The organism is Serratia sp. BFP-2025 (assembly GCF_050880365.1).
In the GTDB taxonomy this organism is placed as follows: Bacteria; Pseudomonadota; Gammaproteobacteria; order Enterobacterales; family Enterobacteriaceae; genus Serratia; species Serratia surfactantfaciens.
In genome coordinates this window covers 795,387-910,729 of sequence record NZ_JBPAFV010000001.1, presented here as the reverse complement: position 1 = coordinate 910,729, position 115,343 = coordinate 795,387, and the positions used below count along the sequence as shown (strand labels likewise).

The 115,343-nt window shown below is 59.0% G+C and carries 104 protein-coding genes, 2 tRNA genes and 1 riboswitch (2 of these 107 cut by a window edge); of the genes, 34 read left to right on the top strand and 72 right to left on the bottom strand.

Going from position 1 to position 115,343, the window contains the following annotated elements; genetic code table 11:
- Positions 1-863, top strand: partial view of a LysR family transcriptional regulator gene (locus ACRAWE_RS04160; protein WP_154746440.1) — the 3' portion only. 70 nt of this gene lie to the left of the window's left edge; only the last 863 of its 933 coding nucleotides appear in the window; its start codon lies beyond the left edge, outside the window; the stop codon is at positions 861-863.
- 3 nt (positions 864-866) lie between these two features.
- On the opposite strand, the gene ACRAWE_RS04155 is transcribed toward ACRAWE_RS04160, so the two are convergent.
- The 3 genes from ACRAWE_RS04155 to ACRAWE_RS04145 form a co-directional block, all read right to left on the bottom strand.
- A complete protein-coding gene (locus ACRAWE_RS04155; protein WP_019453502.1) occupies positions 867-1,256 on the bottom strand; it encodes a YidB family protein in 390 nt (129 codons plus the stop codon).
- 93 nt (positions 1,257-1,349) lie between these two features.
- Positions 1,350-1,598: a GlsB/YeaQ/YmgE family stress response membrane protein gene (locus tag ACRAWE_RS04150; RefSeq protein WP_019453501.1), complete on the bottom strand. Its 249-nt coding sequence runs from the start codon at positions 1,596-1,598 to the stop codon at positions 1,350-1,352.
- 14 nt (positions 1,599-1,612) lie between these two features.
- On the bottom strand, positions 1,613-1,810 hold the full coding sequence (locus tag ACRAWE_RS04145) for a DUF883 family protein (RefSeq protein WP_019453500.1): 198 nt from the start codon (positions 1,808-1,810) through the stop codon (positions 1,613-1,615).
- Between the two features lie 848 nt (positions 1,811-2,658).
- Here ACRAWE_RS04145 and yjdN point away from each other — a divergent pair.
- On the top strand, positions 2,659-3,078 hold the full coding sequence (gene yjdN, locus ACRAWE_RS04140) for a VOC family metalloprotein YjdN (RefSeq protein ID WP_019453497.1): 420 nt from the start codon (positions 2,659-2,661) through the stop codon (positions 3,076-3,078).
- A gap of 16 nt (positions 3,079-3,094) precedes the next feature.
- On the opposite strand, the gene ACRAWE_RS04135 is transcribed toward yjdN, so the two are convergent.
- A complete protein-coding gene (locus ACRAWE_RS04135) occupies positions 3,095-3,289 on the bottom strand; it encodes a hypothetical protein (RefSeq protein ID WP_019453496.1) in 195 nt (64 codons plus the stop codon).
- Between the two features lie 160 nt (positions 3,290-3,449).
- Here ACRAWE_RS04135 and ACRAWE_RS04130 point away from each other — a divergent pair, with 160 nt between their 5' ends.
- Both ACRAWE_RS04130 and ACRAWE_RS04125 read left to right on the top strand, forming a co-directional pair.
- Positions 3,450-5,003 (top strand): sensor domain-containing diguanylate cyclase, encoded by a 1,554-nt coding sequence (locus tag ACRAWE_RS04130; protein ID WP_019453495.1) that lies wholly within the window; start codon positions 3,450-3,452, stop codon positions 5,001-5,003.
- Between the two features lie 494 nt (positions 5,004-5,497).
- Positions 5,498-6,391 (top strand): Kdo hydroxylase family protein, encoded by an 894-nt coding sequence (locus tag ACRAWE_RS04125; RefSeq protein ID WP_019453494.1) that lies wholly within the window; start codon positions 5,498-5,500, stop codon positions 6,389-6,391.
- Between the two features lie 43 nt (positions 6,392-6,434).
- Here ACRAWE_RS04125 and paaZ read toward each other — a convergent pair whose 3' ends face one another.
- Positions 6,435-8,501, bottom strand: coding sequence for a phenylacetic acid degradation bifunctional protein PaaZ (gene paaZ, locus ACRAWE_RS04120; RefSeq protein ID WP_432524936.1), 2,067 nt, complete (start codon positions 8,499-8,501; stop codon positions 6,435-6,437).
- 317 nt (positions 8,502-8,818) lie between these two features.
- Here paaZ and paaA point away from each other — a divergent pair, with 317 nt between their 5' ends.
- The 13 genes from paaA (at position 8,819) to paaY (ending at position 20,109) form a co-directional block, all read left to right on the top strand.
- The gene (paaA, locus tag ACRAWE_RS04115) at positions 8,819-9,757 is read left to right on the top strand and encodes a 1,2-phenylacetyl-CoA epoxidase subunit PaaA (protein WP_154746443.1); all 939 of its coding nucleotides are present in this window, start codon (positions 8,819-8,821) and stop codon (positions 9,755-9,757) included.
- Positions 9,758-9,778: 21 nt separating this feature from the next.
- A complete protein-coding gene (gene paaB / locus ACRAWE_RS04110; protein WP_004935173.1) occupies positions 9,779-10,066 on the top strand; it encodes a 1,2-phenylacetyl-CoA epoxidase subunit PaaB in 288 nt (95 codons plus the stop codon).
- A gap of 8 nt (positions 10,067-10,074) precedes the next feature.
- On the top strand, positions 10,075-10,833 hold the full coding sequence (paaC, locus tag ACRAWE_RS04105) for a 1,2-phenylacetyl-CoA epoxidase subunit PaaC (protein WP_432524932.1): 759 nt from the start codon (positions 10,075-10,077) through the stop codon (positions 10,831-10,833).
- A gap of 9 nt (positions 10,834-10,842) precedes the next feature.
- Positions 10,843-11,340, top strand: coding sequence for a 1,2-phenylacetyl-CoA epoxidase subunit PaaD (gene paaD, locus ACRAWE_RS04100; protein ID WP_019453490.1), 498 nt, complete (start codon positions 10,843-10,845; stop codon positions 11,338-11,340).
- Positions 11,341-11,353: 13 nt separating this feature from the next.
- Complete coding sequence (paaE, locus tag ACRAWE_RS04095) at positions 11,354-12,412, top strand: 1,2-phenylacetyl-CoA epoxidase subunit PaaE (protein ID WP_432524930.1); 1,059 nt, start codon at positions 11,354-11,356, stop codon at positions 12,410-12,412.
- A gap of 8 nt (positions 12,413-12,420) precedes the next feature.
- Positions 12,421-13,194: a 2,3-dehydroadipyl-CoA hydratase PaaF gene (gene paaF, locus ACRAWE_RS04090; RefSeq protein ID WP_019453488.1), complete on the top strand. Its 774-nt coding sequence runs from the start codon at positions 12,421-12,423 to the stop codon at positions 13,192-13,194.
- Between the two features lie 3 nt (positions 13,195-13,197).
- The gene (paaG, locus tag ACRAWE_RS04085; protein ID WP_019453487.1) at positions 13,198-13,989 is read left to right on the top strand and encodes a 2-(1,2-epoxy-1,2-dihydrophenyl)acetyl-CoA isomerase PaaG; all 792 of its coding nucleotides are present in this window, start codon (positions 13,198-13,200) and stop codon (positions 13,987-13,989) included.
- Between the two features lie 2 nt (positions 13,990-13,991).
- Positions 13,992-15,521: a 3-hydroxyacyl-CoA dehydrogenase gene (locus tag ACRAWE_RS04080; RefSeq protein ID WP_019453486.1), complete on the top strand. Its 1,530-nt coding sequence runs from the start codon at positions 13,992-13,994 to the stop codon at positions 15,519-15,521.
- On the top strand, positions 15,518-15,958 hold the full coding sequence (gene paaI / locus ACRAWE_RS04075) for a hydroxyphenylacetyl-CoA thioesterase PaaI (RefSeq protein WP_154746444.1): 441 nt from the start codon (positions 15,518-15,520) through the stop codon (positions 15,956-15,958). Before ACRAWE_RS04080 ends, paaI begins: the two co-directional genes overlap by 4 nt.
- Complete coding sequence (gene pcaF / locus ACRAWE_RS04070) at positions 15,955-17,160, top strand: 3-oxoadipyl-CoA thiolase (protein WP_019453484.1); 1,206 nt, start codon at positions 15,955-15,957, stop codon at positions 17,158-17,160. The genes paaI and pcaF overlap by 4 nt, the downstream gene beginning before the upstream one ends.
- Before the next feature lie 15 nt (positions 17,161-17,175).
- Positions 17,176-18,483 (top strand): phenylacetate--CoA ligase PaaK, encoded by a 1,308-nt coding sequence (gene paaK / locus ACRAWE_RS04065; RefSeq protein WP_063918604.1) that lies wholly within the window; start codon positions 17,176-17,178, stop codon positions 18,481-18,483.
- A gap of 78 nt (positions 18,484-18,561) precedes the next feature.
- Complete coding sequence (paaX, locus tag ACRAWE_RS04060) at positions 18,562-19,500, top strand: phenylacetic acid degradation operon negative regulatory protein PaaX (protein ID WP_019453482.1); 939 nt, start codon at positions 18,562-18,564, stop codon at positions 19,498-19,500.
- A gap of 12 nt (positions 19,501-19,512) precedes the next feature.
- The gene (paaY, locus tag ACRAWE_RS04055) at positions 19,513-20,109 is read left to right on the top strand and encodes a phenylacetic acid degradation protein PaaY (protein WP_019453481.1); all 597 of its coding nucleotides are present in this window, start codon (positions 19,513-19,515) and stop codon (positions 20,107-20,109) included.
- Between the two features lie 38 nt (positions 20,110-20,147).
- Here the strand turns inward: paaY and ACRAWE_RS04050 are convergent, their stop codons facing one another.
- The 6 genes from ACRAWE_RS04050 to ACRAWE_RS04025 form a co-directional block, all read right to left on the bottom strand.
- A complete protein-coding gene (locus tag ACRAWE_RS04050) occupies positions 20,148-21,545 on the bottom strand; it encodes an amino acid permease (RefSeq protein ID WP_063918605.1) in 1,398 nt (465 codons plus the stop codon).
- 20 nt (positions 21,546-21,565) lie between these two features.
- Positions 21,566-22,753 (bottom strand): aromatic amino acid transaminase, encoded by a 1,188-nt coding sequence (locus ACRAWE_RS04045; protein WP_197667806.1) that lies wholly within the window; start codon positions 22,751-22,753, stop codon positions 21,566-21,568.
- 58 nt (positions 22,754-22,811) lie between these two features.
- Complete coding sequence (locus tag ACRAWE_RS04040) at positions 22,812-23,183, bottom strand: RidA family protein (protein WP_019453478.1); 372 nt, start codon at positions 23,181-23,183, stop codon at positions 22,812-22,814.
- 1 nt (position 23,184) lies between these two features.
- Positions 23,185-23,982 carry an alpha/beta hydrolase gene (locus tag ACRAWE_RS04035; RefSeq protein WP_432524924.1) on the bottom strand — a complete coding sequence of 266 codons (798 nt, stop codon included), beginning with the start codon at positions 23,980-23,982 and terminating at the stop codon, positions 23,185-23,187.
- A 239-nt stretch (positions 23,983-24,221) separates the two neighbouring features.
- Positions 24,222-24,989 (bottom strand): enoyl-CoA hydratase-related protein, encoded by a 768-nt coding sequence (locus ACRAWE_RS04030; RefSeq protein ID WP_074053805.1) that lies wholly within the window; start codon positions 24,987-24,989, stop codon positions 24,222-24,224.
- Positions 24,990-25,402: 413 nt separating this feature from the next.
- Entirely contained in the window at positions 25,403-25,618 is a 216-nt protein-coding gene (locus ACRAWE_RS04025) for a glycogen synthesis protein (protein WP_049201387.1), read from the bottom strand.
- Between the two features lie 211 nt (positions 25,619-25,829).
- Here ACRAWE_RS04025 and gabD point away from each other — a divergent pair, with 211 nt between their 5' ends.
- From gabD to ACRAWE_RS04010, 3 genes are all read left to right on the top strand, one after another.
- On the top strand, positions 25,830-27,305 hold the full coding sequence (gabD, locus tag ACRAWE_RS04020; RefSeq protein WP_432524922.1) for an NADP-dependent succinate-semialdehyde dehydrogenase: 1,476 nt from the start codon (positions 25,830-25,832) through the stop codon (positions 27,303-27,305).
- A gap of 101 nt (positions 27,306-27,406) precedes the next feature.
- Entirely contained in the window at positions 27,407-27,820 is a 414-nt protein-coding gene (locus ACRAWE_RS04015) for a GyrI-like domain-containing protein (protein ID WP_154746449.1), read from the top strand.
- A gap of 22 nt (positions 27,821-27,842) precedes the next feature.
- On the top strand, positions 27,843-28,211 hold the full coding sequence (locus ACRAWE_RS04010; protein WP_432525564.1) for a glyoxalase superfamily protein: 369 nt from the start codon (positions 27,843-27,845) through the stop codon (positions 28,209-28,211).
- A gap of 6 nt (positions 28,212-28,217) precedes the next feature.
- Here ACRAWE_RS04010 and ACRAWE_RS04005 read toward each other — a convergent pair whose 3' ends face one another.
- Positions 28,218-28,613, bottom strand: a complete 396-nt coding sequence (locus tag ACRAWE_RS04005; RefSeq protein WP_154746451.1) for a (R)-mandelonitrile lyase — start codon at positions 28,611-28,613, stop codon at positions 28,218-28,220.
- 173 nt (positions 28,614-28,786) lie between these two features.
- On the opposite strand from ACRAWE_RS04005, the gene ACRAWE_RS04000 reads away from it, so the two are divergent.
- Entirely contained in the window at positions 28,787-29,680 is an 894-nt protein-coding gene (locus ACRAWE_RS04000; protein WP_432524919.1) for a LysR family transcriptional regulator, read from the top strand.
- Here the strand turns inward: ACRAWE_RS04000 and ACRAWE_RS03995 are convergent.
- A complete protein-coding gene (locus ACRAWE_RS03995) occupies positions 29,677-30,666 on the bottom strand; it encodes an aldo/keto reductase (RefSeq protein ID WP_432524917.1) in 990 nt (329 codons plus the stop codon). The two genes, ACRAWE_RS04000 and ACRAWE_RS03995, sit on opposite strands and share 4 nt — an antisense overlap.
- 361 nt (positions 30,667-31,027) lie before the next feature.
- Between ACRAWE_RS03995 and pqqU the strand changes: the two genes are divergently transcribed.
- The 3 genes from pqqU to ACRAWE_RS03980 all read left to right on the top strand — a co-directional run bounded on the left by pqqU (position 31,028) and on the right by ACRAWE_RS03980 (position 36,235).
- Positions 31,028-33,124: a TonB-dependent receptor PqqU gene (gene pqqU / locus ACRAWE_RS03990; protein ID WP_232094183.1), complete on the top strand. Its 2,097-nt coding sequence runs from the start codon at positions 31,028-31,030 to the stop codon at positions 33,122-33,124.
- Positions 33,125-33,272: 148 nt separating this feature from the next.
- Positions 33,273-35,645, top strand: coding sequence for a glucose/quinate/shikimate family membrane-bound PQQ-dependent dehydrogenase (locus ACRAWE_RS03985; RefSeq protein ID WP_019453468.1), 2,373 nt, complete (start codon positions 33,273-33,275; stop codon positions 35,643-35,645).
- Between the two features lie 410 nt (positions 35,646-36,055).
- The gene (locus ACRAWE_RS03980; protein WP_019453466.1) at positions 36,056-36,235 is read left to right on the top strand and encodes a hypothetical protein; all 180 of its coding nucleotides are present in this window, start codon (positions 36,056-36,058) and stop codon (positions 36,233-36,235) included.
- 14 nt (positions 36,236-36,249) lie between these two features.
- Here ACRAWE_RS03980 and ACRAWE_RS03975 read toward each other — a convergent pair whose 3' ends face one another.
- The 10 genes from ACRAWE_RS03975 to ACRAWE_RS03930 all read right to left on the bottom strand — a co-directional run bounded on the left by ACRAWE_RS03975 (position 36,250) and on the right by ACRAWE_RS03930 (position 44,586).
- A complete protein-coding gene (locus tag ACRAWE_RS03975) occupies positions 36,250-36,855 on the bottom strand; it encodes a helix-turn-helix transcriptional regulator (RefSeq protein ID WP_025159863.1) in 606 nt (201 codons plus the stop codon).
- An 85-nt stretch (positions 36,856-36,940) separates the two neighbouring features.
- Positions 36,941-37,783, bottom strand: coding sequence for a hypothetical protein (locus tag ACRAWE_RS03970; protein ID WP_063918613.1), 843 nt, complete (start codon positions 37,781-37,783; stop codon positions 36,941-36,943).
- Between the two features lie 39 nt (positions 37,784-37,822).
- A complete protein-coding gene (locus ACRAWE_RS03965) occupies positions 37,823-38,380 on the bottom strand; it encodes a fimbrial protein (RefSeq protein ID WP_019453463.1) in 558 nt (185 codons plus the stop codon).
- The gene (locus tag ACRAWE_RS03960) at positions 38,377-38,868 is read right to left on the bottom strand and encodes a fimbrial protein (protein ID WP_019453462.1); all 492 of its coding nucleotides are present in this window, start codon (positions 38,866-38,868) and stop codon (positions 38,377-38,379) included. The genes ACRAWE_RS03965 and ACRAWE_RS03960 overlap by 4 nt, the downstream gene beginning before the upstream one ends.
- A gap of 15 nt (positions 38,869-38,883) precedes the next feature.
- Positions 38,884-39,375 carry a fimbrial protein gene (locus ACRAWE_RS03955; RefSeq protein ID WP_025159864.1) on the bottom strand — a complete coding sequence of 164 codons (492 nt, stop codon included), beginning with the start codon at positions 39,373-39,375 and terminating at the stop codon, positions 38,884-38,886.
- Between the two features lie 9 nt (positions 39,376-39,384).
- The gene (locus tag ACRAWE_RS03950; protein WP_050439758.1) at positions 39,385-39,993 is read right to left on the bottom strand and encodes a fimbrial protein; all 609 of its coding nucleotides are present in this window, start codon (positions 39,991-39,993) and stop codon (positions 39,385-39,387) included.
- A 49-nt stretch (positions 39,994-40,042) separates the two neighbouring features.
- On the bottom strand, positions 40,043-40,801 hold the full coding sequence (locus tag ACRAWE_RS03945) for a fimbria/pilus periplasmic chaperone (RefSeq protein WP_019453459.1): 759 nt from the start codon (positions 40,799-40,801) through the stop codon (positions 40,043-40,045).
- A gap of 33 nt (positions 40,802-40,834) precedes the next feature.
- Entirely contained in the window at positions 40,835-43,375 is a 2,541-nt protein-coding gene (locus tag ACRAWE_RS03940; protein ID WP_432524911.1) for an outer membrane usher protein, read from the bottom strand.
- A 56-nt stretch (positions 43,376-43,431) separates the two neighbouring features.
- Positions 43,432-43,977 carry a fimbrial protein gene (locus ACRAWE_RS03935; RefSeq protein ID WP_432524909.1) on the bottom strand — a complete coding sequence of 182 codons (546 nt, stop codon included), beginning with the start codon at positions 43,975-43,977 and terminating at the stop codon, positions 43,432-43,434.
- Between the two features lie 84 nt (positions 43,978-44,061).
- Positions 44,062-44,586 carry a fimbrial protein gene (locus ACRAWE_RS03930; protein ID WP_019453456.1) on the bottom strand — a complete coding sequence of 175 codons (525 nt, stop codon included), beginning with the start codon at positions 44,584-44,586 and terminating at the stop codon, positions 44,062-44,064.
- Between the two features lie 775 nt (positions 44,587-45,361).
- Between ACRAWE_RS03930 and ACRAWE_RS03925 the strand changes: the two genes are divergently transcribed.
- On the top strand, positions 45,362-45,625 hold the full coding sequence (locus tag ACRAWE_RS03925) for a FaeA/PapI family transcriptional regulator (protein WP_063918616.1): 264 nt from the start codon (positions 45,362-45,364) through the stop codon (positions 45,623-45,625).
- A gap of 56 nt (positions 45,626-45,681) precedes the next feature.
- Here the strand turns inward: ACRAWE_RS03925 and ACRAWE_RS03920 are convergent, their stop codons facing one another.
- The 19 genes from ACRAWE_RS03920 to ACRAWE_RS03830 all read right to left on the bottom strand — a co-directional run bounded on the left by ACRAWE_RS03920 (position 45,682) and on the right by ACRAWE_RS03830 (position 69,130).
- On the bottom strand, positions 45,682-47,115 hold the full coding sequence (locus ACRAWE_RS03920) for an EmmdR/YeeO family multidrug/toxin efflux MATE transporter (protein ID WP_432524906.1): 1,434 nt from the start codon (positions 47,113-47,115) through the stop codon (positions 45,682-45,684).
- 114 nt (positions 47,116-47,229) lie between these two features.
- A complete protein-coding gene (gene gspS / locus ACRAWE_RS03915; RefSeq protein ID WP_432524904.1) occupies positions 47,230-47,628 on the bottom strand; it encodes a type II secretion system pilot lipoprotein GspS in 399 nt (132 codons plus the stop codon).
- Between the two features lie 77 nt (positions 47,629-47,705).
- On the bottom strand, positions 47,706-47,906 hold the full coding sequence (locus tag ACRAWE_RS03910) for a hypothetical protein (protein WP_019453451.1): 201 nt from the start codon (positions 47,904-47,906) through the stop codon (positions 47,706-47,708).
- A 95-nt stretch (positions 47,907-48,001) separates the two neighbouring features.
- Entirely contained in the window at positions 48,002-50,134 is a 2,133-nt protein-coding gene (locus ACRAWE_RS03905) for a peptidase domain-containing ABC transporter (RefSeq protein WP_019453450.1), read from the bottom strand.
- Positions 50,121-51,416, bottom strand: coding sequence for an HlyD family secretion protein (locus ACRAWE_RS03900; RefSeq protein WP_019453449.1), 1,296 nt, complete (start codon positions 51,414-51,416; stop codon positions 50,121-50,123). The genes ACRAWE_RS03905 and ACRAWE_RS03900 overlap by 14 nt, the downstream gene beginning before the upstream one ends.
- 74 nt (positions 51,417-51,490) lie before the next feature.
- A complete protein-coding gene (locus tag ACRAWE_RS03895; protein WP_019453448.1) occupies positions 51,491-51,850 on the bottom strand; it encodes a hypothetical protein in 360 nt (119 codons plus the stop codon).
- Positions 51,851-51,985: 135 nt separating this feature from the next.
- Positions 51,986-52,927, bottom strand: coding sequence for a fimbrial protein (locus ACRAWE_RS03890; protein ID WP_025159868.1), 942 nt, complete (start codon positions 52,925-52,927; stop codon positions 51,986-51,988).
- A gap of 43 nt (positions 52,928-52,970) precedes the next feature.
- Positions 52,971-55,553, bottom strand: coding sequence for a fimbria/pilus outer membrane usher protein (locus tag ACRAWE_RS03885; RefSeq protein WP_063918617.1), 2,583 nt, complete (start codon positions 55,551-55,553; stop codon positions 52,971-52,973).
- A 55-nt stretch (positions 55,554-55,608) separates the two neighbouring features.
- Entirely contained in the window at positions 55,609-56,292 is a 684-nt protein-coding gene (locus tag ACRAWE_RS03880) for a fimbrial biogenesis chaperone (RefSeq protein ID WP_025159869.1), read from the bottom strand.
- A gap of 55 nt (positions 56,293-56,347) precedes the next feature.
- Entirely contained in the window at positions 56,348-56,887 is a 540-nt protein-coding gene (locus tag ACRAWE_RS03875) for a fimbrial protein (RefSeq protein WP_071532816.1), read from the bottom strand.
- A 268-nt stretch (positions 56,888-57,155) separates the two neighbouring features.
- Positions 57,156-57,365, bottom strand: coding sequence for a hypothetical protein (locus ACRAWE_RS03870; RefSeq protein ID WP_432524899.1), 210 nt, complete (start codon positions 57,363-57,365; stop codon positions 57,156-57,158).
- Between the two features lie 181 nt (positions 57,366-57,546).
- On the bottom strand, positions 57,547-59,046 hold the full coding sequence (locus ACRAWE_RS03865; RefSeq protein ID WP_063918618.1) for a PhoPQ-activated protein PqaA family protein: 1,500 nt from the start codon (positions 59,044-59,046) through the stop codon (positions 57,547-57,549).
- Positions 59,047-59,117: 71 nt separating this feature from the next.
- Complete coding sequence (locus ACRAWE_RS03860; RefSeq protein WP_019453442.1) at positions 59,118-59,516, bottom strand: hypothetical protein; 399 nt, start codon at positions 59,514-59,516, stop codon at positions 59,118-59,120.
- A 78-nt stretch (positions 59,517-59,594) separates the two neighbouring features.
- Positions 59,595-59,828: a hypothetical protein gene (locus ACRAWE_RS03855; RefSeq protein ID WP_019453441.1), complete on the bottom strand. Its 234-nt coding sequence runs from the start codon at positions 59,826-59,828 to the stop codon at positions 59,595-59,597.
- Positions 59,829-59,934: 106 nt separating this feature from the next.
- Positions 59,935-60,762: a Cof-type HAD-IIB family hydrolase gene (locus ACRAWE_RS03850; protein ID WP_019453440.1), complete on the bottom strand. Its 828-nt coding sequence runs from the start codon at positions 60,760-60,762 to the stop codon at positions 59,935-59,937.
- A 1-nt stretch (position 60,763) separates the two neighbouring features.
- The gene (locus tag ACRAWE_RS03845) at positions 60,764-66,550 is read right to left on the bottom strand and encodes an amino acid adenylation domain-containing protein (RefSeq protein WP_432524896.1); all 5,787 of its coding nucleotides are present in this window, start codon (positions 66,548-66,550) and stop codon (positions 60,764-60,766) included.
- A gap of 34 nt (positions 66,551-66,584) precedes the next feature.
- Complete coding sequence (locus ACRAWE_RS03840; RefSeq protein WP_154746460.1) at positions 66,585-67,454, bottom strand: hypothetical protein; 870 nt, start codon at positions 67,452-67,454, stop codon at positions 66,585-66,587.
- Positions 67,455-67,563: 109 nt separating this feature from the next.
- The gene (locus tag ACRAWE_RS03835; protein WP_432524893.1) at positions 67,564-68,139 is read right to left on the bottom strand and encodes a helix-turn-helix transcriptional regulator; all 576 of its coding nucleotides are present in this window, start codon (positions 68,137-68,139) and stop codon (positions 67,564-67,566) included.
- 700 nt (positions 68,140-68,839) lie between these two features.
- Positions 68,840-69,130 carry a hypothetical protein gene (locus ACRAWE_RS03830; RefSeq protein ID WP_019453436.1) on the bottom strand — a complete coding sequence of 97 codons (291 nt, stop codon included), beginning with the start codon at positions 69,128-69,130 and terminating at the stop codon, positions 68,840-68,842.
- A 246-nt stretch (positions 69,131-69,376) separates the two neighbouring features.
- Between ACRAWE_RS03830 and ACRAWE_RS03825 the strand changes: the two genes are divergently transcribed.
- On the top strand, positions 69,377-69,604 hold the full coding sequence (locus ACRAWE_RS03825; RefSeq protein ID WP_019453435.1) for a hypothetical protein: 228 nt from the start codon (positions 69,377-69,379) through the stop codon (positions 69,602-69,604).
- A 267-nt stretch (positions 69,605-69,871) separates the two neighbouring features.
- Here the strand turns inward: ACRAWE_RS03825 and ACRAWE_RS03820 are convergent, their stop codons facing one another.
- The 18 genes from ACRAWE_RS03820 to ACRAWE_RS03735 all read right to left on the bottom strand — a co-directional run bounded on the left by ACRAWE_RS03820 (position 69,872) and on the right by ACRAWE_RS03735 (position 93,667).
- Positions 69,872-70,225 (bottom strand): DUF6277 family protein, encoded by a 354-nt coding sequence (locus ACRAWE_RS03820; RefSeq protein WP_004935323.1) that lies wholly within the window; start codon positions 70,223-70,225, stop codon positions 69,872-69,874.
- 25 nt (positions 70,226-70,250) lie between these two features.
- Positions 70,251-73,730 carry a type VI secretion system membrane subunit TssM gene (gene tssM, locus ACRAWE_RS03815; RefSeq protein WP_025159872.1) on the bottom strand — a complete coding sequence of 1,160 codons (3,480 nt, stop codon included), beginning with the start codon at positions 73,728-73,730 and terminating at the stop codon, positions 70,251-70,253.
- Positions 73,731-73,765: 35 nt separating this feature from the next.
- On the bottom strand, positions 73,766-75,277 hold the full coding sequence (gene icmH / locus ACRAWE_RS03810; protein ID WP_432524890.1) for a type IVB secretion system protein IcmH/DotU: 1,512 nt from the start codon (positions 75,275-75,277) through the stop codon (positions 73,766-73,768).
- Entirely contained in the window at positions 75,274-76,632 is a 1,359-nt protein-coding gene (gene tssK / locus ACRAWE_RS03805) for a type VI secretion system baseplate subunit TssK (RefSeq protein ID WP_432524888.1), read from the bottom strand. The genes icmH and tssK overlap by 4 nt, the downstream gene beginning before the upstream one ends.
- A gap of 1 nt (position 76,633) precedes the next feature.
- Entirely contained in the window at positions 76,634-77,140 is a 507-nt protein-coding gene (locus ACRAWE_RS03800) for a type VI secretion lipoprotein TssJ (RefSeq protein WP_063918623.1), read from the bottom strand.
- Between the two features lie 9 nt (positions 77,141-77,149).
- The gene (locus tag ACRAWE_RS03795; RefSeq protein ID WP_025159873.1) at positions 77,150-77,515 is read right to left on the bottom strand and encodes a PAAR-like domain-containing protein; all 366 of its coding nucleotides are present in this window, start codon (positions 77,513-77,515) and stop codon (positions 77,150-77,152) included.
- A 5-nt stretch (positions 77,516-77,520) separates the two neighbouring features.
- Positions 77,521-78,135, bottom strand: coding sequence for a DUF3540 domain-containing protein (locus ACRAWE_RS03790; RefSeq protein WP_019456420.1), 615 nt, complete (start codon positions 78,133-78,135; stop codon positions 77,521-77,523).
- On the bottom strand, positions 78,128-79,282 hold the full coding sequence (locus tag ACRAWE_RS03785) for a pentapeptide repeat-containing protein (RefSeq protein WP_240185210.1): 1,155 nt from the start codon (positions 79,280-79,282) through the stop codon (positions 78,128-78,130). The genes ACRAWE_RS03790 and ACRAWE_RS03785 overlap by 8 nt, the downstream gene beginning before the upstream one ends.
- Positions 79,272-81,497, bottom strand: a complete 2,226-nt coding sequence (locus ACRAWE_RS03780) for a DUF2169 domain-containing protein (RefSeq protein ID WP_432524884.1) — start codon at positions 81,495-81,497, stop codon at positions 79,272-79,274. The genes ACRAWE_RS03785 and ACRAWE_RS03780 overlap by 11 nt, the downstream gene beginning before the upstream one ends.
- A gap of 12 nt (positions 81,498-81,509) precedes the next feature.
- Entirely contained in the window at positions 81,510-83,771 is a 2,262-nt protein-coding gene (gene vgrG / locus ACRAWE_RS03775; RefSeq protein WP_432524882.1) for a type VI secretion system tip protein VgrG, read from the bottom strand.
- Between the two features lie 64 nt (positions 83,772-83,835).
- Entirely contained in the window at positions 83,836-86,421 is a 2,586-nt protein-coding gene (gene tssH / locus ACRAWE_RS03770; protein ID WP_432524880.1) for a type VI secretion system ATPase TssH, read from the bottom strand.
- Between the two features lie 16 nt (positions 86,422-86,437).
- Positions 86,438-87,466 (bottom strand): type VI secretion system baseplate subunit TssG, encoded by a 1,029-nt coding sequence (gene tssG, locus ACRAWE_RS03765; protein WP_025160409.1) that lies wholly within the window; start codon positions 87,464-87,466, stop codon positions 86,438-86,440.
- Positions 87,459-89,300, bottom strand: a complete 1,842-nt coding sequence (tssF, locus tag ACRAWE_RS03760; protein WP_025160410.1) for a type VI secretion system baseplate subunit TssF — start codon at positions 89,298-89,300, stop codon at positions 87,459-87,461. The genes tssG and tssF overlap by 8 nt, the downstream gene beginning before the upstream one ends.
- Before the next feature lie 11 nt (positions 89,301-89,311).
- Positions 89,312-89,758: a type VI secretion system baseplate subunit TssE gene (locus tag ACRAWE_RS03755; protein WP_071532884.1), complete on the bottom strand. Its 447-nt coding sequence runs from the start codon at positions 89,756-89,758 to the stop codon at positions 89,312-89,314.
- Positions 89,759-89,840: 82 nt separating this feature from the next.
- Positions 89,841-90,365 carry an Hcp family type VI secretion system effector gene (locus ACRAWE_RS03750; RefSeq protein ID WP_004935369.1) on the bottom strand — a complete coding sequence of 175 codons (525 nt, stop codon included), beginning with the start codon at positions 90,363-90,365 and terminating at the stop codon, positions 89,841-89,843.
- 231 nt (positions 90,366-90,596) lie between these two features.
- Entirely contained in the window at positions 90,597-92,123 is a 1,527-nt protein-coding gene (gene tssC, locus ACRAWE_RS03745; RefSeq protein ID WP_019456177.1) for a type VI secretion system contractile sheath large subunit, read from the bottom strand.
- Positions 92,120-92,677, bottom strand: coding sequence for a type VI secretion system contractile sheath small subunit (gene tssB, locus ACRAWE_RS03740; protein WP_019456176.1), 558 nt, complete (start codon positions 92,675-92,677; stop codon positions 92,120-92,122). Before tssB ends, tssC begins: the two co-directional genes overlap by 4 nt.
- A 24-nt stretch (positions 92,678-92,701) precedes the next feature.
- On the bottom strand, positions 92,702-93,667 hold the full coding sequence (locus ACRAWE_RS03735) for an ImpA family type VI secretion system protein (protein ID WP_063918629.1): 966 nt from the start codon (positions 93,665-93,667) through the stop codon (positions 92,702-92,704).
- 1,678 nt (positions 93,668-95,345) lie between these two features.
- Between ACRAWE_RS03735 and ACRAWE_RS03730 the strand changes: the two genes are divergently transcribed.
- Positions 95,346-95,780, top strand: a complete 435-nt coding sequence (locus ACRAWE_RS03730; RefSeq protein ID WP_019452514.1) for a DoxX family protein — start codon at positions 95,346-95,348, stop codon at positions 95,778-95,780.
- A gap of 57 nt (positions 95,781-95,837) precedes the next feature.
- Here the strand turns inward: ACRAWE_RS03730 and ACRAWE_RS03725 are convergent, their stop codons facing one another.
- From ACRAWE_RS03725 to ACRAWE_RS03710, 4 genes are all read right to left on the bottom strand, one after another.
- Positions 95,838-96,470, bottom strand: coding sequence for a helix-turn-helix domain-containing protein (locus tag ACRAWE_RS03725; RefSeq protein WP_063918631.1), 633 nt, complete (start codon positions 96,468-96,470; stop codon positions 95,838-95,840).
- A 119-nt stretch (positions 96,471-96,589) separates the two neighbouring features.
- Positions 96,590-97,060: a MarR family winged helix-turn-helix transcriptional regulator gene (locus ACRAWE_RS03720; protein WP_432524875.1), complete on the bottom strand. Its 471-nt coding sequence runs from the start codon at positions 97,058-97,060 to the stop codon at positions 96,590-96,592.
- Complete coding sequence (locus tag ACRAWE_RS03715) at positions 97,050-98,537, bottom strand: UbiD family decarboxylase (RefSeq protein WP_154746464.1); 1,488 nt, start codon at positions 98,535-98,537, stop codon at positions 97,050-97,052. The genes ACRAWE_RS03720 and ACRAWE_RS03715 overlap by 11 nt, the downstream gene beginning before the upstream one ends.
- A gap of 441 nt (positions 98,538-98,978) precedes the next feature.
- Positions 98,979-99,068, bottom strand: a tRNA-Ser gene (locus tag ACRAWE_RS03710).
- A gap of 92 nt (positions 99,069-99,160) precedes the next feature.
- Here ACRAWE_RS03710 and mtfA point away from each other — a divergent pair.
- Both mtfA and ACRAWE_RS03700 read left to right on the top strand, forming a co-directional pair.
- Positions 99,161-99,949 carry a DgsA anti-repressor MtfA gene (gene mtfA, locus ACRAWE_RS03705; protein ID WP_063918634.1) on the top strand — a complete coding sequence of 263 codons (789 nt, stop codon included), beginning with the start codon at positions 99,161-99,163 and terminating at the stop codon, positions 99,947-99,949.
- A gap of 111 nt (positions 99,950-100,060) precedes the next feature.
- A tRNA-Asn gene (locus tag ACRAWE_RS03700) sits at positions 100,061-100,136 on the top strand.
- Between the two features lie 54 nt (positions 100,137-100,190).
- Here the strand turns inward: ACRAWE_RS03700 and gap are convergent.
- From gap to ACRAWE_RS03680, 4 genes are all read right to left on the bottom strand, one after another.
- A complete protein-coding gene (gene gap, locus ACRAWE_RS03695; RefSeq protein ID WP_063917913.1) occupies positions 100,191-101,201 on the bottom strand; it encodes a type I glyceraldehyde-3-phosphate dehydrogenase in 1,011 nt (336 codons plus the stop codon).
- Positions 101,202-101,278: 77 nt separating this feature from the next.
- A complete protein-coding gene (locus ACRAWE_RS03690; RefSeq protein WP_025160319.1) occupies positions 101,279-102,253 on the bottom strand; it encodes a GlxA family transcriptional regulator in 975 nt (324 codons plus the stop codon).
- Positions 102,254-102,379: 126 nt separating this feature from the next.
- Positions 102,380-103,114 (bottom strand): SDR family NAD(P)-dependent oxidoreductase, encoded by a 735-nt coding sequence (locus tag ACRAWE_RS03685; protein ID WP_154746468.1) that lies wholly within the window; start codon positions 103,112-103,114, stop codon positions 102,380-102,382.
- Between the two features lie 13 nt (positions 103,115-103,127).
- Positions 103,128-104,150, bottom strand: a complete 1,023-nt coding sequence (locus ACRAWE_RS03680) for an LLM class flavin-dependent oxidoreductase (protein ID WP_063917911.1) — start codon at positions 104,148-104,150, stop codon at positions 103,128-103,130.
- A 149-nt stretch (positions 104,151-104,299) separates the two neighbouring features.
- Positions 104,300-104,402, top strand: a riboswitch (TPP riboswitch).
- Positions 104,403-104,464: 62 nt separating this feature from the next.
- Between ACRAWE_RS03680 and tenA the strand changes: the two genes are divergently transcribed.
- The 4 genes from tenA to ACRAWE_RS03660 are packed head-to-tail and all read left to right on the top strand — an operon-like array spanning position 104,465 to position 107,620.
- Entirely contained in the window at positions 104,465-105,148 is a 684-nt protein-coding gene (gene tenA, locus ACRAWE_RS03675) for a thiaminase II (RefSeq protein ID WP_019452504.1), read from the top strand.
- Positions 105,145-105,885 carry an ABC transporter ATP-binding protein gene (locus tag ACRAWE_RS03670; RefSeq protein ID WP_432524871.1) on the top strand — a complete coding sequence of 247 codons (741 nt, stop codon included), beginning with the start codon at positions 105,145-105,147 and terminating at the stop codon, positions 105,883-105,885. The genes tenA and ACRAWE_RS03670 overlap by 4 nt, the downstream gene beginning before the upstream one ends.
- Positions 105,882-106,649 carry an ABC transporter permease gene (locus ACRAWE_RS03665; RefSeq protein ID WP_019452502.1) on the top strand — a complete coding sequence of 256 codons (768 nt, stop codon included), beginning with the start codon at positions 105,882-105,884 and terminating at the stop codon, positions 106,647-106,649. The genes ACRAWE_RS03670 and ACRAWE_RS03665 overlap by 4 nt, the downstream gene beginning before the upstream one ends.
- Positions 106,650-106,684: 35 nt before the next feature.
- A complete protein-coding gene (locus ACRAWE_RS03660; RefSeq protein WP_432524869.1) occupies positions 106,685-107,620 on the top strand; it encodes an ABC transporter substrate-binding protein in 936 nt (311 codons plus the stop codon).
- A 175-nt stretch (positions 107,621-107,795) separates the two neighbouring features.
- Here the strand turns inward: ACRAWE_RS03660 and ACRAWE_RS03655 are convergent, their stop codons facing one another.
- From ACRAWE_RS03655 to ACRAWE_RS03640, 4 genes are all read right to left on the bottom strand, one after another.
- Positions 107,796-109,457, bottom strand: coding sequence for an alpha-keto acid decarboxylase family protein (locus ACRAWE_RS03655; protein ID WP_432524867.1), 1,662 nt, complete (start codon positions 109,455-109,457; stop codon positions 107,796-107,798).
- 45 nt (positions 109,458-109,502) lie between these two features.
- Positions 109,503-110,243 (bottom strand): SDR family oxidoreductase, encoded by a 741-nt coding sequence (locus tag ACRAWE_RS03650; RefSeq protein ID WP_044030896.1) that lies wholly within the window; start codon positions 110,241-110,243, stop codon positions 109,503-109,505.
- A 181-nt stretch (positions 110,244-110,424) separates the two neighbouring features.
- Entirely contained in the window at positions 110,425-111,456 is a 1,032-nt protein-coding gene (locus ACRAWE_RS03645; protein ID WP_261125708.1) for a methyltransferase, read from the bottom strand.
- Positions 111,457-112,137: 681 nt separating this feature from the next.
- Positions 112,138-112,878, bottom strand: coding sequence for a transporter substrate-binding domain-containing protein (locus ACRAWE_RS03640; protein WP_432524864.1), 741 nt, complete (start codon positions 112,876-112,878; stop codon positions 112,138-112,140).
- A 284-nt stretch (positions 112,879-113,162) separates the two neighbouring features.
- Between ACRAWE_RS03640 and opgB the strand changes: the two genes are divergently transcribed.
- Positions 113,163-115,343: the 5' portion of a phosphatidylglycerol--membrane-oligosaccharide glycerophosphotransferase gene (gene opgB / locus ACRAWE_RS03635; protein WP_432524862.1), read on the top strand. The gene runs 123 nt beyond the window's last position; the window shows 2,181 of its 2,304 coding nt (coding positions 1-2,181); it begins with the start codon at positions 113,163-113,165; its stop codon lies beyond the right edge, outside the window.

Sequence of the window (115,343 nt, the reverse complement as noted above, 5' to 3'; positions counted from 1 at the left end):
GCGATCTGCGTTTGACGCAGCCGGCGGTCAGTCAGCAAATCGCCGGCCTGGAGCAACAGCTGGGAGCGCAGCTGTTGTTTCGCAGCACTCGGGCGGTCACCCTGACCGAGGCCGGCAATGATTACTATCAGCGTATCAAACCGATTATGGCGGCGGTCGACGAAGCGGAAGAGGCGCTGCACGGGCAGCACCACCGGCTGCAGGGCAATCTGCGCCTTCACGCACCGACCGGTTTCGGGCAACGACACGTCACGCCGCTGGCCATCGCGTTCCAGCAGCGTCACCCGGAACTCACCATCGAGCTGCTGCTGGACGATCGCCGCGCCGACGTGATCGGCGAAGGCATCGACGTAGCGCTGCGCTTCGGCGAATTGCACGCGCCCGGCATGGTGGCGAAACGGCTGGGTGAGTTGCAACGCCTGCTGGTGGCGTCGCCGGCCTATCTGGCCAAGCACGGTACCCCCCGTTCGCCGGCGGAGCTGGTGAAACATGCGCACATTCGTTACAGCGGATTAAACGACGGTGATACGCTCACCCTGCTCGGCCCACACGGCGCCGAGATAGTCGCTCTGCGGCCCACGTTCCGCGCCAACAATACGTTATCGCTGCTGGCTGCCATCGAGGCAGGCGCCGGAATCGGCGGCGCTCAGCGGCCGTTGATCGGCGAGCAGCTGGCGACAGGGGCGTTGGTTCCCGTGTTGCCGGAATACCGCTACCCGCCCATGGCGCTGCACGCGGTCTACCCCGCTTTACGTTTTATTCCGGAAAAAGTGCGCGCCTGGGTGGCGCATCTGCAACAGGCGTTGACGACGATCGAAGGAATCAGCGGAGTGAATGCCCCCGGCCAGACGCCGGGAGCATAATCATTATTTGAACAATTTGCCGACCATGTCGCCCAATTCATTGCTGTCTTGCTGTACTTCGCCATTTGGTGAAGCGGCATCGGCTACCGTCGGCAAGAACTGCGCAATGGTGCTGGACGCCTGGGCCGGATCGACGCCCAGCTTTTCAGCCAGTTGATTGATCGCATCGCTGCCCAACGCCTGCTGCACGTGATCGCCGGTAATCGGCTGATTTTCGCCATTGCCGAGCCAGGAACCGACGATATCGCCGAACTGCCCCTGACGGAACTTGTCCAAAATGGCCTGCAGGCCGCCTTGTTGCTCGACCCACTGCATAATGGCGATGTAATCGATGCCTTTGCCGTTGGCACCGCCGCCTAAAATGTTACCCAATACGCTATCGAACAGACCCATGATATTCCCCTTTCAGCGATTCGGCCGCGCCGCGCCGCCGGATTGATTTCACGAAAAAGGGCCGCCGCGGCGACCCTGTTGAGCAACGGCTGCTTAGCCTTTGATCTTCCTGTAGACAAAAAGCACCACCAGGGCACCGATGACTGCCACCACAAAGCTGCCCAGGTTAAAACCGTCAACGCGACCCATGCCGAAGAAGGTGCTGATATAGCCGCCGACGACGGCGCCCACGACCCCCAGTACCACGGTCATAATAAACCCGCCGCCGTCTTTGCCCGGCATAATCCATTTGGCCAGGATACCGGCGATTAAACCAAAAATGATCCAGGAAATGATGCCCATCTTTACTCTCCCTCTTACCTTTTGCCTAACAGAAATCCTATGACCAGGCCCACGACGGCGCCGGCGCCTATCCCCGCCCAAGGGTTATCCTTGATGCAGGCACATGATTGCTCGAGCGCTGCTTGTACGCCGCTGCGCACTTCGCAGGCGGTGGTTTTCACGTAGTCGCTCGGTTGCTCAACACCGTTTAGATCGTCATTTTCATATGACATGTCAAATCCTTACAGACCCACCCTCTGAGAATTGCGTCACCTGTTTCACGCCAGACGCCGTCCGCTCCGCGATGTTGCTCTGGGCGACTTGCCCGCAGCAGCTCAATGCAGGGTGTGCGGCGACAAACGCGCAACTTCACACTATGACTATAGTAAAAAATCAGCGGTTTACCCATTTCCGTCCGTCTGAATTTCACCGTATAAAAAACGCTCGCATTTCATCTCGTCGTCATATTGGCAGGCTAAACTTTGAACAAATCCTTTGGGAGGAAACGCCGATGTTCAATGGCCCGTTTGTTCTGATTCTCGCGCTACTGTACGCACTGGCCGCCATCTGGGACGGTTCCGCCGCGTTACTGTTTCTTTAAGGTTACATAGCGGTTGTCACTTATGCGATGCGCTTAATTGTGTCCTTATTTTTCAAGGGCGCCAGCCGGTTGAAATAGCGGTGAATCTCCTCCCTTTCCTCGGTAAAAATCTCATTTCGTTCCGCTTTCCATCTGCGCTTAAACGTAAAAAAGCATCCATGGAAGACCCTATTCCGTACAAAACGCTCTAACATTCTGCTCATTTACCGGCTTGGACACGGCCTTTCGTGCCGCGACGCCTGCCGAATGCACAGGGTGACGAGCCGATCGTGCAACCGCCGTTGGTGGACTTCCCGCGGGATGATGAAATGTGCGCGGCCGGCGAACCTCCGCTGTATTAATCGCCTTCGCCGCGCTCAAGCATTCTGCAGCAGGGGAACTACACTAATAAGTCACCGACGGCAATTATTGCCGCCAGCAACCATTTTTCCCGCCCGTGGGCCGGTCGTTGCCTGCCGGGTCTTAACCGAGGTCAATGTCATGCTGGTACAACCCTATTTGTTCTTCAGCGGTAACTGTGAGCAAGCGATTAACTTCTATGTGCAGCAGCTGAATGCCAAAATTGAAATGGTCATGCGTTTCAAAGATATGCCCGAAGAGGCCCGACAAGGCGGGCCACAGGACGTCAACCCGGATGCGATCATGCATGCGCGCCTGCTGATCGGCGACGGCGTGCTGATGGCTTCAGACGGCTGTCCGCAGGATGACAGCGGCGGGGCTTCCCACAAAGGCTTCTCGCTGTCGCTGAACCCCAGCGATGCGGAACAAGGACGCAAACTGTTCGATAATCTGGCGCAGGGCGGCCAGGTGACGATGCCTTATCAAGCCACCTTCTGGGCCAAAGGCTTCGGTATGCTGACCGACAAATTCGGCGTCAACTGGATGATCAACGTCGAATAACCCCTTCATGGCGCCGCTAGCTATAGCGGTGCCAGTCATAGGCCGCCTTGGCGAACAGAACGAACAGCAGCGCCAACAGCACCAATCCCAACCGCCAGTAGGGCGACCGACGCCGCCGCCAGCCGAAGTACATCATCACCGCCAGCGCCCCCAGCGTGAGGGGGTAATACACCGCCAACGTCAGTAACGCGATAATGATGTAATCCGACATGGATCCTTTCACTCCGTAGTGTTTACGCCGCCGCTGATGCAGTTTGCGGCCCGACTTTCCCCCATCGCCACGTTAAGGGCTAGAGGTCTGGCGCATTTATGCATAAAATATAGGATTGCTCTTAACTCAAATTGAATAGTAATCAAACCACAAGGGTGACATGACTCAGCAGCAACCCCTACAGGATGCCGTGCCGCCGCGCAGCGTTAAAAGCTCCCCATTATTATTTCAGGCCGGCGTGTTTGTCATCATCGTTGCCGCCACGCTGATCCTCTTTAACAGCTGGCAAATCTGGAGCGCGCACCAGCGCGATCTGCGCAGCGCCGAGCATGAATCCGCCAACCTCGCCCGTTCGCTGGCGCAGCATGCCGACGACACCTTCATGCAGGTGGATGGCAATCTGCTCGATCTGACCGAGCGTATTCAGACCGACGGACTGGGTTCGTCACAGCTGATGCGGCTGCAGCGGGTGATGCAGACACAGGTCGGCAACCTGCCGCAGCTGCATGGGCTGTTTGTTTACGATGCGCGCGGCCGCTGGCTGGCGACGGCCTCAGGCAAATTCATCAAGAACGCCAACAACGCCGATCGCGATTACTTCAAATATCATCAGAATCGCGATGGCGCCGGCCTGTACATCGGCAAAGTGATCCGCAGCCGCACCACCGGCGATCTGATCATCCCCGTTTCGCGGCGATTCAACAACCCGGACGGCAGCTTTGGCGGCGTAGTGCTGGCCACGCTGTACATCGATTATTTCCGCCAGTTTTACGATAGTTTCGCGCTCAACACCGACGCCTCGTTAAACCTGCTGCTGGCGGATGGCACCATCCTGTACCGCCGCCCGTACTCGGCAACGTCGATCGGTAAAAACATCGCCAAGGGCGTGCTGTTCAGCGAGATTTTGCCGCATTCGGAGTTCGGCAACGCCACCATTACCTCGCTGTTCGACAAAGTGGAGCGCATCTACGGCTACTCGCGAGTGAACCGCTTTCCCCTGGTGATCGCTGCGGGATTGTCGAAACGCGACGCGCTGGCGGATTGGCGCACCGACGCCGGCCTGTTCGCCGCCGGCGGCCTCTCTTTATTGATGATCCTGCTGGCGATGGGCATGGTGCTGCTGCGGCAAATCAAGCACAGCATGCAAACCGAAGCCGAACTGATGCGCACCCGCGATCAATTGACCAGCATCAACCAGATGCTCGAAGAGCTGGCGCTGCTGGACGGCCTGACCGGCCTGGCCAATCGCCGCCAGTTTGATATCGCGCTGAAGAACGAGCTGGCGCGCGCTTCGCGCAACTACCGCAGCGTGGCGCTACTGATGCTGGATATCGACTACTTCAAACAGTACAACGACAGCTATGGCCACGTCGCCGGCGACCAGTGCCTGCAGCAGATCGGCCAAACGCTGAAGGGGTTGGCATGCCGCAGCAACGACGTGCTGGCGCGCTACGGCGGTGAAGAGATGGGGATTATTCTGCCGGATACCGATGTGCAAGGCGCGCTGATTTTCGCCGAACGCGTTATCAATGCGGTGCGCGATCTGAAGATCCCGCATCAGGGCAATCCGCACGGCATCGTTACCATCAGCATCGGTATCTGCGCCAAAGTGCCGCATATGTACAACGATACGCCGATCGGCTTTATCAATGAGGCCGACAGCGCGCTGTATCAGGCCAAGAAAAAAGGCAAAAACTGCATTTACGGCGCTTGACCAATAATTAGGCCGTCGCAACCAGGCGGCCCAAATTATTTATCCGGAAAAATGAAATAATTCCCCCCCAAAACTTTTTCTCTCCGGCGTTATCTTCCCTCCTGAATAGAATAGCGGCGAAAAATAAGCAGGGTATTTATTTCCATTAAAATTCAACAAGATAAAAAACACGCCATTTGACGAACAATTCGTGCCTTTTTTGATTATTCGTGCCTACAGCGGGGCTCGTTTAGCCTACGTTTACTTTTTATTGGCGTTGCCGGTGATACCCTTGTCAGGACTATTCTAAATATCAGGAAGCCATCGCACGCTTCGGCGCAATGCGCCCTGCTGATACAACCATAATAGAACTCACCTATTTCACGTTGCCATTGGGCGACCGGCGCAAAGCGTTCTGACGCCGCTCCAGCCAGCCACTGTGCAAACCAGTGCAGCCATCCACGCGGCAACCTGAAAGGCGGGAATAAAGCGATACAGATTTGCGAGGAGATCTCATGCCTACTGGCGATATTATGCGTGAACAGGCCGTACTGACGCTGCCGTTGCGGCAATGGGCGGCGGCGGAAACATCCAGCGCGGTCAGCGAACTGGAACAGGGCAAAGTGCTGTTTCTGCCTGAACTGGCCTTCACCCTGTCTGAGCAGGAAAAGCCGCTGCTGGATCCGACGCTGGTCGATCCGAAGCGCAAGAACATCAGCTATCAGCCTCTGTCCGGCAAGCTGACCGGCGTCGCCGTTGCGGAGCGCCAGCAGCAGGTGCAGCAGCTGCTGGAACGCTATTACCAATCCTGTCGCCAGCTGATCGCCGGGCTGTTGCCCGAGTATCAGGAGGTGCTGCACCATCCGACCGGCAGCCTGCGCTTGCATCCGGTTTCCGCCTGGCGCGCCAAGAACTCCTGGCGCAAAGACGACAGCCGGCTGCACGTCGACGCTTTCCCGTCGCGTCCAAACTACGGCGAACGCATTCTGCGCATCTTCACCAACATCAATCCTCACGGTGAGAATCGCCAATGGCGCGTCGGAGAACCCTTCCCCGATCTGGCGGAACGCTTTATGCCGCGTTTGGCCCGTTACTCCGCCTTCAGCAGCTGGTTGCAACATCAGGTCCGCATCACCAAAACCCGCCGCAGCCATTATGACCATCTGATGCTGCAACTGCATGACGCGATGAAGGCCGACAGCGATTATCAGCAACGGGGTCCGCAGCTGGCGCTGGAGTTCCCGCCGGGCAGCAGTTGGATTTGCTTCTCGGATCAAACGCCGCACGCCGCGATGGGCGGCCAGTTTATGCTGGAGCAGACCTTCCTGTTGCCGGTGAATAAAATGCAGGATCCGCAGCGTTCGCCGCTGAAAGTGCTGGAACAGCTGCGCGGGCAGCCGCTGATCTGAATGACTCGCCGCCGCCGGGGCGCCGGCGGCGGCGAAGCGCGCATTATGCCTCGAAGTCCCCTTGCTGGCGCGCCACCAGCGTCAGGATGCTGTACAGCGCCACCGGCTGCTGTTCCTGATTCAGCACCTGCACATCCCACACCACCACGCCATGCGGCCGATCTTCGGCGGTTTTCTGCGGCTTGCGGATCTTCTTCTTGCAGGTTAACCGCACCTGAATGGTGTCGCCGATCTTCACCGGCTCAATAAAGCGCAGATTTTCCATGCCGTAGTTGGCGATTACCGGCCCGACGGCGGCGTCGACAAACAGCCCGGCAGCGGCCGACACCACAAAGTAACCGTGCGCTACCCGCTCGCCGAACAGCGAATCGGCAGCGCCGATCTTGTCCATGTGCGCGTAAAAATGGTCGCCGCTCAGGCAGGCGAAGTTGACGATATCCGCCTCGGTCACGGTGCGGCGCGCGGTCAACAGGCTATCGCCCAGCTGCAGCTGCTCGAAATATTTGCGGAACGGATGCACCGGATGCTCGGCGACCGGCGCGCCGCGCACCCATTCACCGCCGATGGCCGCCAGCATCGCCGGGCTGCCCTGGATCGCAGTACGCTGCATATAATGTTTCACCGCGCGCAGCCCGCCCAGCTCTTCGCCGCCGCCGGCGCGCCCCGGGCCGCCGTGCACCAGCATCGGCAACGGCGAGCCGTGGCCGGTGGATTCCGCCGCCGCCTGCTCATCCAAAATCAGCATACGTCCGTGAGCGCAGGCCGCCGCGCGGATAAAGCGCTTGGCCAGCGCCGGGTCGGCGGTCACCAGCGATCCCGCCAGGCTGCCCTGCCCCAGCAACGCCAGCGCGATCGCCTGCTCGGTATCCGCATACGGCATCAGCGTCGCCACCGGGCCGAAGGCCTCGGTACCGTGCACCGCCTGATGGGTGAACGGATCGGCGCAATACAGCAGGGTCGGCGGATAAAATGCGCCACCGCGCGCGCCGTCCCCCAGCACGTCCAGCTTATCCAGGGCTGCGCCGCACAGCGGCTCGCAACCGTTGCGCAGCAGGAACTCCACCTTGCTTTGCACATCATCACGCTGTTCGTGGCTGACCAACGCCCCCATGCGCACCTGCTCCAGCTGCGGGTCGCCCACCGTCACGCCTGACAGTCGCTGCAGCAAGGCCTGACGCACCGCCGCCACCTGCGACGCCGGCACGATGATGCGGCGGATCGCGGTGCATTTCTGCCCCGCCTTGGCGGTCATTTCACGACACACCTCTTTAATAAACAGGGCAAATTCCGGCATTTCCGGCGTCACGTCCTCCGCCAACACGCAGCAGTTGAGCGAATCCGCCTCCATGGTGAACGCGATCGATTTCTCCAACAGGCGCGGATGCGCGCGCAGCCGCTGGCCGGTCTGCGCCGAACCGGTGAACGTTACCGCATCCTGATAATCCAGGTGCGCAAACATGTCGCCAACGCCGCCGCACACCAGCTGCAGCGCCCCTTCCGGCACCAGGCCGCTGTCGACGATCAGCCTGACCATCGCCTGCGTCAACTGCGCGGTGGCGGTGGCCGGCTTGATGATGGCCGGCATGCCCGCCAGCCAGGTCGGCGCCAGTTTTTCCAACATCCCCCAGCACGGGAAGTTGAAGGCGTTGATATGCAGCGCTACGCCCGGGCGCGAGGTCAGAACATGGCGGGCGGCGAATTGCGCCTGCTTCGACAGCGGGATCAGCTCATCCTCCGGCCACAGCGTATCGTCCGGCAGATCGCGGCCGGCCATGCTGGCATAAGCGAACAGCGTCGCGATGCCGCCTTCGATATCGACCCAGCCGTCGCTGCGCGTCGCCCCGGTTTGATAGGAGATCTGATACAGTGCCTCTTTATGCGCCAGCAGGTGCTTCGCCACCGTTTTCAACATCTGGGCGCGCTGCTGGAACGTCATTTTCGCCAGCGCCGGGCCGCCGTGGCTACGGGCATAGCTCAGGCTGGCCGCTAACGGCAGGCCGTCGGAGCAGACCTGGAACAGCGCTTCACCGGTCACGGCGTGGCGGATCTGGCGGCCCTCTCCCTGCCCATACACCCAGGCGCCAGAAAGATAACTGTGTAACTGCTGCATGTGCCCTCCAAAATTCATAAATTTTCACCATACAGCTTAATTACGTATCACATAAATGCCAGTCAACGCCAAGCTCAATTTTAACAAAAAGAGAACAAAAGGCACCACCAAGCCGCTCACCTTGCCGTTAATGCGGAATTAACCACCTTATTTATCAAATTAAATCAATAAATTAACGCCACACCCTGTGATTGAGCTCGCAAAACCACATAAATCTCGTTTGATCTTTTTGTTATCAGTTTGTAGCCTTATGGTTAGTTAAAGTGATTCACATTTTTGTGTTTAATGTGAAAAATACGAATCACCAAGAGGCAAGCATGACAACTGAAGCACAGTACCAGCAGCATTTCGACGACAAGATCGCGGCGGATATCGCTATCGAGGCCAAAGACTGGATGCCGGACGCCTACCGTCAGAACCTGATTCGGCAGATCGGCCAACACGCCCACTCGGAAGTCATCGGCATGCTGCCGGAAGCCAACTGGCTGACGCGCGCCCCCACGCTGCGCCGCAAGGCGGTGCTGCTGGCCAAAGTGCAGGATGAGGCCGGCCACGGTCTGTACCTCTACAGCGCCGCCGAGACCCTCGGTTGTTCACGCCAGGACATCTACCAAAAGATGCTCGACGGCAAGATGAAGTACTCCTCTATCTTCAATTATCCCACGCTCAACTGGGCGGATATCGGCGTGATCGGCTGGCTGGTCGACGGCGCCGCCATCGTCAACCAGGTGGCGTTATGCCGTGCGTCCTACGGTCCCTATGCGCGGGCGATGGTGAAAATCTGCAAAGAGGAAAGCTTCCACCAGCGCCAGGGCTATGAGGCGGTGATGGCGATGGCCAACGGCAGCGACACGCAACGCGCCATGCTGCAGGACGCCATCGATCGCTTCTGGTGGCCGGTGCTGATGATGTTCGGCCCGAGCGACGCCGACTCCCCGCACAGCGCCCAAAGCATGGCGTGGAAAATCAAACGCCACAGCAACGATGAGCTGCGGCAGAAATTCGTCGACAACACCGTGCCGCAGCTTGAGGCGCTGGGCATGACGGCGCCGGACCCGGGCCTTATCTGGGACGATGCCGCTGGCCACTATCGCTTCGGCGAGATCGACTGGAGCGAACTGCATGAGGTGATCAAAGGACGCGGCCAGTGCAACCACGAACGCCTGCAGGCCAAGCGCCGCGCCTGGGAAGACGGCGCCTGGGTGCGCGACGGCGCCATGGCCCACGCCGCGAAAAACGCCGCCTCCGCCGCATAGCCACCATAAGGAATCGAGATCATGAGCCACGTTGAATGGCCGCTGTATGAAGTGTTTATCCGCAGCAAACAAGGGTTGGCGCATCGCCACGTCGGCAGCCTGCACGCCGCCGACGACCAAATGGCGCTGGAAAACGCCCGCGACGCCTACACCCGCCGCAATGAAGGCTGCTCGATTTGGGTGGTGCAGTCGCGCCATCTGATCGCCTCGCAGCCGGAAGATCGCGGCGCGTTCTTCGATCCGTCCGAAGACAAGATCTACCGTCATCCGACGTTTTACACCATTCCCGACGGCATCAAGAACATGTAGAGGCGACCATGACGGTTAACGATCCGCGCATCAGCTATTTGCTTCGCCAGGGCGACACGCCTCTGATCCTCGCCCAGCGCCTGTGCGCCTGGTGCGGCCACGCGCCCGAGCTGGAGATCGATCTGGCGTTGGCCAACATCGGGCTCGATCTGCTCGGCCAGGCGCGCAACTTCCTGGGCTACGCCGCCGAACTGGCCGGGCCGCCCTGCAGCGAAGACAGCCTGGCCTTCGGCCGTGACGAGCGCCAGTTTCACAACCTGCTGTTGGCGGAACAGCCGAACGGCGGTTTCAACGACACGCTGGTGCGCCAGTTCCTGCTCGACGCCTACCACGTGCAGCTGCACCAGGCACTGAGCCGCAGCCGCGATACGCAGATCGCCGCCATCGCCGCCAAGTCGTTGAAGGAAGCCGACTATCACCTGCGCTTCAGCCACGGCTGGATGATCCGCCTGGGCGACGGCAACGACGTCAGCCACGGCAAGATCCAACAGTCGCTGGATAACCTGTGGCGCTTCACCGCTGAGCTGTTCCACGCCGACGAGCTGGAACTGGCGTTGGCGGAGCAAGGCGTTGCCGTCGATCCGCGCGAACTGCAGGCCCCCTGGCAGGCGCAGGTGGAAGAGACGCTGCGCCAGGCGACATTGACGCTGCCTGCCGAGCAGGCGTTCCGTCACGGCGGCAAACAAGGGCGACACAGCGAACACCTCGGCCCGCTGCTGGCGGAGATGCAGTTCCTGCAGCGCGCCTATCCAAACGGTCAATGGTAGGAGGCCGCGATGAACGTCACTCGTTTGCAACCCGCCGAAATTCCGCAGATTTGGCACTGCCTGCAGCAGATCAGCGATCCCGAACTGCCGGTGCTGTCGATCACCGATTTGGGCATGGTGCGCGACGTGGCGCGCGACGGCACCGGCTGGCGCGTGACCTTCACCCCAACCTACTCCGGCTGCCCGGCCACCGAATTTCTGCTCAACGCCATCGAGCAGCGGCTGGCGGAAGCCGGTTTCAGCCCGGTGCAGGTTGAGATCCGCCTCAGCCCGGCCTGGACCACCGACTGGATGAACGCCGACGCCCGCGAACGGCTGCGGCAATACGGCGTGGCACCGCCGCAGGGCCACACCTGCGATCGTCCGCACGCCCACGGCCCGGTAGCCTGCCCGCGCTGCGGCAGCACCCACAGCGAGAAGATCAGCGAATTCGGCTCCACCGCCTGTAAAGCGCTGTATCGCTGCTGCGACTGCCGGGAACCGTTCGACTACTTCAAATGCATATAGGAGCGCTGACACCATGACGGTCTTTCATCGCCTGAACGTCGCCGCCATCGAGCGCGAAACGCCGGACGCCGTAGCCATCACGCTGCGTGTGCCCGAAGAACTGCAAAACCAATACCGCTATACCCCCGGCCAGCACCTGACGCTCAAGGCGTTGGTCAACGGCGAAGAGCTGCGGCGTTGCTACTCCATCTGCAGTTCACCGCAGGAAGGCCTACTGCAGATCGGCGTGAAAGCGATCGATCAGGGCCGTTTCTCCGGCTTCGTCAACCGCATGCTGAAGGTCGGCGATGCGCTGGAGGTGATGGTGCCGCAGGGGCGCTTCGGCTATCAACCGCAGGCGGAGCGCCGAGGCAACTACCTGGCGATCGCCGCCGGTTCCGGCATCACGCCGATGCTGTCGATCATCAAGGCGACGCTGCAGCTCGAACCGGGCAGCAGTTTCACCCTGATCTACGGCAACCGCAACAGCAGAACCATGATGTTCAAAGAAGCGCTGTCGGATTTGAAAAACCGCTACCCACAGCGTTTTCAGCAGCTGTACCTGTTCAGCCAGGAGAGCCTCGACAGCCCGCTGCTCAGCGGCCGCATCGACCGCGAACGCCTGGCGGCGATCGGCGGCGCGCTGCTGGATTTCCGCGACTATGACCACGCCTTCATTTGCGGGCCGGAATCGATGATGGACGACGCGCAAACCGTACTCGAACAGGCCGGGGTACCGGCCAATCACATCCACAGCGAACGCTTCAACACCAGCGGCCTGGTCGCCCGCCCGCGCAGCAGCGGCGATCGCAACGCCACCCGGGTGGCGATCCTGCTCGACGGCCGCCGGTTGGATATTGAGGTCGGCGAACAGGATGACAGCATTCTCGATGCGGCGCTGCGCCAGGGCGCCGACTTGCCCTACGCCTGCAAAGGCGGCGTGTGCGCCACCTGCAAATGCCGGCTGAAGGCTGGCCAGGTGGAGATGGGCGTCAACTACAGCCTGGAGCCGGACCAGTTGGCCGCGGGCTATGTATTGAGCTGCCAGTCGTGGCCGAAAGGCGACGGCGTGGTGTTGGACTTCGACGTCTAGGAGCCGCGATGGACACCCCCTTCATTTTACGCCAACAACAACACCGGGTGGTCACGCTGACGCTGCACCGCCCGGAGGCGCGCAACGCCCTGAGCACCCCCTGCCTGGAGCAGCTGGTGTCTCTGCTGGAGCAGGCCGATGCCGACCGCGGCGTGGGCGCCGTGGTGATCGCCGGCGCGGCGCGTTTCTTCGCCGCCGGCGCCGATCTGCGCGAACTGCAGCAGCAGGATGTGCCGGCCGCCCTGGCGGACAGCCGTCCGCAGCTGTGGCAGCGGCTGGCGCAGTTCGGCAAGCCGCTGCTGGCGGCGGTAAACGGTTATGCATTGGGTGCTGGCTGCGAGCTGGCGCTGGCCTGCGACATCGTCATCGGCGGTGAAAGCGCCCGCTTCGGCCTGCCGGAGATCACCCTTGGTCTGATGCCGGGCGCCGGAGGTACCCAACGCCTGATCCGCTGCGTCGGCAAATCGCGCGCCAGCCAGATGGTGCTGACCGGCGAAGCCATCGACGCCCGCACCGCGCTGCAGGCCGGCCTTATCAGCGAAGTGTGCGTCGATGCTCTGACGCTGGAACGCACGCAGCAGATTGCCGAGCGCATCAGCCGTCAGGCGCCGCTGGCGCTGCGCGCCGCCAAACAGGCGCTGAAACAGGCCGAGGAGACCGGCCTTAGCCAGGGGCTGGCGATGGAACGTCAGCAGTTCGTCACCCTGGCCGCCACCGACGATCGCCGCGAAGGCATCGCCGCCTTTTTCGAAAAACGTACGCCAAACTATCAGGGGCGCTGATTTATGGATAACGCATTGATTCTCAGCCATCTCGACGCCGGCGTGTTGACGCTGACCCTCAACCGTCCGGATCGGCTCAACAGCTTTAACGACGAGATGCATCGCCAGCTGAGCGAGGCGCTGACGCAAGCCGAGCGCGACGACAACGTTCGCTGCCTGCTGATCGCCGGCGCCGGGCGCGGTTTCTGCGCCGGGCAGGATCTCAACGATCGCAACGTCAGCGCCGATCAACAGGCGCCGGATCTCGGCCTGTCGGTCGAACGTTTCTACAACCCCCTGATCCGCCGTCTGACCGCCCTGCCCAAGCCGGTGGTGTGTGCGGTCAACGGCGTGGCGGCCGGCGCCGGTGCCGCGCTGGCTTTGGCGTGCGACATCGTCATCGCCGCCGACAACGCCAGCTTTATTCAGTCTTTCTGCCGCCTGGGGCTGGTGCCGGACTCCGGCGGCAGCTGGTTCCTGCCGCGGCTGGCCGGCCACGCCCGCGCGATGGGCATGGCGCTGCTGGGCGACAAAATCAGCGCCCAACAGGCGCTGGAGTGGGGCATGATCTGGCAAGTGGTGCCGGCGGAGGAATTGGCCGATCGCACGCAAACGCTGGCGCGCCATCTGGCCACTCAGCCAACCTACGGTCTGGGCCTTATCAAGAAAGCCATCTATAGCTCGGCCACCAACAGCCTCGATCAGCAGCTCGATCTGGAGCGCGATCTGCAGCGATTGGGCGGCCGCAGCGACGACTACCGCGAAGGCGTCAGCGCGTTCTTCGCCAAACGCACGCCGAACTTCAGCGGGAAATAGCCATGAACGCGTCCCTTGTTAACGGCCGGGTGGCGGTGATCGGCGCCGGCACCATGGGCATCGGCATTGCGCAGGTGGCCGCTGCCGCCGGCCACCCGGTGCGGCTGTTCGATATCGCGCCCGCCGCCGCCCAGCGAGCGATCGACGAACTCGCTCGCCGCCTGCGGCAGCGGGTGGACGGCGGCAAGGCCGATGCCGCGACCACCGAAGCGCTGCTGGCGCGCCTCGAACGCGCCGACTCGCTCGAGCAACTGGCCGACTGCGCGCTGGTGATTGAAGCGGTGGCGGAAAACCTGGCGATTAAGCAGAGCCTGTTCCGCGATCTGGAAGCGGTCTGCTCGCCCGCGACGCTGTTCGCCAGCAATACCTCCTCGCTGTCGATCACCGCCATCGCCGGGGCATTGCAACACCCGGCGCGTATGGCCGGGCTGCACTTTTTCAACCCCGCGCCGCTGATGAAGCTGGTGGAGATCGTCAGCGGTCTGGAGACCGGTGCCGAAACCCTCGCCGCGCTGCAGGCCGTGGCGCAGCGTTGGGGTAAGCAGAGCGTTCTGTGCCGCTCAACGCCGGGATTCATCGTCAACCGCGTGGCGCGGCCGTTCTATGCCGAAACCCTGCGCGCGCTGGAGGAACGGGTGGCCGACGCCGCCACGCTGGACGCGGTATTGCGCGACGCCGGCGGTTTCGCCATGGGCCCGCTGCAATTGACCGATCTGATCGGCCAGGACGTCAATTTCGCCGTGACCGAATCGGTGTATCAGGCCTTCTACCAGGATCCGCGCTTCACCCCTTCGCTGGTGCAGCAGGAGTTGGTGGCCGCGGGGCACCTCGGCCGCAAATCCGGCCGCGGCTTCTACCGCTACGACACATCGCGCCCCGCCGCCGAGATCGCCTTTGCGCCGCCGGCGCAGGCCGCGCAGCCACAGCGCGTCACCTTGCACGGCGACTGGTCGCCGCTGGCCGATCTGGCGCAGCTGTTAAGCGAAAATGCGGGAGCGATCATACAACCTGGCCAGACCAGCCCGCACGTCACGATCGACGACGTTACACTGATGTTAACCAATGGTAAAACCGCCGGCCAGCTGGCCGACGAACGTGGAACGCCCGTGGTGCTGTTCGATCTCTGTGCCGACTATGCGCACGCCTCCGCCATCGCCATCAGCTGCGCGGAGCAAAACGGTGCGCAACACAATGCCAAAGCGATTCGCCTGCTGCAGTCCCTCGGCAAGCAGGTCATTCCGTTGCCGGATTACCCCGGCCTGCTGACGATGCGCACCCTGGCCATGCTGGCCAACGAAGCGCTCGACGTGGTGAACAAAGGCGTTGCCAGCGCCGAAGATATCGATCTGGCGATGCTGCGCGGCGTCAACTACCCGCGCGGACCGTTGGCCTGGGGCGCCGCGCTTGGCTGGCGCCACATCCTGGCGACGCTGGAAAACCTGCAACGCTATTACGGCGAGGCGCGCTATCGCCCTATGCCGCTGCTGCGCCGTTATGCTTCTCCCGCCTCTTTCCCAGGAGCCGAACAATGAACGCCAATACGCCGCGCGCGCTGGCTCAGCGCTGCGCCGAGCAAATGTTTCAGCAAGATACCTGCGCTCAGGCGATGGGTATGCATATCGACGCCGTCGACGCCGGGTACGCGCAGGTCAGCATGACCGTCGGCCCGCAGATGCTCAATGGCCACCAGACCTGTCACGGCGGCCAGCTGTTCAGCCTGGCGGACACCGCTTTCGCCTACGCCTGCAATAGCCAGGGGTTGGCGGCGGTCGCCTCCGGCTGCAGCATCGACTTCGTCCGCCCGGCGCTGGCCGGCGATCGCCTCACCGCCAGTGCGGAGGTGCGCCATCAGGGCAAAGTCACCGGGCTGTATGACGTCGAGATCGTTAACCAACTGGGCAAAACCGTCGCCTGGTTCCGCGGCCGCGCGCACCGCCTCGGCCACAGCATTTTAGGAGAGCAGGCATGAATCAGGCATTTATCTGCGACGGCGTGCGCACCCCGATCGGCCGCTATGGCGGCGCGCTGGCACAGGTGCGCGCCGACGATCTCGCCGCCCTGCCGCTGCGCGTGCTGCTGGAACGCTATCCGCAGGTGGATTGGACGCAGCTGGACGATGTGATCCTCGGCTGCGCCAACCAGGCCGGGGAGGACAACCGCAACCTGGCGCGCATGGCGCTGCTGCTGGCCGGGCTGCCGGTCGGCGTGTCCGGCACCACGGTGAACCGCCTGTGCGGCTCGGGTCTGGATGCGCTGGCGATGGCGGCGCGCAGCATCAAAGCCGGCGACGCCGGGCTGATGCTGGCCGGCGGCGCAGAATCGATGACCCGCGCGCCGCTGGTGATGGGCAAGGCCGACAGCGCCTTCAGCCGCCAGGCGCAGCTGTACGACACCACTCTCGGCTGGCGCTTCGTCAACCCGCGCATGCAGGCCGAGTTCGGCACCGATTCGATGCCGGAGACCGCCGAAAACGTCGCGGCGCAGTTCAACATCAGCCGCGCCGATCAGGACGCCTTTGCGCTGCGCAGCCAGCAGCGCGCCGCCCGGGCGCAGGCGCTGGGCTACCTGGCGCAGGAGATTGCTCCGGTCAGCCTCACCGGCAAAAAAGGCGCGGTGACGCTGTTCAGCCAGGATGAGCATCCGCGCACCGACACCACGCTCGAGCAGCTGCAGGCGTTGAAAACCCCGTTCCGTCAGCCCGGCAGCGTCACCGCCGGCAACGCCTCGGGGCTGAACGACGGCGCAGCGGCACTGCTCGTCGCCTCCGAAGCGATGGCGGCACGCCAGGGCCTGACGCCGCGCGCGCGCATCGTTGCCACCGCCACCTGCGGCGTGGAACCGCGGCTGATGGGCATCGGCCCGCTACCCGCCACCCGCAAGGTGCTGGAGATCGCCGGGCTGAGCCTGGCGCAGATGGACGTTATCGAACTGAACGAAGCGTTCGCCGCCCAGGCGCTAGCGGTGATGCGCCAGCTTGGCCTACCGGACGATGCGCCGCAGGTCAACCCCAACGGCGGCGCGATCGCTCTGGGACACCCGCTGGGCATGAGCGGCGCGCGCCTGGCGCTGGCCGCCCTGTTTGAACTGGAACGGCGTGCCGGCCGCTACGCGCTTTGCACCATGTGCATCGGCGTCGGCCAGGGCATCGCCATGATCATTGAGCGTGTCTGACCCCTGAGGCTAACCATGACAATAAATCCACAGCCCCTCGATAGCATCGAATTCGCCTCGCGCGATGAGATTGAAGCGTTGCAGTTGGCGCGCTTGAAATGGACTCTGCACCACGCCTACGACAATGTGCCGATGTACAAACGCAAGTTCGACCAGGCAGGCGTGCACCCTGACGATCTTAAACAGCTGAGCGATCTGGCGCGTTTCCCTTACACCACCAAGCAGGATCTGCGCGACAACTACCCGTTCGACACCTTCGCAGTGCCGATGGAACAGGTGGTGCGCATCCACGCCTCCTCGGGCACCACTGGCCGCCCGACGGTGGTCGGTTACACCCAGCGCGACATCGATAACTGGGCCGATATCGTCGCCCGCTGTCTGCGTGCCGGCGGCGCCACCGCCAAAGACAAGGTGCACGTCGCCTACGGTTACGGCCTGTTCACCGGCGGCCTGGGCGCACACTACGGCGCGGAGCGGCTCGGCGCCACGGTGATCCCGATGTCCGGCGGCCAGACGGAACGCCAGGCGCAGCTGATCCTCGACTTCAAACCCGACATCATCATGGTGACGCCGTCCTATTGCCTGACGCTGATCGACGAGCTGGAGCGCAAGATGGGCGGCGATGCGCGCGGCTGTTCGCTGCGGCTCGGCGTGTTCGGCGCCGAACCCTGGACCGAAGCTCTGCGGCACGAAATCGAAACCCGCATGGGCATCAAGGCACTGGATATCTATGGCCTGTCGGAAGTGATGGGGCCGGGCGTAGCGATGGAATGCCTGGAGAGCGGCGGCGGCCCCACCATCTGGGAAGACCACTTCCTGCCGGAGATCATCTGCCCGGAGACCGGCGTCGCCCTGCCGGACGGCGAGCACGGCGAACTGGTGTTTACCACCCTGACCAAAGAGGCGCTGCCGGTGATCCGCTACCGCACCCGCGATCTCACCCGTCTGCTGCCGGGGGACGCGCGCCAGATGCGCCGCATGGGCAAGATCACCGGCCGTTCCGACGACATGCTGATCATCCGCGGCGTCAACGTCTTCCCGTCGCAGGTGGAAGAGCAGATCATGCAGTTCGAGCAGCTGTCGCCGCACTATCAGCTGCAGGTCAGCCGCAGCGGGCACCTGGACACGCTGGCGGTGCGCGTCGAGCTGAAAGAATCGGCGCTCAGCCTCAGCCACCAGCAACGTTGCGACATCTGCCACCAGCTGCGCCACCACATCAAATCGATCGTGGGCGTCAGCACCGACGTCAGCATCGCCAACTGCGGCGATATTCCGCGCTCGGAAGGCAAGGCGCAGCGCGTGGTCGATCTGCGGCCACGTTGAGGCGCACGGTGTCACGGATGACGCCGCCCTAAATTATGGTAATGTTATGGCTCATCGAAGGCTAACCCATGGAAAAATATGGAACATAAACTGGATGAGTTCATTCGCCATGCCGTCGACGCGCAGCCGATCAGCGGCACTTCGCTGATCATTTCGCTGTACGGCGACGCGCTAAGCCACCGCGGCGGCGAAGTGTGGCTCGGCAGCCTGAGCGCGCTGCTGGAGGCCTTCGGTTTCGGCGATCGCTTCGTGCGCACCTCGGTGTTCCGCCTGCAGAAAGAGGGTTGGCTGGCGGTGGAGAAAATAGGCCGCCGCAGCTTCTACCGCGTGACCGATCAGGGAATGCGTCAGTTCCGCCACGCCGAATCGAAAATTTATCTGCGCGAGCAGCCCGCCTGGGACGGCAAGTGGGAGCTGTTGCTGCTGGAAAGCGCCGATAAAAACGCGCGCGCGCGGCTGAAAAAAGAGCTCGGCTGGCTCGGGTTCGGGCAGATCGCCAGCAACCTGATGGCCGCCCCCACCCACGCGCAGACCGACGTGACGGCGCTGCTCGGCGAACTGAACGCCAGCGAGCAGGTGATCTACTTCCGCGCCGATTACCCCTACAACCGCTCCGAACAAACCCTGCAGAAACTGGTGGCCGACTGCTGGTCGCTGAGCGAGGTGGCCGCCGGCTATCACGAGTTTATCGTCTCCTTCCGGCCGCTGATGGCGCTGCTGCGCGAAGTCGACCCGGCGGCGCTGACGCCGCTGCGCTGTTTCCAGATTAAGCTATTATTGATTCACTTCTTCCGTCGCGTGGTGTTGAAAGATCCGCTGCTGCCGGACGCGCTGCTGCCCGCGCAGTGGGAAGGCCAGATCGCTCGCAATCTGTGCATCAATCTCTATCAGCAGGTCGATCGCGCTGCGACGGAGTACGTCAGCTCGCTGGCGGAGACCACCATCGGCGCCTTGCCCGCGCCGGCCGCCGGTTACTATCGGCGCTTCGGCGGCCTGCCGCGCGACCCTACATGTTAAGGAACTCACGCTATGCCTGTGTATCAGATTGACGGCCTGACGCCGGTCGTTGACCCCAGCAGTTACGTGCACCCGACGGCGGTGCTGATCGGCGACGTGATCGTCGGCAAACACGTGTATATCGGCCCGAACGCCAGCCTGCGCGGCGATTTTGGCCGCCTGGTGATCTGCGACGGCGCCAACATTCAGGACAACTGCGTGATGCACGGCTTCCCGCAGCAGGACACGGTGGTGGAAGAAGACGGCCATATCGGCCACGGCGCCATCCTGCACGGCTGCCGCATTCGCCGCAACGCGATGGTGGGCATGAACGCGGTAGTGATGGACGGCGCGGAGATCGGCGAGAACACCATCGTCGGCGCGATGGCGTTCGTCAAAGCCGCGGCGACGATCGAAGCCAACAAGCTGGTGGTCGGCAGCCCGGCGCGCGTGCTGCGCGATCTGACCGAACAGGAGCTGGCCTGGAAGATCGCCGGCACTCGCGAGTATCAGGATCTGGTGCAGCGCTGCAAATCCTCGCTGCACGAAGTGGCGCCGTTGACCGCAATCGAGCCGGGCCGCCAGCGCCTGAGCTTCGGCGATCATCTCATCCCGAAAAGCCAGCTTTAATCCCCAGGGCTGAGGTGCGCCTCAGCCCCTGCCCCGCATTACTCCACCTCCGGCGCCTTGAACGGCGACGGCGCAGCCGCGCGGCGGCTCTGGAAGCGGTAGGCCACCACCAGCAGCAAGGTGAACGGAATGCCGAACCACAGCGTCATGCGGAAGAATTCGGTAAACGCCGTCGAGATCATCAGCGCCGCCATCAGCCCGCCACCCAGTAAGGTGGTATAGGGGAATCCCCACATGCGGAACTTCAGATGGGTCTGCCGGTGCCGGCGGCGGAAGAACAGATGGGTGACGAAGATCATCAGCCAGGTAAAACAGGCGCCATACACCGAAATGGACATCATGGCGGCGAACGACGTTTCCGGCGCCACCAGGCTCAGGACGATGGACACCACGATGCCGATGCACGACATCGCCAGCGCATTGACCGGAATGCCGCGCCGGCTGACGCGCCCCAGCGCCGCCGGCGCCTGCCCGGCGCGCGACAGCGAGAACATCATGCGGGTGGTGATGTACAGCTGGCTGTTCATCGCCGACAGCGCCGCCACCAGCACGATAAAGTTGAAGATGCCGGCGGCGGCAGGCAGATGGATCACGTTCATCGCCATCAGGAACGGGCTTTCGCCGGTGCCGGACTGGCGCCAGGGCACGATGGCCAGCATCAGGGCGATCGACAGCATGTAGAAAATGAACAGCCGCACGATGGTGCCCTTGAACGCCGCCTTCACCGCAATCACCGGATTTTTCGCCTCACCGGCGGCCACCGCGATCATCTCAATGCTCAGGTAGCTGAAGATGGAAACGATCACCGCAAACCACATGCCCTTGATGCCAAACGGCATAAAACCGCCGGTGGTCAGGTTGCGCAGGCCGTAGGTCGGGTTGCCCGAGAACGCCAGGATGCCGATACCGATCAGAATGAAGGCCACGATCGCCGTCACTTTGACGGTGGACAGCGCGTATTCCACCTGGCCGAACGACTTCACGCCGATCACGTTGACCGCGATCACCGCCGCCGAGAACAGCAGCACCCACGGCCAGGTCGGCGTCGCCGGGAACCAGAACTGCATGTACATGCCGATGGCGGTGACTTCGGTGCCCACCGCCAGCACCACGCAGGACCAGTAGGAGTAGCGCACCAGAAAACCGAACAGCGGGCCGAGATAAAATTCGGCGTAGTCGCCGAACGAACCGGGCGTCGGGTGTTCGGAGGTCATTTCCGCCAGGCTCCCCATCAGCAGCAACGCAATGACGCCGCCGATCAGGTAGCTCAGCAAGACCGACGGCCCCGCCATCTGAATGGCATAGGCGCTGCCGAGAAACAGCCCGGTGCCGATGGCGCCGCCTATCGCCAGCATCGACATCTGCCCGGCGGTAAGATGCTTGTTCAACCCGCCCTGGCGACGGGCGATATGCTCAAAATCATTCATCTGTGGCATGGCAGTGTTCCCGAGCAGAGTTAGACGGTACGGGTGACGTCGAGAATGGCGGCAGTCACGTAATCGATATTGCCGGGGTTGAGCCCCGGCAGGCACATGCGGCCGGGCGCAACCAGATAGATGGCGTAGCGTTGCCGCAAGGTTTGCAGCTGCGTTTCGTTCAGGCCGGTATAGCTGAACATGCCGCGCTGATCGCGAATGCGCCGGTGATCCAGCGAAGAACCGCCCCGTGCCAGCCCGGCGGCCAGCTGCTCACGCATCTGCTTGATGCGCGAGCGCATTTCCGCCAGCTCGTTGCGCCAAAGCGCACCGAGTTCGGCATCACCGAGCAGGATTTCCACGATCTGGCTGCCGTGTGTCGGCGGGCAGGAGTAGCTGCGGCGGATCAACGTTTTTAACGCGCCTTTGACGTTGGCGGCGTTTTCCACATCGGCGCAGCGCACCGACAGCGCGCCCAGCCGCTGGCCGTACAGCGCCACGTTTTTGGAGAACGAGTTGCAGACCAAAAACGGCAAGTCGATTTTCAGCGCTTCGCGTACTGCCAGACAATCCTCGTCCAGCCCGTCGCCGAAGCCCTGATAGGCGATATCGAACAGCGGCAGCAGGTTGCGCCGCTGCAGTACGGCGAGCGTAGCGCGCCACTGCTCCGGCGTCAGATCGGTGCCGGTCGGGTTATGACAACAAGGATGCAGCAAGACCACGCTGCCAGGCGCCAGGTTGCTCAGCGCGTCGAGCATGGCGGCGAAACGCAGGCCGCCCACCGCCTCGTCAAAGTAGGGATAGGTTTTCACCTGCAACCCGGCGCCTTCAAAAATCGCCCAGTGGTTGGCCCAGGTGGGATCGGACACCCAGATCTCGCTGCGCGACAAAAAGTGGCGCAGAAAATCCGCCGCCAGCTTCAGCGCCCCGGAGCCGCCGACGGTCTGCACCGTGGCGATGTCGGCCACAGTTCGCTCACCGAACAGCAGCGTCTGCACCTGGCTAGCGAACTGCGGCGAGCCTTCGATCGGCGGGTAGCCATGCGGGCGACGCAGCGCCAGCAGGCGTTGCTCGGCGGCCGCAACCGCCTGCATCAGCGGAATATTCCCCTGCTGGTCGTAATACAGCCCAATGCCTAAATTCACTTTGTTCGGATTGGGGTCCTGCAAATAGGCTTCCATCAGCGACATAATAGGATCGGCTGCGGAAGGCGCAATCTGTTTAAACATGACGCATCCTTAACTCATTATTGAATTAATATAAGAACGGATTTAAGCGGAAATTAAATCAGGCGATAGCGCTGACGGTAATTTCTATTTTCATTCCCGGCACCACCAGTTTTTCGACAATCACCGTGGATCGGTTAGGGTAAGGATAATTAAAGTATTCTCGGTAAATATTATCGAGACATTTAACGTCGTTGACGTCGGTAAGATAAACGATCACCTGCAAGACCTTATCGCTGTGGCTGCCCGCCGCCTTCAGCGTTTGCGCCAGATTGTCGAAGGTCAACGCAATCTGTTGCTCCGGCGCGCCGGTCTCGATGCTGCCGTCCGCCCGCACCGGGCCATGAGCGGTAAACAGCATGCCGCCGCCCCGTGTAGCCCAGGAAAAAGGCTGGCCGATTTCCGGCAGCCCGGTCTCTACGATCTCGCGCATGTCAGTGTTTCCCATGATGATCAAGTTGGCGAAGCAGCGCGCCGTCGGCGGCGAACAACGCATCCAGAATGGTGAAATGGTTGGCGCCGGGCACCGCGACCAGTTCCGCCGGCAGCCCATGTTGATGCAGCGCCGCGTGATAGTGGCGCGACTGGCCGATCAGTTCCGGCAGCTCAGCCGCGCCGTAATACAGCGTGAGCGGTTTGGTTCGCGCCGGCAGGTGGCGCGCTGGGCTGAGCGTTTCAATCTGCCGCGCGGTCAGCTGCAGCGCCCGGTTGACATAGCTTTCTCGCAGCGGCGCCAGCTCGAACAGGCCGCTGATGGGAAAGACCGCATCCACCATCGCATGCTGCTGCCAAAACGCCGCCAGATGCCCGCCGGCGGAATGGCCGCACAGGTGCACCGGATGGGCGTCGTGCGGCGGCAGGCGACGCTGAATGGCATCCAATGCGGTGCCGATCTGCCGACAAATAGCGTCAAGATTAACCGCCGGCGCCAGCATATATTCCACCAGCACTACGTCGAATCCCAACGCCAACGGCCCGGCGGCGATAAAGGCGAAATCCGCCTTATCGCAAAATTGCCAATAGCCGCCGTGAATAAAAATTAACGTCCCCTGATGTTGCTTTGCAGAATAGAACCAATCCAATGTTTCGCGTTCGCTTTCACCGTAAGCAATATTCTTTTCATGCCGCGCCTGATTATAAACGGCCGCACTGCGGGTTTGAAACGAAGCCAAAATAGCCGCTTCATCATCCACCGTAGCGCCGTTATCATAGCTCCCCGTGAGTTGTCTCATATATTAAACTTCGTTTATTATTTAAAATATAAAGTAACTATTAGCAGCGGCAAAATTATTGTCAAGATGGGCGTAGCAGCAATGCGCGCCCGGTAAAATAAAACCTCGTCTGCGGCGAAAAAGTTTAACCCATGAAACTTTTTCGCCGCCGGCCGCGTTTATTTTTGCCATGAAAATAGCATGAATGCCGAGGGCGATCGCTGAGAGGTTGCTGGCCGCACCGAGCCAGGCATCGGGGTTCAGACCAGATTGGTGAAGTCTGGCCGGCGCTTTTGCACAAAGGCGGCAAATGCCTCTCTGGCCTCCGCGCTTTGCAGCCGCGCCATGAAAACGCTCAACTCCAGGTCGGTCTGGGCAATGAGACGCTCGGCATCACGCATGAGTTTTTTCGTTGCCTGCAGCGAAATCGCCGGTTTGGCCGCCAGCCTCCGCGCGACCTGACGCGCCTCCTCGTCGAGAGCGGCGAGCGGAACGCATTTGTTCGCCATTCCCCAGGCAACCGCGTCCTGCGCGGCAACGGGCTCACCGAGAGCGAACATCTCAAAGGCTCTGACATGGCCTATCCGCGAAGGTAACAAATAGCTCGAGGCGGCCTCCGGCACCAAGGCTAAATTCACGAACGGTGTGCTCAACTCCGCATTATCGGCAACCAGCACATAATCACAGTGCAGAAGCATGGTGGTGCCAACACCGACCGCCTTCCCCTGCACCGCGGCGACGAGAGGTTTGGTGATACTGGCCAGGCTCTTTAAAAAGCGCACGACCTCTTGCCCCCCGCTGCCTTGCATGACCTGCGAAGCAAATTCATTGATGTCATTGCCGGCAGTAAACATGTCGCCCGCCGCCTGGAGCAGAATGACCCGAATGTCCGACTCCGCTTCCGCAATAGCCAAAGCATCGGCCAAAGCCGCATACATCGCCGTCGTTAGCGCATTCTTTTTATCCGGCCGTGTTAACGCGATCGTGAGAATACCTTCGTTCTTGTTGATGGCGATGTCAGCTGTCATGTCCCCCCCTTTATTTTCAAACGCGGCTCATTCATCCGTTTGCTGCGGCTAAAACACATAAAGATATTACCCCAGCCAAATCACAGCATGTCGAATGCCTGTATGAGTATAGGTTGTAATATCGATGCAGAGAGCGTCAAAAGACAACGCCATAAGTAGGGCTGGCATTGAAGAACTCACATGCTGTTTATTTTGGCGTACGGAGAACGGCATTCAGAATGGTAAAGCATGACGCGCCGCCGGATACCCTCAGTAAACGACGTCCTCGGCGGGGAGATTGGCGATGACATTGATAAGCGCTCACATACCCAGGCAGAGCGCTGTCAAAAGGTAGAAAATACGTCAGGCAAAATTGCCGTTCGCCTCAGCTTAAGCGAACGGCGGCGCCTGCGATGTCGGGAAACATCGGCAAATTACAGGCTGTGTTCGGCCGCCGCTGCGGCCTGATAAAGCTGACGAAAATAACTCAACCGCGCAAAGAACAGGCGGCTTTGCTGCTCCGACATGTTGCCGGCCACCTGCCCGGCGTCAATCTGCCGCCCTTGCCACTCCATCAGGGCGATGCTCGACGCCAAAAAATCCATTTCGCTGCCGTAGGCCGCGAGATGCCTGTCCACTGATTTCATCATTCGCACACTCCTTTTAATCACATCGAAAAGGGTCATATGCCTGCCCTTTCAGTATCGACCCGGCGGCGGATGTTTTTTGTACAGAAGGTGCGCATAAAGAAAACGGTCATCTTGTCGCCGCGTCGGCAAACGGCGGCGGCAAAGTTTGCTAGGGTAAAGGGTAGCCGTATGGGATAGACCATTCTGTTGAACTCAGCATAGGAAGAGACCAATGAGCACCAGTATCTGCGCGACCCTCAAGGATCCCACGCTGTTCCGCGAGGCCAATTACATCGACGGCCAATGGTTGCCGGCCCATGAGGGCCGCGCAATCGCCATTCATAACCCCGCCAACGGCGAGCTGGTCGGCCACGTGCCGGCCTTCGGCGCCGAAGAAACCGCGCGCGCCGTCGCCGCCGCAAAAAAAGCGCTGCCCGCCTGGCGCGCCCTGACCGCCAAAGAGCGCGCCGGCAAGCTGCGGCGGCTGTTTGAACTGATGATGGAGAATCAGGAAGATCTGGCGCGCATCATGACGGCGGAACAGGGTAAACCCCTGGCCGAAAGCCGCGGTGAAATCGCCTATGCCGCCTCCTTTATCGAATGGTTCGCCGAGGAAGGGAAGCGGGTCTATGGCGACACCATTCCGCAGCCCCAGTCGGGCCGCCGCATTATCGTGCAGAAAGAGCCGATCGGCGTGTTCGCCGCCATCACTCCGTGGAACTTCCCGGCGGCGATGATCACCCGTAAAGCCGGCCCCGGCTGGGCGGCAGGCTGCACCGGGGTGATCCGTCCCGCCAGCCAGACCCCGTTCTCGGCGCTGGCGATCGCCGTACTGGCGGAGCGCGCCGGGCTGCCCGCCGGGGTATGCAACGTGATAACAGGCCCCAGCAAGGGCATCGGCGGCGAGCTCACCGCCAACCCGGACGTGCGCAAACTCTCCTTCACCGGCAGCACCGAAGTCGGCGCGCAGCTGCTGGCCCAGTGTGCGCCCACCATCAAGAAAACCAGCATGGAGTTGGGCGGCAACGCGCCGTTTATCGTATTCGACGACGCGGATCTGGACGCCGCTGTGGCCGGCGCAGTCGCCTCCAAATACCGCAACGCCGGCCAGACCTGCGTCTGCACCAACCGGTTTTTGGTGCAGGATGGCGTGTACGACGCCTTCGCCGCCAGGCTGAAAGCCGCCGTCGCCAAGCTGAAAGTCGGCAACGGCCTGGATGATGGCGTCACCATCGGCCCGTTGATCAACCAGGACGCGGTGGAGAAAGTGCGCGAGCATATCGCCGACGCCGTCGAGCACGGCGCCTCGGTGCTGCTGGGCGGCAAGCCTGACGCGTTGGGCGGCAATTTCTTCACCCCGACCATCCTGACCGACTTGCCGCGCACGGCAAAAATCTTCCGTGAGGAAACCTTCGGCCCGGTGGCGCCCCTGATCCGCTTCAGCCAGGAAGCCGAAGCCGTCGAAATGGCCAACGACACGCCGTTCGGCCTGGCCGCTTACTTCTACAGCCGCGACATCGGCCGGGTGATGCGCGTGGCCGAAGCGCTGGAGTACGGTATCGTCGGCATCAACGAAGGGTTGATCTCCACCGAGGTAGCGCCGTTCGGCGGCATGAAGCACTCCGGCTTGGGTCGCGAAGGGTCCAAATACGGCATCGAAGACTATCTCGAGATCAAATACCTGTGCCTCGGCGGCCTGGGCGCCTGATGCGATCGGCCCCCGCACCTGCGGGGGCCATACCTGGCGGATCCGGCAAGCCTTTGCTACCTTTAGGCATCTCTTTCAAGCGGTTAAAAGGAATTTCCCCTATGCAGCCTACCTCGGTGCACTTACCCGGCTTTTACGTCGCCGGCCAAACAGTCAGAACCACCAACCAGAACGAAACCCAAGCCGAAACGGCAAAGATTCCCGCGCTGTGGTCGGATTTTTTCGCTACCTCACCCGCCCTGCCGGTATACGGGGTCTATTCCAATTACGCTTCCGACGCCAGCGGGCCGTTTGACGTCACCGCCGGCAGTGAGGCACAGAGCGGTTTGCACATCCAACCCGGCCGCTATCTGGTCTTCTCCGCCCGTGGCGCGATGCCGGCGGCGGTCATCGAAGGCTGGCAGCACATCTGGGCCTACTTCGCACAACACCCTGAGATCGAACGCCGCTTCCTGACCGACTTCGAAGCCTATACCGGCCCCGACGCGGTCGATATCCACATCGGCTGCCGCTAACGCGGCAATGAGGTCAACGATGATCGCCTTCTCGCCCGCCATTCCGATCCTGCGCATCTTTTCGGTCGACAAGGCCAAAGAGTTTTACCTGGATTTTCTCGGTTTCACGCTGGAGTGGGAGCACCGTTTCAGCGAAGACCTGCCGCTGTACATGCAGATTGCCCGCGCCGGGCTGACGCTGCACCTGAGCGAACACTACGGCGACAGCACGCCCGGCGCCGCCATTTTCATTCCGATGCAGGACATCGAAGCGCTGCATCGCGAACTCACGGCCAAAAACTACCGCTATGCACGGCCGGGCCTGGAGATTGTCGATTGGGGCAAGGAACTGAACCTCACCGATCCGTTCGGCAACCGCCTGCGGTTCTGCGAACAGAACCGCCGGTCCTGAGCGCCGTTATTGCCGGTACTCCGCCTCGCTGACCGGCTCCAGCCAGGTCACCGGGCTGCCGTCCACCGCTTCGGCGATGGCGATATGGGTCATGGCGCAGTCCGGCGTCGCGCCGTGCCAGTGTTTGACATCCGCCGGGATCCAGACGATATCGCCGGGGTGCATTTCCTGCGTCTTCTCGCCCCACATCTGGATCCAACCGCGCCCCTGAGTGACGATCAGCGTCTGACCGAGCGGGTGAGTATGCCAGGCCGTGCGGGCGCCGGGCTCGAAGGTGACGGTTGCGCCGCCCACTCTGGCCGGCGCCTCGCCGGTGAACGGCGCGTCGATGCGCACCTGCCCGGTAAAGTAATCCGCCGGGCCGCGCTGCGAAGGGATCGAACCGCTGCGTTGTATTTTCATCTGTAGTGTCCTCCGCGCCGGCTCTCACAGCCGGCGCTGATAGTCATGGGTCAGTGATGCCAAGATAGCGCCATGCTTTTCCAGCGACTAGCGGCTAAAATGCGCAAGGAGCTATGAGCTCAATTCATAAATCTACGCGCGGCCGCGCCCTAACCTTGCTCTCCGGTGCCGATATGTTGAAAGAAAACTTTAACGACCTGATCGCTTTCCTGATGGTGGCCAGAGAACGCAGCTTCACCAAAGCGGCGGCGCAGCTCGGGGTGTCCCAATCGGCGCTCAGCCACGCCATCCGCGGGCTGGAAGAACGCCTGGCGCTGCGCTTGCTTACGCGCACCACCCGCAGCGTGGCCCCCACCGAGGCCGGTGAGCGGCTGCTCAACAGCATCGGCCCGCGCTTTGCGGAGATAGAAAGCGAGCTGAACGCGCTGGGTGAAATGCGCGATCGCCCCGCCGGCAACATCCGCCTCACCGCCGGCGAACACGCGGTGGATGCGGTGCTGTGGCCGGTGCTGCGCACTTTTCTCGTCGATTACCCGGACATCAACGTGGAAATCACCGTCGACAATAGCCTGACCGACATCGTCGCCGGGCGTTTCGACGCCGGCATCCGGCTGGGGGAACAGGTGGCGAAGGACATGATCGCGGTGCGCATCGGCCCGGACATGCGCATGGTGGCCGTCGCCTCACCCGCCTATTTCGCCCGTCACGGCCTCCCCACCACGCCGCAGGCATTGCAAAACCACCGTTGCATCAATATGCGCCTGCCCACCCTCGGCGGGTTGTACGCCTGGGAGTTCGCCCGCGATGGCCGGGAGATCAAAGTACGGGTGGAGGGGCAATTGACCTTCAACAGCCTGCGCCAGCGAATCGACGCCGCACAGCTCGGTCTCGGCATCGCCTTCGTGCCGGAAGACAGCGTCGCCGAGGCGCTGGCCGACGGGTGCTTGCAGATGGCGCTGGACGAGTGGTGCCCGCCGTTTCCCGGCTATTACCTCTATTACCCAAGCCGCAGGCAACACACCACCGCCTTTGCGCTGCTGATTGAGGCGCTGCGGCGCGGGGCTTAACGCCCGACGTTCTTCTGCAGATGCGCCGGGTAGCGATCGCCGATCACGTCGATAGCGGAGAGCGCACGCTCAATCTCGCCCAGTTCGTCCGCCGTCAACACCACCGACGCCGCCGCAAGGTTTTCTTCCAGTCGGTGACGCTTAGTGGTTCCCGGGATTGGCACGATCCACGGCTGCTGCGCCAGCAGCCAGGCCAGGGCGATCTGCGCCGGCGTCACGCCCTTGCGCTGCGCTATCTGCCCCAGCACGCCCACCAGTGCCTGATTGGCCCGACGCGCCTCGGCGCTGAAACGCGGCACCACGTTGCGAAAATCGCCGCTGTCAAAGGCGGTGTCTTCGGTGATGGCGCCGGTGAGAAAGCCCTTGCCAAGCGGGCTGAACGGCACCAGACCGATGCCCAGTTCCGCCAGCGTCGGCAGGATTTCACGCTCCGGCTCGCGCCACCACAGCGAATATTCGCTTTGCAGTGCCGTGACCGGCTGCACCGCATGGGCGCGCCGAATGGTTTGCACGCCGGCTTCCGACAGGCCGAAGTACTTCACTTTCCCTTCGCGAATCAGTTGCTGCACCGTGCCCGCCACCTCTTCGATAGGCACCTCGGGATCGACGCGGTGTTGATACAGCAGATCGATAGTCTCTACCCGCAGGCGCTGCAGCGAACCTTCCACCGCCCGGCGAATATGCTCCGGGCGGCTGTTCAACACCTGTTGCCCCGCCGGTTGCGGCAGATCGAAACCGAACTTGGTGGCGATGACGACCCGATCGCGCACCGGCGCCAGCGCTTCGCCCAACAATTCCTCGTTCGTGAACGGACCATAAATCTCGGCGGTATCGAAGAACGTCACGCCCTCGTCAACCGCGGTACGGATCAGATCGATCGCCTGCCGCTTGTCGGTAGCCGGGCCGTAGCCAAAACTGAGCCCCATGCAGCCCAGACCCAACGCCGATACTTCCAGCCCTTCGCGCCCCAACTTACGTGTTTGCATCTTCACTCTCCTGCGGATGGATACCGGCCCCCTGACACAGAGCCGCTCGGATGAGATGACTGTAAAAGACCCATGCCGCCATGACTATGGGGCAAAATACGCTTGAGCTTATGAGCCAGTTTCATTAATCCGCTAACCGTCTCAGGGGATTGAACATTTTCCGGGAACGTTCCTTCCGCAGATATTCTATACTGATGTCAGGATGCACTACCCTTTTCGTTTAGCGTCATGTAGATGGAGTGACAGATGGCTAACCCTGAATCGATCAGCGATTCCCTTTTAATACCAGTGGCAGATTTATCCCATGACCAATAAGAAAAGCGCCGTGCTGACCCCGGCGGCGATGCTATTGCTGCAACCCATGTTCATCGGCCAGGCATCAGCGGCGGAAAAAACTGAAGAAAAGAGCGACACCCTGGTGGTGATGGCGCAACCTACCGGCCTCACTGAGCTGGGATCGCCGGTTTCCGTCAGCGTGATCGACGGCCAGGATCTGCGCAACGCCGCCCCGCAGATTAACCTGTCGGAAAATCTCGGCAGCGTGCCGGGCCTGCAGCTCCAGAATCGGCAAAACTATGCGCAGGATCTGCAGCTGTCGATACGCGGCTTCGGCAGCCGTTCGATGTTCGGCGTGCGCGGGGTGCGCATGTACGTCGACGGCATTCCCGCCACCATGCCCGACGGCCAAGGGCAAACCTCCAACATTGACATCAATTCCGTCGAACGCATCGAGGTACTGCGCGGCCCCTATTCCGCGCTGTACGGCAACGCCTCGGGCGGGGTCATCAACGTTGATACGATAACCGGCACCCAGCCGCCGACGCTGGAAGCCGGCGGCTATTTCGGCAGCGACAACACCTGGCGTTACGGGGTGAAAGCAACCGGCGCCACCGGCGACGGCACCCAGGCCGGCGACGTTAACTACGCCCTCTCCGGCACCCGCTTTACCACCCAGGGCTACCGCGATCACAGCGCCGCGCGGAAAAACCTCGGCAACGGCAAGCTCGGCGTGCGGCTGGACGACGTCAGCACCCTGACGCTGATGTTCAACAGCGTCTCGATTGACGCCGGCGATCCGGGCGGCCTGACCGAGGCGGAATGGAAAGAAAACCCACGCCAGGCACCGCGCGCGGATCAATACAACACCCGCAAATCGCTCGACCAGACCCAGGCCGGCCTGCGCTATCAGCGCCAGATGAGCGAACGCGACGAACTGACGCTGACCGCCTACCACGGCGAGCGCCACACCACGCAGTACCAATCGATCCCGAGCGGACCGCAGCTCAACCCCACCCACGCCGGCGGGGTGATCGTGCTGGAAAGGAAATATCAGGGCATTGACACTCGCTGGAAGCATGAGGATACTCTCGCCTCGTTACCGGTAACACTGATCGGCGGTCTGGATTATGAAACCATGACCGAACGCCGGCAGGGGTTCGAAAACTTTATTCTGCGAGACGGCAAAGTGGACTACGGCGAGAAAGGCGACCAGCGGCGCAACGAGAAGAACCGCATCTGGAACCTGGATCCTTACCTGCAAACTTCCTGGCAACTGACGCCGCACTGGACGCTGGACGCCGGCCTGCGCTACAGCACGGTCAGCTTCGATTCGACCGACTACTACATCACCCCGCGCAACGGCGATGACAGCGGCAGCAAACGCTATCACCAGTGGCTGCCGATGGGCTCGCTCAACTACAAAATCAGCCCGGCGTGGAACGTCTATCTCTCCGCCGGCCGCGGCTTCGAAACCCCGACCATCAACGAACTCTCCTACCGTCCCGACGGCCAGGCGGGTCTCAACATCGGCCTGCAACCATCCACCAGCGACACCGTCGAACTGGGCAGCAAACTGCGCCTCGGCAACGGCCTGGTGAGCGCTGCCCTGTTCCAGACCGATACCGACAACGAGCTGGTGGTGGCGGAAAGCAGCGGCGGGCGTACCAGCTACGCCAACGCCGGCAAGACCCGGCGGCGCGGTCTGGAGCTGGCGCTGGATCAGGAGTTCGCGTTGGACTGGCGCCTGCATATGGCCTGGACGCTGCTGGACGCCACCTACCGCAGCGAGATGTGCGGCAAAGCCGTTTGTACCCCGGCCCAAACCATTCCCGCCGGCAACCGCCTGCCGGGCATCGCCCGCAACATGGGCTACGCCTCGCTGGCCTATGCGCCGCCGGAAGGCTGGCACGCCGGGGCGGAGCTGCGCTACATGAGCGACATTCAGGCCAATGACGCCAACAGCGCGCAGGCCCCCGCTTACACCGTGGCCGGCGTGAACGCCGGCTATCGCTTTACCTGGAACCGCTGGGCGCTGGACGTGTTCAGCCGGGTGGACAATGTTTTCGATCGCCGCTACGTCGGTTCGGTGATCGTCAACGAAGGCAACGGCCGCTATTTCGAGCCGGCGCCGGGGCGCAACTGGGGTGGCGGCGCCACCTTGTCTTATCGCTTTGAATAAGGCAAAGCACCTTAAGGTTAAAAAACGGGATGGGTTTTACGTCACCCTAGCGGCTTCTCGCTGAAATAGTAGGGAGAAACCGCGTGTTTTTTGCGATTTGGCTTAATCTCTAAATCGGGGACTTTCATTTTTTGGTAAGGGTATTGCTATGCAAAATAAAGCGTCACTATCGCCGCTTATCGTCATAACGGCGCTGTTTGCCGCGCTGAGCGGGCTCTATCTGCTCGGCGGCGGCATCTGGCTCGCCAAGTTGGGCGGTTCGCTGTATTACATCATCGCCGGGCTGGTGCTGCTGGCGACCTCATGGCTGCTGTTCCGCCGCCGCGCCACCGCGCTGCTGCTGTACGCGGTGTTCCTGTTGGGCACCACCCTTTGGGCCCTGTGGGAAGTCGGCCCGGACTTCTGGGCGCTGACGCCGCGGCTCGACGTTACCTTCTTCTTCGGCCTGTGGCTGGTGCTGCCGTTTATCTACCGCAAGCTGGTCGCTAACGGCAAGTTCGCCTACGGCGCGCTGAGCGCGGCGCTGGTCATCACCGTCATCGCGCTGGCCTATGCCGTGTTCAACGATCCGCAAGAGATCAACGGTACGCTCGACGCCGCGCAGGTACAGCCGAAAGACACCACCGGCGCAGACTGGCCGGCCTATGGCCGCACCCAGGAAGGCACTCGTTATTCGCCGCTGAGCCAGATCAACGACAAAAACGTCGGCCAGCTGCAAGAGGCCTGGCGTTTCCAGACCGGCGATCTGAAGACCGCCAACGATCCGGGCGAGATCACCAACGAAGTCACACCGATCAAGATCCGCGATACCCTTTACATGTGTACCCCGCACCAGAAGCTGTTCGCGCTGGATGCCGCCACCGGTAAAGAGAAGTGGAAATTTGATCCGCAGCTGAAATATAACCCGACCTTCCAGCACATCACCTGCCGCGGCGTGTCTTACCACGAAACCGCTGCGGCTGCGGGCGCCGCCGGCGACGCCGCACCGGCAATGTGCGCGCGCCGCATCATTCTGCCGGTCAACGACGGCCGTCTATTCGCGCTGGATGCCGAAACCGGTAAACCGTGCCCAGACTTCGCCAACAACGGCGAGCTGAATCTGCAGAGCAACATGCCGTATGCGACGCCGGGCCACTACGAGCCGACTTCGCCGCCGGTGATCACCGATAACGTGATCGTCGTCGCCGGTGCCGTGACCGACAACTACTCCAACCGCGAGCCTTCCGGCGTGATCCGTGGCTTCGACGTCAACAGCGGCAAGCTGCTGTGGGCCTTCGATCCGGGCGCGAAAGATCCGAACGCCATCCCGGCGGACGAGCATCACTTCGTGCCGAACTCGCCGAACTCCTGGGCACCGGCCGCTTATGACGCCAAGCTGGATATCGTTTATCTGCCGATGGGCGTCGCCACGCCGGACATCTGGGGCGGCGATCGCACCCCGGAAATGGAGCGCTACGCCAGCGGCCTGTTGGCGCTGAACGCCTCTACCGGTAAGCTGGTCTGGTTCTATCAGACGGTCCACCACGATCTGTGGGATATGGACGTGCCGGCGCAGCCGACCCTGGCGGACATTACCGACAAGAGCGGCAAAAAAGTGCCGGTCATCTATGTGCCGACCAAAACCGGCAACATCTTCGTGCTGAACCGCACCAACGGCGAGCTGGTAGTGCCGGCGCCGGAGAAACCGGTACCGCAGGGCCCGGCCAAGGGCGATCGCCTGTCGCCGACCCAGCCGTTCTCCGAGCTGACCTTCCGTCCTGAGAAGAAACTGACCGGCGCGGACATGTGGGGCGCGACCATCTATGACCAACTGGTCTGCCGCGTGATGTTCCACAGCCTGCGTTATGAAGGCACCTTCACCCCGCCTTCCGAGCAGGGCACGCTGGTGTTCCCGGGGAACCTGGGCATGTTCGAATGGGGCGGCCTGGCCGTCGATACCGATCGCGAAATCGCCATCGCCAACCCGATCGCGCTGCCGTTCGTTTCCAAACTGATCCCACGCGGCCCAGGCAACCCGATTGAGCCGCCGGAAGGCGACAAAGGCGGCAGCGGCACCGAAACCGGTATCCAGCCGCAGTATGGCGTGCCGTTCGGCGTCACCCTGAACCCGTTCCTGTCACCGTTCGGCCTGCCGTGCAAACAGCCGGCCTGGGGTTACATTTCCGCCGTTGATCTGAAAACCAACGACATCGTGTGGAAAAAACGCATCGGCACCGTGCGCGACAGCTCACCGCTGCCGCTGCCGTTCAAAATGGGCATGCCGATGCTGGGCGGCCCGGTGACCACCGCCGGTAACGTGTTCTTCATCGGCGCCACCGCAGACAACTACCTGCGCGCCTTCAGCGTGACCAACGGTGAAAAACTGTGGGAAGCGCGTTTGCCGGCCGGCGGCCAGGCGACGCCGATGACCTATGAGGTCAACGGCAAGCAGTACGTGCTGATCTTCGCCGGCGGCCACGGTTCCTTCGGCACCAAGCTGGGCGACTATGTGATCGCGTACGCTCTGCCCGATCAGAAGTAACCGTCTGGGTTAATACTCCGCAAAGCACGCCGCAAGGCGTGCTTTTTCTTTTTATGCCCCGCCGAAACGCCCGCCCGCAATACCCCTATTTTTTTCATCTTCATTATTGATAATAATTATCATTCGCAATATTATGGCTTTGTGGCCAGGCAGTGGCCCGCAATCCTTCTCCAGCTTAATGGGCAATACGGCAGTCGGCCGCCTTCAGGCGGCCTTATTCGGAGGCGCATGGTCGACCATACTCGGAAACATCGAAAGAAAATCCTGCAAGCGGCGGTGAAAACGCGGCGCGCCGGCGTAGCGTTCGTGCCGGCCTTTCCCTCCGCCCCGTCTTTTGTCGGTTTGCCTCACCAGACGCAAGCCGTGCTGGTACATTTGATCGGCCATGATGACGCACAGGAGGAACATGAATGAACCTGCAGCCCTTTACCGCCATGCTGATGTTTGCCTACGTGCTGCTGATGGTGCCGCTGCTCTACGTCATCGACAGCCGGCTGAGCGCCAGCAGGCTGGTGCGCAAAGCCACGCAAAACGTCATCATCATCGCGTTGACCCTGCTGTTCTTCAGCGCGATGACGCTGCTGTATTGACGCCCCCCGGCCGCTTACCCTTGCGGCCGCTCTACGGTGTTCAATCCGCCCAAGCGCAGCCAGCGGTAGAGATCCGCGTTGCGTTTGAACCCCAGCTTCCTCATCGCCGCCTGCTTGTGGTTGCTGACGGTTTTCACGCTCAGACGCAGGTTGCGCGCGATGGTGGCCTGCGGTAATTCACTGGCCAGATAGCGCATCACATCCCGTTCGCGGCGAGTAATGCGCTGACGTTCACACCAATAGCAACGGTGTGCGACATCGCCATGCGCCCGCGCCGTCAGTGCTCGCTCCAACTGGCGTAATACGCTGCCCGGCGAGTCGTTGCGGAAAATGACGCCCGTTTCGCTGGCGCAGCGCGGGTTCTCGCGCCAACGGGTATCGTCCGGCACACGCAACGCAAAGTTCATCGGCCGGCCGTCGCTCGCTGACCGCAGGCAGAAACGCGCCTGCCAGTCCCGCGCCACGGACTGAAACACCATATCCGCCCGGTGCGCCAGGGCGGCGTCGAGCAGTTGCACCCGTATGCCGCGACGCGCGAAATACGGCAGCAGCAGTTGCTGCAAACCGTCAATAAAGAAACGGTCATTATCGATAAACGCCAGAGTGATGGTGCTTTCCATCGGCACGCTCCCTTTGAAATAATCCTTCCCGGCCGCCGCCATGACACAGCGCCGTATCGTGGCGGCGCGCGGCGGGATAATGCGGCTACGGCAGCGCCAAAATGGCGACCGATTGGCCCGAATAATTGCCGGCCTTGATGGTGCCCGTCACGCCGAGCGTGGAGGTGATCGGCACCGTGACCCCGCGCGTATCCGCAGTGAACTGATACCCCAGGTTGCCCAGGGCGCCGTTGATGCGCAGCGTGCTGTAGACGCCGGAGCTCCCCAGATCCAGGCGGCCATTGCTGCCGACGCGGATATACATGACGATGTTCATCTTCTGCGAGCAAACCACGCGCAGGCTGCCGCGCGCCGTGTTGCCCGCCAATTCGGTATCCGGCAATACGCCGTGGTTCAGATCGAGCTGTTGCTCATCGATGCCGCACACCCCGACCGGCGGCGGCGCGATGCCGCAGACGCTGCTCGGCATCAGCCGTGCGCTGGACCCCACAACGGCGGAACCGGAACTGGTGGTATAAAACAGCCCCACGCACTCCTGAGTGATGGGATCGCCCACATGTGAGGTGTTGCCGCTAATCGGCAACGGGTAATAGCGCTGGTAATAGCTGCTGAGTTCCCCCATCGTCTTCAGTTTGGTGATCTGCGGATGTGCGGAGGAACCGACAACCGAAGCCGATGGCGTCACATTGGTGCTGCCGCCGGTGTTGGCGCTGGTGTGGCGGTGGTTGATCCCGATCGCACACTGGCTTTTCTGATAGCAAGGGTTTGGCGACGGATCATCCGTATCCCAGCTCTCAAGCACATACTCATATTGGGCGTCACTGGGGGAACCGCTGCTTTTGGTCACGTAGGAGTAAATTTGCGCCGAGCACAGCCCCGGCAGCAGGCCGAGCAGTAAGTACATCGCGCTGAAGTGAACACGCTGCATCGCGTCATATCCTTATTCTGTTTTGCCGGAACCCGGCGCTCATTGGTAGTCCAGACTGAAAGTCGCAATGGCGCTGAAAGCGCCGCGGCCGAGGGTTCGCTTTGCCAACGCTTCCGGTTCGCCGCGCACATAGGCCTGTATGCCAATCACCGTGCCGCCGTCCTGCAACGGGTACTTGCCGCCGGCGCTGTTGAGCGGCAAAGGCTGCCCCTGCAGCGTCTCCATACCGATGGCGATCCCGCGCGCCTGGCTGCTCGCCGCCAGCGCCAGCAGCCCCGGCAGCTGCGCATTCTCCGTTCCTTTGAAGGTGATCGACACCGTCTTGCCCAGGCTGAGATCGCACTGCGCCAACCGCAGCTCGAAAGGTTGCCCCTGCGTGCGCTGGTTCAGGTACAGGTACTTGTCGACCAGCGTGCCGAAATCCAGCTCGATGTCTTCGTCGCCCGGCTGAATAACGCAGGGTTCCGCCACCAGCGCACCGCGCATGCGTAGATTGTCTGCGGCCTGCGCGGCCCCGTTCACGCCCAGCGCCAACAGCACCAGGCCGATAACGCCCCGGCCGCCTTGCGTTGTTTTCACGCTCGCCTCCTCCTTCATTGATACTCGGCCCGCAGCGTCGCCGTGGCCTCGAACGCGCCTTCGGTCAGGGTTTCACCCGATTTGCCGACCGGTACCGCCTCCAGCACCGGCGGCTTGGCCGGATCGACAGGCAGCGCGCTGCCCACTTTGAACGGCTGTGCGTTCTGGTAAATGCGGATGCCCAGATAGCGCCGGTCGGTTTGCACCGCCGCTTCGTCAAACGTCGCGGCGGTGCCGGTCAGGCTCAACAGCATGTCCCATTTGCCGATCCCCGGTTCGCAGCGAATGCGGTAACCGATATTTTGCCGATAGTTCACGCCATCAACCTTGTTAATGCCGACGCGATCGCCGAAGTTCACGTCGATGATCCCGTCATCGTTAATGGTGCAGGGCGGCGGTTCGATCAGCGTGCCGCGAAACTGCATATCGACCGTTTTCTCCGCCCAGGCGAAATGGCACGCCATCCCGGCGCACAGCAGCACGCTCGCCGTAAAACGTAGTTTCATGCTCTCGCTCCCGCGTTACTGGTAATCCACCTTCATGGTGGCGCCCGCGGTGAACTCGCCCGCCGCCAGTTTGGCTGTGGCCGACTTCACCGGCACCGCTTCAAGCGTCGGCGCGGTCGGGTAGGTAAAGTTCAACCACTGGTTGATCGGCCAACGGCGGCCACCGCTCATCAACGCAATGCCCAACCCGTCTTTACTGGTGCGCAGCAGCTGGCCGTCGAAACCGCTCGCCGTCCCCTGTACCTGCAGCTTGAGCCCGTTGCTGCTCTGCCCGCTGCACGTCAGCGTGTAACTCACCGCCCGCCGATAGTTGACGCCATCGATGCGGGTGGTCATCACTTCGTCGCCAAAATCCACTTCGATCGGCCGCCCGCCATTGATGATGCAGGGTGGAGAAAGCACGGTGACCCGCACGTTCACCGTGGTCGCCTGAGCCGGCGGAAGGCCCAGCGCCAGCAGCCCCGCCAACCCAATCAGCGCCCGGCCCCGTGTTATCCTCAGCACCATGTCCTCGCCTCAGTCATAGTTCAGCCTAAAGTCCACCGTCGCCCGATAAGCGCCGGCCATCAACGGCGCCGCAGTCCGCTCCGGTGCCACGCTGTAGCTCAGCGCGTCTTGCCCCGGCGTCAACAGCAGCGGCTCGCCGCGGCTCCCCAGCCGAACGTCGCGGCCACGGCCATCACGCAGGCGCAGCCCCATCCCGGAAACGCCCTGCGCCTTCACCAGCTGCGGGTTGTCGCTGTCTGCCACCGAGGCGAAGCTGACCGTCACCGCCGGCTGATTCGGCGCCCAAACCAGCGCGCCGGTGCGCGCATCACGCTGGCCGCCCGGGGTGCGCAGGCAATCCATCAAACGCAGCTCGAACGCCACCGGCCGCCCGCGATCGCCGGCCTGGCGCATGCGCGCGGTGCCGGTCTCACCCAGCCAGATCTCCTGCCGCGCGCTGGTCATCTCCAGTCGACAGGCGCTCTCCGTCAGCGCGCCGTACACCTGCAGCACGCCATGGGCGCCCTCCACCTGCCAGTTGTCCACCACGTCGGCCTGCGCCGAAGGCATCGCGACCACGCCAAGGCTGAGCGCCAGCATCAACGCGCGCTCGCCGACCTTTCTCCGTTCTCGTTTCATCCTTTTCCCCTGAATGGCTCTCCCGTCGACACCGCCCGCTCACGGTGGGTCATGACGCCGCCCGTTTTTCCGGCACCACCTTGCAGCTCGCGCCGCTGCAGCTGAAGCTCAGCTGCGGCCGGCCGCCGTAATCGTTGATATAGGTCAGCACCGGGCTGCCGCCCAGCCCCGCAGCGCCTACGGTCAGGCGCGCCTGGCTCTTCGGCGCGATCATGAAGGGCTCAAACCCTTTCACGCCCTCACCGCCCTTTTTGCTGCCCGCATCGACGATGGTGATGTAGTACGGCGTCGGGTTATTGACCTGGTAGCTCTCCCCTTGCCGCGTCAGCGTCAGCTGCTCCTGCCATGGCGTCGCCATGTCGGTGCGGCTCGGCACGATCGCCGCCGGGCGATAAAACAGCTTGATGCGCGTCTGCAGCGCGATCTGCAGCGTATTGGGCTTGTTGCTCTTCGGCGGTATCTCGCGCAGGTTGAAGTAGTACAGCGTCTCCCTGTCCTGCGGCAGCTGTCTTGCCGCCGGCAACGCCTGAATCTTGATCTGGCTCGGCTTACCCGGCTCGATGCGCTGCACCGGCGGCAATACCACCAGCGGGCTTTGGATTTTGTTGCCCTGCTCGTCCTCCAGCCACCCCTGCGCCAGGTACGGCAGCTGCTTATTCTGATTGCTGAGATTGAGGCTGACCGAGTTCTGGCCGCCGTCGAAGATCACCCGGGTACGGTCGAGCGCGATCGCCGCCTGCGCGTGCTGCGACACCGTGGCGCCCAACAGCGCGAACGCCGCTGCGGTTTTCAGAGAAAAAATTTGCATGTTGTCGATAACTCCAGATTCAGGGTGATGGGTTTATTCAACCGGGGCCGATTGCGCTGCGGCGATCGGCCGACACGGCAGCAGCAGCGTGCGCGTCAGCATGTCGGCCGGCAGCGTTGCCGGCAGCTGCACCTGGCACTGCGCCGCGCCGCTCCAGTGCAGCGTCATGCTCTCACCGGCTCTGACGCCGCTCAGGTACACGCTGCCGCCGTCATTGACGATGCCGGTCTCTTGTTTGCGGGCGTTCAGCACCGTGGCGCCGAACGGCGGCGTGCTGCCGTCCGCCTGTTTGACGATCGCCATCGCTTTCTCGCCGGCGATAACGTCAAACTGACGGTAGCCGATCGCGCCTTCGGTCAGGGTGGCCTGCACCACCGAGCGGGTGGCTTCGGCGTTGTCGCCCAGTTTGTCCAGATCGATGCTGGCCTTGTTGCGGTAGTAGCTGTTGACGTCCGCCACCACCGCCTTGCCGAAGCGGTTGGTGCGAACGGTGCTGCCGTAGCCGCGCACCGGCACCCCGCCCACGCCGTTGGTGTCCAGCAGCAGGCGCGTGCCGCCGATCATGCCGACGCGGTGCAATGCGCCGCCCTCCGGCGTCAGCGTCGCGCCGCCCTGCGCGGACACCCCCACGGCGCTGTAGCGCCCTTCCTGATAGCTGGCGTTGGCGCTCAGGCGCGCCGCATCACCCTCGTGGTTGTAGTAGCCGCTCAGGTTGGCACCATGACGGGCGCTGCCGGCGCTCAGTTGGTAATTGTTGTGTTCATCGACTCGCTGGTAGTAACCCACCCGGTTCGTGGTGTCGTTACGGTTCACCGTGCTGTTGTAGCTGAGCGTGGCGCCGTTGCCCCACGGCATCGACAGCGACAGGTACACGCCGTCGTCGTTGGTGTCGTTGTAACGGTTGCGATAGGCCGACAGCGACAGGTTCAGGTTTTTTATCTCGCCGAGATCGAAGTAGCTCGACAGCGTCAGGTTGTAACGGTCGTTGGACGGGCGATCCCAATAGGTCTGGTGGCTGTAGTTGAGGTAGCTGCTCAGCCCCCAGTCGCGGAACTGCTTGTTGAAGGTGATGGTGTACATCTCCTTGTTGTTGCCGACCCGGCTGCCGTAATAGCGCGCGTCGAGATACTCGCTCATGCTCATGAAGTCCTCTTCCGAGAAGCGATAGCCGGCGAAGGTGACCTGACTGTCCAGCTCGTCGAACGTTTTCGAATAGCTCACCCGGTAAGAGCCGCCGCTGAGCGTCTCGTCTCGCTGCGGCAACCGCGCCCGCGACTGGGTGGCGTCGAACGACAGCGCGCCGAACATCATCAGATCGCGGCCGACCCCCAATGACAGCGCGTTATAGTCGCCGCCCAGCAACGCACCGCCATACAGCGACCAACCGTTGCTGACGCCCCAGGAAAACTCGCCGGTGCCGAACAGCGGCCCGCGTGAATGGTGTTGCCAGTCCGACGGTTTGCCGGCGGCCAGTTTGAAGCGCCACGATCCGGGGCGCGTCAGGTAAGGAATGCTGGCGGTATTGACCTTGAACGCTTGCACGCCGCCGTCCTGTTCCTCCACCCGCACGTCCAGCTCGCCGGTGACGGCGTCGTTGATGTCCTGAATGCGGAACGGCCCCGCCGCCACCTGGGTTTCATAGATCACCCGCCCCTGCTGGCTGATGGTCACCTTGGCGTTGGTCTTGGCGACCCCAACCACCTCAGGCGCATAGCCGCGCAGGTTGGGAGGCAGCATGTTGTCGTCCGACACCAGGCTCGCCCCCGAGAAACGAAAGCTGTCGAAAATGCCCGAATCCAGATAGTCCTCGCCGAGCGTCAGGCGCGAGCGCAGCGCGGAAACGGCCCGATAGGCGTAATAGCGGCTCCAATCCAGGCGTTTTTCCGTGGATTGCCCGCTGCCGGTCTGATGATTGACCTGCCCCTGCCAGTCGGCGCGCAGACGCCACGCGCCCAGGTTGGCGCCGGCGGTGCCGTTGCCGCTGACGCTGTAACCACGCGTGCCGCCCTGCTGCTGCTGTCGGCTTTGTGCGTTGACGTTGTAATCGAACAGCAGCCCTGGAATGCCCTCATCCCAGCGCGACGGCGGATCCCAGTCATCCGAGCTGTATTCCAGGTAAGCCTGCGGCACGCTCAGGTACAGCGTCCCCGTCGCCAGATCGCCCCGCGACACCATGCCTTTCAGGCTGGACTCATCCAGACACTCGCCCTGATGCCACCAGGTGAGCGATTGCATCGCCGCCGATTTCAGCCCAAGCTGATCGACCAACGCTTTAGCGACGCAGGCGCGGCTGCCGGCAGGATCGTTGTCCGGCGGATAAAAAGCGATTTTCTGCTCGGGCAACTCGCTTTTATTGAGATGAACCACCATGCCGTAACTTCCCGGCATAATGTATCCGCTGCGGGAAAATTGGCTTAGGTCGATATTTTTGCGATCGTTCACGTCCAAAATGTCGGCATTAAACTGAACGCCATCTTCGGCATAGACCCGCGTTGATGAACTTCCCAGCGCCAGCGTGATACATAATCCCAGCACCTGAAAACGAAATAGCTTCCCAGCAGGCGACAACATCATATCCCTAACCTTATATCGTATAATTCTGGCGTTGCGGCTTGCCGCAATAACAGCGCTCAGTAATAATCCAGCTTGAACCGCACGGCGGAAAAATAGCTTCCCGCACGCATCGGCTGGTTATTGGCAACCAATTTAATGGAGTAATTGAGCGACATGTTGCCCGGCGTTATATCGCCCAGAGGCAATGGCCGGCCAGGCGCGGCGATATTCCCCAGGTCATCGGATATTTGCAGCGCGATGCCTTTCGCCTCACCGTGCACGCCGAATAAGTCGCCGTCGGCGTCGCCGTCGAAAACCACCTGAAACTGTCGCCAGTCCGGTAAATTCGGCTTTGGACGCTCAAGCGTGCAGTTGATTAATTCGATGGTGAATGGGTGCGTATTCCCTAAGCCGTCGCGCATAATATTTCCCGTCGGCATCACGGCCATATCGATAGTCTGCTCGCGGCTGCCGGCGGCAATCGCACAAGCGGTATCAATAATGGCTCCTTGCATATTTACGCGCCCCCAGCCTTGAGAGCCGGACGCCGCCGACACGGCCGGGATCAACAGCGTGGCCATCAATATGCAAGGAGACACTAAAGGGTGAATAAACCGGCGCATTGAACCTCCTGACACTTGCCTTCCCTCCAGGGAAAATGCATGCGGGGGCTCCCGCATGCAAAAAGTCACGCCAATGGCGCAGGCTTACTGGTAAGCCAGCTTGAAATCGGCCACGGCGGTGAAGTCGCCCGGAACCACGGCGGAGGAAGCGCCGTCGCCCTGCAGGTAAGCCGCGAAGCGCAGCGTGTTGGTGCCGGTACCCAGGTTCTGTGGAGCCGTTGCGGTGCCCAGCTTGATCGGGTTGCTGGCGGTGTCGGTGATGGCGATGCTGGCGCCGCTGGCGGTGCCGACGATGCCCAGCAGGTCCTTGTTGGCGGTAGAGGCTTTGCCTTCGAAGGTGGTGGTGACAGTTTTCAGCGTCGAGTTGTCGCACTGTTCCAGCTTAATATCGAACTGGCGCGGCGCTGATTTGCCGCCATTTTTCAACGCAACGTTGGACACCTGGCCCATATCCACGGTCTGGTCCACGGTCTCGGGAGAAATGGAGCAAGGCGCATCAATAATGGAACCGGTAAACGTCACTTTGCCATGCCCTTGATCGGCAGCATGCGCCAGAGAAGAAACGCCAAACGCCAGAACTGCTGTCAGCATGATTTTGTTCAGTTTCATAATTCACTTATTCCTTTAATTTATGTAAAAAGCGCAGGATCTCTCCCGTTCCTTTAACAGTTATTTATACAGTCCAGAATTAAAACGGTATTATTCGCAGCCAAAACAAATTCTCGCGATAGTTAAACCGCAACTTTCATTTCACCATCACTCGTTTTAGGTACTCAGCGAAACCCATGCTGATGAGGAAGAAAAATAATCAAACCCGTGAACTTCCGTGAATATTTACCGCTCCACGGATAATTCAACTAAGATTCAACTCACTCGTTTGTTTCGGCCCAAATATTGTTACAAAAACCGTCACAATTTGAAAAGCCATTCCCGCCAAAAGCAATAAATACGAGATATAAGCCCAAAAACCACAGGGCAGATATATTTTTTCGAGACAACAGATCGTAAAATTAATAACCTCAGTCGATTATCTCGTAAAATATATATCATGCGACATTATTGATCGCCTTTTTTCTATTTGCGTTATAATGATTCGGAAATGGAAAGGGAGGCTTATCAATTCGGTCTGGTGAAAACCAGCACCGGGCAGTAAACCATGGAGAAAAACAATGAAGCACAGCCATTACATACAGCAGGCTGAACATTTAGCCACCCCATTACCGCTCCCGATACATGAACGTCGCAGGTTTATAGCAGCGGAAATATCGGGTTCAGGCAGGCGTTCGCTACCGGTTCAGGAGGGGTATTGCCGGGACAGGACATTATTTTCCGGGCGACGCTTATCGTTATATCAAAACTCGGCTGAAGTTTAAGGGAGGCTGACATGATAAAACGCACGTCAAAACAACAAGAATTACAAAACCTGCAGCAGCATTTATTAACGACGCTGCACCGTCTCTGCCCTTCGGCCAACGGCATGGCCCCGCCGCCGCCCGGTGAGTGGCCCACCACTCGTCAGCTGGCCGAGTCCAACGACATCACCATCTATCAGGCGCGCAACTTGCTGTTGAACCTGGCCGGCAGAGGTAAAGTGTTGGTCACGCCGGGGCCGGTCAACAAGTCGTTGCGCTGGTACCCTTCCCTCTGATACACGATTTCGCCTGCCGGCCGCTCAGGGCGCCGGCAGGCTGCGCGCAGGCAAGATTAGCCGGCGTCCGTGCGCCGCACGCGCGGATATTTCCACAGCCAGCGCCCGCTGACCATGCGCCAGTAGAACAAGGCGCCGCGCACCGCCCAATCGAGGAACATCCCCAACCAGACGCCCACCACGCCCATGCCCAGCTCAATGCCCAGCACATAGCCGGCCACCACGCGGCAGCCCCACATGCCGAGCATCGTCACCCACATGGCAAAGCGGGCGTCGCGCGCGCCTTTCAGCCCGGCGGGCAATACCCAGGAGGCGGCCCAGATCGGCATAAAGGCGGCGTTTAGCCAGATCAGGGTTTTCACCACCGTTTTCACATCATCCTGCGAGGTGTAAAACGCGGCGAACACCCCAGCCAGCGGCGCCGTGCCCCAGGCGATGGCGGTCAGCCCGAGGGTCGAAAGCCAGAAAATATGGCGCAGCTGCCGCTCCGCCTGACCTATCTCGCCTTTGCCGAGCCGCCGGCCGACGATGATGGTCGAGGCCGATCCCAGGGCGTTGCCCGGCAAGTTGATCAGTGAAGCGATGGAGAAGGCGATGAAGTTACCGGCGATCACGTTGGTGCCCATGCCGGCGACGAACATCTGCGTCAACAGCTTGCCGCCGTTGAACAACACCGATTCGACGCTGGCGGGAATGCCGATCCCCAGCACTTCCCACAGGATGCTCATTTTCAGCGGTGTGAAATAGCTTTTCAGCGTGATGTGCAGCGCCGGGTTAAAACCGATCGCCAGCACATAGAGGATGGCGATCGTGCCGATATAGCGGGAAATCGTCAGCCCCAGCCCGGCGCCGACGAAGCCCAGACCGTGCCAACCCAGCATGCCGTAGATCAGGATGCTGCTGATGATGATATTGAGGATATTCATGCCGCCGTTGATCAGCAGCGGGATCTTGGTGTTGCCCGCGCCGCGCAGCGCGCCGCTGCCGATCAGCGCAATCGCCGCCGCCGGGTAGCTCCACACCGTGGTTTGCAGGTAAGAGAGCGCCAACGCTTTCACTTCCGGCGAGGCCGCACCGGCGATCACATCGATGATCTGCTCGCCCGCCAGATGAATGCCCGCCGCCAGCAACAGCGCCACGGCGGTCATCAGCACCAGCGACTGGCGCGCCGCGGCCCGCGCCCGCCGGCGATCGCGCTTGCCGAGGCTGAAGGCCACCACCACGGTAGTGCCGAGATCCACCGCGGCAAAAAAGGCGATGATCACCATGTTGAAGCTGTCTGCCAGCCCCACCCCGGCCATCGCCTCTTTACCGAGCCAGCTCACCAGAAAGGTGCTCAGCACCCCCATCAGCAAAACACAGGCGTTTTCCAGAAAGATTGGCACCGCCAGCGGCGTGATCTCGCGCCAAAACAGTACGCGGTAACTTTTCCGTTTGGCATACCAGGGCGTATTTTCCACGCGCTGACGCAGGGCGGCATACAGGTTCAAGATGGGCTCGATGGGTAAAAGTGAAACATCATTTCAAATGATGAGCGATAAATCGTTATCCTGCAAAGAATTTTTGGGCGCCCATGACGAGCGCCCGAAAGGGGGACGGCAACGCTACTCCATGTAGTCTTCCTGATCGGCCTGCGCCGCCGCGATAAAGCGCGCCGTGCTGCGGCTGAGCGCGGCGCATTTTTCCGTCAGCAGTTGATTATCATGTTGCAGGGTCAGGTAACGCGCCTGAGTGAGCGCCGGTAACTGCCGATACCCGGCCGCATGCGTATCCCAGCCGCGATGCTGCGCCGCACGCATCGCGGTGCGCTGCAGTTTCACGTCGTCCGGCACCTCGCTGCGCCCGCAGTCCACACGCAGAAAGTGCCCGCCGGCGAGCATCGAAGCGATATGATCCAACTGCGCCTGCAGCGGCGGCGCCGGCTTATGCGCCGTCTGCTGGCAACCCGCAAGCAGCAGCAACGCCACCGCGCCGCAAAGAGAAGTGCGAAACAGAGTAGACATGAAAGCCCCCGGAAAAGCGGTAGATGATGTGATGATCTTAGGCGAGCAGATGCCGGGCGGCAAGGCGAGCGGCACGCTCAGCGCCGACCGTTGCTGACCTTGGTGGCGCGGGCGGGGTTGCCGGCAACGAATTCCAGCGTGGGGGAATAGTAAAACGGCAGCCAGGCGTTATAGCCACTCTCCCACTCCCACTTGACCGGGCAGGGCCACAGCATGTCTTCATGCAGGATGTAATAGATCCACCGCCCGGGCGGACGGCGCGGTTTACGCATTTTCATAACGGATACAACGGCCTGATGGCGTGCGATAAGATCAACTGCTGCATTTTACCGCGATTTCGGCCGCGGGGACAGCCTGCGTTGCCCTGCGTAGGTCAGCCGTTGCTCGCCGGGTCACCGCTCGCCGCCCCCAGCACCACTACCCTATCTGCCGAGTCGATCGTCGACTTTCTGTGGGCGACAATCACGCGCGTGATATTCAATGAAGATATCGCCCGGTTGATCGCCAATTCATTCTCAACGTCCAGATGGCTGGTCGCTTCATCCATAAACAGCACGCTCGGCCGCCGGTAGAGCGCACGCGCAATAAATAAGCGTTGTTTTTGCCCGCCGGAGATGCCGTTCCCCAACTCGCCAATCAGGGTTTCGTAGCCCATCGGCATCTGCATGATTTCATCGTGAATGTTGCTGTGCACCGCACAAGCGACAATCAACGCCTTATCGGCATTGACCTCGAAACCGCTGATGTTTTCCGCGATGGAGCCGGAGAACAGCCGGTCGTCCTGCAGCACGCAGGCGATCGCATTACGGTAGTTATTCACCCCCACTTTATGGATATCCATAGAGTCGGCCAATATTTGGCCTGAGGTCGGGCTGAGCAGGCCGCACATCACCTTCAGCAACGTGGTCTTCCCGGCGCCGGAGACCCCCACCACGGCCACGCTTTCACCGGCCGCAATGCACATGTCCAGGTCTTTAAATATCGGCCGGGACAGCGCGTCATATTGATAGGTGAGGTTTTTAACCTCGACGGCAACGCCCTTGCCCGGTTGAAATATCTGCCGCGGCGCGGATTCCGGCTCCGCATCGGTAAACACAATGTCGGATATCCTCTCATTATGCAGCGACAGCATGCGCAGCCCGATCGCCAGATCGATCAGGTTGGAAGCCCGCTGCGAGAATTGGCCGCGGTAGGCGTTGAACGCCATAAACATGCCGAGCGTCATCGAGTTGTCGATGACCATCATGGCACCGAGCCAAAGTATCGCCACCTGATCGAGCGTGGTGATGAAGGTGTTGATCCCGCCGAACATCATATTGAATCGGGTGATTTTGATATTGGTATTGGCTGCATCGACGTTCAAATTGAGCCAATAGCTGGAGCGCGTGTCCTTGATGCCGAGCGCTTTGACCGTAGAGACGCCGTACAGCGTCTCCATGAAATGGGAATTGGCCTTGGCCGCCTTGACGATTTGTTCTTCCGAGAATTGGCGGTAGGTTCGGTAAGTCATCATCCTGATGAGGATATAGACCAAGGTGAAGCCTGACACAACCCAGACCAGCCATCCGCCGTAGACCATCATCATCACGAACAGGCCAACCGTCATGATGCCGTCGATGATCCCGCTGACGATATTATTGGTAAAGGTGGTTCTGATCGCATCCAACGAGGAAAATCGCGATTGAATATCCCCCAGGTGCCGTTTCTCGAAAAAATCCAGCGGCAGCTTTAACAGATGCTCGAACAGCGTTGTCTTCCACTGAATGTCGGTCAGCGTCCCCAGTACGATGGAAATCCAGGCTCTGGCAATACTGACCACGGCGCGAAACAGGGTGAAGAAGATCAGCCCCAAACAAATGACCGTCAGCAAACTGTAGTCGTGCGCCTGAATGACATGGTCGGTCACCAGTTGGGTCCCCACGGGCAGCAGCAGGTTGACCGACTCAATGACGATAGATAACGCAAAAATCTTGAGCAGCGTCCCCGGCAGCCCCTCGATGTTTTTCATCAAATCCAGCAGGCGCAAGCGGGTCTTTAGCGTCTCTTTCTGAAACGCCCTGTCGGGCCACAGCTCCAGCGCAATGCCGGTAAAATGATTCGACATCTCTTGCAGGCCGATCACTCTGCGCCCGAAGGCGGGATCGTGGATCACAAAGCTGGCGCGGCGAACCTTCACCAGCACCACGAAATGGTTCATGTTCCAATGCAATACGCAGGGCGTTTTCAACTGGTTGACTTCATCGATGTCCAATGACAGCGCGCGCGTCTTGAGCTGAATCTGCGAGGCGATTTGTGAAATGGTACCCAGGGTCGCGCCTTGGGTGGAGATGCCGAATCGCTGCCGCAGGCTCAGCATGTCCACATTAAACCCGTAATAGGATGAAATCATGGCGAGGCACGCCAGGCCGCATTCAGATGACTCCGACTGCAAGATGCTCGGCACCCGTTTGCGCAGAGAGAAGATTAACTTCTCGTTGATCCGTTCAAAGAGATTATGATCCTTCATCGACTCTCCCCACCACGCTGTTTTTTATGTCATACAAAGGCGCTACCGCCCATTGATAAAGCGGTTTCTTATCCAGAAAGACAATCACTCTGGCCTGCAGCCCGCTGCTGATTTCCAGATATTTTCCTTTGTCGCTGAATTGCGTATCGCTAATGGACGCCAACACTTTGTAGTAGGCGTTCCTCTCCCTTTTATTGCCGCTGCTGTATTCCGACATCTCCTGCGGCGAAGCCGGAACAGAGGAGATCGACTCAATTCGCCCCGGGAACTGACCGAATTTGTCCGAGGGAAAAGCTTCGTAGCGAATGTTGATGCCATCGCCGATTTTTACGTAGGGCAAACTGTTATTCGGCAGCCACAACACCAGGTAATATTTGATGTTTTCAATCGGCTTGATCTGCGCCAGGCTGCTGCCGCTCTCGACCACCTGCCCGGCGGTCACGCTCAGAGACTCGATTTTCCCTTTCAGGGGCGCTTTGATGATCACCTGGTCGCCAGCATTGGATTCCGCCAATTGACGTTGCAATTCGCTGCGTTGCGATTCGCTTTGCGAAATTTGATTGTCGTAATCGGCGGCGCGAATAAGCAGATCGCTGCGCAACTGCGACAGCTGGATATTCTGCTGAATCTTTTGGCTGTTGAGCGCCTGATAGGAGCTCTGCTGTTGCTGAAAGAGCGAACGCTGATAGTTCAACTGATCCTTGGTAATCAATCCTTTGGTCAGGTAATGCTCATAGTTTTTTAAACTCTCCCTCATTTTTTCCATGCCGTCTCGGGCATTGAGATTAAGTTTTTCCGTTTCTTTATACGCTAACTCATAGCTATTGATCTGTTTTCTCAGGTTATCCAGCATGGCGTCTTTGTTTTTATTCAGCTTGCTGATAATCGAATCCAGATTGCCAATCTGTTTGTTGATTTCACTGGCGGCGATATGGCTGACATTGCCTGAGGCCGTGCTGCGCGACACATCAATGACGTATAGCGGTTCGTCTTTTTCCACCACATCACCGGCCTGATGAAAAGATCGATTCACGTAGCCATATTGAGAGGAGAAAACGTTGGTCGAATGCGGAATGCTGATCACCTCGCCCTCGACATCGACCCTGCGCGTATACTCACAGAAATAGAGCGCGCCCGCTAAAATAAGAATAAAAATAAAGCACGTAACGGCAATCACATAGCTCGACGCACCGGAAATTAACAGCGCTCTGCCGGTCCATCTTTGACGTTGATAATTAACCGCCTCCTGGCGGAAAATATTTCTGCTCTTATTTTCACTCATAGGAAGAGCCTGCGCATGCCTGACCGAGAGACAGCCGCAGCGAAAATGCTGCGGCCTTGGACAACGATATTGATTTAGCTGATGGTGCCGTTAATCAGCCCATCGAGGCCTTTTTTGGAGTATTCCAGGGTGGTATCCCAGCCGATAACGGCGGCGGCTACGCCGCTGGCTACCCCGCCCAGGATGCCGCCGGCCACCATGCCGACGCCCTGGCCAATGGAACCGACGCCCAGCAGGCCGCCGCCGTCACCGCCGTGCTTACCGCCGATAACGGCGCCCGCCATGCTGCCGACGGAGGCGCCCAAAGCGACCGACGAAACGGCTTCCGCGGCATTCGCGACGGCGCTGCCAATCAGGCCGGCCAGTCCATTGCTCATATCCCAGGAGTAGGCGCCTGACACTTCATTCATTTCGATAACAGACAGTTCTTTCATAGGTTAATCTCCATATTTAAACGGACAAACACCGCCATACATGCGTGTTGTCATTGCATTGGCATCGGCCTGCAGCGCCGGATGCCACCAATAATGTCGCGGGAAAAAACGACATTATATTTTGATGAGGCTCCCTTAATTCTGCGTAATCGTGAATGTCATCACCGCATCGGCCTGTCCGGGGCTAATGTCTCCCGTTTGCTTATATCGCGCCATTAAGGGAATTCTGATCTCTTTTTCTGCAGCGGTGTGATAGTTAATCGGCCGGGAAAAAGCGATCGGATTACGGTTCTCGTCCAAGACTTCTACAGCAACGCCCTTTGCCGCATCGGAGCCGTCGGCAATATCGATCATGCCTACGCCCGGAGAACTTCCCGCCGCTTCAAACGTCACCTGCACCGGAATATTGTCTTCCTGGCATTGCAAGACCACGAAGAAGTTGCGTTCCGAAGAAACCGCGCTGCTGCCGACCCCGTTAAACTCGCTGCGTTTTGGGCTGCCTAAATTCACCGTCTGATTTTTATAATTCAAATCAACCAGGCAACTTTTCTGAATGACCTTCATGCCGGAAATGCTCAAATCCAATACCGAGGTCGAGTCCAGATAATATCTGGCGATAATCTTCCCCCCCATATCGCCGCCGGTTTTTATCGGGCCGGTTTTGATGAACGTCAGCCTGACATCGTTGCGGTTGATCCACGGCGTCAGCAGATTGGGCGAAATCGCCGTATTGAAAGGCACGTTCTTATTGCTCTGCCACAGGTCTGAAATCGTCACCCCTACGCCGTCAATGCCCGTTTCAAACACGCCGGGCAGCGCACTCGGCGTCAGCGGCGACATGGAGCGATAGGCGACCGAGCCCGAACAAAGAAAAGAAAACGTGGTGCCACTGATACTGTTTTCCGTACGAACAGCCAACTGCTCGCCGATTTCAATACGCGGATCCACGGCCAGGGTCAGCAACCCCATGCGGATGGTTTTTGCATTTGTGCTACAGGTGCCGGCATAGGCCAACGTCGTTAGCGTTGCCAGCCACAGCAGGGCGCCGTAACGGAATATCCTGAGAAAAACGTTCATTTTCACTCTCACTTAACAAGTCATGATGGATACCGAGCGAGACTTATTGGCAAACTCCATTGAGGGTTTGGATCCCTGCTGCGGGTTTCTCCGCCGGCAGTTGATAACTGATGCGGCATTGATGCTCGGCATTTCTCCCCCACTGCACGATGAGCCGGCCTTGCTCCGCCATGCCGGACAGATAAACCAACCCATCGCCGCCAATCAGGAACGGCTGCGCCGAATGCCCGGCATCGCGTACGCTGGCGCCCAGAGGGAGAGGAACCCCATGCGGATCCGTGACTCTCATCAAGATCCTGTTGCCGACGTTAGCCTTGAAGTTCGCCCGGCTCACCGCACCGCGGGTCGGAATGACCGACTGATTGGTCAACGCCAGATCGACATCATCCGGTAAACTTTCCACATCAAGACGAATCGAGTTGTTGCGATAAGGCGTGGCGTAAGGAACGATCGCGTAGCCGCGCCAGTCGGTTTTCACCCCGACCTGGTTGCCGACCGCCACATCGCTGGCGCCGGCCGCCGTCACCAGCGCCGCCGTCTCGCCAAAAGGCTGGCCAAAGGTGACGCCGTCTTCGTGAGCGATCACCCCGCCTTTCACCCCATAGTTGACGCGCTGCTGGCTGCGATCGTAGGCGTACCCCGCGACGACTTCGCCGTAAGTCGCGCGCCAGTCAAGATTCGCATTGCCGCTGTTGCCCTGGCCCTGATTGCCATACCCTTCCTGCACGCTCCAGTTGAGGTTATTGCCGGCCAGCGCCGTGCCGTTGAGCCCCGCCGTATGGCTGGTGTTGCCCTTTTGGCTGGTATTGAGGCTGTAAGTGGCGTAGGTATTGCTCAACCATTTCTCCAATGGCACGCTGATATTGAAGGCAAACAGCTGGTCGCGATCGTAAATACGCCGCTGCCCTCGGTTTGAATCACCGTAAATAGCCTGAGAATTGCGGTTGTAGCTGTAGTTAAAGCCGTAGCTGATGCCATTCCAGCTATTGTTGTAACCCGCCCCCAGCGACTGCATGCTGCGCTCGGAGTTCCAGTAATCTTCGCTGACCGCGCTGAGTGACAGCGAACCGGCCCCCTGCCATAAATTCTGGCTGAGTGTAATCTCGGCGCGGTTCTTGCGGCGATCTATCGGGGCGTAGCGGTTGCCGCCGCGATAGGTATCCAGCACTTCCTGCAGCCCGTAATATCCGCTGGTCGAATAGCGATAGCCGGCAATGGCGAAGTTGGTGCCGGTTTCAACGATGTTTTTGCTGTAGCGCACGCGCCACGACTGGCCATCGCTTTTCGCTTGGTGTTCCTGTTTTGCCCAGGCCTGAGTCACGTCCACCGACAGGGCGCCGAACTCCCCCAGGTTTTTACCTGCTCCCAATGCCAGCGATTGGTACGGACCGGCGAATTGTCCACCGCCATAGAGCGTGAAGCCGGCCGGCAAGCCATAAATCAGGCTGGCCTGCGTGAAGATCTTTTTCTCCACGCTGTGATCGTAGGTGCGGTATTGGCCCGACGTCAGCGAGTATTTCAGGCGTCCTTCGCGTTGCAATACCGGCAAGCTGGCAAAGGGAACGGTCATATGCTGTTCGCTGCCGTCCGCCTCTTTGATAGTCACGTCCAAATCGCCGCTGCCACCGGTCGGATACATGTCGGAAATCTCGAACGCACCCGGCGCGACGTAGCTCTGGTAGATGACATAGCCGTTTTGGCGAATCACCACTTGCGCGTTGCTGCGTGCGATGCCGCGCACCACCGGCGCATAGCCGCGCAGGCTTTCCGGCAACATATCGTCATCGGACGCCAACTGCGCACCGCGAAACGACACGCTGTCGAACACATCGGACGGGCTGCTGCTTTCACCGAGCGTCAGCAAACTCTTCAGCCTGATGATATTGCGCTGGGCGTAGGTATAGACAGTATCCCAGCGATCTTCAGACGGCTGCCCTCCGCCGCCGCTGTTGTAGCTCCAGGTGGTATAATTTCGCACCCGCCAGGCGCCCAGATTGAAGCCTGGCCGCAGGTTGAGGTAGTAGCTGCTGGCGCTCTGGGTAAAACGATCGCGCCCCTTGCTGTTGCTGCCGGTGAAGCCATAGTTGAGCAGCATCGCCGGCATCCCTTCGTCCCACAGTTCGGGCGGCACATAGCCGCGTATCCGATTTTCCAACGCCGCCTGGGGAATACTCAGCATCAACCGCTGGCGGTTAAATTGAAATTGCGCCGTGGCCTGCGGAATAGCGGCCAAATTCACGCACTCTTCAGCGCGGTTCAACGCGGGAAATCGCTCGACTTTCACGCCGAGCCGCTGCAGATCCTCCTTCGTCAGGCAAGGTTGCAAACCCGCTTTATCGTCGCCGCCGGGCTTGATGACAAAACGAACTTCACGCGTCTCCATCAGCATGTCATTCACCCAAATATCCACCCGGTACTTGCCGGGCACCTGGTTGCCGTTTTCAAAAACCGACAGGTCGATATGCTGTTGGCCCGAACGCCCCGTTTCCAGCAACGCCGGATTAAAGTAGTCACGAGAAAAGGCAGGATTGGCCATATTGCCGCATACCGCCGTGGTTGCCGTGAATAAGACTACGCGTTTCAGCCAAGCATCCCGCTTCGCTAACATACGCTTGTGCGTTATCATTCATTAGCTCCATTATTGAATTTGTTATTTCCTGCTGTGGCCCTTCCCCAGGCGGTTAAATACCTGACTGATGCTCCTTACCGGTGCCGCCATAGTCATTAATTAATTTCCAGCTGACCGACGATGCGCCGGAAACCGGCACTGAAAACATTTCGCTGCTCATCGGCGCGATATAGGTCACCTCTTTCATTTCACGCCCACCGATGCGAACATAATGAAAGTTCATATAATAAGGCGTGGGATTGGTCAGTTTTAATTCCTTGCCGACGCGTTGCCACGTCAACTGTTGAGCCACATCCTCGGGAACCTGTTTGAGCAACGCCGCGGGGCGATAAATAAGTTTGATGCGCGTTTTCACCGCGATCTGCAACGTGTTAGATTTGGCCGTATGTTCTGTCGAAGGAATGGATTTTATATTCATCCAATACAGGCTCTCTTTATCCTTCGGCAAGTCATCACCAACACGCACGATGCGCAACATATTCTCCTGGTGACCATCCAGGCGGAATAAAGGCGGCGTAATGATAAATGCAATCTTATCGACGCCGCTCTGTTGATTATCCAACCAGGACTGAATCAAATAAGGCTCGCTGTCCGGGTTATCGACGCTGATTGACGCCTCTTTTTTTTCGCCGTTGAAAATCACTCGCGTTCCGCCGACAACCACACCGGCCTGAGCCGTGGAAAAAAACAATAAGAAAACGAAGCCCGCCAGGGCACTGCAGCGACTAAACCGCATAATATTATCTCCAGGCAATACGGCCCGCTGGAAACCAGCGGGCAAGAAAATATTATCAGTTGTAATTCAGCGTGAAGGTGGCGACACCGTTGGCTTTACCGGCAGTCACATCCGCAAGCGTAGAAATATAACGCGCGGTAAAATCAAGGTTGTTTTTCACGCCGCTGCCGGAGGCCAGCGGATAGGCCGTTGAGGCGGTGTAAAGCGGAAGAACATTGTTAGAAATATCAGACAGCTGGATGCCAACGCCCGTGGCGACATCCGTTTCCTGGGTCAGCTGCAATACGTTGCTGTCGCCATTGTCGGCCGCACCGTCGAACTTAACGGTAGCGCTTTTCACCGTATCAGGACAATCCGTCACTTCCAGCGTAAATTTAGTCGCCGAGGACGTGGATCCCTTGCCACCCGCAAATGCCGTTCGGGCCACGTCGCCCAGAACAACATTTAATGGATTACTCAAGTCATTTGTGACCTTGCATGCGGCATCAACAATATTCCCGGTAAAATTAACCTGCCCGTCTGCCGCCAGGGCCGGTAGAGCACTCGAAAAAGTCGCCGCAACCAATGCCAACACAATCACTTTTTTTTCCATCATGGGTACTTCTCCTTTTGATTAGATAAACTGCAAAATATCCCCATCACGGCTACCCCGTGACAAGGAGAATAGGAGCTCCGCCCCTTTCACAGTTAATTATGCTTGGCTTTCCCTCTTTAGCAATACATAAAATCAATGTAAGAATGAGAAAAGACAATTACCCCAAATCGAATTGGCATCATTCTTATTTTTATTTTAAAAAAACCAAAAAAACGATGTTTCTCGACTCATTAACCTGGGCGAACAGAGAATTATTTTCACCCAACCTTCACGCTATCGCACGAGCTAATCCACTCATTTCCACCTCAGACGACAAGCGAAAATAACAGGCGCCGTCATAAAAAGTAAAAATATCCCAAGCAGGCCAGATGCCAGCGGCATTTGTATCTTGCAAAGGGGGATCACGCTTCAGCGACAGAGCAAATTTCGGGAGCAGAAAAGCAAAGATAAGAAGATGTGGTGCCATGAGAATGGGCATTTACCGGCACTTCATAAAATATAAAAGCGCTGACGATAAAATCAGCGCAATAATGATGTAAACAGAAGGCACCGGCAATAGAAAACGGTTCCCCTCTGATGTAGGCTAATTAAGCGGCATATCCGCACGTTCCAGGCTCAACGCATAATTTGCCCCCTCTCCACCTTATTTTTTAGCGTGATTAATCGTCATGACGATAATCCTCGCCGAGCCCTCTGCCCGGTAAAGTTTCACACGCCAGGCCATCGCCTGCCGGCGCGGCGATCGGATAGCGATCGTCAGGCGTGATAAATACCGGCGAGGTCGCGATATAGCCATCGCTGAACTCGGCTTCGATAAAGGTGGCCGCCCATCCCTGCGCAGGGGTAACCAGCCGAAATTCGCCGAGGTTCTCCCCCGCGGCCGCCAGCGGCGCCGAAGTAAAACGCACGCCGCACGAGTAACGAAAATCTCGGGCCGCGCGGTTATGCGCCGTCCAACGCGACACCCTGACCGGCGGTTCGGAAAAGCGCAGCGTGCGCAATGCAGCCTCTGAGGCGCTGCTCTGTACCTCGATCGTCGGTAACGCAATATCACGCTGTCGACGATTCACCAGAGCCAGAACAGCGCGTTCGGCGGCCTGCCGGCTTACCGCGCGATCGCCGTCGGCGATGGCTCGCAGCGAGATTTCCCCCGGCAGTTTATGCAAATAAAATCGCGTGCTGTCGGGCGGATAACGCTCGTCGCCGCCGGCGATGATGAGGTACTTCGGCACCGGCGGCCGCTCGCGCCCAACCGGCAAGGGGTATGCGGTGGGATCCTCAATTTGCATCAGCTTGTCAAACGCCGGGGTCTCTATGCGCCGATCGATGCCAAGTTGATAATAAGGATGGAACGCCAAAGGCCAACGCCCGCCATACGTGCGATAGGTATGCTTCATCACTTGCCGCGCCGCGATCCCATCAGGGAAAATGGCAACCACAGCATCGATGCGTTGATCTGAACGCGCCGCCAGCATGGCCGCGGTTCCTCCGTCAGCCACGCCCGCGACGATAAATTTGTCGATCCCCCATTGGCGCAACTCGCGCTGCGCCAGCGTCATGGCTTGTGACAGCGCCGCCGTCATCGGGATATGCAGCGGCATCATCAAATATTCATCCGCATCGTCCAGGAACAATCGCCACCCTCTGGCTCGGCTCTCCTCTCCTGAACGGCGGCGCCCCTCATTCTGGTATTCCAGGTACGGGTAAGGCAGCCGATTGACCACCACCACCACCGTTTTGCTCTGCGCCGCCAACGCCTCGGCGGAAAACGCCGCTTTCTGATTACCTGTCGCTTTCGGTCCGGCAGCGCTGCACGCACAGTCATCGTCCATCACCAGCAGCGCTTTACGGGTGAGAGCGCCGTTGGGAATATAAATGTCCACGTCGTGCCACCATTGCGTCGGCCGGATGGCGTCTTGCGGCGACCAGGATTGCGACATCAGCCGATAATGACGAATTTCCGTGTCATGACCGCTATCCACGCTTTTTAATGAAAATGACAGAGGCAGCGTGGCCAACTGCTGGTTATAGCAAGGTATGACCGTCTGTAGCGATGGGGACTCACCCGCAAAGCAGATGTCTTCCTCGTTGGCCGCAGCGTACCGGCAGACGGCCAGCGCCAGCCAAACCAAGATCATGTAAGCGGATATTTTTAACATGTTTCCCTCACGATGGTTGACGTTGCTTCGCCCCTCCAGGCTGGCGAAGCGGCAAACAGGCATCAGCGGCCTTATGAAGCACGATGAAATAATATCGGATAGCCGAAGCTGTCCTTTTCGAACGCCACGTCTTTCTCGTTTTCTCCCAACAGCACGCTGTAAATGCTGTTTTCCTGATAACGACTCATGGCGACGTAGAGCACCACCTCGCGATGATCCGTCAAGGTGAACTGCCTGCTCCTGGCATTGATTTCCAACGTGAACGCCACCACGGGATTGTTGTTTAAGAATACCGAGGTCTGTCTCATGGAGACGATTCTGGCCTGCGCTTTCTCCGCGACCTGAAAGGGAGTAGTGTCACTGGGGTAGCGGATATCCATCTTCTTTTGGATATAGATGACGTTAAACACCGCCAATGCCACCGCCACAAAAAGGTTGATTACCATAATCAGCATGATTTTATTCGCCATTCATCCTCCCGCCCCGTTCTCTATGCCGCGCTCGCGGTTGATTTAAAAGTGCCCTTGCGGGCACTTTTCATTAGAGGCTTAAGAGGATTTGCGGCCGAACAACTGCGAGAACGCGCTAATCCCGGCATCGATGACGGCGCCAATGCCTTCACCGAGTTTTGCACCGGCGTTTGCCGCATCCGCATGGATACCGAAAAGACCGGTGCCGGCATCCACGATGGCGCCAATGCCGGTACCCAGGATTTTGCCGGCGTCGGAAGCGATGCCCGCACCGGAAACCGCCATGACTTCTGCTTCAGTCAGTTCTTTCATACTTGCTCCTTTGCATTAATCGAAAGTGTTCCGTTTTAAGAAAATGAGACCCTCACTGTCTGTTCACCTCCTTTTTTCCGCCAATAAAACGCACCCGGTGAAAACGTCAGAACAGACCGAATTCACGACAGAGATAATCTGCGACGCCATTGCGGCTGTTGGGCAGCGCAACCGGATTCAACGGCAGAGCGTGTTTCAATTCGCTCATGGCATTGCCCATCACCACGCCCGTCCCGGCCCAGCGCAGCATATCCAGATCGTTCATGGCATCGCCGAAAGACAGGCAATCGCGCATCGCTATCTGTTTGGAATTCAAATAGTCGGCCACGCTTCTGGCCTTGGAAACATGCTTATCCATGATGTCTATCGTTTCCGTGGAGGACTTACAGATGGACAGCGTTTTTCCAAACGCCAGACTGACCTCGTCGAACAGCGTCTCGATCTGCGCCGCATCGCCATGCACCAGCACTTTTAATATCTGCTGCCGCTTCATGGCCGCAGGCTCGACATAGCGGCAGGCGACGCCCGACGTTTTGACATAGTCAGAGAAAAGCGGATTCTCTTCGGTCATCATCCACCCCTCCCGGGTGAACAGGGTCACGTGGAACGGGCTGGCGAATAAAAAGTCGATCAACCCCGCTTGCAGCTCCACCGGCAAAAAATAGTTTTTATCCGCCACCGTCTGCCCTTCGATGTTGACCATCGCGCCGTTGCAGGAAACAATCACCGGCGAGAACCCCAACCCGTCCACGATCCCACGCGCATCGGCATCGCAGCGCCCCGTCGCGATGACGATTTCCAGCCCCCGGCGGTGTAAAATATTGAGCGTTTCCACCGTCAGATCGGATAAATTTCCCGAAGGATCGAGCAAAGTGCCGTCAAGATCGCTCACGATCGCCCGGTATTTAATTTTGCCGTCGATGGCCAGCCACATATCATGCCTCCTCAGCCTGGATAATCCCGTCCTCAGCGCTGATGTCGCTGTCGGGCGGAAGATTGGCGATTGCGAGCGCGATAATCAGAAAACGTCGGCCTAATTCGTCGATGGTTTCCCGAGCGATCTCGTGGGAATCATAAAACAGTGAAATGGCGAGCCGTTCTGCCTCGGGGAACAGACACAGCACCGTTTGGTGATTGCTGCCGCTGACGATGTCCATCACGCGACAGTGAAACGGCAGCCGCGGATCCAACGCCGGTTTCGGCATGTTTTCAAACACGAACAGGCTGCCGAACGGCGAGGTAGGCACCCAATTCTCGTCGTAACGATTCAGTTCGGAAAAGGCGTACTTCTGCCTGAAAGTTTGTGAATCCGCGATGTCATCCAGCAGTGCATAAATCGGCCGTTGACGGATTGCCTGCAGCCGCAGCACCGGGCTCGCGACGCACAGGCCAAACAGCGTCTGCACCTGCTCAATGTCGGCAGGGCGCTCGCTCATGGTCGTGCCGATCGCGATGTCATCGCAAGCCAACGCTTCGGCCAGCGCCAGCATCCAGGCCAGCTGCGTCAGCTGGTTGACGGTGATCCCCTGTCGCCGACAAAATGCGGTGAGGCGCGCCATCTGCGCGCTGGAGAATTCATCGCAATGCTGACGCATCCGGCGCCCCTGCGGCGCGATAGCCGGTGCGGCAGCCAACGGCAAGCGTTGATTGACCGGTGCACCCTGCAGATAGTCCGCCCAGAAGGCCCGCGCTTCGGGGTCATTGCCGTGCGTTCGCACATAGGCGGCAAAAGGTTCGAAGCGGTTAATCTCCAGCGCCGGCACCCTGCCCGCCAATAGGGCGAGGTAATCGTTGAACCACTGGCCGAACAACACCCCCAGCGACCAGCCGTCAAACAAAATATGGTTAAAGGTCTGCACCAGATAATGCTCATCCGCGTTCAGCCTGATGAGGCGCCAGCGAATCAACGGCGGCGCATCCAATTCAAACGACGTTTCCCTCTCCCGGGTCAACAGCGCCTCCATCCTTTCTTCCAGAGAGGACGGTGATGCATCCGACCAATCGTCCATCGCGATCGGCGCCTGCAACGTTTCGCAGATGAAGACGTTGGGCCGGCCGCGGCTGGTTTGATCGCCAAACCCGGCACGCAGCATTTCAAACCGCTGCAGCGCCAGCGCCCACGCCTGATTCAGCACCTCCGGCTGCAACGGGCCCGAGATTTCATAAACCGCCTGATCAATCTGATACTCGCGGTTGAGCCGGTTGAAATACATCAGCTCCCGCTGGGTCACCGTGGCTTCGAAAACGGCGGCGAGGCGATGCTTCTGCTGCCAGCGATCCAGTTCGGCGAGGCTGACGTCGGCATGGGGGAAGTCCCCAGGGCTGGCGAGGCAAACGCCGTTACTCGCCTCGTGGCAACAGTGCTCGACCAGCGCCGACAGGCTGTCGACATAGTGCGAGCCGATCCGCGACAGCGTTTCATGAGGCAGCAAACCCGACATGACGATGCTCAACCGATCGTCGTGAACATAAAGCACCAGATCCAATACGTTGCCGCTCACCGGCATCGCGCCATTTTCCAAATCCGCCGTTTGGTCGATCAATGCCCATAACGCGTCGTCGGCCTGCTCGTTGAACACCCCGAGATAATTGAATGAAATGGCCGGCAGGCGGTGCCGCCGCAGGCAAGCCAGCGCCTCATCGCCCGACGCTGAAGCGTATTTCAGCGCCGAGTAACCGATGCCGTGATCGGGCATCTTTCGCAACGTGTCCTTGATGGCGCGCAACGTGGTTTTTTGGCACTCGTGCGCGGTGATGCGCAACGGCGCCAGGGCGGTGAACCAGCCGACGGTGCCCTCAAGCCGGACCCTATCGTCATTGATATCGCGGCCATGGTGTTCCAGCGTGAGGTAACTGTCCGCGCTGCCGTGCCAAGCCTGCAGCACCGGCGCCAGAGCCGCTAACAGCACTTCGCGGATCGAGGTGTTGTAGGCCTGATGGCAAGTGTCCACCAGCAGCGTTGTCAACGCCGCGTCGCACTCGAATCGGCAAAATTCGGGGGGCTGCGCCGCGCTGCCGAGCCGGGCATAATCGGGCTGCCCGGCGATCATCGCCAGCCAGTAAGCGCATTGGTCTTTCTGCGTTGCCGCGTATTGCCGTAACCGCTCTCCCCATTGGCGGTAGCTGGTGCCTTTTGCCGACAGCGATTCCCCCAGGTGCAACCGCTGCATGTCGCTGACGATGATGCGCCAGGACACCACATCGACGATCAGATGATGAAACGCGCAGAACATCAGGGCATAGCCGGGCGCGCTGCTGTCAAAGATATAAACGAAACGGCACATCGGCCCTTCTGCCGGATCAAACCCCGATTGCCATTGCCGCAGCAGCTCGGCGCGGCTTTGACGACACAGCGCCAGGTCATAGTAGCCCCATGAAGGGCCGCCATCGGCCGCCGAAAGGTAGCGCTGCGACACGATGACGCCGTTGTCATCGACGCTAAAACGCGCGCGCAACATGTCATGCTGCTCCGCCAGCGCGGCCACCAGATCGGCGACCTGCTCGGCGGACATCGACGGTACCCGCACCAAAAATGTCTGGTTGAAGAAGGCGTCGCGCTTCGGTGCCAGCTCACTGTACCAATGCTGAATCGGCTGCAGTTCGAATTCGCCCTGCAGCTCGCCTTGTTCGTCTAGCGTCGTCACCGCATCTTGCTGCCGCAGAATGCGCTTGGCCAGGGCCCGCGCATTTCTGGTTTCGAACACCGCGCGCGAGTTGCTGTGGTAACCCGACTTGCTCAATTCGCTGGTGAACACAATGCTTTGGATCGAATCGCCCCCCAACCGAAAGAAGTCGTCGTCGACCCCCACGGTCTCCACGCCGAGAATGCTCGACCACAGCGAGCAAATCAGCGCCTCCAGCGGGTTCTCCGGCGCGGCATAACGCTCGTTTTGCGCGAATTGCGGCGTGGGCAAGGCCGAGCGATCCAACTTGCCGTTAACCGTCAGTGGGATCTCCTCGATCTCGACATAGCTGGACGGCACCATATAATCCGGCAAATCGCGCTCGAGCCGTGAGCGGAACTCGGCAGGATCCAGGGCCACGCCCCGCGTCATCAGCAAGTAGGCGGCAAGACGCTTGCTGTCCCGATGGACGACATCCACCACGACGCATTTCTCGACGCCCTCCAGGGCATTGATCGCGCTTTCTATCTCGCTGAGTTCAATCCTGAATCCGCGGATTTTCACCTGGCAATCATTTCTGCCGAGATATTCCAGATTACCGTCGCGCAGCCAACGCACCCGATCGCCGGTTTTATACAAGCGCCGGCCATTCAGTTCGATGAAACTCGTCTGGGTTTGTTGCGGCTGATTGAGATAGCCGCGCGCCAGCGCCGAACCGCCGATATACAGCTCGCCGGCCAAGCCCGGCGGCAGCGGCTGCAGCCAGCGATCCAGCACATAAAGCTCGCGCCCCGGTATCGCTCTGCCGATGGGAATACTGCTGTGGGTTTCGTCCGCCGCGATGGCATACAGGGTGGTGAACGTGGTGCATTCGGTTGGGCCGTAGCCGTTGATGACCTGCTGTGGTCGGTTGGTTTGCCGCACCAAGCGCTGCATCAGCGTGGCGGTCAGCGCCTCTCCGCCCACCAGCAAACAGCGCAGCCCGGAAAACAGGTCGGCATTGCTGAGATAAAGGTGATCGAACAGGCTGCGCGTCGCCCAGAGAATCGACACCTGTTGCCGACGCAACAAGGCCTCCAGCTGCGGCACATCCCCGGCGATATCCTCCGTATCACGGATGACCACCAGTTTGGCGCCGTTGAGCAATGCGCCCCACACTTCGAACGTCGCCGCGTCAAACGCGGGGCTGGACAGGAACAACAACACATCTTCGGGCGTAATCGCGATGCCGGACGCGGTCGCCAATTGGCACATCGCATGTTGTTCGAGCATCACGCCTTTCGGCGTTCCCGTCGAACCCGAGGTATAAATGACAGCGCCAAGCCGTTCGGCGGCGGTGATAACCGGCAGGTTATGCCGTTCATGCGGCAGGCGGCTCAGGTCGCCCAATGTCAGCACGGACGGGGGATGCGGCAGCATCGCGGCCAACGCCTGCGCCGAGGTCTGCATAGTTTGCCCGGCGATGAGCAACGCCGAGCGGGTTTCCTCAAGAATATGCCGAATGCGCGCCTGAGGATAATGGCAAGAGATCGGCACGTAGGCCGCGCCGGTTTTCAGCACCGCCAGCAGCGCCACGACCATTTCCAGGCTTTTCTCGCTGTACAAGGCGATCGGCGTGTCCACCTGGGGCGCGGCCCCGGTCAGCGACGTATAGCGAAGCACGATTTCTCTCGCCAGGCTATTCGCCAGGCCGTTCAACTCACAGTAACTGACGCGCAGCCCCTCATACTCCAGCGCGATATTTTCCGGATACCGCTGCGCGATCGCTTCAAAGCGGGCACTGAGGGTTTCCCTCGGTTGCACGGGGCTTTCGTCATTCTGCGGCAACCGCTCGGCGGCGGGATAGCAGGCGATGTGGCTTAAAGGGGCATCAGGTGCGCTCATCGCCTGTTGCATCAGGCGAATAAAATGCGCCGCGCAGTCACGCATCTCTTCCTCGTCAAACAGGCCCTGGCGAAAGCGCAAACGAAACTGCAACGCGTCGCCATCGGCCCGATCCTCGTACTCCAGAGAGAGCGTCGCACTGGCCATATCATGGTTGGCTTCGAATAGCGGCGAGGTGACGCAATCGGCCAGCGACAATGCCTCGTCGCGCAAGTTGGTCTGGGCGAAGGAAATCGGCAATGAGCGAATACCCAACGCTCGCACCACCTCTTGCGTGGGCAGCTGATTAAATCGATGGCGCGATTGCGGCGCCGCGGCGGTAATAAATGCCAAAGCGCGTCGATAAACATCGGAAAAACCCGCGCCATCGCGTAAAGAAACGGGGAGCACGCTGGTGTTCACATGCCCACCGAGCGCAAATTTTTGCCCCTTCTTTATCGACACCGGATAGCTGATATAGACAGTTTCCTGATTGCCGCTGCGCGCCATCAAGATCCCCCACAACACCAGCAGCGCCAGAAAGTCATTAATTCGCCGTATCCCCGAGGCCTGTTTCAGCGCTTTCCATTGCGCTTTGGGAAATTGGAAACGCAACTCGCCCGCTTCATCCACGCGCCCGGCGCCGCTTCGCTCAAACGGCACCTCAAGCGTACTCAAATTGGCCGCTTCGGCATGCCAGTGCGCCAGCGCCCCTGCGGAGGCCAGTTGTTCCACCTCCCGGTGCAATTGCCGGTTAATGACGGCGATCTCGGCCGCTTCTATGCGCGTCGCCAGCCGCTGTTGGCGATAGTACTGGCTTACCAATGAGAAAAACTCGTCGGAAGACGCGCCGTCAATCACCAGATGGTGGCCGACCAACGCCAGGGTATAGCGCCCTTCTCCCTCGGCGAAGAGCGCCCAACGATAAAGAGGCCCGCGATAAATATCGAAAGGCTGGCGAATCACTTGCGTCAACAGCGTGCGGTCCGTGTAATGCTGCAGAGGATAGATTGCGTCATTGCGACGCCAATACAGCTCGCCATCCTGTTCATGAATATGGCTGTTCAGCAATACATGATCTTGCACCAACGCATTCAGCGCGGCTTGCAATCTGATGGGATCCAGCGCGCCCTCAATACGCTGCAGCACCAATACGTTGTAGTTGCAACCCTCTGGATGGCGGTCATATTCATCGATAAAAACGTTTGAATAGGGTGATACAGGAATCTCTTCCATGACAAACACTCCATTTAAAATACACATGCCCTGCTTAACGGCGATCCATGCGGCATACCCAAACGTCTTTCGGCATCAGCTCGCTTATCTTTTGTGAGTAATAGCCGATCAACATGTTGATGCGCTTTTCTGAAATCACCTCCGCCGCCTGAGCGCAAACCGACTTATAAAAAGCGATGGGCACCATCACTTTGCAACGGCTATGCAGGTGCCGACAAACCCCGATCGCCCAGGAAAAGCACTCCCTGGAAGGATTGGAAATATCCAATAGTTCGGCGCACTCGCCAGAACATCCGATCACGGCGTAAAGGCTCCCTTTATTTATATAATGAATTTTATGATACAGGGGATGCTTTTCAATATACTCAAATGCGTGATGATCCTTTTCCCGCCCTAAATTATTGATAAAGTTTGCCTGTTGAGCGAACCCACCCTCAGCGAAACGAAAGGCCATAAATTTGTCAGGCTTTAAGGTTAATTCGACATAGGGATAGATTTGCGTATTGGACGTTAAATACTTTCTAAAAATCTTTTCATAAACCCGGATCTTACGGTCATCGGAAAAGCAGATATCCGCCGCCACATCCGACCGCCTGGCCTGCAGGAAAAAGTCTTTCAATACGGTGGAGGATTTTACCTGATGATGGATCCCAAGATCGCCAAGCATATTGACATTGAAAGAAACGCCATTGATTTTAAAGGGATAAAGGCTGGACACGAACATCCCGAGGTAGCGTTCCTGCTCCTTGTAGAATATGCCAGTTTTTTCCATTGGGGCCCCACAATGCGGATCGAGCAGATGCTTCCAGTGCAGGAAACGCTCCCCGCCCAAATCTCTGCCGTAAAGCTCTTGCAATAATTTGAAATGATTATGGGAAACCGTTTCCCTCACGAAATCAGCCATGTTTTATCTCCCTATAAAACCTATTCCATGCCAGGCGGCAATCAATGAACGATTGCCACCCCGCTCCGGTATAAAATACGGAATCAGACTGTCTCTGCCCTCGGTCCTATTAACAAGAGTCGCTGTGCATTTTTAACCAGCGCAAGAATTCAATATTATTATCGATGTTTAGTTTTCTCATCGCTGAGCGCTTATGGATGCTGACCGTTTTCGGGCTGATGCCGAGCAACATCGCCGTTTGATTTTGCGAATATCCCAGGTGAATCAGGCGGCACACTTTTCCCTCGCTAAAGGTCAGTTGGGTACGGCAACGTGGGCAATAGCTTGAAACTAAACTGTTTTTCTTGCGATAGCTCAACATGACCTTATCCACGATCGCCGCCACGCCGTCTTTGCGCGTAATGCTTCCGGCCTCTAAATTGCAATGAATTTTCGGAAAAATCGTTTTATGCTCCAATATTGAAAAATAGAGCGGAATAGAAGAAAAATTGCCCTGCAAAAGCTGGGTATGGCAAAAGTTGATAGACACCCGTTTATCCGGCGCCCTGAATATAATGTTGGCCCTTTCCTCTCCCGTGATCTTGGCCTTGACACCATTCGTGAGAAAACCTTCTTGCAAGGCCAGACCTAACCCAAGCTTGAAAAATTGATTTTGATCGACGATAGCAATATTGACGCGCTCCATTAACAAACCTCCCTTTTGACTGCGCTTGCCCACTCTCCTTACTGCAATATGCTTGCTGTGATTATTTTTTATTTTTGAGATGCTTTTTAATAAAAAAGCGTTATATGCGATACGGAAACGTCTTCGCCTCGCAAAGGTGTATTTTATATATAACGATATAAGCTCATCAGCCCTGGAGAGCACGCAAAAGCAAGACGCGGGGAAACACCGCGTTTTACAAGGTAAAGGGTTACCGTAAGATATATTTATAGTGCATCATTGCCATCCGTGGTACGGTGCCAAGAATTTTCTCCGATAAGTTAATTTTACTCCAAGAGCGCAATATATCCAGATAAATATCGAAAAAAAACATAATATGGAACATAACGCCGTGCTGAATTGATTGTTAAGAGCATCCGATTATGTATTAGGATTTTACTTAGAAGAAAGGCGGGATAATGCTTTATCTCGAAGCGTGCCGTTCCCCTGGCAAGCCATATTAAAAAACTGTCTATAACCATATTAATCTTATTGTAAAAAAAATGCATAAAAAAAAGCTACACTTTACGGTTGCAAGTGACTGCAAAACTTTCATGGCGATTGATTGAGAAAAGATGAACTCATCGGCGGCCGGAGCAAGAACGTCCAGGCTGGGAAAGCGTTTTTACCGGCGTGACGCAGAGCAAACAGAGGTAATAAATAGTGTCGATCTGAGTAATTTTTATATTTTTTTTAATCGCGTCAGTTTTTTAGCCTCCAGACAGGCAATCAGCCCGAGGTGATCTTTTTTTAACTGTTTATGACTGCCAATGGGCAGAATGACTTTAACCGTTTGCAACTTACCGTGATTATTATAGATATCAAATACAATCACCGGCGGGCCATACCCCTGGATCATGCAGTCTAAAAACCGCAGAGCGGCGCACCCCAAGCGGCTTCTGGCCTCTACGACAATTTTTTCCGCAAGCTCATCATAGCGGAAAGGTCTTTCCGGCGTCGTCAATATCTTCATACGGTCTCCCTTCGGGTAGATGTCATTCAGATTTTTAAATAACAAGCGTTATTGCGCAGTGAACGCTGAGGGTAAATGCGATATGAAAAATCAGGATCCAATAACATATAATTTAACGATGCCAAATTAAAATAACAAACAACAGAATAGTATAAAAAATGACAACACTTTTGTTGAAAAAAAGACCTGATTTGCAATAATGAAATTGCCTGAATTAAAGGGCTAACTGAAAAAGGAGTTTCAATCATGAAAGAACTATCCGCAATTGAAATTGAACAAGTTAACGGTGCTGGTTTTTTTGGTGACGTAGGTACACTGATTGGCAGTGCAGTGGGAACCGGTATTGATACCATTTCCGCGATTGCCGGTGTTAACCCTGATGCCAAAACCGTTGTCGGCACCATCGGTAAAGGTATTGGTCTGGCCGTCGATGCGCTGATTTCCAGCGGGTTGCAGATCATCTCGAAACTGTAATAAAAACTCATAATCATCCCTTACTATTTTTTTTAATTCGTTTCATTTTAAGCACCTTTGCGGGTGCTTTTTTTTACATCAAAGAATCAAAAAATATAAAAGGTCAGAAAAACCATTATCCAGAAAAACAAGCTGGGTATCACCATGATGAAAAAACCCATGCGTTTATTGGCGTTTTTAAGCATCCAGTCATAGATCATCGCACCACTCCTTGTGAATACCAGGAGGCATTTCCACCTCCCGGTATTTTATCCATCGAGTTGTTGATTACAGTTTCGGCACTTTGGAAAAGAAGTCCGCCATTTCGTGCGGGAACCCTTTCGCAATCGCCGGACGAAGATCGTCCATGGAAACATTAAAATCTTTCGGCTGCTCGCCCGTTTGCATTTTTTGGTGTGCGTTCACATTCGATTGCAGACCATTAAAAATGCCCTTCATATTACCGAACATATCATCGCAAGATTTTGTCACGTTACTCATGACCGACTTGGCCGCGTCGGGCCCCGACATTTGAATATTGCTGACGCCTTGCATAAAGGGTTGGCTCAGCGACGATTGGGAGTTGGTGCCCAAATTGCCGCCGGCTTTCATGGTTTCTAAAATTTTGGCTGGATCTAACATGTTTATCACCTCGTTACGGTTGTGTTTACATCGCTTTCGGGCACGAGAATCCTCGCAACGCCCGTGACCAAAGTGGGAAATCTTTCATCGTCGAGCGCAACTCAAGTTTGAGCACGCCAACCACCGACGACATCGACATCGTCAGCTCTCGCCTGTCGCTGGCGAGCGGCACCGGATTGCTGGCGTCGAACATCCGGAATAAGGCCCAGGGCCCGTCGAAACTGGCGACCTGGATCTGGCCGGTGCCGGTGCGGAAGGTCAGTCGAACATAGCTACCGCCTTTCGGGCCCGGCCAATCGATGCGGGTAGGCTGGCTATAACCATGGCTGTAGTTAATCACCTGCCCATCGATGTCCAGGGTCGCTTCGGTGATGGTCGGGGTCAGAGACAGCGGTCTGATGAACATGGAGAATGAAAGTTTGTCGCCGGCGCTGAAGAAGGTATCGCGAATCAAGCGGGCATTTTCAAACGCGCCCAGCGTGCTCGCATTGACGATCCCCTCCGACCCCGGTTTGGCATTCCATTTCTGCGCGTTGACATCCACGTAAGCGGCCAGGTTTTCATCGAAGAACTGCTGCATTGCGCCGTTCTGCCCAAACATGCGCGAGAAGTCCTCGATGCCGACCTCCGCTCTGGCGTTGCGCGAGAACGGATAGCGCCCGCTGATGCTGCCCTTGCACAACCCGGAAGCCAGCGACGAAGCCCCTTTGCTCAGGTTCTTCTGGCTCTGCTGGATCGTTTGACTGTCCCCAACCTGCAACAGATCCATCATGACGCTGCGCACCGGTTCCGGCTGACGCGCCGCATCCAGCTGCAGCCGTTTCAGCGTGCCGCCGGCCGGTACCACCTGGCCACCGCGCAATGAGGTGGATAGCGTGGTCAACTGGCTGTACAGCGCTTCGAAACTGCGGCTCAGCGGATCGTTGCTGGCATTGGTGGTCTGCAACAGCTGATACCCCAAGCGGCGAAGCAACTCGAAACGATCTTCCACCGCGCGTTCCGGCGTAAGACGAAAACGCGCACGTTCGCCGGAGATCTCGCCGAGGATGTCACGCCGTTGCTGTTCGAGGCGATTGCGTTGGCGATCGAACCAGCTCGCCGCATCGCCCTGGTTGGTGCCGGTCATGCTGGTTTCACGCGCGGCGAAACGCACCAGGTTGGCCAACGGAGACGAAGGATCGGACAGCTGACGCGCCAATATCGCCGCATCCTCCAGCCCGTTGACCGGCCGGGCGCGCACGTCGCGCATGAACGCATCCCATTTGTCCGCGTATTCGATGAGATAAAGCTTTCTCGCTTCATCAGCCAACTTTTGTGCGGAGGCCAATGAGTTCACTTTGTTTTTGCCTTCCGGGCTGTCGCGCAGCACCCAGGACTCTTCTTCGATCATATCCCTGGCGGCGTCATCGAGCTGCGCCAGGAAGACATCGCGGTAGCTGGCGCGGGTATAGAACCCCGGCACGGCGGTATCGGTCACCGTCGCCTGGCTCTTGCGGCGCAGCATCAAGGACACGTTCGGCCCGGCGGCGTCGGCCAGCGAAATGTCGTTGATCGCCGCCGGCAGCGGTTTCTCTTCGATGCGGCGCACCACCCGCACCTGCATCGGAATATTCATCGCTTTCACCCGCGCCAGGCGCAGCAAGTCGCCGTTCATTTTCATGACCGGCGCATTCGGCAGGGAAAACATTTCCCTCAGGTGGTAAGCGAAGATGCCTTTGTTCATGTCGGTGTAACCTTGCGGCATGAAGCTATCCCAACGCGTCATGAACCAGTCGACCAGCGCCTCGGCGGAACGGTGCGAAGGCTCGCCCATCATCAGATACACTTTCAGCGTGCCGTAGACGTCCTTGTTGGACGCCGATACGTCATTCTTGAGTTCGTCCGCGATATAGTTTTCCACCGCCGGCCAGAAGATCTGCAGCAAATGGCGCTGATAAGTCTTTTGCGCCGCGCTGTTGATCAGCTTGTGCTCGAAATAGGGATTCGGCACCGGTGAAACCTCACCGCCCAGCTGCGCGTTCATATAGCCCAACTGCTCATAGGCGGAAATGACATCGTCGCTGACGCGGTTAGTGACCGGTATTTCACGCACGATGCGCTTCGTTTCGTCAAAGCGCGCCGCAATGTAGGAGATGTAATCACTCTCCCACAGGTAACGCATCGCCAGCAGGTTAAAAGAGACCGCCAACAGAATGAGCACCAGCACATAGCGGCCCAGGGAGCTCATGCGGCTGCCGAGCGGCCTGGCGTGAGAAGACTGCTGCATCACCCCACGCTCTTGCCGGGCGTAATTCAGCTCCGGGTGATAAATGCGCCCGGTCGGGCGAGCTTCATAGATATCCGCCGCTTCCGCGTTGTAAATCGCGCCCTGCGGCGGCAGGGCGATGGTGCTGCCCAGCCAGACCTGCTGCAAATGGCAGGCGTAGCCCACCGGTGTTTGCGGGAAGATCTGCTCTAACAGGGAATACAGCGGGTTGCCCAGCGATCCCAGCGACTCGGTGAAGAACAGCAGCTGTTGGCGGTTTTGCCCATCCGGCGCATCGTGCAGCAGTTCGAGCACGTGATGGCTGACGCGCGCCACCATCTCCCGGTAGAGGGTTTCATACTGTTCGAAGGGCGTTTCGCCCTGTGCGGCGCGGTTCAGGCTGAACCCCATCCCGTTTTGCAGCAGATCGTCGCCCAGCATGGACAGGAAGGTCTCGCCGCCGACCAGCTGATCGAGGTGGCTGATGGTGAGATAGACCGGTAGCTCGCTGCGGAACCACGAAGCCATTTCCAGCAGACGCACGCGCAGCGCGTCGGCGACCGACTTTCTTTCGGTCAGCGAAGCGTGCAGCAACCAACGCGCATCCAGACACAGCATGATGCCGTCGATGCCCGGATGGCGGCGGTGGCGCCTGATCAGCTTGAACAGGGTATCGCGCGCCCTGGCGCCCTCATCGCCGAGGCCGTTCAGCTGCAGCCATTCACCGGAGGTGTCCACATACACCGAATTCTCCGCCAGCCACCAGTTGCAATCCTGGGTTGGCCCGACATCCACCGTCTGTTGCAGCCCATAGTGTTCGGCCAGCAAGAAACGTTCGCCGCTTTCGCCGATCAACGAGGTTTTGCCGCTGCCCGGCGGCCCGATGACCAAAAACCAGGGTTTTTCGCTGATGTAACGGCGCGTCAGGCGGTACTTGAAGCGCTGCCAGGGGGTGCGCTGCTTCGACGTGCCGACGTACTGCAAGGTGCGCAAGGCGTCGTAAAAACGCGAGGTGACGCGATCTCGCTGCGCGGTTTTTCTTTTGGCCGGGGCTGGGGCCCGCGCGTGGCGGAACACCCAGGACAAAAACGTCGCCACGAACGGCCACAGCGCCCAGCACAGGATCAGAGCGATAATGATGCCTCTGACCCAGACCGACAGCAGCGGGCGGTAGGTGCCGATGGCGATCAGCGGCCCAATCCACCACACCACCGCACACAGCAGCAAGGCAATCACCAATATGAATGATCTACGTATCATATAATTTCCTTATTATCTCTACGCCGACGGATGTCTTAGTTATCCTCGGGGACCTCGGCGGCTACCCCTGCCTGATTCAACGTGGCAGACGGTGAAGCCATCTCCCTCTCGCCGATTTTCCAAAGGATGTCCACCCGGCGGTTGCGGCGGCGCCCTTCTTCCGTCGCGTTGTCGTCCAGCGGCTCCTGATCGCCCTTGCCGACCGATGTCACGGTGCGGTTGTATTTACTGTTGGCCAAGGATTCTCGCAGCTTGTCGGCCACCGTCTGCGCGCGAGCTTCCGAGAGTTTCAGGTTGGAGTTGTTGGAGGTGTTGCGATACGGTTTGTTGTCGGTATGCCCGATCACCTCCAGATCGCCCGGCCACGGCGCCAGCGCCTCCCCCAAACGCTCAATGTTGCGTTTCTTTTTAAACTCTTCCGACAGCTTCGACTGCCCGGTGGCGAAAGCGCCGTCGGAGGTGAAGATCAACAGCCAGCCGCGCGGATCGGCGCGCACCTCCAACCACCCTTCGCTGAGGATTTGCGGCAGCGGCTGCGGCAGCGTCTCCATGATGTTGATTTTGCGCGGCTGCGGTGGCGTCCAGGCCAGAATGGCGTTGCGCAGCGCGCGCGACTGATCGTGCAGATACCAGGCGGCCGAGGCGTACGCCAGCAGCGCTATCGCCAGGCCGTAGCACAGCAGCTTGAGCGGCGTGATGCGGGTGGCCTTGCGCACCACGCTGCTCGGTTCGGCATCGGCCAGCGTCTGCGTCGGGTTCTGGCTGTACAGATAACCATCAAGACGGTTGCGCACGTCGGCCAGCAGCACCGCGCCGCGCTCCATCACGTGGTATTGCCCTTCGAAGCCCAGCGACAGGATCAGATCGTAGAACGCCAGGATCTCCTTATTGCGCGGCGAGGCGGCCAGATACTCTTGCAGGTGCTCGAAGCACTTTTCCCCGCCCCAGGCGTCGCGATAAAACTCCACCAGCAGGCTGAGATTCAGTTCGCCCGACTCCAGCGTGCCCATGCAGCACTCATCCACGTAGGAGCACAGCAGATAGGCCAGCTTGTCGACATCGCTCGGCGCGACGTGATCCGCCAACAGCGTCTGTTGGAACTGCTGGATCTCGCGCACGATCTGCGCGCGCACCGCGCCCGGATTCAGCTGTTTCTGATCGCGCACCCGCTCCACCTGCAGCAAGACCGGAATGGCGGCGGCGATCAGTGGATTGTCCCAGTGGCCCATCATCACCCCGGGCTTGCTCAGCGCGGCGCGGCCAAACAAGCCGTTCGAGGCCGTCGCCGTGTCCCCCTGGCGGTCGCCAGGGGCGGGATCGCTGTTTTCCGGCGCGGCGCTTTCCGCTTCATAAGGCTTGGGTTCGGTGGGCGCCGCCACCCCGGCGCTCCCCGGCCGCAGCTTGGCGGCCAACGCCCGCGCGCCGAAGGACAACGCGGCCATTTCCGCCGTCGTTTTGCCTACCGTGCCGGACGCGGGGAGGCGCGGCGTCGCGTTGTTGCGCGTTACCGCCATCGCCTCGCGTATTTTTCTCTCGAATTCGTTCATCCCACCCTCCCTTGCCTTAATCCCCAGACGTCAAAGCGCAGGTCCGGGAAATCCCCCACGATGCTGAGCGCCATCGCCGAGCCGCCCATCATCTCCTTGTAAATCGGGTCAGCATGATCAACCTCGAAATAGATGCTGTTCGGGTAATACGGTATGTGCCGCGGCGGCGAAGCCATAGGCAGCAAGCGAGCGCCCGGTAATTGAAGATCGATCAGCTGAATGATTTTCTCGACCGGCCCCAGTTTGACCTGCGCGGGGAAATACGAGCGCAGATGCTCGATGGACAACCCGCAGCTGACGGCAAACACCAGTTTTTCCAGACGCAGCTGCGAGTCGTTCGGGCACAGATAAATGCTGTCGCCGCGATCGATAAACGGCAGCGCCACCGCCGGCGCTTCGATCACCAGCGACAGCGCGCGACGGATCGAGGCGAACAGCTGGAAATAGCAGTTGTGCGGCTCATCGTGCAGATACACCAAATCGGCGCGATCCCAGAGACGTTCGCCGCCGGGAATGATGCTGAGCCGCCCCAACAGGCTCAGCAGCGTGTCGAACAGGGTTTCAGGGTGCACCTGCGGGCTGGCCAACAGTTGGCTGATGCGCAAATTGAACTCGCTCAAGGTTTGCAGCAACAGCAACTCCAGCAGCTCGGAAAGCCCGCCGATCGTCATGTGCACGTCCGGACGGAAGACCGATTCCAGACGTTGGCTGATCAGCCCAAGCAGTTCGGTGGTGAACGCGGGCAGCCAGCCGATGGCGCGGAAATCCAGCATCGGCGGCAAGGCGCGCTCATCCAGCAGCACCCGACGATCGCTGGTGAGCTCGCGCACGAAGCCGACCGGCAAAACGCTTTCCGCGCTGCTGACCGCATCTTCCAGGCTTAGCCGCGTCACCAGGCTCCCCAGCTGCATCGTGCATACGCGCGGTGTCCCTTCCAGACTGACGCCGTGGTTGCGATCCGGCACATCGGCGTCCATGGTGCGAAAGCGGCTGCTTTTCCGCTCATCCTGGATAAGATCGATCTGGGCATTGCCGGCAATGTCCATCAGCACGGACAGGCACACCACTTTCCCCTGGCAGCCTTCTCCCAGCACCAGCGGCGGCGGCAGCGGAATATCCTCAGGCATGCTGAACGCCGTGCCGTCGGGGAAAACGCCCTTGGCTTTCTTCAGCGCAAACTTGCCCTGCTCCAATAGCCCGTTGTCGATCTCCAGCGCCAGGAACCCCCAGGTGAAGGTTGCGACGCTGCGCAAGCGCGCTTCAATCAAGTGCTCGAAAAAACGTTCCTGCTGCTGGAAATGCTGCGGTTCCATCAACATGCCTTCTACCCAGGCGACGCGTTGTTTAGGTAACATGTCATTCATCCATTTTGTCGTTAGTCACTATGCTGAGTGACGTCATCCCCACCATCACCTTCATTTGCGAATCAGCCTGCGCGGGGGACTTTTTCTCGGCGAGCGGCAAGACGCCGCTGATTTGCTGAAATTCCGCCCCGACGACGACCCATCGCTCTTGCCCTGCCGGCACCTCGAAGCGATAACGCAGCGTTTCCCTCGGTTGCAAAATGCTCTGGTGCCGGCTCAGCGCCCCTTCCGACGGCGCCGTCTCGCGGCAAGGGGCGCCATCGCCAATCCCTTCGGGCATCCACCCCGAGCGATTGGTTTCTATGACGCACACCTTGACCGGCTGCGCCTCCCCGGCCGCATTCGGGTTCACGTTGTCGTTGGCGGTCACTTCGACGTCGATAAACCGCAACCGACGCCCCGCATCCGCCGCTTCGTCGTGAGAAAACCAGCTGCATCCGCTCAGCGTCCCCACCGCCAACAGAGCCCCTACCGCGATCCCCCGGAGCGTTTTCACCATGCTGAACTCCTATGCATTAACGAAACATTTGGTCTGGCTGGGCGCGACCTGAGTAGCGACCATGTTGTTGTTGTTCGTCGTGCTGGAATCACCTAATCGCGTGACCGGCATGCCGCCGGAGAAATACTTGCCCGATCCCTGCACCGGCTGCGCCTGGGCCGAATGCGTTCCCGAGGCGGCGCCGATCACCCCGCCCGAATCGATGGTGGCCACGCGAATGGTGCCGAGGTTCTGTTCATTGCCGCCGCAAATGAAATAGTTAGGCACGTTCGGTATGCCGGTGTTGTTGGGCGAAGTATTCGGACCCGGCGCCGGTATCATCGGGTCACAGCCGGCCAAGCCGATCCCGCCCATGTTGGTATTGGCTGCAGTCATGGTGGTTACCCCATATGTATCTGGCCGCCGTCGATCTTCAGCACCGCCGAAGACTTCAGGGAACCAATTTCACTGTTGATGACCAGGGATTGCCGCGCATCCTGAATGATGTGTTTCGCCAATACCTCGTCGGTTTCCTCCACCCGCCGGCTTGCGTGCTTGCTGCGCACAAACAGGCGTTGAGAGATTTGGTGCAGCGTTTCGGCCACCCAACGGCTGCTGCGCGTCAGCAGCGTGAAGTGCGGGCTGCGCAACGTCAGCCGCTTGCCGCCCTGCAGTTCGATCTCCGGCGCCACGATGCGCAAGTTGGCGCTGCGGCTGTCCAGCGTCATGACGGCGTGCGCCTGTTGCCGCGACAGGATCTCGGTAATGACCAATTTGTCGCCGTCGACGATGACGCAAACGCGATCGCCCGCCAGCGGCTGAACCAGGCAGCTGGTGGCGACCGCCAGACAATGGGCGCGCATGCCGTCGACATACAGGCCGCCATTGGCGTCGGCCGCCAGCGTCACCACCTTGCGCCCCCCTTGTTCGGCAAGCGGAGCGCTGCGCACCAACTGCAAAGGCGTCACCCTGGCGTTGGCATAGACCTTCTGATGCTCTCTTCTGGACTTATACATATCTGCTTACTCCTGTTGGCCGTTGATACGACGGTTGCCGCGGTCCCGGTTGTTGATGCGCATACCAGGCGTCGATCGCACTCAAGAACGGATCGGCGGTAAGCGGCACATTTTCGGCGCGATGACGCTGTGCGCCATGCAGACGAGCGCTCTGTTGCTGGGCGGCGGTCAACGGCTGTTCGATCAGATTCGCTTCCCGCAGCTCGGCCTGCTCCAGATTGGCCAGCGCCAGATCGCACGCCCTGAATTCCGCTTGCATCAGCATGGCGCGCCCCCAGTTGGCACCGCCCATCGCGCACTCGCTGAACCGGGCTTTTTGCCCCTGCGCCAGGGTCAGCGTCGCGCGCTCGAAATCGCAGCGCAGCGCCTGCGCTTCGGCGAAGATCGCCGAGGTCAGATCGCTGTCGGCGAACGAACACCCCTCCAGCTCGCTGCGGTGAAAACTGGCGCCCTGCAGTTGCAGCTGCGCCAAATTGCAGCCCGACAGGCGGCAGGTGAACCAGATGCGCGCCTGTCCGGCGATCGTTTGCCAGCTGCACTTCTCCAACTGACAGCCCCCCATGATGTGGCGCTCGAGGGTCGACGCCTGCCACAAGCACTGTGTGAGTTGGCAGGCATACCAGTTGGCGTCCTGTATCACGTCCTGGTGAAACATCAGGTTGGTCAGGGTGCTGGTCTGCACGGCCAGATGCCCCAGGCTGCTGCGTTCAACTTCCGCCCCGTTGACCTCGCACCGGATCAAACTGCAGTCGTCCAGCAGACAATCGCCGACGTAGCACCCCTGCAGCGTGGTGTCATTGCACGCCACATTGCACAGCAGCCCCTGTTGCAACGTCAGGTTGTCAAACCGGCATTCGTTGAACGCCAGGCGCATCAAGCTGCCGCCGACCACGTTGACCTGCTGCAGGGTGCAGCCCTCAAAGCGCACCGCTCGCAAATCGCATCCTTCAAACGTGACGCGTTCGAAATGGCAGTCGATGAAAAAACAGTCGCTCAGCGTCAACCCTTTCAGCTCACGATCGTGGAAACGTCGCTTTTTGAAGGTGCGCGGCATGGCCGGCGTCTGCGCCACCGCCTGAGCGACCTCCAGCTCAATCACCTCGGTGTCAGGCAGGGCCTGTTGGATGACGCGGCTCTCAGTTTTCATGCGCATAGTCCCCCTGAATAATTCTGCGCGGCACCCAGCACGCCCGTTCAAGCAAACACCCGCTGAAACGGGTACCGGCGTCCTGCCAGCTCATCGCCAGATTCGCCGCCGCCAGGTTGCACTGGTCAAATCCCGCATCGCGCAAGTCGGCGTTGTAAAACAGTCCTTGCTGGGCGCTGCTGTTTTTCCAGCGAGCGTGCGTCAGCACGCTGTCTTTGAACCGCACGCCGGCCATGTCGCAGCCGGCGATGGTGCTAGCCGTCAAATCGGCCTCGTCGAAATTGCATTCGGTGAAAACGCTGTACAGCAGTTGGCACCTCTCCAGGCGCGCCGCTTTCAGCCCCACTTTGGTGAAACAGCAATCGCTGAACACGCCGTGGGAAAAATTCACCTGCATGCCCGCCGTCAAGCTCTCGACGCCGCAGCGTTCAAAGCGCACGCCGCGCCAATTGCCGCCGAGGAACGAGTTTTTGGTTAACGTCATATCCAGCGCCACCGCGCCTTCGGCCAGGCAGCGGTTGAACACGCAGGCATCCAGTTCCCCTTGCAGAAATTGCGCGCGGATCAGCGTCGAGCCGTTGAACATGCCGTTGCCAATCGCCCCGCGCTCAAAGCGCATCGCCGTGAAATCCCCCCGCTCGAAGACGCAGTAATCCAGCTTCATCCCCTCGGCCCGCATGCCTTGCCCCTGCGGTGCCTCCAGCGTTACCCGTTCGAGGACCGCCTCCTGCCACGCGCTTTCCGCCATCGATGGCTTTTGCAAGGTGCACGAAACCATGCGGATCCGACGCAGCGTCGCCTGCGTCAGGTCGACCGCATCAAAAACACAGTTTTCGAAGGTGCAGTTCTCCAGGATCGCCTGGGAAAAATCGCAGCGCTCAAAGCGGCATTGCAGAAAATGCTTGTCTGACAGCGCATGGCTGCGCAATCCGCTGAAAGTCTTCCCTTCCACGGTTGCGCTAGCGGGAAAAAACGCATCATTGCCGTCTTCGGCGGGCAGATCCGGCAAATCGGGCAGCGTCACGGAAGCGGGATCCGCCGTCGTCTGTTGCTGGTGCAAGGCAATCGCCTCGCGGATACGTTGATAGAAAACGGCGGAGTCGCCCAACGAGGTGGGCGACGGGTCGTAACGCAAATCGCTGGGGTGATCCGACACCGCCTGGATGACATTCAGGCCCATCTCCGCCGGCATCAGATCCGGATCAAACAGGAACTCAAAGGGGGAAGCCTCATCGTCGCTGCGCTTGTGATGCACCTGCCGGAAATAATCGAACGGCCGCGGCGCATCGCAGCGATCCAACGCCAGCATCAGGGACTCGATGGACTCGTCCAGAAGATGCGTCAGCGGCGCATCGCCGGTGAACACGATCAGCGCGATGTCGCTGTCGGGCAGGAACCACAGCGTTTTGCGCAGCAGTTCAATTTCCTCGAGGCTCTCGCTATCGTGGCGGCGTATGAACGCCCGCCCACGCACCGCCGGCAGCTCGCCGCGTATCGCCTGGCTTTGCGCGCCGACGCCCTGCAGTTCAAAGGGCACCCTATCCGGCCACGCCGCTTCCGGCAGCCACTGCGCCGGCGACGCCATCTGGTAGTAGCGCCGATCGATATCGGCCGGCAATCCGGGGAAAGCCGTTTCCAGATACGCTTTGCTGGCGATCTGGCCCGCCACCTTGTCGATGTGCGCCTTACGCAGCAAAAACTCGTGCGGCACCGGCGCCGGCGCCGCCAACGGGGAGCGTTCCTGTGCGGAGCCCTCGGCGGACAAGGTCATCAGCAGCGGCCGCAGTCCATCATTGCCACCGCGCCCCAACGGATTCTCCTTGTTGTCTTTCCCGCCCCAGGCCGAGGTGTGATCCAGCGGCACGCTGAGGAAAGGTTCCGCCCCCATCGCGCCGCGTCGGCCCTCGCCCTCGACCCGCCAACGGCGCTTAAGCCCGCCGATGTCGGCGCTGACGTCTAGCGTTTTTACCGGCTGACCGATGCCGGCATGGCCAGCGATCAGGTATTCGGCGAACGGCTTCGGCTCGGCCACATCCAGCACCGGCAGGCTGAGCGGCGCGCGTTTCCACGCCTCCCAGATTTCGGCTTCGTTCACGAAGTGTTCCGGTCGGGACAGGTAGCATCCGGCCACGACGCTGATGCCGAGCCGGCTGTCTGTGCCGATCTGGTAACTTCCTTTAATCGCCACCAATTGCTGTGGCCGTATGATTCTCATTGCCGCGCCTCGTTAGTTTTTGCTTTGCATCCCGACTTTTTTCAAATCGACGCCGGTCTCGGACAGTGACGCGCCGGTGTAGCTGATGGACACCCCCGTCGTGCTGGTGCTGCTGCCGGTATTGCTGACGCTGCTACCGGTATTGCTGACGCTGCTGCCGGTGCTGCTGACGCTGCTGCCGGTAGTGCCGACGCTGCTGCCGGTGGTGCTCACGCTGCTGCCGGTGGTGCTGATGCTGCAACCGGTGGTGCTGGTCGACGAACCGGTGGTGCTGATACTGCAGCCGGTGGTGCTGGTCGATGAGCCGGTGGTGCTCACGCTCACGCCGGTAAAGCTGGTGCTGCTGCCGGTCTGGCTGGTGCTGACCGTGGTATAGCTGTTGCTCTCGCCGGTCATGCTGTTGCTGATGCTGGTGAAGGAGTTGCTTTCGCCGGTCATCGAGTTCGAGACGCCGGTGCAGCTGGTGCTCTGCCCGGTAAACGACGTGCTCAACCCGGTGAACGAGGTGCTGACGCCGGTAAACGACGTGCTCACGCCGGTGAACGAGGTGCTGACGCCGGTAAACGAGGTGCTGACCCCGGTTGCGCTAAGACTGACGCCGGTCAGTGAGGCGCTGACGCCGGTGATCGACGCGTTAAATCCGGTAATGCTGAAGACGTAATCCTTGTAAGAGACGTGGTTGGTGAACCAGTCCGTAAAGGTGCGGCGGATGATGTCAAACTTGTCCATCCCCACCTCGGTGGCCTGATTGCGCTCCACCGTGGTTTGCAAATCGCGCTCGGCGTGCAGCATGACGCGTTCGTTGTTGCGGTTGTCATCGAAGGTCAACTGGCTGGCGTGCTGCGGCTTGCCGAAGCGCAGCGAACGCGACACCATCCCCGAGTAGTTGATGTATTCAGGCAGTTGGTAAGGCGGCGGGTTATCGCCGTTATAAACAATCCCTGTCACCATCGGACGGTCGAGATCGCCGTCGACATAGGTCACCAGCACTTCCTGGCCGACGCGCGGCATGGCGATCACGCCCCAACCTTTCCCCGCCCAGGCCTGCACGACGCGGATCCAGCAAGAGCTGTCCTCCTCGGTGGTTTTGTAGCGATCCCAGTGGAAATGCACGCGAATGCGCGCAAACTTGTCGGTATGCACTTCGGAATTGGGCGCGCCGACCACGGTGGCGCTCTGGATGCCCGGCATCTGCGGCTTGGGCGTTTCGCGCAGCGGGCGGAACGCCACATCGTCGTTGAGCGCATTGAAACGGCAGGTCACGTTGCGGCCGTCGCTGCTACTGTCGGGGCCGTCTTGCACGAACACATAGTCGCAACGGGTCAGTTTGAAGCGGCGGTTGCGGTTGGCGTCCGGGTGCAAAATCAAGGAGAAGTCCTTGCCGGCCATCAGCCCGACGGCGTTGCTCTCGCCAAACAGCAGGTGACCGTCGCTTTGCATTTCTTCCAGGCGCAACCGCGCCAGGTTCTCACCGCGCTCGGTATCTATATAACCCGCCGCGTAGTCGTACCATTCCAGCGGCGTGTTCTGCAGGCCGAGGCGGCTCTCTTCCACCTTGGTTTGCAGGTTCTTGCGCGGGTTCTGGAAGTCGAAGTCGCGCAGCACGATTTCATTCGGACGCACTTTGCGGGAACGCTGGATGCGCTGGATCCCTTCGCGAATAGCGCGGTTTTCTTCGCTGTCCGGCATGAACGGCAACACGGCGTAACCGAAATCCAGATCGTCGAAGTTCTGCCGGTCGGTGATCACCAGCGTGTGCTTATCCTCGGCGTGATCGAAGTAATACCAGATGCCTTCGTCTTCCAGCAGGCGGCTGATAAACGCGAAATCCGTTTCGGAAAATTGCACGCAATACTCACGCGTTGGATAGGTACCTTGAATATCCAGACGGTAGTCGGCAAAGCCGTAGCGAGAGAAGATTTGCTCGATGATATCGAGCACGTTCAGATCCTGGAATATACGGCTGTTGCGGTTCTGCATCAAAAACCACAGCCAGGTGCTCAGCTCCAGCTTATAAACGAACTTATCCTGGTGCTGCCCCGCATCGGAGGCGCCGATCACGTAAGCGTAAAAAGGCCGCGTGCCGAAATCCGGCCTTTCTATTTGAATGCTGATCCCTTCACCCAGCAAAGACTCATAATCCACATCCGCCTGAGCGCATTCGAATTCGAGCGAATATTGCGAGTTGCTCGACAACCCTTCTTTGGTGGTAAAGCTGAGTGGAAACGCATTTAATTCGGCTAACACCGGGTTATCAATTTCGATTAAAGGCATAACAACCTCTCTGATCCGATATCGAACCCCGCCCCGCGTTTGCGGGCCGGCGGTAAATTAAAAATCAGTCGAAATAAACACTTAAACTATCGTTCTCGACCATGAGTTGGATATTCTGCAGTTCCTGTCCCGCCCGTTTGCGCTGCAGCACTTCATTGCTGATTGGCGGCAAAATCGCCTGCTGCAGCAGCGACTCGACCGCTCTGCCGCGCGAAGGATGGGCGCTGATGCGTTTGGCTATCCAGCCGGGAATGTCGCCCTCCAGCACCAGCGACACGCCCACTTCTTTGTGCAAACGTTGCTGTAAACGTGAAATCTGTTTGGTGGCGATATGGGTTATCGCTTCGGTGGAAAGCGGCACGTAAGGAATGACGTTCATGCGCGCCAACAGCGCCGCCGGGAAAAAGCGCGCCAGCACATCGTGCAGCATCGGGCGCAGCGCCTCGGTTTTCAGCTCCGGCGTTTCCGCCAGCGTCGCTTCTATCTCGCCGGCGCCGATGTTGCTCGTCATCAAAATAAAGCACTGGCGGAAGCTGATCATGCGGCCTTCGCCGTCCTCCATCACGCCCTTGTCAAAGACTTGATAGAACGCCTCATGAATGTCGGGATGTGCCTTGTCGAATTCGTCGAGCAGCACGATGGAATAAGGCTTGCGGCGCACCGCCTCCGTCAATTTGCCGCCCTTGCCGTAGCCGACATAGCCCGGCGGTGCCCCCTTCAGCGTGGAGACGGTGTGCGATTCCTGAAATTCGCTCATATTGAAGACGATCAGGTTGTGCGCGCCGCCGTACATCGCCTCCGCCAGGGCGAACGCGGTCTCCGTTTTGCCGACGCCGCTCGGGCCGGACAGCATGAAAACGCCCAATGGCCGATCGTGCGCCTGAATGCCGGCGCGGGAGATCCTCACCGCCTGCGCGATTTCATCGATCGCCGTCTGCTGGCCGAAAATCTGGCGGCTCAGCAGCTGGTTAAGGTTGAGCGCATTGTCCAGATCGCTTTGCAGCATGCGGCCGGTGGGAATGCCGGTCCAATCCGACAGCACCTCCGCCACGACGCGATCGTCCACCCACGGATACACCAACGGCAGGCCGCCGTCTTGCAGCTCGCCCAACTCGGTGGCCAGCTGCGGCAGCCGCTCCGGCGACTGCCGCTCCGCCTCGAGCAAGGTGGTAACCGCCTGCTGCTCCTGTGCTTGTCGCCGACGCAGGGCGTCCAGCTCTCCCTCCATCTCGCTGAGCGTCAGCTGCAATTCGCTGATGCGAGTGGGCGCCAGACTGTCGAATCGGCTTTCTTCCTGCAGGCCGTTCAATTCGGTGCGCTTCACCGCCAGCCCGGCCTCGAGCGACTCGATTTTTTCAGGCTGCGCATGCTGGCTCAGCGCCACCCGCGCGCAGGCGGTATCCAGCAGGCTGATGGCCTTGTCCGGCAGCTGCCGCGACGGCAGATGGCGCAGCGACAAATGCACCGCCGCCTGCAGCGCCGATTCGCGGATTTTAACGCTGTGGTGCTGTGCGAAATGCGGGGCGATGGCGCGCATCATGTTCACCGCATTCTCTTCGTCCGGCTCTGAAACCAACACGTACTGGAAGCGGCGCGTCAACGCGGCATCCGGCTCGATGAACTGTTTGTATTCCGACCAGGTGGTCGCCGCCACCATGCGCAGCGCCCCCCTGGCCAGCATGGGTTTCAGCAGGTTGACGGCGTCGCCGGTGCCGGCCTGCCCGCCGGCGCCCACCAGCGTATGCGCCTCATCGCAGAACAGGATCACCGGCACGGCCGAATGCGCAATGGCGTCGATCAGCGCTTTCAGACGTGATTCGAACTCCCCGCGCATGCTCGCCCCGGCCTGCATGCGCCCCAGATCCAAAGACAGCAGCCGGGCGCCCTGCAGCAGCGGCGGCACCTGTCCTTGCGCTATCTTGCAGGCCAGCGCTTCCGCCACCGCCGTTTTGCCGACCCCGGCTTCGCCCACCAAAATCGGGTTGTTCTGCCGACGGCGCAGCAAAATGTCGATCACCTGACGCAGCTCCGCCTCGCGGCCAATCACCGGATCGATTTCACCGTCGCGCGCCTGGCGAGTCAGGTCGGCGCACCATTTATCGAGTATCTCGACCGTCTCGGACGCATCCGGCGCATCGCCGTGGGCGCTGTAGACTTCATCTTCTTCTTCCTCATGCTCGACGGACTCCGCCAGAATCGCCGGATAATCGTCGAACAGCTGCGGGATCGGCAGTTTTTTGAATTCGTCGCTCAGCCGGTACAGACTGCGCTGCAGCGTGGGATCCTGCAGAATGCCGACCAGGATATGGATGGTGCGCACGCCGCCGGACGGCGTTTCGGCGAGCTGGCTCATCAGCAGGCCCCTTTCCACCACCGTTTCCAATTGCGTCGACAGATCCACCACCGCATTCGTGCGGTTCGGCAAGGTATGCAGAATGCGATCCAACGCATCGCTGATGCGCTGACTATTGATGGCGTAGTGCGCCAGGATCAGCGGCAGGTCGCCGCGCTCCTTGTCCACCAGGACTTTCAGCCAGTGTTCAAGCTCCACGTATTCGTGCCTGAAGGTCCGGCACAGCTTGGTCGCTTCAACGAAGGACTGATAAGCAAAGTGGCCCAATCGCGAAAAAAGACGTTCTCGTTGATACACCTTAAATTTCCTTATATTAAGTTGTTGATTGATAAACCAGCTGCCTAAACGTCCCTGTCTTAGGTTTCAGCCAGCTGTCTTTACTCAGCGACTTGCCGCCCAGCTGCGCCGCCATGCCCGGCTCCGTGGCGATCAGCAGGCTGACGTCCAGCATCAGCTGATGGCTCGTGAAGTCATGACAGATACTCACCAGCGCCTGCAGCCGCCGGCTGCCGCGCTGATACTGCTGGTAATGCGGGGCCCCCAGCGGCCCGATTTGAATATGCGCGCCGTATTGGGCATCGAAAAAGCGGCTGCCAATGCGCGTGCGACCCAACTTGCCCAGCTTTTGACTGCCGCTTTTTTTGCCGTCGTCGATCCACTTGGCGTAGCGCGGCGTAATGGTGATGGGAACGGCGAAATAGGCCGTCAGCATCTTGGTCAACTGCCGCAGCGAGCGACGCCCCGGCAGATAAGTGCCGGGATAGGCTTCGCGCAGACGCTGGATATGCGGGTTTACCGTCAACGCCGTATCGACGCCCACCGTCTGACGCAAATGATGCAAGAACGGGTTTTTGTCATCGTCGTGATCATGGCCGATCATCGCCTTCAACTGCGCCCAGGCCCGGTAGTGCAAGACGGCGAAGCGCTGGCTGACGATGCCGACGAACTGCTGGAACGCCTGATTGCGCCGGGCGATGACTTCGGTGCGAGCGTGCTCGGTCACATGGATCGGCAGCGGGCCGTAAGGGGCGAACATGCCGAAATGCCGCGCCTGAATCAGCACCTGCGTCGGGCGTTGCACGATGGAGGCGATTTCTCGCGAGGCAAACGCCATATCCGCCGGCTGGGTGATGCAGAGCCTTTCGCGGCTGCGATCGTTGGAGACGCCGAGCCGCGGCGCATCCGGCTGCGCGCGTTCGATACGCCGCAGCAACTCGAAAAAATCCTGCCGATTGGACAGCCCGCGGATTTCGGCCTGGCCCAGGCTCTCGCCTTGCGCCCCCGTCGCCGTCGCCGGCTCCAACGACAGCGCCGTTTCGCGCATCAACGACATATCAGCCATAGTAGAGCGCCCCCCAGTCGGCGTGGGTTTCCCCATCCAGCAACAGCTTCATGCTCAACGTTTGGTTCAAATCGCCGTATTGGCTGAGCGCGTGGTGCAATATTTTGCCGAACAGATAGGCGCCGTGGTCGGCATGATGGTTGGCGCTCAAGTTGACGGCGATCTCGGCCCCGCGGATCCAGGCGAGCGGCCCCGGCCCCTGATTGCGTTCGAAGTGGTGCTCCACCCAGGCATTTTTGATGCTGGCGATGCGTTTGCGCTGGCTTGAGTCATCCTGATGGCAGAACAACGACAGCCAATCGCGCAACAGCGCCGAACAATCCTGAACGTCCGGGCGCGCATGGCGCAAAGGATTGGAGGCCAGCATCTGAATCGCTTGCCACGCCTGGCTGATGTTAGGCACCGCGACAGGGTTGCTCGGGTAGCGGACGATCTCCACCTGGTGGATCGGCATCGCCGTTTCCAGTTGGAAATGCGGTTGCTGAAGGTGCGCAGGCACCAGATGCCGTTCGCAGACCAGCGCCTCGACGCTGAGCGACGTGATGTCGTCGATGTCGATACCGCTTTTGCCCGGCGAAATGGCGATGAAAGTATCTTCATTGGGCAGGTGCGGGTTGTTGTATTTGGATGGCGACGGCTCGCGACGACGCTGCAGCGTATAACCCGCCGGCTCCCGTTCACAGTCGTAATGCACATCGGCCTGCAGCGAAGAGAAAATCACCGGGTTGCCGTCCGGCAACATGCCTTTCACCTGTTTAACGCTATGTATCTCATACAGCGAGGTGTTCAAACGGTCGACCACCAGCTGGTGCTCGGTGCGCTCACCCGTCAACAGCACCGGCGAGCAATGGCGGCGATACAGGTTGATGACCGGGGTCGCGAAAAGATGAAAATCCCTGGCGTTGACGCGACCGATCAGAGTCAGTGGGCGTTGCTCAAGAGCAAACAAGATCTCGAACTCATGGACGCGTTCGCATTGACGCAGAAAATCCTGTACGCCATGCAGCTCGAGGCTGAAGAAGCGGCTCGGTGCCGCAAAGTATTCGCGCATCAGCCGGTTGCCGGGCAATTCCCCTACCGCGGTGGGCAACAATGCCTCTTCGTCGCCGACGCCGCCCAGGCGCAGGCTTTCCGGTTGCAGGACTTTGACGATCGGCCGGTCATCGTTTTTCGCCCATAGCACGATGCGCAAGGTGCGATTAAGCAGCGCGGCCATCAGTTGATTGGCCCGCACCGTATCTTCCGCCAACGTCAGGTGCAAGGGTTCGAGGTCCAGTTCCGAGACGGGCAACACGCCGTGCGTGGTCAGGCCGATTCTGACGTAGGCTGAACAATCTTGCATATGCCTGGCGGCGCCGTCAGGCAGATGGTGAGGCGGCAAAATTTCACATTCCGCCAATGAAATCTCAACGGGCTGCACTTTAATATGCCGCGCCGTGGTGAAGGTGGCGGGTTTGTTGTTCAGCGAGATATCGTTGAGGGTCATTCGGCTTCCCCGCGGCAGATCGACCTGGCTGTGCCACTGGGGGAAAGAGAGATCGGGCTTAATCGCGACGGTGGCGATCGCGGGAACGGGCGTGTACCACAAGGGCGCCAGGCGAGAAAGCATTTGCAAGGCGAATTCTGGCTGCTCGTTGTTCAGTTTTTCCTGGATGCGGGTGCAAAGAAAAGCGGAGCCCTCCAACAGACGCTCGACGAAAGGATCCAGCACGCCGTCGATATGCATGCCCAAATGCTGAGCGACCTGAGGATGAGAAGAGGCAAATTGACGACCGGCCTCGCGAAAATAACGCAGCTCATCATTATATAATTGGAGAAAGCGCTCACTGAACATAGTCACCTCTATTAATCAAATACGTGTACGGCGCCACAGGAATAATCAAGAGCTATGCGCAAATTAACCAGCATTTCGTCGCCCGGTAATGAGCAAGTGCCATAGATATCAAATAAGATTGCCAATACATACGATTGACGTTCATTCACGACCGGCACCACGCGGATCGTTTTCGGATCCAATCTCGGCTCAAAAGAAGTAATAATTCTTTGTATATGTCTCGCCAACGTTAGCGGATCGGTATTAATGGGTATTCGTTGGCTCAGCGACGGCAGACCATAATTCAATACCGAGCTTTCGCTATGCGCATAATCGTGAAGTTTTAAATCTGCGCTGCGCGATGCGTCATTCAGTAAAAATTCGATATCACGCACCAGGACGCGCCGCCAATTATCGGCGCTGCCGCTTTGATTTCTCACGCTGAGCTTATCGAATAGCATGGGCAATGACGCTTTCATTTAACACCTCGCGGTAATGATTGTGTCTGCCCGCAAGGTTCTGCGGGCAGACGGCCTGCAATAAGTGTTATGACATCAATGATCAGATACGGGCATTAAGCTTGAGGTCATACCCCGTCTTAATCACCGCACCCATGGAGCCATCGTTGTTTTGCTCTTTGTACTCAACTTCGATACGTGCGAAATTCAGCTTGATAACATCGGTTGGCAGCACGGTATCGATTTCAGTACCGATGGTGGAGTTCAGCGGCATATTGCCCACGGTCTTGAATGAGGAAACCAGGCAGTTACTGAAGGTCACGGCAATAAAATCTTGCTGACCCTGGCCTGATTTACGGCAAACAAGTTTTGCCTGAGGAATATGTTCGCCGGTGGCGCACATCAGAAACAGCTTGGGCGAGGCCTTATTACTTACCATGCGAAACTCAAAGTCTTTCATTTCGACTTTGCCGGACCCACCGCCGCTGCCGAATCCCCAGCGCCCGGCATTTTCCTCCGCCCATTGCCAGGCTTGCAGCTGAATCCATCCCGGATAGGTTTGGTCAGGGGATTCGCCGTCTACACCCTCAATCTTCAAAAAATAGTCTACTAATGCTTTAGTGCTCATTTTTGTCTCCTTGACTGATAGGTCCTACTACGTTAATTGAAATATCCACTCAGATAAGTCGTTATATTGCCAACGCAATCATTGAAATAGCGGAAATGGGAATCCATCAGCCATTAATAAATAGCCATAACGCAAAGAATAACGCCGCTAAATTTCAACGAAATATCAATTCACACTCACGCCATTTAATAATAGGCGTCGGCAATATCCAAACCAATGACCAGCCGTAACTTATCTGCTCCCATCTTTTTTGGCTGACGGAAGTTTTGATACAAGTCGCAAGGACACGGTCATGCCTTCCAACTGGTAATGCGGGCGCAAATAGAAATGTGCGCGGTAATAACCCGGATCGTCTTCAACATCCTCAACGCGAACTTCGGCGGCGGCCAATGGACGACGCGCTTTCGTCGCCTCCGTCGACACGGAAGGATCGCCATCGACGTAATTCATCAGCCAGTCATTCAGCCACAGCTGCATATCGTCTCTGGAACGGAAAGAACCGATTTTGTCGCGTACGATGCATTTCAAATAGTGCGCAAAGCGGCACGTGGCGAAAATGTACGGCAGCCGGGAGGAAAGCTTGGCGTTGGCCGTCGCATCCGGATCTTCGTATTTCGCCGGGGCATGCATGGTGCAAGAACCGATAAAGGCAGCGAAATCAGAATGCTTGCGATAAACCAAAGGCAAGAACCCGGCGTCTGACAGCTCCTGTTCACGCCGATCGGAAATGGCGACCTCCGTCGGACACGTCAACTCATAACCGCCCTCATCAGAAGGAAACGCGTAGGCGGGCAGTTCTTCTACCGAGCCGCCGGATTCGATGCCGCGGATTTTCGAGCACCAACCGTACTCATGGAAGGCGCGGTTGATGTTCACGCCCATCGCATACGCCGAGTTGGCCCAGGAGAAATCATCATCCATATCCGGCCGGACGGCCTCCTCGAAAGCGAACTCTTCGATCGGGTTGGTCTTGGCACCGTAAGGCAAACGCGACAGGAAGCGCGGCATGGTCAGCACCAGATAACGCGAATCGTTGCTTTCGCGCAGGCGGCGCCAGGAGGCATACTCCGGCGTGGTGAAAATCTTGCCGATATCCCGCGGGTTGCCCAGTTCGTTCCACTTGCTCATCTGCAACAGCGACGGCGAAGCGGCGGAAATAAACGGACAGTGCGAGGCGGCGGAAATTTTCGCCAGCTCCGTCAGCAGCGTCACGCTCATCGGGCTGTGATCGAACTCAAAATCGCCGATGATGCAACCGAACGGCTCGCCACCGAACTGGCCATACTCTTGTTCGTAAATTTGTTTGAACACCGGGCTTTGATCCCAGGCCGATCCTCGATAGCGCCGCAGATTGCGCGTCAACTCATCCTGGCTGATATTCAATACCCGAATCTTCAGCGTTTCGCTGACGTTGGTGTTATCGACCAGATAACTCAGACCTTGCCAGGCGGACTCCAGCTTCTGGAACTCCTTATGGTGCAAGATATTGTTCATCTGCTGCGACAGCTGCTCATCGATCTGGGCGATCAACGATTCAATGGTCAATACGACATCCTGGCTGACCTTTACCTTGCCTTGGTTGGCATATTCGGACAGCGTGCCGATGGCCCGACGAACCGCTTCTGAGGCCTCGTTCGTTCTCGGCCGGAATGAACGCTTGAGCAGACCGTCAAGCTCATTTTCCGTTTCCTGCGTTTCAACTTCAGCGACCGCCGTTGCCTGCTGTTTAGCTGAATAGCGTCGTTGCCTCGCTCTCATTCCTCATCTCCTTTATTGCCCGAATCCTGCACATCCTGTTCCGCATCCGCGACCGTTTTGCGTGCATCCGTCACCAAGCGATGCAGAAAATCGGGCTTCTCCAGCAGATTCTTCACCACCTCTTCCGCGCTGGATTTACCATCCATATACGTGATGAGCTCCGTGAGATGTTCCCGGGCTTCCAGCAGACGTTGCATTTGCGGAACCCGTTTGGCGATGGCGCCAGGCGTAAAATCCTCCATCGATTCAAACTCTAATTCCACATCCAGCAGCGCATCGTCTTCGCTCAGGGTATTCTCCACGTAAAATTGAAGACGAGGTTTAATGGCGCGCATGCGATCGTTGAAATTGTCCTGATCGAACGTCAGGAATTTCCGCTCTTCGATCGGCAGCAAAGGTTTTTTCCGATGCCCAGAGAGATCGGACATGACCCCCGTGACGAAAGGTAACTCTACTTTCTTTTGCGAACCGTAGAGCTCTACGTCATATTCAATTTGCACGCGGGGCGCGTTATTTTTACCGATAAATTTCTGAGAGCTTGAGTCCTTAGCCATTGGAAAACTCCTTTGTGAGAAAAATTACTTCCCGGACAATTGATTTAACGAGGCCAGAGATTCCGGCAAAAGCTCCTCAACAATCGTCGCGAAGTCCATACCGATCATTTTTTGCGAACGTCGAATAAGAATGGGGGCCGGATGGCTGGGCTCATAGTTTTGGAAGTAGTCCAAAACCTGATCCAACAGCAAGATGACATCCTGCCGGGAACGGATATATTTGCCAGGCAGGGTGGCCGGCGTCTCCGCCGCTTCCGCGTCGGCCGGCGCAGCGCCGATATCCTCCGGCAACTCCTGTTGTTCAAGAGAAAGCAATTGACGGCTGAACAGCGTCAAATAGTCACGCACCTGCCGGCAGTCCAGCCGATAATCTTCGGCCTGCAGGTTGGCGTAGTTTTCCACGCGCTCCAGGGCATCTATTCCCCGAGACAGCTGTTCCTTTAATGGCGGCATGTTTCTGCCGGCAAAATAGCTGTCAGCCTGCCCCAACACTTTCACCACTTCCGAGAAATGCAGGCTTTTGCCTTCCTGCTCGTCAATTCGCATATTGAGCAGTTCATCGGTGGTTAACGGCGTGTCGGGGAAAATCTTGCTGTTCTTGATTTCGTGCAGGCAGGACGAGGTAGCGAGCCAGCCTAATGCGGCCGCATGAAAGCTGTCCGTCGCCGGCTCCATATCGGCCTGAGGGAAAATGGTGCCCCCCTCTTCGGCATATTTGCCGTCGATAGTGGTGATGCCCTGATAGACAGCCGAAAAACCATCGATATGAAGATTGGCGCGCATAAACCACAGCACGACATGCAAATCGAAGCACTGCTCAAGCAAGGCGGCAGATTGCTCGCGAATAGCATGCCAATTGATATCGCGTGCATTGTCCACGGCATTCAGCGGATCGGTTTGGCTGTCGAATTCCGATAACGTAAATTCAATTTCACTGTATCGAGGGTCAAATTCGACGCCGTTAACTGCTGTTGAGATGACTTCATTCATGGCCTGATATCCTTTTCATCAGCACTACAAACATAAAGCCTATAAAAATGGGCTTTTACATTCGCCAGTCTTTCCCAGAGTCCTTTTAGCCTAATTAGTCGTCACCAAGCCCGCAAATTGTTTAGATGTATTAATATTAACAACAATAATAGATTAAACCTATCAATAAAAACTCAGTGATCGGTTTAAACTATTTTACATTTACATATTTATTTTTCCATTTTAAAATCAATAAGTTGCAATAAATAATTATGCAAGCTAATAATAGGAAAAAAATCAAAAAATGCCCTAAAAACAACGTTTCCCTGTTGGTAGGACAATTCCAATAAAACACCAGAATACAAATAATTTAATAAACAAATGATAACCACAGTAAATAGTGAAATTTTTTCATAAAACCATGACAGCCATTCGTTTCTTGCGATCGAGCAGCACGCAATGATCAGCAGAGACGATGACAGTGTGACTTTCATTTCCAGCACTCAGTACTTACCCATACGAAACCTGGTGTGAAAATAAACAATTTGGCGAGAGTTTTGATTATTAATTTTAACGCTTTGGTACAAGGTTAACATTACGCCGTGGCGCACCGAACACGGTTTTAGCACGCAAACAGCGGGGTTGATAAAGCAACATTTTTTATAGTTAACCCACGGTAATGATCAGAGCAACTTAAGATTCAATGCTCTTTCACCTGCATGTTCTTTTGCAGCAGGCCAACACCGAAGCATCACGCGATAAAAGCGCCTACTTTGCTAAAGTGGTATAAACAATGTCATTTAACCTGACAGCTAAATAACCACCCAGCCCTTGCAACGGCGACACTTCTGTTAAGACCCGTGATCCGCTCCATGCTCAAGAGATGTTTTCCCAACTGATAAGACCACTAATTTGATACTAGCAAAGCCGAAACCAATATCAAGGGAAAATATTATTTTTTTAATAAAAAATTAACAAATGAATATACATTAATTAAACAATTCAATAACTTAAAAAAATGGTAATTCTATTATTTTTAGGCTGATAAAAATAGTTCACCAAAGTTTACAGCCGCTCATAATGCCAATCATGGAATCAGTCGGATTCTCTTCAGCGTTGAATTCCCATCAAAAAAAAAGAAAAAATCCAGAAATAAACTCAGCGCGAAGCATTTCACCCCACAGAATCAACTTTCGCAAAACAAAATAAGCAAGATAATTCCCAATAAAATTGCGACAAAGAACCGCTAATTAGTTAGTCGTTCAAAATAAAAGCATGATTAACCCTATAGAGTTATATCGAGTGCACGCCAAAGCCGTTTACTCATGAAGAAAAACCTTATTAATCTTTATGTTGTCGGCTATCCTCGCGCATTGACGCAGGCGCCACTCCTGAGGGCAAAAAAGGATATGAAAGGAATGCGCAGCAACATAATAAGGTGATACCGGAAACGGCGCAGAGACTTTTTTTACCCCACGTTCAGCCTGTGTGGAAATGTTATTCCGTGTAATAAACCTGAACGCAACAGCCGCCCTCGTCCCCTTAAGCAAGGCGCACGCCGGGATAGCCCCCTCCTTTCCCCCTGGCTTCCAGGTGAAAATTCGATGCGAAACCCGCCGTTTTACTGATCCAGAACATCTTTCGCATTCACCCAATTGATATATTGATTGAAAATCATTCCTATTCAGGAGAAAAGGCCATGGTTAAGTCACTGAATGCGGCATTCACTCGTCTTTTTGATCGCCCGGATGCGGGCAAACTGGCGCTCAGACTGACCTTCGGCGGGCTGATGCTGTTTCACGGCGTGGCGAAAGTTCAGCACGGCGTCGGCTGGATCGCCGGCGCGTTGCAGGAGCAAGGGCTGCCCGCCTTCATCGCTTATGGCGTGTATGTCGGCGAGATCCTGGCGCCGATCCTGATCATCCTGGGGCTGTTTACCCGCCCCGCCGCGCTGGTTTACGCCTTTACGCTGGTGGTGGCATTTCTGATGGTGGGCACCGGCAAGGTATTCACCGTCACCGACGTCGGTGCCTGGGGGATTGAAAACGAACTGGTGTTCTTTATGGGCGGGCTCGCCATCCTGCTGCTGGGCAGCGGGAAATACGCGATCGCGCGGAATGAAGCCTATCGATAAGCCGTGCAATCAATAAGGAGGTTCTTGGTTTTCACTTCTTCTGTGCGGAAACGGCGCTTAATGATCGACCAACCGGTACACCGGCACCTTGCGCGTCGTACCGGTCAGGGTATCGAAGATCTCCGTTTCCGCCGTCGCGATCGCCATGCCGGCTTTTCTTAGCCTGCGCACTTCGGCGGCGATGCGCTGTATGCCGAACCAGAACAGGCCGTCCAGCGCCGTGACCTGCAGGCCTTGATCCAGCGCCAGCTTGAGCCGCTCACGCGGCGCCTTGAGCGTTTTGGCGATTTCCCGGTAAGGCAGCGCGTCCACGCCCGACGCAGAGGTTCGATGAATACGGGTCGACAGGCCGTATTGGAAGGCCTCGGGCACGCCGCTTAAATCGCTTTTTAAGCTGTAAACGCAACCAAAGCGTTTGCCGTTGAACACCACATTTTTTTGACTGAGCGCCAGCTCATCACGCAGGCCGGCGATCAGCTGCGGCGCCCTGACCAGCAATAAACGGAAAGGCAATTCAAAACTGGTCACATAGTCCACGTTGAGCAGTGCAATGCGCAGGCGCTCTTCCGCCCCAGCCTGCGTCTGGCGACACTCGTTCAGCACCTCGCTCCACTGGTGCGCAAGCCGCGGGGTTTCATCCAGCGGCGCGAAGTGGTATTTCTCGATGTGGTAGTCGATCCTTTCATTCATGTCCGTTGGCCCCTGCGTCAGTCGTCATTGCCATCAGCAAATTACCTTACCCGCGGGCAACAGTACAACACCGCGATGAGGTCACTCGGGAAATACGGCGCTGGCTTCGCCGGAACGGACTACGCGCTCTCGATGAACAGCATCATGCGTTGCAGTGCGTCATCCAGGGCACTGAGCCCGACGTCATCCAGACAGGCCATCAGCCATGCGTCATAATCCGCCACCCGCTGTCTCGCCTGGTCAAAAATAGGGCGAGACGCCGGCATCACGCGCAGATATACCGCCCGCTTATCTTCCGGATCGGGGAAACGCGCAACCCATCCCCGGTTAACCAGTTGGGTGAGCGTGCGTCCAAGCGCAGTGCGATCGGTCTGCGAATGCGCTATCACATCGCTCATGGACACATCGCCCGGAAAGCTGTAGAGAATGCGCAACGCGCGCCACTCATGGAGGCTGAGCCCTTGTAAAGCCAGTAACGCAGACAGCCGTTTTTCACGGTGACGCACCACTTCCGTCATCTTATAAAGCGCGCCGTTGGGCAATCCCATCCCCCGTCGGCCACTATGTGCGCCTTTCTTTTCAGAATCCATACTGTTTCCAATTAGCTTCGACTTTTGCCCTGACCTGTTCCGGATAAGCATGTCTGAAAGAGGCCGTGCCCGCACGCGTTACTCCGCTGAACTGCTCAGGGAACAGACAGTTGATGATGGCTTTGCCGCCGCTGCCGCGCGCCTTGTCCTCTTCCGTCAGGTACGGCACCATCGGGAACTCGCGCACGCCAGGGAAAAGAAAATGATCGCGCGCCGGATGTGAACGCGTGGCCAGCGCCCAAACCACCTGATCGATATCGACAATATCAATGTCATTGCCGACCAGAATCAGTTTGGGGATCAGGTAGCCCGCATGCGAACCGAAGACGATCTCCGCGACCTTATCGGCAAAATCAGCAGCGTTGGTCTTCATGCCGGCCAGTTTTTCAATATCGATGGAGAGCACCGCCCAACAGGTTGCCGCCTCATAGGAACACCAGACAAAGTCGACGGGCAATGCCGCGCTCTGCAGGGTCTCCAGCAGTTGAGCCGAGATCATGGTACCCCAGATCGTATGATTTTCCTCCGGCGGCGTGCCTGCGACGCAAATAGGCAAAATGGGGTCATCGCGAAATGTCACCGCGTGCACATGGAACACCGGCTGTTCGTGGCCTTGCTGATGTTGATAGCCGTGATACTCCCCCATCGGCCCTTCCAACGCCGTCTCCGTCAGGCTGATTTCACCTTCCAGCACAATTTCCGCATTGGCCGGCACCCAGAGATCGTTGGTTTCCGCTTGGGTGAGCGTGACGCTTTTACCGAGCAGCGCGCCGACATAGTCCGGCTCACTGACGCCGGCCGGCAACGGCATCCCCGCCACCGCCACCGCGGCAGGCGGCGCCCCGAGCACCATCGCCCACGGCGTAGGTTTCCCCTCTCGGCGCCACATTTCACGGATCATGCCGATGTGTTGGGTGGGGATTGCCGGGCCGGTGAGACGATTGCGATCGAGCATCATGAGCCTGCCGACGCCCCAACTGTGCCACTGCCCGTCCGGGGATTGCACGACATGGAATCCGTAAGTGCCGAAGTAGCGCCCGCCATCCCGTTCATGCAGCAGCGGTACCGGGAAGCGTTCCAGATCAACCTCGTCGCCTCGCCAAATATTCTCTTTCACCGGCCCGGTCGAGCAGTAATCGGGGGCTAGCGGTTCCGCCTTCACCGCCCGGCGAATCGCCGCCACGATATCCCGCGGAGTGCTCTCCGGCGGCAGCCCGAAATGCAGGGCTAGACGAGAATAGGCGTATTCCGGCGAAGCGAGCATGCCGGCCGGCGCGCCGAGGATGCGGGCTCCCGGCATCGCGCCCGCCACATGATGAAATAGCGGAGCCGAGAGCCGTTGCTCGTAAACCCGGCGGCAGACAGCCGCTATCTCCAGATCGGCGGAGACTTCCTGATGCACGTCGACCAAATCTTTTCGGCGACGCAGCTCCTCAATGAAGTGGCGAAAATCCAGTGCGCAATCGAGCAAACTCATGTCAAGTCCTCCAGTCTCCAGGCGGTCAGCCCCTTCTGTCGCCCTCGTTTCGGGCAGGAGACTGATCATTTATGTGCATGCGCACACATATTAGCGCGCGAGAAATCGCGTGTAAATAAACACCATTTTGGCAAGATTGGACCTGTTAGTAGACTGGCTTTGGCCGGCAGGCATGATCACCGTAGCCGTTTCATACGCTCAGCCTGATTGACAGGCCGCAGCCACGTTCTTGTCTCAAGCGCCGCATCGTATTTGAGCGCAACATAGCTCACAAAATGAAGAACATAATCGTAAAATGCTATTCGTTGATAATGCACGGGTTATAATGCGAAACGGGATGCCGACCAACGCAAACACGTTGCAAATCGAACGGTTACAGCGCATTAGACAGAAGAAAATGAAAAGGAATTTGAATCGATGGGTAATAACGCGGGGGGGAAGTGGCGGAGAGAGGGGGATTTGAACCCCCGGTAGAGTTGCCCCTACTCCAGTTTTCGAGACTGGTCCGTTCAGCCGCTCCGGCATCTCTCCTGACAACGCTTGCTATCATGCCCGCTTTTGCGGCATTTTTACAGCACTAGCATGCAGCCGAACGTTCAAGTGATGACTTTACGAGCAACCTGATGATTAAATGGCCGTGGAAAGCGACTCAACCCTCTCAACCCCAGGCAGACATTCAGGCCCAGTGGCAGGACGCGCTGGCGATCCCCCTGCTCTCGCCGCTGGATGAGCAGGAGCGGCAGCGGCTGGTGGCCGTCGCCGGGCAGATTTTGCAGCAAAAGCGCATCGTGCCGCTGCAGGGGCTGCAGCTCACTTCACAAATGCAGGCGCGCATCGCCCTGCTGTTCGCCTTGCCGGTGCTGGAGCTCGGCGCGGAGTGCCTCGACGGCTTCAACGAAATCCTGCTCTACCCCACCCCGTTCGTGGTGGAAGACGAATGGCAGGACGAGATCGGCCTGGTGCACTCGGGGCCGGTGGTGCAGTCTGGCCAAAGCTGGGAACAGGGGCCGATCGTGCTCAATTGGCAAGACGTGCAGGACTCTTTCGATCTTTCCGGTTTTAACCTGGTGATCCACGAAGCGGTGCACAAGCTGGATATGCGCAACGGCGGCGTCGCCACAGGCGTGCCGCCGATCCCGCTGCGCGAGGTGGCTGCCTGGGAACACGATCTGCACGCCGCGATGGAAAGCCTGCAGGACGAGATCGACATGGTCGGCGAAGAGGCCGCCAGCATGGACGCCTACGCCGCCACCGATGCGGCCGAGTGCTTCGCCGTGCTGTCGGAGTATTTTTTCAGCGCCCCCGAGCTGCTGGCCGAACGCTTCCCGGCGCTGTATCAGCACTTTTGCCGCTTCTACCGCCAGGATCCGCTGGCGCGTCTGCTGCGCGGCCAGGCGGAAAACGACGCGTAATGGGCTGATTGACGGGCGCATTGCTCAGATACCGAGCAGTCGAACCGCTCAAGGCAATTTAGCGTTGACACACCCGGGGCTGCTGGATATCATGCGCCCCGTTCACACGATTCCTCTGTAGTTCAGTCGGTAGAACGGCGGACTGTTAATCCGTATGTCACTGGTTCGAGTCCAGTCAGAGGAGCCATATTTAGAGAAGCCCGCTTAAGGAAACTTAAGCGGGCTTTTTGCTATTGGACGTTTACAGCCCGCGTTTTTCCATCAGCAGCGCCAGATCGACCAACCGATTGGAGAAGCCCCACTCGTTGTCATACCAGGCGAGCACTTTCACCAGGTTGCCGCCGATGACCAGCGTGGACAAACCATCGATAATCGATGAGCGCGCATCGCCCCGGTAGTCGCTCGACACCAGCGGTTCATCGCTGTACCCCAGGATCCCTTGCAGCGGGCCGGACGCCGCCGCCGCGCGGAAAGCGGCGTTGATCTCCTCCACCGTCGCCGGGCGTTTCAGCGTCACCGTCAGATCGACGATCGAAACCACCGGCACCGGCACCCGCAGCGAGTAACCGGTCAACCGGCCGTCCAGATCCGGGATCACCTTGCCGAGCGCCTTGGCCGCGCCGCTGGAATAAGGCACGATCGATTCCGCCGCCGCCCGCGCGCCGCGCAGATCTTTTTCCGGCTGATCGTGCAGCGCCTGGCTGTTGGTATAGGCGTGAGTGGTGTTCATCAGCCCGTATTCGATACCGAACGCCTGATGCAGCACCTGCGCGGCGGGCGCCAGCCCGTTGGTGGTGCAGCTGCCGTTGCTGACCACTTTATGCAGCGCCGGATCGTAGAGCGAGTCGTTAACGCCCATGACGATGGTAATGTCGTCGTTCTTGGCCGGCGCCGAGATAATCACCCGCTTGGCGCCGCCGTGCGTAATGTGCACTTCCGCTTTGGCCTTGTCGGTAAAGAAGCCCGTCGCTTCGATAACCACGTCCACGCCCACGCTGCTCCAAGGGATCTCGGCGGGATCGCGCTGCGAAAATACCTGAATCGGCCGGCCGTCCAGCAGCAGCTGGTTGTCGCCGGCTTCCACCCTGGCCGCCAGCGTGCCGGAAAGTGTGTCGTATTTCAGCAGGTGCGCCAGCGTTTTGCTGTCCGTCAGATCGTTGATCGCCACCACTTCGAAATCGCTGCGCCCCAGCGCCGCGCGCAGCACGTTGCGTCCGATCCTGCCGAAGCCATTAATGCCTACTCTCACCATGATGATCTCCTCGTTTTGGGCTTTGCCTCAAATCTAGCCCTGCCCCGAGGCGGCGTAAATGACGTTTACCAATCAATTTACGCCAAATTGCGCGCATGGAAGCGCTCACGGTATTCGCTCGGGGTCAACTGCAGTTTCCGTTCAAACACGCGCCGCAGGTTAAGGCCGTTGCCGAAGCCGGTGGCCAGGGCGACCTGTTCGATGCCTTCCGCGCTCTGTTCGAGGCGCTGCCTGGCGGTATGCAACCGCCCCTCTTCGACGAATTTGGCGGGAGAAATGCCCGTCTCGCGGGTGAACACCCGGGTAAAGTTGCGCGGGCTCATCGCCACTCGCTCGGCCAACCGATCGACGCTGAGATCGTCGGCGAGATTCTCCAGGATCCAGGACTGCAGGTCGCGGATCGGGCCCGGCGATTTGGCCTGGTTGAGCGGGTAGCGGCTGAACTGCGCCTGCCCGCCGGGGCGGCGCAGAAACATCACCAGATCCTGAGCCACTTCGCGCGCCTGCACGAAGCCGTAGTCGTCCTCCACCAACGCCAGCGTCAGATCGAAGCCGGAACTGACGCCGCCGGAGGTCCAAATCGGCCCGTCCTGCACGTAGATCGGGCCGTTTTCGACCTGCACCTGCGGGAAGCGCGCCTGCAGCGTTTCCGCCAGCCGCCAGTGGGTGGTCGCCCGTCGTCCGTCCAGCAAGCCGGCCTCGGCCAGCAGCAGAGCCCCGCCGCAGACCGAGGCGATACGGCGCGCCTGCGGGGCCGCGCGGCGCAGCCAATCCGCCACCAGGGCGCCCTCTTCTTCGGTCGCCCCTTTGCCGGCGACGATGACGGTATCGCGCGGCAGGGCCGGGTCGAGATCCGCCAGGCGATGATCGGCCAGCAGGCTCAGACCGGACAGGCCGTGTACCACCCGATGGGATTGCGTGGTGGCGACCGCGATCTGATACAGCGGCGCCTCGGCAGGGCTCAGGCGATTGGCCTGCATCAGAATATCGGCGATGCCCGCCGCTTCGAACAGCATGCCCCCTTCGGGGACGATAATCAGAAATGTGTGCATGGCGATAATATAAATAACAATCAAAACAGGCCAGGCAACCACTGTATAAGAAAAGCCCCGTCGGTTCACCCTGCGGGCATAAAAAAGCCCGCCGATAACCACCGACGGGCCAGGAGAACGCGGCCATCAGGCCTGAGGCAAACTCACCTCGCTCACGCGCGCCAACTGCGCCAGCAGCGCCGTTTGAAACGCCTCGTCGTGCACCGCCGCATGAGGATCCAACCGCTGCTGATGGTGCCAATAACCGCCGGAAACCAGGGCCTGCGGCTCATCACTGCTCACCAGCCACGCCTGCGTCACGTGTCCCAGCGCCAGATCGTCGGGCGCGTCCGCGCCGCCCATTTTGGTCGGCACCCAGCCGGGATCGACTGCGCTGCTGATGACGCCGGGCCACAGGCGCGCCACGGCGGCGGCCAGCGCGGTGACGAACAGCTTGCTGTCCGAATAGGAGCCGGCTGCGCCGCCAAGCCAATCCACGCCGTTCAGTTCCGCTACGCCGTCAAAGTGCATGCTGCTGCTCAGGTAGACGATGCGATCGGGGCGTTCGATCAGGGCCGTCAGCAGATAGGGCGCTATCACGTTCACCGGCATCACCTGCGGCCCGGTGAACATGCCGGCGTTGTGGATCACCGCATTCGGGCGGCCGAGGCGATTCACCTGCTCGGCGACCTGCCGGATCTGCTGCACCTCGGACAGGTCGCCAATCACCGCCTGCGCGCCCTGATCCAACAGATCGCGCACTGCCTCCAGACGGCCGGGGGCGCGCGCATGCAGGATAACCTGATGCCCTTCGTCCAACAGCGTTTGCGCGGCGGCGCGGCCCAGCCCGTCCACCGAGCCGGTAATGAAAATACGTGACATGCCAGTCCTCCGTTTAGCGCCAGCCGAGCGCCGGCGCGACATGGGTTAAAATCGATTCGATAACGTGGGCGTTGTAATCCACGCCCAGCTGGTTAGGCACGGTCAGCAGCAGCGTATCCGCTTCGGCGATGGCCTCGTCCTGCGCCAGCTGCTCGATCAGCGCGTCCGGCTCGGCAGCATAGCTGCGGCCGAAGATCGCCCGGGTCTGCGCGTCGATATACCCCAGCTGATCGCCCTCTTTGCCACCGCCGCCGAAGTAATTGCGATCCCGCTGATCCACCAGCGCAAAGATACTGCGGCTCACGGAAACCCGCGGCTCGCGCGCATGGCCGGCCTCTTGCCAGGCGGCGCGATAGGCGCGGATCTGCTTGGCCTGCTGGATATGGAAGGGTTCGCCGGTCTCGTCGTTCTTGAGCGTCGAGCTTTGCAGGTTCATACCCAGCTTCGCCGCCCAGACGGCGGTCGCGTTCGAACCGGCACCCCACCAGATGCGATCGCGCAGCCCGGCGGAAAACGGCTCCGGCCGCAGCAGCCCGGGAGGATTGGGGAACATCGGCTGCGGATTGGGTTCAGCGAACCCTTCGCCGCGCAGCGCTTCCAGAAAGACTTCGGTATGGCGGCGGGCCATGTCCGCGTCGGTTTCCCCCTCGGCCGGGGCATAGCCGAAATAGCGCCAGCCGTCGATCACCTGCTCCGGCGAGCCGCGGCTGATGCCGAGCTGCAAACGCCCGCCGGCGATCAGATCCGCCGCGCCGGCGTCCTCCACCATATACAGCGGGTTTTCATAGCGCATGTCGATCACGCCGGTGCCGATCTCGATGCGTTGGGTTTTGGCGCCGATGGCGGCCAGCAACGGGAATGGCGATCCCAGCTGGCGCGCGAAGTGGTGCACACGAAAATAGGCGCCGTCCGCCCCCAGATCTTCGGCGGCGACCGCCAGATCGATAGACTGCAGCAGCGCATCCGCCGCTGAACGGGTGCCGGACTGAGCGGAAGGCGACCAGTGGCCAAACGAGAGAAAACCAATCTTTTTCATCGGGAATCGTCCTCAAAGGCAAAACATAGGCCTACAGTGACAAAAACCGCGCGCTCTGCGCCAGCAAAATCGCCCCCGATCGCACTAAACGAACCGATTGCCGCGCCGCCGCCCGACGATTGTAATCAAAAAACAAATGTCGTATAACAAGCAGCTCCGAGGGGTGTCCTGTTACGGGCTGAGATGGCGTAAGCCGAACCCTTTGAACCTGATCTGGGTCATGCCAGCGAAGGGACGGTTAGGCAACAACGCAATCACCCGTTGCCTGTTCATACCTCAGCGTGCCCGGATCTCCACTGACTCAAGGAGGTCCCATGTCCATCACCACCCTGTTCGAAAGCGGTCTTTACGGCCGGCTGCGGCAACAAGCCGGCAGCCACTGGCAGGACTACGTCGATCACCCGTTTCTGCAGCAGTTGGCCGCCGGTACCTTGCCCGAACGCGCTTTTCGTCGCTACCTGACCCAGGACTATCTGTTCCTGCTGCACTTCGCCCGCGCCTACGCGCTGCTGGTCAGCAAGCTGCGCACCCTGCCAGAGATGCGTGCCGCCACCGCCTCGCTCAACGGCATCGTCGCCGAACTGCCGCTGCACGTGGCCTACTGCGCCGAATGGGGGTTGAACGAGGCGCAGATCGCCGCCCAGCCGGAAGCGGCGGAGACCATGAACTACACCCGCTACGTGCTGGATATCGGCCATGCCGGCGACGCCCTCGATCTGCTGGCCGGCCTGCTGCCCTGCGTGGCCGGCTATGCCGAAATCGGCCTGCGGCTGCTGCACGATCCCGCCACCAAAATGGAGGGGAATCCTTACGCCTCCTGGATCCGCAACTACGGCGACGAGGGCTATCTGGCCGGCGTGCGCGCCGCCATCGAACTGCTGGAGACCGTCGGCCATCAGCGCGGGGCGCAGAGCCGCCTCACCGAGCTGGCGCAGATTTTCACCACCGCCACCCAGCTGGAATCGGCATTTTGGCAAATGGGGCTGAACGCCTCATGACTTCCCCGCTTCTCCCGCCCGGCATCCAGGTGCGGGATCTCAGCCTGCGTTTTGGTCAGCAAATCGTCTTCGACCGGCTGAGCTTCGACATCGCCGGCGGCAGCTTCGTCGCCCTGCTCGGCGCCAGCGGCGCCGGCAAAACCAGTTTGCTGAAGATCATCGCCGGGCTGGCGCAGGCCAGCTCAGGCACGGTGAGCGGCAGCGACGGCCTGCCGATCGCCGGGCGCATCGCCTACATGGGGCAGAAAGACCTGCTCTACCCCTGGCTGACTATCGAGGAGAACGTCGCCCTCGGCTCGCGGCTGCGCGGCGAAGCGCCGGATCGGGCGTGGGCGGCGCACCTGCTTGAGCGCGTGGGCCTGGCCGCGCATGACCGCAGCCTGCCCGCCGCGCTGTCCGGCGGCATGCGCCAGCGCGCCGCCATCGCCCGCACGCTCTACGAACGCCAGCCGATCGTACTGATGGACGAGCCCTTTTCCGCGCTGGACGCCATCACCCGCGCCGAGATCCAGAGCCTGGCCGCCGAGCTGCTGGCGCAAAACACCGTGCTGCTGATCACCCACGATCCGATGGAGGCCTGCCGCCTGAGCCACCGCCTGCTGGTGCTGTCGCCCTGGCCGCTCGGTCTCGACGATAGCCACTGCATCAAAGGGCAGCCGCCGCGCGCGCCGGATGACGCCGACCTGCTGAAAAGTCAGGCCGAGCTGCTGCAGCAGATGGTGAGGGCGGCGCAATGAATATCGCCAAAGAACGCGGGCTTACCCGCCTGCGGCGCGGGCTGACGGTGTTCGCCGGCCTGCTGCTGCTGTGGTGGCTGGCAGGGCAAAGCGGCATCCCGGCCTTTCTGCTGCCCACGCCGGGCGCGGTGGCGCAGGCGCTGTGGGACGGGCGCGGCTACCTAGCCTGGCACACGCTGGTCACCGCTTCGGAGATCGTCAGCGGGCTGGTTCTGGGCGTGTTGCTCGGCGCGGCGCTGGCGCTGTGCATGATCTTCTCACCGCGCCTGCAGCGCTGGCTGATGCCGCTGGTGCTCACCAGCCAGGCGATACCGGTGTTCGCCCTGGCCCCGCTGCTGGTGCTGTGGTTCGGCTTCGGCATGAGCGCCAAGGTGGCGATGGCGGTGCTGGTGATCTTCTTCCCGGTGGTGTCGGCCTTCTTCGACGGGCTGCGCCGAGTCAACAACGACTATCTCGATCTGGCGCGCACGATGCGCGCTTCGCGCTGGGCGCAACTGCGGCACGTGCGGCTGATGGCGGCGCTGCCGGCCTTCGGCTCCGGCCTGCGCATGGCCGCTGCGGTCGCGCCGATCGGCGCCATCATCGGCGAATGGGTCGGCTCGGCCGAAGGGCTGGGCTACGTGATGCTGAACGCCAACGCGCGCATGCAGACCGACGTCTGCTTCGCCGCGCTGTTTATTCTAGTGCTGATGACCGTGTTGCTGTGGGCCGCGGTGGATGCGCTGCTGCGGCGCCTGATCGCCTGGGCGCCGGAAAACGACTGATGATTGCAACCATAACCAGGGATAAAGGAACGACCATGATTAAACATACCCTCTGCGGGCTGTTGCTCGGCGCCGCCATCACCGGCCAGGCCGGCGCGGCCGAGAAATTGACGCTGGTGCTCGACTGGTACATCAACCCCGATCACGCATCGATTATGGTGGCCGAGCAGATCGGTGCCTTCAAGGCCGCAGGGCTGGACGTCAAGATCGTGCCGCCGTCCGATCCGGCGCTGCCGCCGCGGCTGGTGGCCGCTAAACAGGCCGATCTCGCCATCACCTATCAGCCGCAGCTGCACTTCTTCGCCGATCAGGGCCTGCCGCTGATGCGCGTCGGCACGCTGATCAACACGCCGCTGAATACGGTGATCGCGCTGGACAAGAACATCGCCTCGCCGGCGGATCTCAAGGGCAAAACGGTGGGTTACTCGGTCAGCGGCATCGAACAGGCGACGCTGGCCACCATGGTTGAACACGAGCATCTCAAACCGCAGGATATCAAGCTCATCAACGTCAACTTCCAGCTGACCAGCGCCCTGCTGGCGGGCCAGGTCGATGCGGTGATCGGCGGCTACCGCAACATCGAAGCGCTGGAGCTCAAGCTGCAGGGTAAAGAACCGGTGGTGTTCAACGTCGAAGATTACGGCGTGCCGGCCTACGACGAGCTGATCATCGTCGCCAACCGCGATGCGGTGAACGAGCCGAAAATTCGCAAATTCCTCGCCGCGCTGAAGCAAGGCAGCGACTACCTGCACGCGCACCCGCAGGACACCTGGCTGGCGTTTGCCAAGGCGCACCCGGAGCTGAATACCGAGCTGAACAAGCAGGCCTGGCAAGCCAGCCTGCCGCTGTTTGCGCGCGATCCGGCCAAGCTGGATCGCGCGCGCTACCAGGCTTACGAGCAGTTCCTGTTCGACAACAAGCTGATCAAGAAAATCACCCCGGTAGAACAGTACGCGGTGGAGCTGGACTGATCACGCCGAGGCGGCGCATTCCGGTATAGGTTGCCCCACAACGCCCGATGAGCCTCACCGGGCGTTGTGGCAAATGCAACGAGTCACGCATCAGCAAGGCATGACGCTTATTCTCTCTTGCTCTGAGAGGAAGAGTCGGATGCGTTTTGCTTTATTCGAATTTCGATAACAGGGTTCATGACCTACTGTTGTTCACCCGAATAGCGCGTGAAACGGCGTTCAACAATTCAGGGACATCCATTTTTGGCAACACCACCTCGATAAAGGCTAATTGCGGGCTGTCTGCCACTGCGCTCATGGCCTGTTGCAACTGCGCCGCTTCGGTAACACGCATCACCTGCACCGAATGTTCGCCCGCGAATGCCTGCAGCAAAAGCGTCCAATTCCACTGGGCAATATCATGGTAACGCTGCTCTGGTCTATGGATTGCCCGCTCAACGGTGTACCCCTCGTTATTCAATAAGAAAATGATGGGGTTCAAACCGTCACGCACCATCGCCCCCAACTCTTGCGCGGTAAACTGGGCGGAACCGTCGCCGATCAGCACCACCACTCGACGCCCAGGCTCAGCGGTTTGCACGCCCAAAGCGGCCGCCAACGTATAACCCACCGATGCCCACAGAGATTGGACAATAAATTTGCACCCCTGAGGCAATCTCAACGTCGCGGCGCCAAAACAGGCCGTTCCTTGATCTGCGAAGACAATATCTCCAGGCCGCAAGAAGCCCTGAATTTGCCGCCACAAGACATTCTGATCGAGACGCTCCTGTTCAAAACTCAGCGGCATCGGGCGGTTCATTCTGGGTGATTGCCACTGTTTCGCCAGCGGTAAACTCAGTTGGCGTAGTGCGCTAACGGCGACAGGCATGGGAACCTGGCTGAAAACTTGTTGCCCGACGCGCGCTTCAAACGGGTGAATACTGATGCATTTCTCCACGGGAAGGGAGTGACTAAACCCCGCCGTGACGATATCAGTGAACAGCACGCCGACGTTGATCACGATGTCCGCCTCTTCTACCCACTGTTTGACCTGCGGAGGGCTAGCCTCGCCGGCATAGGTGCCAATGAACTCGATGTGGGTTTCATCCGCCACACCTTTGCCTGACAATAGGACAGCATGCGGCACCTTAACCTCATCCATCCACAGCCTCAACGTTTCCGCGGCGTTGAAGCGTTCAGTCATGCCCCCCGCCAATACCGAAACCCGGCGCGCTGCTTGCAGTTTGTCGCCCGCCGCCGCAATAAACCCCTGTAATGAGGCTTCCGACAACTCTGCCTGACGCAATACCAGCGACAATGGCCGTGAGGCTAACGGTGTTTCCGCTACGTCACAGGGAAGCACCAGGTGCACCGGGCGGCGTTCAAACAACGCCGTCGTCAACAAACGATCGATTTCAGCTTCGGCATTGTCGGCAGTGAGACAGGCCTGCGCCACGGTCACTTCCTTCGCCATGCGGACAAAATGCCCGAAGTCGCCATCCCCCAGCGAATGATGAAGCAAGCAGCCAGCTTGCTGAACGCGCAGAGCCGGCGCACCGACCACATGGATCACCGGCACATATTCGGCATAGCTGCCGGCAATGCCGTTGACAGCGCTGAGCTCACCCACGCCGAAGGTTGTCAGCAATGCAGCCGCCGGCTTGCAGCGCGCGTAACCATCGGCAGCATAAGCCGCATTCAACTCGTTGGCACAGCCTACCCAAGAGATCTGTCGATGAGCGCTCACATGATCGAGAAACTGCAAATTGTAATCACCCGGTACTCCAAATACATGGCGGATGCCGATCTGGGCCAAGCGATCGAGAAGGTAATCAGCTACGGTATAATTTTCAGCCATGGCAAGAACCTGCTTAAAAGTGAAAAGCGCTGAACGAGACCACAGTCAAAAGACTTCTTGTGTCGGGCGCAGAACGATTTCATTGATGTCCACATCGGCAGGTTGCTCAATTGCATAGGCAATGGCCCTTGCCACGGAATCAGCCGGGATAGCCTGCTGATAAAACGCCTGTATAAAATGGGCGCTCTCTGCGTCCGAGCTGCCGAACTTCAATTCTGAATCCACCGCGCCCGGACAAAGAGTTGTGGTTCGAATATGCGCACCGGCTTCATGACGCAGCCCCTCCGAAATCGCACGTACGGCAAATTTCGTCCCGCTATAAACGGTGCCGCCGGGGCTGAAAACTTTTATCCCGGCAACCGAAGCGATATTAATGAAATGCCCCTCATTTTGTTTTTCGAAAATCGGTAGCGCTGCGGCAATGCCGTACAACACCCCTTTAATATTGATGTCGATCATCCGCTCCCATTCATCAACTTTCGTCATATTCATCGGTGCGATAGCCATCAGCCCGGCATTGTTAATCAAGACGTCAATACGGCCAAATTGCATGACAGCTGTAGACATCAGGGCGCTCACCTCATCGCGTTGTGTAACATCGACCTGTAGCGCCAAGGCTTTGCCCCCTGCGGCAATGCATTCACTGGCCAACAGATCGAGACGTTCCTTACGGCGCGCCGCCAACACCACCGTCGCACCAAGAGAAGCCAGATGGCGGGCGGTGGCAGCCCCCAACCCACTGCTGGCTCCCGTAATAACAACCACCTTGCCAGAAACGTTCCCCATTTTTCCTCCTCATCGCCAAGCGAGAATGAATTTATCCATCATTTGTTGACTTCCACACCGTCTCAATAACCGGCACGGCAATACGCGCCAGATTAATGACAGGCGGGAAGTCAGCGTGATTATTAAACAGAGTCAGAGCAAAAAATGTTTATAGCAATAAAACTGTCAACCCCAGATACAATTAATCGATGACAGCTTCGACGATAGAGACATAACAGCCAGTATTGATGATACGATTCAGTTTTAAATCGGCGCCAGCCAGCAAGGCGCGCAACTTTTCTTCAGATCGGGTTTGCCCGCCGTCAAAACTTGCCAGCAACAATAAATCAATTTCATTCCCCCCATGCCAGGCATTACCTTTCGGGATCACAGGTTCCATAATCAGCAGTTTTGAATTTTCGTGCATGGCATTACGACAAGAACGTAATATCGTCATCGCCTGCTCATCAGGCCAGTCCATGGTGATGTATTTCAACAAATAAAAATCGGCCGTAGGGCAAGACTCAAAGAAACTGCCTGCCTGAGTTTGCCAGCGTGAATCATCGCCCAACTCCCAAAGACGGTTTCGCGCCAAAACTTCGGGCCGATCAAAAAGAATGCCGTGCAGCGTGGGATTATGGCGTAAAACGTTCAGTAAAAGCCCGCCCATCCCCCCGGCAATATCCACCACCGTTGTATGTTCAGGGAAATTATAACCATTTATCAAGAATAGGTTTTCCACCGAAGACATCGAGGACATACCGGTATGAAAATCATACCCTTCTCTTTTATTTTTATCATTTGACCAATATTCATAGAAAGACATGCCGTATGCATTTTTAAAGGCAGAGTCGCTGCGCAGGCTGTCAACAAGATTACCCAACGGTGACCAAAATGTTTCATCAGTCAGCATAAGCACCGCTGAACGCAGCGATTGAGGGGCATCCGAACAAAGAAACTCTGCAGCCGGCGTCAGTGAAAAACGCCCCCCTTCCACTTCTTCAAAGATTTGCCTCGATGCAAGCATGCGCATGATGCGATACAGCTTCTGCCCATCGACATTAACTTCTCGACCGAGTTCATTTGCCGATCTGGCGCCCGCCTTGAGATAATCCGCGATACCTAAAACCGTCGCGGCCCGCAACGCGGCCTGGTAGGTCATCCCCATTGATTGCTCCAGAAGGTGGACTGCCGCCGCATCACGCTCGGAAATACCATTGCGATTACTTTCCATAAAATCATTTCCTCTTCTCATTTATCCACTGAAAAAAGCCCGAAACAAACCATTAAAGAAACCGAATTAGTCACCATTTGAAAATAAATCAAACACGCTTGCAGCGTGACCGACAGGTAAAGTATGACACAGCAGAACATTACCTTAATTGACAATAATTATTGGATAAAACAGCCATTCCCACCCGTATGAAAAACGAGATAGGCATAATAAAAAACTTATTCATTTAGCTATGCAGTTAGCATTTAATTTTTAGATAACCGCACCTCTTAACATTAGCAAGAAAATAAAAACCTCATTCATTGCATTTTAAATAATTCAATTTAAAATAACCATACAAACAAAAAGGTTTATAGGATTCAGATCAAATTCTGGTCGCTTTAAATAGAAAGTCAAGGCTGTTTATTTTTCTCAACACAACCAATTGATAAGCATAATTAAATAAAACACCAAAATACTATAAGCGCGAAGAGCATTCAGGCTGGCATGTTATTTGTATTGATGTCATTAGTGGGGGCCCTGCCTCTGACAGCCGTTACGGCTGGCCCCCTCAGTTTCGCTTTCGTCGGTAAAAATACTCCGCCGCGCGGCGATTACGGTTTGCATCGCGACTGCGTTTTGAGCGAGCCATCATTCAATCGCTCACGAACACAAGCCGCTGCTGCAGCTTACGTCACCTGATCACGCCGAGGCGGCCGGCGGCGCCACCGTCACTTCGCCCTGGCCGCTGCGCTGCAGGGCCGCCTTCACCAGCCCATTGGCCTTGCAGCGTTCGATAAACGCGTTCACATAGGCGGCGCCCTGCGTGTTTTGCCGCGGCACCGCCATCGCCTGACGGATGGCGGTGAAATGCCCCTCCAGCACCCGGTAGCCCGGATGGGCGGCCGCGGCGGCCAGCAGCGGCTGACGCACGCCGGCCGCCGCCTCCAGCCCCCGTTCGAAAAACAGCGCGATCGCCTCGGCAGAGGTTGCCGCCCGCACCAGTTGCGCCTGCTGCAGCGTGCGCGATAAAAACAGGTCATACGCCGCCCCCTGGCCGACCGCAATGCGCACTTCCGGCCTGTCGAGCTGCGCCACCTCAAAGTAAGGCGCGTCGTTCGCCACCAGGTAAGTCCCCTCGATGATCACGTAGGGTTCGCTGAACGCAATCTGCGCCGCGCGCACCGGCTCGATGGCCATAAACGCTAGGTTCCAGGCGCCGCTGTCCAGATCGGCGAACACCTTGCCCGCCGCGTCATAGGTCACCAGCTCGAGCGTCACGCCCAGTTCCTGAGCCAGCGCGGTGGCCAGCTCCACCGAAGCCCCCTGCGGTTTGCCGCCGGCCCCCGCCTGCGCCAGCACCGGATTGCCGTAGTTGATCGCCGCGCGCAACACGCCTTGCGGGGCCAAATCCTCGAGTACCGCTGCGGAAATCGTCTGCATACTTCCTCCTGAATGGCTGATGGGCGCGCCGTCGTGGCGCTCATTAAGCGTAGAGCGAAACCTCCGACCAGCAAGCTTTCGCCGCCGTGGCCGCCGCTGGCGTGATTAACGTCACACTATCGTCATAAAAATGTACAATAGCCGCCGCTCGTCGGCCGTAGCGGGAGATCGCGCGTTGTTCCGCCGCCGGCAATAGGCTATACCCTTCACTTTTCGCGCCGCGGCACGGCCGGCGGCGCAGACCAGGGCAGCAACGTTTTTTCCAATCAGACAGGGTTTGGCGGATGGTTTTAGCAGTCGTTTCGTTTGTTCTCTTTTTGGCGTCGATCTTGATTTATCGCACCCGGGCCGCCGCCAACCGCTGGTGGTTCGCCATTTTGCTGACGCTGCTCGGCAGCTATCTGGTGCTGAACGTCATTCTGATCGCCAGCAACTACTTTACCGGCGACGGCATCACCGATGCGGTGATCTACACCGTCACCAGTAGCCTCAAAGGCGCCGGCGTCAGCAAATACGTGCTGCCGTTTATCGGCCTGCTGGCGGCGCTGGGGGGAATTTTCGCCGTGCTGGCCCGCAGCCTGCTGCGCCGCAAGGCCAAAGGCAGCAGCGTGGCCTACAGCGTCGTCGCCGTGCTGCTGGCGCTGTTTTCGGTCGGCACCACCCCGGCGTTTCAGGACATTTCGCTGCTGGTCAAGAGCCAGATCGTCGGCGATACCGCCGATTTCACCACCTACTACAAGGCGCCGAAAAAGACCGTGCAGGGCAAGCGGCCGAACCTGGTGTATATCTATGCCGAGAGCCTGGAGCGCACCTACTTCGACACCGAGCTGTTTCCCGGTTTGGCCGACGAACTGAATGCCCTGCGCGCCGACAGCATCGACTTCAGCAACACCCAGCAGCTGCCGGGTACCGGTTACACCATCGCCGGCATGGTCGCCTCGCAGTGCGGCATTCCGCTGTTCGCGCCCTTCGACGGTAACGCCTCCAGCGCGGTCTCCACCTTCTACCCGGAGAACGTCTGCCTGGGCGACGTGCTGAAGGCCGCCGGCTACAGCAACTATTTCTACCAGGGCGCCGAGCTGGCGTTCGCCGGTAAAGACACCTTCCTGAAATCCCACGGCTTCGATCACGTTTACGGCTTCAAAGAGCTGCGCGATCGGGTCGCCGATCCAAGCTATAAAAACGACTGGGGCTGGTACGACGACACCGTGCTGGACGTGGTGTACGGCAAGTTTGTCGAACTGTCCGAACAGCGCCAACCGTTCTCGCTGTTTACCCTGACCGTCGACACCCATCACCCGGACGGTTTTATCTCCGCCGGCTGCAGCAAGCAAAGTTACGCCTGGCAGAATAAGGACAACCGCTCGCTGAGCGCGGTGGCCTGCAGTCAGCAGCACATCGCCGCGCTGATCGACAAGATCAAACGCTCACCGTACTTCAGCAATACCGTGATCGTGGTGTCTTCCGACCACCTGGCAATGAACAACACCGCCTACGACATTCTGACCAAGCAGAAGCGCCGCAACCTGTTCTTCATCATCGACGGCACCCGGCCGCAGGCGGAGCAGCGCCACGAAAAGCGCAGCACACTGGACAACGGCGCCACGGTGCTGGACGTGATGGGCGGCGACAACTACATCGGCCTCGGCCGCAGCAGCCTGTCGGCGCCGTCGCTGTCTACGGTGTTCCTGAACATCGAAGAGAAGATCAACGGCTGGAAACCGGCGGTGATCAACCAGTGGGGTCTGCCGAACCGCATCAGCGACTACAGCGTGGATACACGCCAGCGCAGCTTCAGCTTCTCCGGCGTCACCTATAAGGTGCCGTTCATCCTGCGGGTGGGCGATAACCGCATCGAACCGATGTTCAACGTCTATCTCTCCACCCCGCTGCGCAAGCAGCTGGCCGGGCTGGGGGCGGGGGAGAAATTCGTCTGGGTCGATAAATGCTACGAGATCGGCCGGGTCTGGGCGCCGCAGTTGGCGCTGAGCACCGACATCTGCGTGGCCTCAGGTACCCTGGCCTCGCCGCCGCAGATCGCGCAGGCCAGCGGCGAGCGCTTTCGCGGCAAGGTAAACTTTGGTGCCCCGACGGCGGACAGCGTCGCCGACTACCAAAACGCCGTCGCCCGCCTGCAGGTGGACGACGCGGCGGTGAAATACCGGGCGGACGCCATCGAGTTCATGCTGCCCGGCATGCCGGAACAGGTGAAGGCCATCACCGGCGTCTCCGCCGTCGAGGAATGGGGCCGCTGGTCCGACGCCAATCTGGCGCCGGCGGTGAACATCGATTACGTCGATCCGCTGCCGAAAACCTTCGATCTGGTGCTGCGCGCCCGCGCCTACGGCAACAACGTCGGCGAACCGATTTCGGTGCGCGTCGGCGACGAAGAGCGTTTCGTGTCGCTCGGCGAACAGGACAGCACCGTCACCCTGCGCTTCGATAACCCGCGCGGCGCGCAAAAC

Coding starts and splice junctions, on each gene's coding strand:
- ACRAWE_RS04155 (WP_019453502.1), bottom strand. CDS start 1,256: ATGGGTCTGTTCGATAGCGTATTGGGTAACATTTTAGGCGGCGGTGCC.
- ACRAWE_RS04150 (WP_019453501.1), bottom strand. CDS start 1,598: ATGGGCATCATTTCCTGGATCATTTTTGGTTTAATCGCCGGTATCCTG.
- ACRAWE_RS04145 (WP_019453500.1), bottom strand. CDS start 1,810: ATGTCATATGAAAATGACGATCTAAACGGTGTTGAGCAACCGAGCGAC.
- yjdN (WP_019453497.1), top strand. CDS start 2,659: ATGCTGGTACAACCCTATTTGTTCTTCAGCGGTAACTGTGAGCAAGCG.
- ACRAWE_RS04135 (WP_019453496.1), bottom strand. CDS start 3,289: ATGTCGGATTACATCATTATCGCGTTACTGACGTTGGCGGTGTATTAC.
- ACRAWE_RS04130 (WP_019453495.1), top strand. CDS start 3,450: ATGACTCAGCAGCAACCCCTACAGGATGCCGTGCCGCCGCGCAGCGTT.
- ACRAWE_RS04125 (WP_019453494.1), top strand. CDS start 5,498: ATGCCTACTGGCGATATTATGCGTGAACAGGCCGTACTGACGCTGCCG.
- paaZ (WP_432524936.1), bottom strand. CDS start 8,501: ATGCAGCAGTTACACAGTTATCTTTCTGGCGCCTGGGTGTATGGGCAG.
- paaA (WP_154746443.1), top strand. CDS start 8,819: ATGACAACTGAAGCACAGTACCAGCAGCATTTCGACGACAAGATCGCG.
- paaB (WP_004935173.1), top strand. CDS start 9,779: ATGAGCCACGTTGAATGGCCGCTGTATGAAGTGTTTATCCGCAGCAAA.
- paaC (WP_432524932.1), top strand. CDS start 10,075: ATGACGGTTAACGATCCGCGCATCAGCTATTTGCTTCGCCAGGGCGAC.
- paaD (WP_019453490.1), top strand. CDS start 10,843: ATGAACGTCACTCGTTTGCAACCCGCCGAAATTCCGCAGATTTGGCAC.
- paaE (WP_432524930.1), top strand. CDS start 11,354: ATGACGGTCTTTCATCGCCTGAACGTCGCCGCCATCGAGCGCGAAACG.
- paaF (WP_019453488.1), top strand. CDS start 12,421: ATGGACACCCCCTTCATTTTACGCCAACAACAACACCGGGTGGTCACG.
- paaG (WP_019453487.1), top strand. CDS start 13,198: ATGGATAACGCATTGATTCTCAGCCATCTCGACGCCGGCGTGTTGACG.
- ACRAWE_RS04080 (WP_019453486.1), top strand. CDS start 13,992: ATGAACGCGTCCCTTGTTAACGGCCGGGTGGCGGTGATCGGCGCCGGC.
- paaI (WP_154746444.1), top strand. CDS start 15,518: ATGAACGCCAATACGCCGCGCGCGCTGGCTCAGCGCTGCGCCGAGCAA.
- pcaF (WP_019453484.1), top strand. CDS start 15,955: ATGAATCAGGCATTTATCTGCGACGGCGTGCGCACCCCGATCGGCCGC.
- paaK (WP_063918604.1), top strand. CDS start 17,176: ATGACAATAAATCCACAGCCCCTCGATAGCATCGAATTCGCCTCGCGC.
- paaX (WP_019453482.1), top strand. CDS start 18,562: ATGGAACATAAACTGGATGAGTTCATTCGCCATGCCGTCGACGCGCAG.
- paaY (WP_019453481.1), top strand. CDS start 19,513: ATGCCTGTGTATCAGATTGACGGCCTGACGCCGGTCGTTGACCCCAGC.
- ACRAWE_RS04050 (WP_063918605.1), bottom strand. CDS start 21,545: ATGCCACAGATGAATGATTTTGAGCATATCGCCCGTCGCCAGGGCGGG.
- ACRAWE_RS04045 (WP_197667806.1), bottom strand. CDS start 22,753: ATGTTTAAACAGATTGCGCCTTCCGCAGCCGATCCTATTATGTCGCTG.
- ACRAWE_RS04040 (WP_019453478.1), bottom strand. CDS start 23,183: ATGCGCGAGATCGTAGAGACCGGGCTGCCGGAAATCGGCCAGCCTTTT.
- ACRAWE_RS04035 (WP_432524924.1), bottom strand. CDS start 23,982: ATGAGACAACTCACGGGGAGCTATGATAACGGCGCTACGGTGGATGAT.
- ACRAWE_RS04030 (WP_074053805.1), bottom strand. CDS start 24,989: ATGACAGCTGACATCGCCATCAACAAGAACGAAGGTATTCTCACGATC.
- ACRAWE_RS04025 (WP_049201387.1), bottom strand. CDS start 25,618: ATGATGAAATCAGTGGACAGGCATCTCGCGGCCTACGGCAGCGAAATG.
- gabD (WP_432524922.1), top strand. CDS start 25,830: ATGAGCACCAGTATCTGCGCGACCCTCAAGGATCCCACGCTGTTCCGC.
- ACRAWE_RS04015 (WP_154746449.1), top strand. CDS start 27,407: ATGCAGCCTACCTCGGTGCACTTACCCGGCTTTTACGTCGCCGGCCAA.
- ACRAWE_RS04005 (WP_154746451.1), bottom strand. CDS start 28,613: ATGAAAATACAACGCAGCGGTTCGATCCCTTCGCAGCGCGGCCCGGCG.
- ACRAWE_RS04000 (WP_432524919.1), top strand. CDS start 28,787: ATGTTGAAAGAAAACTTTAACGACCTGATCGCTTTCCTGATGGTGGCC.
- ACRAWE_RS03995 (WP_432524917.1), bottom strand. CDS start 30,666: ATGCAAACACGTAAGTTGGGGCGCGAAGGGCTGGAAGTATCGGCGTTG.
- pqqU (WP_232094183.1), top strand. CDS start 31,028: ATGTTCATCGGCCAGGCATCAGCGGCGGAAAAAACTGAAGAAAAGAGC.
- ACRAWE_RS03985 (WP_019453468.1), top strand. CDS start 33,273: ATGCAAAATAAAGCGTCACTATCGCCGCTTATCGTCATAACGGCGCTG.
- ACRAWE_RS03980 (WP_019453466.1), top strand. CDS start 36,056: ATGAACCTGCAGCCCTTTACCGCCATGCTGATGTTTGCCTACGTGCTG.
- ACRAWE_RS03975 (WP_025159863.1), bottom strand. CDS start 36,855: ATGGAAAGCACCATCACTCTGGCGTTTATCGATAATGACCGTTTCTTT.
- ACRAWE_RS03970 (WP_063918613.1), bottom strand. CDS start 37,783: ATGCAGCGTGTTCACTTCAGCGCGATGTACTTACTGCTCGGCCTGCTG.
- ACRAWE_RS03965 (WP_019453463.1), bottom strand. CDS start 38,380: ATGAAGGAGGAGGCGAGCGTGAAAACAACGCAAGGCGGCCGGGGCGTT.
- ACRAWE_RS03960 (WP_019453462.1), bottom strand. CDS start 38,868: ATGAAACTACGTTTTACGGCGAGCGTGCTGCTGTGCGCCGGGATGGCG.
- ACRAWE_RS03955 (WP_025159864.1), bottom strand. CDS start 39,375: ATGGTGCTGAGGATAACACGGGGCCGGGCGCTGATTGGGTTGGCGGGG.
- ACRAWE_RS03950 (WP_050439758.1), bottom strand. CDS start 39,993: ATGAAACGAGAACGGAGAAAGGTCGGCGAGCGCGCGTTGATGCTGGCG.
- ACRAWE_RS03945 (WP_019453459.1), bottom strand. CDS start 40,801: ATGCAAATTTTTTCTCTGAAAACCGCAGCGGCGTTCGCGCTGTTGGGC.
- ACRAWE_RS03940 (WP_432524911.1), bottom strand. CDS start 43,375: ATGATGTTGTCGCCTGCTGGGAAGCTATTTCGTTTTCAGGTGCTGGGA.
- ACRAWE_RS03935 (WP_432524909.1), bottom strand. CDS start 43,977: ATGCGCCGGTTTATTCACCCTTTAGTGTCTCCTTGCATATTGATGGCC.
- ACRAWE_RS03930 (WP_019453456.1), bottom strand. CDS start 44,586: ATGAAACTGAACAAAATCATGCTGACAGCAGTTCTGGCGTTTGGCGTT.
- ACRAWE_RS03925 (WP_063918616.1), top strand. CDS start 45,362: ATGATAAAACGCACGTCAAAACAACAAGAATTACAAAACCTGCAGCAG.
- gspS (WP_432524904.1), bottom strand. CDS start 47,628: ATGTCTACTCTGTTTCGCACTTCTCTTTGCGGCGCGGTGGCGTTGCTG.
- ACRAWE_RS03910 (WP_019453451.1), bottom strand. CDS start 47,906: ATGAAAATGCGTAAACCGCGCCGTCCGCCCGGGCGGTGGATCTATTAC.
- ACRAWE_RS03905 (WP_019453450.1), bottom strand. CDS start 50,134: ATGAAGGATCATAATCTCTTTGAACGGATCAACGAGAAGTTAATCTTC.
- ACRAWE_RS03900 (WP_019453449.1), bottom strand. CDS start 51,416: ATGAGTGAAAATAAGAGCAGAAATATTTTCCGCCAGGAGGCGGTTAAT.
- ACRAWE_RS03895 (WP_019453448.1), bottom strand. CDS start 51,850: ATGAAAGAACTGTCTGTTATCGAAATGAATGAAGTGTCAGGCGCCTAC.
- ACRAWE_RS03890 (WP_025159868.1), bottom strand. CDS start 52,927: ATGAACGTTTTTCTCAGGATATTCCGTTACGGCGCCCTGCTGTGGCTG.
- ACRAWE_RS03885 (WP_063918617.1), bottom strand. CDS start 55,553: ATGATAACGCACAAGCGTATGTTAGCGAAGCGGGATGCTTGGCTGAAA.
- ACRAWE_RS03880 (WP_025159869.1), bottom strand. CDS start 56,292: ATGCGGTTTAGTCGCTGCAGTGCCCTGGCGGGCTTCGTTTTCTTATTG.
- ACRAWE_RS03875 (WP_071532816.1), bottom strand. CDS start 56,887: ATGATGGAAAAAAAAGTGATTGTGTTGGCATTGGTTGCGGCGACTTTT.
- ACRAWE_RS03870 (WP_432524899.1), bottom strand. CDS start 57,365: ATGCCCATTCTCATGGCACCACATCTTCTTATCTTTGCTTTTCTGCTC.
- ACRAWE_RS03865 (WP_063918618.1), bottom strand. CDS start 59,046: ATGTTAAAAATATCCGCTTACATGATCTTGGTTTGGCTGGCGCTGGCC.
- ACRAWE_RS03860 (WP_019453442.1), bottom strand. CDS start 59,516: ATGGCGAATAAAATCATGCTGATTATGGTAATCAACCTTTTTGTGGCG.
- ACRAWE_RS03855 (WP_019453441.1), bottom strand. CDS start 59,828: ATGAAAGAACTGACTGAAGCAGAAGTCATGGCGGTTTCCGGTGCGGGC.
- ACRAWE_RS03850 (WP_019453440.1), bottom strand. CDS start 60,762: ATGTGGCTGGCCATCGACGGCAAAATTAAATACCGGGCGATCGTGAGC.
- ACRAWE_RS03845 (WP_432524896.1), bottom strand. CDS start 66,550: ATGGAAGAGATTCCTGTATCACCCTATTCAAACGTTTTTATCGATGAA.
- ACRAWE_RS03840 (WP_154746460.1), bottom strand. CDS start 67,454: ATGGCTGATTTCGTGAGGGAAACGGTTTCCCATAATCATTTCAAATTA.
- ACRAWE_RS03835 (WP_432524893.1), bottom strand. CDS start 68,139: ATGGAGCGCGTCAATATTGCTATCGTCGATCAAAATCAATTTTTCAAG.
- ACRAWE_RS03830 (WP_019453436.1), bottom strand. CDS start 69,130: ATGAAGATATTGACGACGCCGGAAAGACCTTTCCGCTATGATGAGCTT.
- ACRAWE_RS03825 (WP_019453435.1), top strand. CDS start 69,377: ATGAAAGAACTATCCGCAATTGAAATTGAACAAGTTAACGGTGCTGGT.
- ACRAWE_RS03820 (WP_004935323.1), bottom strand. CDS start 70,225: ATGTTAGATCCAGCCAAAATTTTAGAAACCATGAAAGCCGGCGGCAAT.
- tssM (WP_025159872.1), bottom strand. CDS start 73,730: ATGATACGTAGATCATTCATATTGGTGATTGCCTTGCTGCTGTGTGCG.
- icmH (WP_432524890.1), bottom strand. CDS start 75,277: ATGAACGAATTCGAGAGAAAAATACGCGAGGCGATGGCGGTAACGCGC.
- tssK (WP_432524888.1), bottom strand. CDS start 76,632: ATGTTACCTAAACAACGCGTCGCCTGGGTAGAAGGCATGTTGATGGAA.
- ACRAWE_RS03800 (WP_063918623.1), bottom strand. CDS start 77,140: ATGGTGAAAACGCTCCGGGGGATCGCGGTAGGGGCTCTGTTGGCGGTG.
- ACRAWE_RS03795 (WP_025159873.1), bottom strand. CDS start 77,515: ATGACTGCAGCCAATACCAACATGGGCGGGATCGGCTTGGCCGGCTGT.
- ACRAWE_RS03790 (WP_019456420.1), bottom strand. CDS start 78,135: ATGTATAAGTCCAGAAGAGAGCATCAGAAGGTCTATGCCAACGCCAGG.
- ACRAWE_RS03785 (WP_240185210.1), bottom strand. CDS start 79,282: ATGAAAACTGAGAGCCGCGTCATCCAACAGGCCCTGCCTGACACCGAG.
- ACRAWE_RS03780 (WP_432524884.1), bottom strand. CDS start 81,497: ATGAGAATCATACGGCCACAGCAATTGGTGGCGATTAAAGGAAGTTAC.
- vgrG (WP_432524882.1), bottom strand. CDS start 83,771: ATGCCTTTAATCGAAATTGATAACCCGGTGTTAGCCGAATTAAATGCG.
- tssG (WP_025160409.1), bottom strand. CDS start 87,466: ATGGCTGATATGTCGTTGATGCGCGAAACGGCGCTGTCGTTGGAGCCG.
- tssF (WP_025160410.1), bottom strand. CDS start 89,300: ATGTTCAGTGAGCGCTTTCTCCAATTATATAATGATGAGCTGCGTTAT.
- ACRAWE_RS03755 (WP_071532884.1), bottom strand. CDS start 89,758: ATGAAAGCGTCATTGCCCATGCTATTCGATAAGCTCAGCGTGAGAAAT.
- ACRAWE_RS03750 (WP_004935369.1), bottom strand. CDS start 90,365: ATGAGCACTAAAGCATTAGTAGACTATTTTTTGAAGATTGAGGGTGTA.
- tssC (WP_019456177.1), bottom strand. CDS start 92,123: ATGAGAGCGAGGCAACGACGCTATTCAGCTAAACAGCAGGCAACGGCG.
- tssB (WP_019456176.1), bottom strand. CDS start 92,677: ATGGCTAAGGACTCAAGCTCTCAGAAATTTATCGGTAAAAATAACGCG.
- ACRAWE_RS03735 (WP_063918629.1), bottom strand. CDS start 93,667: ATGAATGAAGTCATCTCAACAGCAGTTAACGGCGTCGAATTTGACCCT.
- ACRAWE_RS03730 (WP_019452514.1), top strand. CDS start 95,346: ATGGTTAAGTCACTGAATGCGGCATTCACTCGTCTTTTTGATCGCCCG.
- ACRAWE_RS03725 (WP_063918631.1), bottom strand. CDS start 96,470: ATGAATGAAAGGATCGACTACCACATCGAGAAATACCACTTCGCGCCG.
- ACRAWE_RS03720 (WP_432524875.1), bottom strand. CDS start 97,060: ATGGATTCTGAAAAGAAAGGCGCACATAGTGGCCGACGGGGGATGGGA.
- ACRAWE_RS03715 (WP_154746464.1), bottom strand. CDS start 98,537: ATGAGTTTGCTCGATTGCGCACTGGATTTTCGCCACTTCATTGAGGAG.
- mtfA (WP_063918634.1), top strand. CDS start 99,161: ATGATTAAATGGCCGTGGAAAGCGACTCAACCCTCTCAACCCCAGGCA.
- gap (WP_063917913.1), bottom strand. CDS start 101,201: ATGGTGAGAGTAGGCATTAATGGCTTCGGCAGGATCGGACGCAACGTG.
- ACRAWE_RS03690 (WP_025160319.1), bottom strand. CDS start 102,253: ATGCACACATTTCTGATTATCGTCCCCGAAGGGGGCATGCTGTTCGAA.
- ACRAWE_RS03685 (WP_154746468.1), bottom strand. CDS start 103,114: ATGTCACGTATTTTCATTACCGGCTCGGTGGACGGGCTGGGCCGCGCC.
- ACRAWE_RS03680 (WP_063917911.1), bottom strand. CDS start 104,150: ATGAAAAAGATTGGTTTTCTCTCGTTTGGCCACTGGTCGCCTTCCGCT.
- tenA (WP_019452504.1), top strand. CDS start 104,465: ATGTCCATCACCACCCTGTTCGAAAGCGGTCTTTACGGCCGGCTGCGG.
- ACRAWE_RS03670 (WP_432524871.1), top strand. CDS start 105,145: ATGACTTCCCCGCTTCTCCCGCCCGGCATCCAGGTGCGGGATCTCAGC.
- ACRAWE_RS03665 (WP_019452502.1), top strand. CDS start 105,882: ATGAATATCGCCAAAGAACGCGGGCTTACCCGCCTGCGGCGCGGGCTG.
- ACRAWE_RS03660 (WP_432524869.1), top strand. CDS start 106,685: ATGATTAAACATACCCTCTGCGGGCTGTTGCTCGGCGCCGCCATCACC.
- ACRAWE_RS03655 (WP_432524867.1), bottom strand. CDS start 109,457: ATGGCTGAAAATTATACCGTAGCTGATTACCTTCTCGATCGCTTGGCC.
- ACRAWE_RS03650 (WP_044030896.1), bottom strand. CDS start 110,243: ATGGGGAACGTTTCTGGCAAGGTGGTTGTTATTACGGGAGCCAGCAGT.
- ACRAWE_RS03645 (WP_261125708.1), bottom strand. CDS start 111,456: ATGGAAAGTAATCGCAATGGTATTTCCGAGCGTGATGCGGCGGCAGTC.
- ACRAWE_RS03640 (WP_432524864.1), bottom strand. CDS start 112,878: ATGCAGACGATTTCCGCAGCGGTACTCGAGGATTTGGCCCCGCAAGGC.